The organism is Streptomyces sp. NPDC048506, from assembly GCF_040651315.1.
Taxonomy (GTDB): domain Bacteria; phylum Actinomycetota; class Actinomycetes; order Streptomycetales; family Streptomycetaceae; genus Streptomyces.
The window spans coordinates 113,691-229,033 of sequence record NZ_JBEZIX010000008.1 but is presented as its reverse complement, the minus strand read 5'-3'; the positions used below and the strand labels follow the sequence as shown (position 1 = coordinate 229,033).

The 115,343-nt window shown below is 71.4% G+C and carries 96 protein-coding genes and 4 pseudogenes (1 of these 100 only partly in view); 52 read left to right on the top strand and 48 right to left on the bottom strand.

From position 1 onward, the window contains the following. On the bottom strand, positions 1–832 hold the 5' portion of the coding sequence (locus AB0C96_RS09030; protein WP_362915201.1) for a hypothetical protein. The gene continues 209 nt to the left of window position 1, outside the view; the window shows 832 of its 1,041 coding nt (coding positions 1–832); the start codon lies at positions 830–832; the stop codon falls past the left edge of the window. 357 nt (positions 833–1,189) lie between these two features. Further along, on the bottom strand, positions 1,190–2,314 hold the full coding sequence (locus AB0C96_RS09025; RefSeq protein ID WP_362915199.1) for a homogentisate 1,2-dioxygenase: 1,125 nt from the start codon (positions 2,312–2,314) through the stop codon (positions 1,190–1,192). 14 nt (positions 2,315–2,328) lie between these two features. On the opposite strand from AB0C96_RS09025, the gene AB0C96_RS09020 reads away from it, so the two are divergent. Further along, a complete protein-coding gene (locus AB0C96_RS09020) occupies positions 2,329–3,135 on the top strand; it encodes a LysR family substrate-binding domain-containing protein (protein WP_362915197.1) in 807 nt (268 codons plus the stop codon). A gap of 806 nt (positions 3,136–3,941) precedes the next feature. Here AB0C96_RS09020 and AB0C96_RS09015 read toward each other — a convergent pair. From AB0C96_RS09015 to AB0C96_RS09005, 3 genes are all read right to left on the bottom strand, one after another. After that, positions 3,942–4,133, bottom strand: a complete 192-nt coding sequence (locus AB0C96_RS09015) for a hypothetical protein (RefSeq protein WP_362915195.1) — start codon at positions 4,131–4,133, stop codon at positions 3,942–3,944. Positions 4,134–4,913: 780 nt separating this feature from the next. Then, entirely contained in the window at positions 4,914–5,981 is a 1,068-nt protein-coding gene (locus tag AB0C96_RS09010; RefSeq protein ID WP_362915193.1) for an alpha/beta hydrolase, read from the bottom strand. A gap of 483 nt (positions 5,982–6,464) precedes the next feature. Continuing rightward, positions 6,465–6,929: a cupin domain-containing protein gene (locus AB0C96_RS09005; RefSeq protein ID WP_362915191.1), complete on the bottom strand. Its 465-nt coding sequence runs from the start codon at positions 6,927–6,929 to the stop codon at positions 6,465–6,467. A gap of 850 nt (positions 6,930–7,779) precedes the next feature. On the opposite strand from AB0C96_RS09005, the gene AB0C96_RS09000 reads away from it, so the two are divergent. The 4 genes from AB0C96_RS09000 to AB0C96_RS08985 all read left to right on the top strand — a co-directional run bounded on the left by AB0C96_RS09000 (position 7,780) and on the right by AB0C96_RS08985 (position 12,099). Then, positions 7,780–7,911 (top strand): hypothetical protein, encoded by a 132-nt coding sequence (locus AB0C96_RS09000; protein ID WP_362915189.1) that lies wholly within the window; start codon positions 7,780–7,782, stop codon positions 7,909–7,911. A gap of 117 nt (positions 7,912–8,028) precedes the next feature. Next, the gene (locus AB0C96_RS08995) at positions 8,029–9,663 is read left to right on the top strand and encodes an ABC-F family ATP-binding cassette domain-containing protein (protein ID WP_362915187.1); all 1,635 of its coding nucleotides are present in this window, start codon (positions 8,029–8,031) and stop codon (positions 9,661–9,663) included. 79 nt (positions 9,664–9,742) lie between these two features. Further along, a complete protein-coding gene (locus tag AB0C96_RS08990; protein ID WP_362915185.1) occupies positions 9,743–11,410 on the top strand; it encodes an ABC-F family ATP-binding cassette domain-containing protein in 1,668 nt (555 codons plus the stop codon). Positions 11,411–11,538: 128 nt separating this feature from the next. Further along, the gene (locus AB0C96_RS08985; RefSeq protein ID WP_362915183.1) at positions 11,539–12,099 is read left to right on the top strand and encodes a CGNR zinc finger domain-containing protein; all 561 of its coding nucleotides are present in this window, start codon (positions 11,539–11,541) and stop codon (positions 12,097–12,099) included. Here AB0C96_RS08985 and AB0C96_RS08980 read toward each other — a convergent pair. Next, positions 12,044–12,535 (bottom strand): hypothetical protein, encoded by a 492-nt coding sequence (locus tag AB0C96_RS08980; RefSeq protein ID WP_362915181.1) that lies wholly within the window; start codon positions 12,533–12,535, stop codon positions 12,044–12,046. The genes AB0C96_RS08985 and AB0C96_RS08980 overlap by 56 nt on opposite strands. A gap of 80 nt (positions 12,536–12,615) precedes the next feature. Beyond that, positions 12,616–12,726 (bottom strand): annotated as a pseudogene (locus tag AB0C96_RS08975) (zinc-binding dehydrogenase); the annotation flags it as partial. 55 nt (positions 12,727–12,781) lie between these two features. Between AB0C96_RS08975 and AB0C96_RS08970 the strand changes: the two are divergent. Further along, positions 12,782–12,991 carry a hypothetical protein gene (locus AB0C96_RS08970; protein WP_362915179.1) on the top strand — a complete coding sequence of 70 codons (210 nt, stop codon included), beginning with the start codon at positions 12,782–12,784 and terminating at the stop codon, positions 12,989–12,991. Continuing rightward, complete coding sequence (locus AB0C96_RS08965) at positions 12,988–13,224, top strand: hypothetical protein (RefSeq protein ID WP_362915177.1); 237 nt, start codon at positions 12,988–12,990, stop codon at positions 13,222–13,224. The genes AB0C96_RS08970 and AB0C96_RS08965 overlap by 4 nt, the downstream gene beginning before the upstream one ends. Positions 13,225–13,641: 417 nt before the next feature. Here AB0C96_RS08965 and ftsH read toward each other — a convergent pair whose 3' ends face one another. Continuing rightward, complete coding sequence (gene ftsH, locus AB0C96_RS08960; protein ID WP_362915175.1) at positions 13,642–15,588, bottom strand: ATP-dependent zinc metalloprotease FtsH; 1,947 nt, start codon at positions 15,586–15,588, stop codon at positions 13,642–13,644. A 188-nt stretch (positions 15,589–15,776) separates the two neighbouring features. On the opposite strand from ftsH, the gene AB0C96_RS08955 reads away from it, so the two are divergent. Together AB0C96_RS08955 and AB0C96_RS08950 are read left to right on the top strand one after the other, a co-directional pair. Continuing rightward, complete coding sequence (locus AB0C96_RS08955; protein WP_362915174.1) at positions 15,777–16,127, top strand: CBS domain-containing protein; 351 nt, start codon at positions 15,777–15,779, stop codon at positions 16,125–16,127. A 346-nt stretch (positions 16,128–16,473) separates the two neighbouring features. Next, complete coding sequence (locus tag AB0C96_RS08950) at positions 16,474–16,893, top strand: CBS domain-containing protein (protein WP_362915172.1); 420 nt, start codon at positions 16,474–16,476, stop codon at positions 16,891–16,893. 15 nt (positions 16,894–16,908) lie between these two features. On the opposite strand, the gene AB0C96_RS08945 is transcribed toward AB0C96_RS08950, so the two are convergent. The 3 genes from AB0C96_RS08945 to AB0C96_RS08935 all read right to left on the bottom strand — a co-directional run bounded on the left by AB0C96_RS08945 (position 16,909) and on the right by AB0C96_RS08935 (position 19,677). Next, positions 16,909–18,399: an ArsR family transcriptional regulator gene (locus AB0C96_RS08945; RefSeq protein ID WP_362915170.1), complete on the bottom strand. Its 1,491-nt coding sequence runs from the start codon at positions 18,397–18,399 to the stop codon at positions 16,909–16,911. A 191-nt stretch (positions 18,400–18,590) separates the two neighbouring features. Continuing rightward, positions 18,591–18,929, bottom strand: coding sequence for an STAS/SEC14 domain-containing protein (locus AB0C96_RS08940; protein ID WP_362915219.1), 339 nt, complete (start codon positions 18,927–18,929; stop codon positions 18,591–18,593). A 289-nt stretch (positions 18,930–19,218) separates the two neighbouring features. Then, a complete protein-coding gene (locus AB0C96_RS08935) occupies positions 19,219–19,677 on the bottom strand; it encodes a universal stress protein (RefSeq protein WP_362915168.1) in 459 nt (152 codons plus the stop codon). A gap of 388 nt (positions 19,678–20,065) precedes the next feature. Between AB0C96_RS08935 and AB0C96_RS08930 the strand changes: the two are divergent. Beyond that, positions 20,066–20,251: pseudogene (locus tag AB0C96_RS08930) on the top strand (DUF1918 domain-containing protein); the annotation flags it as partial. Between the two features lie 701 nt (positions 20,252–20,952). Here the strand turns inward: AB0C96_RS08930 and AB0C96_RS08925 are convergent. Continuing rightward, the gene (locus AB0C96_RS08925; protein WP_362915166.1) at positions 20,953–21,690 is read right to left on the bottom strand and encodes a universal stress protein; all 738 of its coding nucleotides are present in this window, start codon (positions 21,688–21,690) and stop codon (positions 20,953–20,955) included. Between the two features lie 815 nt (positions 21,691–22,505). Between AB0C96_RS08925 and AB0C96_RS08920 the strand changes: the two genes are divergently transcribed. Genes AB0C96_RS08920 through AB0C96_RS08910 form a run of 3 tightly spaced genes read left to right on the top strand, consistent with a single transcriptional unit; the run spans position 22,506 to position 23,825 of the window. Then, on the top strand, positions 22,506–23,051 hold the full coding sequence (locus tag AB0C96_RS08920) for a hypothetical protein (RefSeq protein ID WP_362915164.1): 546 nt from the start codon (positions 22,506–22,508) through the stop codon (positions 23,049–23,051). Then, on the top strand, positions 22,942–23,571 hold the full coding sequence (locus AB0C96_RS08915; RefSeq protein ID WP_362915162.1) for a 2-oxo acid dehydrogenase subunit E2: 630 nt from the start codon (positions 22,942–22,944) through the stop codon (positions 23,569–23,571). The genes AB0C96_RS08920 and AB0C96_RS08915 overlap by 110 nt, the downstream gene beginning before the upstream one ends. Further along, positions 23,568–23,825 carry an acyl carrier protein gene (locus AB0C96_RS08910; protein WP_362915160.1) on the top strand — a complete coding sequence of 86 codons (258 nt, stop codon included), beginning with the start codon at positions 23,568–23,570 and terminating at the stop codon, positions 23,823–23,825. Before AB0C96_RS08915 ends, AB0C96_RS08910 begins: the two co-directional genes overlap by 4 nt. 48 nt (positions 23,826–23,873) lie before the next feature. On the opposite strand, the gene AB0C96_RS08905 is transcribed toward AB0C96_RS08910, so the two are convergent. Both AB0C96_RS08905 and AB0C96_RS08900 read right to left on the bottom strand, forming a co-directional pair. Further along, complete coding sequence (locus AB0C96_RS08905; protein WP_362915158.1) at positions 23,874–24,752, bottom strand: universal stress protein; 879 nt, start codon at positions 24,750–24,752, stop codon at positions 23,874–23,876. Further along, the gene (locus AB0C96_RS08900) at positions 24,688–25,416 is read right to left on the bottom strand and encodes a CBS domain-containing protein (RefSeq protein ID WP_362915157.1); all 729 of its coding nucleotides are present in this window, start codon (positions 25,414–25,416) and stop codon (positions 24,688–24,690) included. The genes AB0C96_RS08905 and AB0C96_RS08900 overlap by 65 nt, the downstream gene beginning before the upstream one ends. 908 nt (positions 25,417–26,324) lie before the next feature. Between AB0C96_RS08900 and AB0C96_RS08895 the strand changes: the two genes are divergently transcribed. From AB0C96_RS08895 to AB0C96_RS08880, 4 genes are all read left to right on the top strand, one after another. Further along, a complete protein-coding gene (locus tag AB0C96_RS08895) occupies positions 26,325–26,618 on the top strand; it encodes a DUF1876 domain-containing protein (RefSeq protein WP_362915155.1) in 294 nt (97 codons plus the stop codon). Between the two features lie 241 nt (positions 26,619–26,859). After that, positions 26,860–27,672: a universal stress protein gene (locus AB0C96_RS08890; RefSeq protein WP_362915153.1), complete on the top strand. Its 813-nt coding sequence runs from the start codon at positions 26,860–26,862 to the stop codon at positions 27,670–27,672. 29 nt (positions 27,673–27,701) lie between these two features. Then, the gene (locus AB0C96_RS08885; RefSeq protein ID WP_362915221.1) at positions 27,702–27,872 is read left to right on the top strand and encodes a hypothetical protein; all 171 of its coding nucleotides are present in this window, start codon (positions 27,702–27,704) and stop codon (positions 27,870–27,872) included. Between the two features lie 107 nt (positions 27,873–27,979). Next, positions 27,980–28,303, top strand: a complete 324-nt coding sequence (locus tag AB0C96_RS08880; protein WP_362915217.1) for an IS3 family transposase — start codon at positions 27,980–27,982, stop codon at positions 28,301–28,303. Between the two features lie 277 nt (positions 28,304–28,580). On the opposite strand, the pseudogene AB0C96_RS08875 reads toward AB0C96_RS08880, so the two are convergent. The 3 genes and pseudogenes from AB0C96_RS08875 to AB0C96_RS08865 all read right to left on the bottom strand — a co-directional run. Beyond that, positions 28,581–28,742, bottom strand: a pseudogene (locus AB0C96_RS08875) (NADP-dependent oxidoreductase); the annotation flags it as partial. Positions 28,743–28,794: 52 nt separating this feature from the next. Continuing rightward, positions 28,795–29,943 carry an NAD(P)/FAD-dependent oxidoreductase gene (locus AB0C96_RS08870; RefSeq protein WP_362915151.1) on the bottom strand — a complete coding sequence of 383 codons (1,149 nt, stop codon included), beginning with the start codon at positions 29,941–29,943 and terminating at the stop codon, positions 28,795–28,797. 97 nt (positions 29,944–30,040) lie between these two features. Next, a complete protein-coding gene (locus AB0C96_RS08865; protein WP_362915149.1) occupies positions 30,041–30,934 on the bottom strand; it encodes an NADP-dependent oxidoreductase in 894 nt (297 codons plus the stop codon). Positions 30,935–31,005: 71 nt separating this feature from the next. Here AB0C96_RS08865 and AB0C96_RS08860 point away from each other — a divergent pair, with 71 nt between their 5' ends. Then, positions 31,006–31,587 carry a helix-turn-helix domain-containing protein gene (locus AB0C96_RS08860; protein WP_362915147.1) on the top strand — a complete coding sequence of 194 codons (582 nt, stop codon included), beginning with the start codon at positions 31,006–31,008 and terminating at the stop codon, positions 31,585–31,587. 52 nt (positions 31,588–31,639) lie between these two features. Next, positions 31,640–31,840: a hypothetical protein gene (locus AB0C96_RS08855; protein WP_362915145.1), complete on the top strand. Its 201-nt coding sequence runs from the start codon at positions 31,640–31,642 to the stop codon at positions 31,838–31,840. A gap of 9 nt (positions 31,841–31,849) precedes the next feature. Here AB0C96_RS08855 and AB0C96_RS08850 read toward each other — a convergent pair. Next, a pseudogene (locus tag AB0C96_RS08850) lies at positions 31,850–32,020 on the bottom strand (IS5/IS1182 family transposase); the annotation flags it as partial. 948 nt (positions 32,021–32,968) lie between these two features. On the opposite strand from AB0C96_RS08850, the gene AB0C96_RS08845 reads away from it, so the two are divergent. After that, the gene (locus AB0C96_RS08845; protein ID WP_362915143.1) at positions 32,969–34,273 is read left to right on the top strand and encodes a protein kinase; all 1,305 of its coding nucleotides are present in this window, start codon (positions 32,969–32,971) and stop codon (positions 34,271–34,273) included. Between the two features lie 447 nt (positions 34,274–34,720). On the opposite strand, the gene AB0C96_RS08840 is transcribed toward AB0C96_RS08845, so the two are convergent. Beyond that, on the bottom strand, positions 34,721–35,569 hold the full coding sequence (locus AB0C96_RS08840) for a LysR family transcriptional regulator (protein WP_362915141.1): 849 nt from the start codon (positions 35,567–35,569) through the stop codon (positions 34,721–34,723). A 104-nt stretch (positions 35,570–35,673) separates the two neighbouring features. On the opposite strand from AB0C96_RS08840, the gene AB0C96_RS08835 reads away from it, so the two are divergent. Next, complete coding sequence (locus AB0C96_RS08835; protein WP_362915139.1) at positions 35,674–36,399, top strand: SDR family oxidoreductase; 726 nt, start codon at positions 35,674–35,676, stop codon at positions 36,397–36,399. Between the two features lie 157 nt (positions 36,400–36,556). On the opposite strand, the gene AB0C96_RS08830 is transcribed toward AB0C96_RS08835, so the two are convergent. Continuing rightward, the gene (locus AB0C96_RS08830) at positions 36,557–37,282 is read right to left on the bottom strand and encodes a dienelactone hydrolase family protein (RefSeq protein WP_362915138.1); all 726 of its coding nucleotides are present in this window, start codon (positions 37,280–37,282) and stop codon (positions 36,557–36,559) included. Between the two features lie 536 nt (positions 37,283–37,818). Between AB0C96_RS08830 and AB0C96_RS08825 the strand changes: the two genes are divergently transcribed. After that, on the top strand, positions 37,819–38,343 hold the full coding sequence (locus AB0C96_RS08825; protein ID WP_362915136.1) for a CGNR zinc finger domain-containing protein: 525 nt from the start codon (positions 37,819–37,821) through the stop codon (positions 38,341–38,343). Here AB0C96_RS08825 and AB0C96_RS08820 read toward each other — a convergent pair. Both AB0C96_RS08820 and AB0C96_RS08815 read right to left on the bottom strand, forming a co-directional pair. Next, entirely contained in the window at positions 38,340–39,272 is a 933-nt protein-coding gene (locus tag AB0C96_RS08820) for an AEC family transporter (RefSeq protein ID WP_362915134.1), read from the bottom strand. The two genes, AB0C96_RS08825 and AB0C96_RS08820, sit on opposite strands and share 4 nt — an antisense overlap. Next, positions 39,269–39,445, bottom strand: coding sequence for a hypothetical protein (locus tag AB0C96_RS08815; RefSeq protein WP_362915132.1), 177 nt, complete (start codon positions 39,443–39,445; stop codon positions 39,269–39,271). Before AB0C96_RS08815 ends, AB0C96_RS08820 begins: the two co-directional genes overlap by 4 nt. 663 nt (positions 39,446–40,108) lie before the next feature. Between AB0C96_RS08815 and AB0C96_RS08810 the strand changes: the two genes are divergently transcribed. Then, positions 40,109–41,257, top strand: coding sequence for a serine hydrolase domain-containing protein (locus AB0C96_RS08810; RefSeq protein WP_362915215.1), 1,149 nt, complete (start codon positions 40,109–40,111; stop codon positions 41,255–41,257). A gap of 225 nt (positions 41,258–41,482) precedes the next feature. Here the strand turns inward: AB0C96_RS08810 and AB0C96_RS08805 are convergent, their stop codons facing one another. Then, positions 41,483–42,172, bottom strand: a complete 690-nt coding sequence (locus AB0C96_RS08805) for an SDR family oxidoreductase (RefSeq protein WP_362915130.1) — start codon at positions 42,170–42,172, stop codon at positions 41,483–41,485. Beyond that, positions 42,169–43,065 (bottom strand): NAD(P)H-binding protein, encoded by an 897-nt coding sequence (locus tag AB0C96_RS08800; RefSeq protein ID WP_362915128.1) that lies wholly within the window; start codon positions 43,063–43,065, stop codon positions 42,169–42,171. Before AB0C96_RS08800 ends, AB0C96_RS08805 begins: the two co-directional genes overlap by 4 nt. A gap of 67 nt (positions 43,066–43,132) precedes the next feature. Here AB0C96_RS08800 and AB0C96_RS08795 point away from each other — a divergent pair, with 67 nt between their 5' ends. After that, entirely contained in the window at positions 43,133–43,942 is an 810-nt protein-coding gene (locus AB0C96_RS08795; RefSeq protein WP_362915126.1) for a LysR substrate-binding domain-containing protein, read from the top strand. 78 nt (positions 43,943–44,020) lie between these two features. On the opposite strand, the gene AB0C96_RS08790 is transcribed toward AB0C96_RS08795, so the two are convergent. Next, complete coding sequence (locus AB0C96_RS08790; RefSeq protein ID WP_362915124.1) at positions 44,021–45,595, bottom strand: alpha/beta hydrolase; 1,575 nt, start codon at positions 45,593–45,595, stop codon at positions 44,021–44,023. 209 nt (positions 45,596–45,804) lie between these two features. Here AB0C96_RS08790 and AB0C96_RS08785 point away from each other — a divergent pair, with 209 nt between their 5' ends. Next, a complete protein-coding gene (locus AB0C96_RS08785; protein WP_362915122.1) occupies positions 45,805–46,443 on the top strand; it encodes a TetR/AcrR family transcriptional regulator in 639 nt (212 codons plus the stop codon). 72 nt (positions 46,444–46,515) lie between these two features. On the opposite strand, the gene AB0C96_RS08780 is transcribed toward AB0C96_RS08785, so the two are convergent. The 3 genes from AB0C96_RS08780 to AB0C96_RS08770 form a co-directional block, all read right to left on the bottom strand. Beyond that, positions 46,516–48,120 carry a CocE/NonD family hydrolase gene (locus tag AB0C96_RS08780; RefSeq protein WP_362915120.1) on the bottom strand — a complete coding sequence of 535 codons (1,605 nt, stop codon included), beginning with the start codon at positions 48,118–48,120 and terminating at the stop codon, positions 46,516–46,518. A gap of 262 nt (positions 48,121–48,382) precedes the next feature. Beyond that, positions 48,383–49,468: a hypothetical protein gene (locus AB0C96_RS08775; RefSeq protein ID WP_362915118.1), complete on the bottom strand. Its 1,086-nt coding sequence runs from the start codon at positions 49,466–49,468 to the stop codon at positions 48,383–48,385. Between the two features lie 186 nt (positions 49,469–49,654). Next, complete coding sequence (locus AB0C96_RS08770; RefSeq protein WP_362915116.1) at positions 49,655–52,681, bottom strand: hypothetical protein; 3,027 nt, start codon at positions 52,679–52,681, stop codon at positions 49,655–49,657. Positions 52,682–52,915: 234 nt separating this feature from the next. Here AB0C96_RS08770 and AB0C96_RS08765 point away from each other — a divergent pair, with 234 nt between their 5' ends. Next, on the top strand, positions 52,916–53,677 hold the full coding sequence (locus AB0C96_RS08765; protein WP_362915114.1) for a GNAT family N-acetyltransferase: 762 nt from the start codon (positions 52,916–52,918) through the stop codon (positions 53,675–53,677). 5 nt (positions 53,678–53,682) lie between these two features. Here the strand turns inward: AB0C96_RS08765 and AB0C96_RS08760 are convergent, their stop codons facing one another. Then, positions 53,683–54,585, bottom strand: a complete 903-nt coding sequence (locus tag AB0C96_RS08760) for an SDR family oxidoreductase (protein WP_362915112.1) — start codon at positions 54,583–54,585, stop codon at positions 53,683–53,685. A gap of 244 nt (positions 54,586–54,829) precedes the next feature. On the opposite strand from AB0C96_RS08760, the gene AB0C96_RS08755 reads away from it, so the two are divergent. The 3 genes from AB0C96_RS08755 (at position 54,830) to grpE (ending at position 58,081) form a co-directional block, all read left to right on the top strand. Beyond that, positions 54,830–55,111 carry a hypothetical protein gene (locus tag AB0C96_RS08755; RefSeq protein WP_362915110.1) on the top strand — a complete coding sequence of 94 codons (282 nt, stop codon included), beginning with the start codon at positions 54,830–54,832 and terminating at the stop codon, positions 55,109–55,111. Between the two features lie 451 nt (positions 55,112–55,562). Further along, positions 55,563–57,461, top strand: coding sequence for a molecular chaperone DnaK (gene dnaK, locus AB0C96_RS08750; protein ID WP_362915108.1), 1,899 nt, complete (start codon positions 55,563–55,565; stop codon positions 57,459–57,461). Next, a complete protein-coding gene (grpE, locus tag AB0C96_RS08745) occupies positions 57,458–58,081 on the top strand; it encodes a nucleotide exchange factor GrpE (protein WP_362915106.1) in 624 nt (207 codons plus the stop codon). The genes dnaK and grpE overlap by 4 nt, the downstream gene beginning before the upstream one ends. Before the next feature lie 19 nt (positions 58,082–58,100). On the opposite strand, the gene AB0C96_RS08740 is transcribed toward grpE, so the two are convergent. The 6 genes from AB0C96_RS08740 to AB0C96_RS08715 form a co-directional block, all read right to left on the bottom strand. Beyond that, positions 58,101–60,284 (bottom strand): protein kinase, encoded by a 2,184-nt coding sequence (locus tag AB0C96_RS08740; RefSeq protein WP_362915104.1) that lies wholly within the window; start codon positions 60,282–60,284, stop codon positions 58,101–58,103. Between the two features lie 124 nt (positions 60,285–60,408). Continuing rightward, a complete protein-coding gene (locus AB0C96_RS08735; protein WP_362915102.1) occupies positions 60,409–62,250 on the bottom strand; it encodes an alkaline phosphatase family protein in 1,842 nt (613 codons plus the stop codon). 164 nt (positions 62,251–62,414) lie between these two features. Beyond that, positions 62,415–63,680, bottom strand: coding sequence for an iron uptake transporter deferrochelatase/peroxidase subunit (gene efeB / locus AB0C96_RS08730; RefSeq protein ID WP_362915213.1), 1,266 nt, complete (start codon positions 63,678–63,680; stop codon positions 62,415–62,417). Between the two features lie 14 nt (positions 63,681–63,694). Further along, positions 63,695–64,909 carry an EfeM/EfeO family lipoprotein gene (locus AB0C96_RS08725; protein WP_362915101.1) on the bottom strand — a complete coding sequence of 405 codons (1,215 nt, stop codon included), beginning with the start codon at positions 64,907–64,909 and terminating at the stop codon, positions 63,695–63,697. A gap of 181 nt (positions 64,910–65,090) precedes the next feature. Further along, positions 65,091–67,031, bottom strand: a complete 1,941-nt coding sequence (locus AB0C96_RS08720; protein WP_362915099.1) for a sulfatase — start codon at positions 67,029–67,031, stop codon at positions 65,091–65,093. Positions 67,032–67,259: 228 nt separating this feature from the next. Next, positions 67,260–67,553, bottom strand: a complete 294-nt coding sequence (locus AB0C96_RS08715) for an SHOCT domain-containing protein (protein WP_362915097.1) — start codon at positions 67,551–67,553, stop codon at positions 67,260–67,262. Positions 67,554–67,849: 296 nt separating this feature from the next. Here AB0C96_RS08715 and AB0C96_RS08710 point away from each other — a divergent pair, with 296 nt between their 5' ends. From AB0C96_RS08710 to AB0C96_RS08695, 4 genes are all read left to right on the top strand, one after another. After that, positions 67,850–68,308: a (2Fe-2S)-binding protein gene (locus AB0C96_RS08710; RefSeq protein WP_362915211.1), complete on the top strand. Its 459-nt coding sequence runs from the start codon at positions 67,850–67,852 to the stop codon at positions 68,306–68,308. Positions 68,309–68,331: 23 nt separating this feature from the next. After that, the gene (locus tag AB0C96_RS08705) at positions 68,332–69,327 is read left to right on the top strand and encodes a xanthine dehydrogenase family protein subunit M (protein WP_362915095.1); all 996 of its coding nucleotides are present in this window, start codon (positions 68,332–68,334) and stop codon (positions 69,325–69,327) included. Continuing rightward, on the top strand, positions 69,324–71,564 hold the full coding sequence (locus tag AB0C96_RS08700; protein ID WP_362915093.1) for a xanthine dehydrogenase family protein molybdopterin-binding subunit: 2,241 nt from the start codon (positions 69,324–69,326) through the stop codon (positions 71,562–71,564). Before AB0C96_RS08705 ends, AB0C96_RS08700 begins: the two co-directional genes overlap by 4 nt. Positions 71,565–71,788: 224 nt before the next feature. Then, entirely contained in the window at positions 71,789–72,853 is a 1,065-nt protein-coding gene (locus AB0C96_RS08695) for a S1 family peptidase (RefSeq protein ID WP_362915091.1), read from the top strand. Between the two features lie 10 nt (positions 72,854–72,863). On the opposite strand, the gene AB0C96_RS08690 is transcribed toward AB0C96_RS08695, so the two are convergent. After that, positions 72,864–73,382 carry a histidine phosphatase family protein gene (locus AB0C96_RS08690; protein ID WP_362915089.1) on the bottom strand — a complete coding sequence of 173 codons (519 nt, stop codon included), beginning with the start codon at positions 73,380–73,382 and terminating at the stop codon, positions 72,864–72,866. A 230-nt stretch (positions 73,383–73,612) separates the two neighbouring features. On the opposite strand from AB0C96_RS08690, the gene AB0C96_RS08685 reads away from it, so the two are divergent. Further along, positions 73,613–75,259, top strand: a complete 1,647-nt coding sequence (locus tag AB0C96_RS08685) for an APC family permease (RefSeq protein WP_362915087.1) — start codon at positions 73,613–73,615, stop codon at positions 75,257–75,259. Between the two features lie 23 nt (positions 75,260–75,282). Here the strand turns inward: AB0C96_RS08685 and AB0C96_RS08680 are convergent, their stop codons facing one another. Then, on the bottom strand, positions 75,283–75,489 hold the full coding sequence (locus tag AB0C96_RS08680; protein ID WP_362915085.1) for a hypothetical protein: 207 nt from the start codon (positions 75,487–75,489) through the stop codon (positions 75,283–75,285). A 119-nt stretch (positions 75,490–75,608) separates the two neighbouring features. Further along, a complete protein-coding gene (locus tag AB0C96_RS08675) occupies positions 75,609–76,475 on the bottom strand; it encodes a glutathione S-transferase C-terminal domain-containing protein (protein WP_362915083.1) in 867 nt (288 codons plus the stop codon). A 482-nt stretch (positions 76,476–76,957) separates the two neighbouring features. Between AB0C96_RS08675 and AB0C96_RS08670 the strand changes: the two genes are divergently transcribed. The 5 genes from AB0C96_RS08670 to AB0C96_RS08650 all read left to right on the top strand — a co-directional run bounded on the left by AB0C96_RS08670 (position 76,958) and on the right by AB0C96_RS08650 (position 81,090). Further along, the gene (locus AB0C96_RS08670; protein ID WP_362915082.1) at positions 76,958–77,416 is read left to right on the top strand and encodes an Rrf2 family transcriptional regulator; all 459 of its coding nucleotides are present in this window, start codon (positions 76,958–76,960) and stop codon (positions 77,414–77,416) included. 154 nt (positions 77,417–77,570) lie between these two features. After that, entirely contained in the window at positions 77,571–78,845 is a 1,275-nt protein-coding gene (locus AB0C96_RS08665; RefSeq protein ID WP_362915080.1) for an acyl-CoA dehydrogenase, read from the top strand. A gap of 118 nt (positions 78,846–78,963) precedes the next feature. Beyond that, the gene (locus AB0C96_RS08660; protein WP_362915078.1) at positions 78,964–79,587 is read left to right on the top strand and encodes a TetR/AcrR family transcriptional regulator; all 624 of its coding nucleotides are present in this window, start codon (positions 78,964–78,966) and stop codon (positions 79,585–79,587) included. Between the two features lie 66 nt (positions 79,588–79,653). Beyond that, entirely contained in the window at positions 79,654–80,874 is a 1,221-nt protein-coding gene (locus AB0C96_RS08655; protein WP_362915076.1) for a cytochrome P450, read from the top strand. A 6-nt stretch (positions 80,875–80,880) separates the two neighbouring features. Further along, the gene (locus AB0C96_RS08650; protein WP_362915074.1) at positions 80,881–81,090 is read left to right on the top strand and encodes a ferredoxin; all 210 of its coding nucleotides are present in this window, start codon (positions 80,881–80,883) and stop codon (positions 81,088–81,090) included. Positions 81,091–81,135: 45 nt separating this feature from the next. Here the strand turns inward: AB0C96_RS08650 and AB0C96_RS08645 are convergent, their stop codons facing one another. After that, positions 81,136–82,245, bottom strand: a complete 1,110-nt coding sequence (locus tag AB0C96_RS08645; protein WP_362915073.1) for a CapA family protein — start codon at positions 82,243–82,245, stop codon at positions 81,136–81,138. Beyond that, positions 82,235–83,692: a short-chain fatty acyl-CoA regulator family protein gene (locus tag AB0C96_RS08640; RefSeq protein WP_362915071.1), complete on the bottom strand. Its 1,458-nt coding sequence runs from the start codon at positions 83,690–83,692 to the stop codon at positions 82,235–82,237. The genes AB0C96_RS08645 and AB0C96_RS08640 overlap by 11 nt, the downstream gene beginning before the upstream one ends. Before the next feature lie 399 nt (positions 83,693–84,091). Between AB0C96_RS08640 and aceA the strand changes: the two genes are divergently transcribed. Both aceA and AB0C96_RS08630 read left to right on the top strand, forming a co-directional pair. Further along, positions 84,092–85,375, top strand: a complete 1,284-nt coding sequence (gene aceA / locus AB0C96_RS08635) for an isocitrate lyase (protein ID WP_362915069.1) — start codon at positions 84,092–84,094, stop codon at positions 85,373–85,375. A 340-nt stretch (positions 85,376–85,715) separates the two neighbouring features. Beyond that, positions 85,716–87,380, top strand: coding sequence for a BBE domain-containing protein (locus tag AB0C96_RS08630; RefSeq protein WP_362915067.1), 1,665 nt, complete (start codon positions 85,716–85,718; stop codon positions 87,378–87,380). A gap of 91 nt (positions 87,381–87,471) precedes the next feature. Here the strand turns inward: AB0C96_RS08630 and AB0C96_RS08625 are convergent, their stop codons facing one another. Further along, a complete protein-coding gene (locus AB0C96_RS08625) occupies positions 87,472–89,448 on the bottom strand; it encodes an amino acid transporter (RefSeq protein WP_362915066.1) in 1,977 nt (658 codons plus the stop codon). 256 nt (positions 89,449–89,704) lie between these two features. Between AB0C96_RS08625 and AB0C96_RS08620 the strand changes: the two genes are divergently transcribed. Continuing rightward, entirely contained in the window at positions 89,705–91,918 is a 2,214-nt protein-coding gene (locus AB0C96_RS08620) for a SpoIIE family protein phosphatase (RefSeq protein ID WP_362915064.1), read from the top strand. Between the two features lie 94 nt (positions 91,919–92,012). Here the strand turns inward: AB0C96_RS08620 and AB0C96_RS08615 are convergent, their stop codons facing one another. After that, positions 92,013–92,873, bottom strand: a complete 861-nt coding sequence (locus tag AB0C96_RS08615; protein ID WP_362915063.1) for a hypothetical protein — start codon at positions 92,871–92,873, stop codon at positions 92,013–92,015. 181 nt (positions 92,874–93,054) lie between these two features. Beyond that, positions 93,055–93,672: a hypothetical protein gene (locus AB0C96_RS08610; RefSeq protein WP_362915061.1), complete on the bottom strand. Its 618-nt coding sequence runs from the start codon at positions 93,670–93,672 to the stop codon at positions 93,055–93,057. A gap of 279 nt (positions 93,673–93,951) precedes the next feature. Here AB0C96_RS08610 and AB0C96_RS08605 point away from each other — a divergent pair, with 279 nt between their 5' ends. Continuing rightward, complete coding sequence (locus AB0C96_RS08605) at positions 93,952–95,226, top strand: VWA domain-containing protein (RefSeq protein WP_362915059.1); 1,275 nt, start codon at positions 93,952–93,954, stop codon at positions 95,224–95,226. Beyond that, positions 95,226–96,059, top strand: coding sequence for a hypothetical protein (locus AB0C96_RS08600; protein WP_362915057.1), 834 nt, complete (start codon positions 95,226–95,228; stop codon positions 96,057–96,059). The genes AB0C96_RS08605 and AB0C96_RS08600 overlap by 1 nt, the downstream gene beginning before the upstream one ends. 177 nt (positions 96,060–96,236) lie before the next feature. On the opposite strand, the gene AB0C96_RS08595 is transcribed toward AB0C96_RS08600, so the two are convergent. The 4 genes from AB0C96_RS08595 to AB0C96_RS08580 form a co-directional block, all read right to left on the bottom strand. Then, positions 96,237–97,604, bottom strand: a complete 1,368-nt coding sequence (locus AB0C96_RS08595; protein ID WP_362915055.1) for a DUF5685 family protein — start codon at positions 97,602–97,604, stop codon at positions 96,237–96,239. Between the two features lie 142 nt (positions 97,605–97,746). Then, complete coding sequence (locus AB0C96_RS08590; protein ID WP_362915053.1) at positions 97,747–99,027, bottom strand: PP2C family protein-serine/threonine phosphatase; 1,281 nt, start codon at positions 99,025–99,027, stop codon at positions 97,747–97,749. A gap of 111 nt (positions 99,028–99,138) precedes the next feature. Then, positions 99,139–99,972, bottom strand: a complete 834-nt coding sequence (locus AB0C96_RS08585) for an undecaprenyl-diphosphate phosphatase (RefSeq protein WP_362915051.1) — start codon at positions 99,970–99,972, stop codon at positions 99,139–99,141. A gap of 245 nt (positions 99,973–100,217) precedes the next feature. Further along, positions 100,218–101,348 (bottom strand): bile acid:sodium symporter, encoded by a 1,131-nt coding sequence (locus AB0C96_RS08580; protein ID WP_362915049.1) that lies wholly within the window; start codon positions 101,346–101,348, stop codon positions 100,218–100,220. A 365-nt stretch (positions 101,349–101,713) separates the two neighbouring features. Here AB0C96_RS08580 and AB0C96_RS08575 point away from each other — a divergent pair, with 365 nt between their 5' ends. Both AB0C96_RS08575 and AB0C96_RS08570 read left to right on the top strand, forming a co-directional pair. Beyond that, positions 101,714–103,345, top strand: coding sequence for a helix-turn-helix domain-containing protein (locus AB0C96_RS08575; RefSeq protein ID WP_362915047.1), 1,632 nt, complete (start codon positions 101,714–101,716; stop codon positions 103,343–103,345). 109 nt (positions 103,346–103,454) lie between these two features. Next, a complete protein-coding gene (locus AB0C96_RS08570) occupies positions 103,455–105,929 on the top strand; it encodes a SpoIIE family protein phosphatase (RefSeq protein WP_362915045.1) in 2,475 nt (824 codons plus the stop codon). Here the strand turns inward: AB0C96_RS08570 and AB0C96_RS08565 are convergent. Continuing rightward, positions 105,907–107,370, bottom strand: a complete 1,464-nt coding sequence (locus AB0C96_RS08565; protein WP_362915043.1) for an NAD-binding protein — start codon at positions 107,368–107,370, stop codon at positions 105,907–105,909. The two genes, AB0C96_RS08570 and AB0C96_RS08565, sit on opposite strands and share 23 nt — an antisense overlap. 519 nt (positions 107,371–107,889) lie before the next feature. Here AB0C96_RS08565 and AB0C96_RS08560 point away from each other — a divergent pair. The 6 genes from AB0C96_RS08560 (at position 107,890) to AB0C96_RS08535 (ending at position 115,337) form a co-directional block, all read left to right on the top strand. Then, positions 107,890–109,359 (top strand): amino acid permease, encoded by a 1,470-nt coding sequence (locus AB0C96_RS08560; RefSeq protein ID WP_362915041.1) that lies wholly within the window; start codon positions 107,890–107,892, stop codon positions 109,357–109,359. A gap of 107 nt (positions 109,360–109,466) precedes the next feature. Then, complete coding sequence (locus tag AB0C96_RS08555; protein ID WP_362915039.1) at positions 109,467–110,417, top strand: hypothetical protein; 951 nt, start codon at positions 109,467–109,469, stop codon at positions 110,415–110,417. Between the two features lie 222 nt (positions 110,418–110,639). Continuing rightward, entirely contained in the window at positions 110,640–111,077 is a 438-nt protein-coding gene (locus AB0C96_RS08550) for a hypothetical protein (protein ID WP_362915037.1), read from the top strand. Positions 111,078–111,198: 121 nt separating this feature from the next. Then, on the top strand, positions 111,199–111,486 hold the full coding sequence (locus tag AB0C96_RS08545; RefSeq protein WP_362915035.1) for a hypothetical protein: 288 nt from the start codon (positions 111,199–111,201) through the stop codon (positions 111,484–111,486). Between the two features lie 121 nt (positions 111,487–111,607). Further along, positions 111,608–112,684: a zinc-binding alcohol dehydrogenase family protein gene (locus AB0C96_RS08540; protein ID WP_362915033.1), complete on the top strand. Its 1,077-nt coding sequence runs from the start codon at positions 111,608–111,610 to the stop codon at positions 112,682–112,684. Positions 112,685–112,820: 136 nt separating this feature from the next. Further along, entirely contained in the window at positions 112,821–115,337 is a 2,517-nt protein-coding gene (locus tag AB0C96_RS08535; RefSeq protein WP_362915031.1) for a SpoIIE family protein phosphatase, read from the top strand. Positions 115,338–115,343: the final 6 nt, after the last annotated feature.

The window sequence follows — 115,343 nt, the reverse complement described above, 5'->3', positions numbered from 1 at the left end:
GGAAGGTGCCCAGCGCCTCGTCGACTGCCCGCAAGTTGAGCATGATCGTGAAGAGCGCGGCACCGAGAATCCCGAGCCGTGCGACCATGGCGACCTCGTCGTCCTTCGACCAGATCAGAAACGAGACCAGGGCGACCAGGAAAGCCACATAGACCGGCAGGATCTGCTTGCCGAAGCTCGTGATGTCCTCTCGGGTGAGCTGGAACTCGATCACCAGCTGGGAGTAGCGGCTGCTGCTTCCTTGCTTGAGCCGGGGATCACCGAAGTTCGTCCTGTAGAGCGCGTCCACGACACCGATCCGGAATTTCGTGATCTTGAAGTCGTCTGGATGGATCCTTGGGTTGTACGTGGAGTTCTTCACATCCGCCCGGTAGACGAACCGCGACTCGTCCAGCTCGTTTTCCTCGACCCGGATCTGGACGATCTGTTTGTCGAACGGGAAGTCCGTCAGGTCGAAGTTCTGCCGGAAGGTCCCGGACACTTTGACCTGTGTCCAGTACTCGTTGTCGACCTTCTCGCTGGAAGGCTCGGTCAGCATCGTCCTCGTCGCGTTGGTGAACTCGAGACGCTGGACAGCAGCCAGATCCTTGCGTGGGCATACGCTCCACAGCCACAGGTCCGCGTTCACGGTGCGCCTGACCGGATCCACCCCGTAGAGGTCGGTGACGTAAGCCCCGACTCTGCAACTGGGCACGGCCGCAGCGGCGGGCGTGGCGATGATCAGCGTGCTCAGCACCGCAGCGGCGGCTGCGAGCAGGGCGCCCGCTCCCGACCGGAGCCCGGCCGGGAAGCCACGTCGGCCGTCCGCTGGCCCGCCATACGAACGGGGCATACCCGCGAGCCTCCAAGAACACCAGCGGGAGCAGCAGGAACTGCCCGAGGGGAGCGTTTCCACGCGGGACCATAACCCGGCGGCCGAGGCACGATCGCAATCACAGCGGCCCACCCCCGCAGACCGGCTCAGGATGCACCCGTTCGGCCCATGCCCAGGGCCGCGGCGCGACGCGGCTGCCGACCACGCAGGGCCAGCGACTGCAGGCAGCTGAGGAGCCGGGTGTGTGTAGGAGGCGGCTCGCAGGGAACCGGAGACGGCCATGACACGGCTCATGACGGATGGTGCTCCAGAACTCGGTGGTGCCCGCATCCCCTGCCGGGCGGAAAGGGGATGCGGGCGGGGAGCCGGCCGGGGTCAGCCGCGGTAGCTCTCGTGGCGGGCGAAGTCGGGTATCTCGACGGCTTCGAAGGCTTCGGTGCAGCGCAGGGGTTGGACGGTGTCGACGTTCCACACGTAGAACGGCAGCCGGGTGCGCGGGTTGGTGTGGCGGACCTGGTCGGGTCCGTGGTTCATACCGGCCGGTGTGACGCTCGCCAGCCCCGCCGGCGGACCGGCCTGGCCGTCGTCACCGGTGCCGAGGAAGACGAACAGCTCGTCGTAGTCGACGTTGCGATGGGCCGGCTGCGCCTTGTCCGCGTCGTCCGCGGTCTGGGTGGGCCGGGGGGCCATGGTGACGAACCAGTTCTGCCCGGCCTGGAAGGTGGCGTGTGCCACCGGCGGCATTTCGAGGCGTTCGCAGGTGAGCGGGCGGATGTCCGCCAGGCGCAGCCGGAAGGGGGCCAGGGTACCGGTCCAGCCTTCCACGTCGGCGGGGTCGAAGGCGTAGAAGATCGACGACAGTTCGCCCGCGCGCTTGACGAGCACCTCCCACTCGCCGGCCGGGTTCTGCGCGGACGGGACGGTGATGTCGGTGTCGAGCCTGGGGACGTCGAGGACGCCGCGGTCGAAGGGCAGGAAGTGCCCCAGCAGCCCCCGCTCGGGGAGCGTGATCGGCTCCCGCGTCTCCACCACGTAGGTGACGTGCTGCTCGGCGCCGGGGTCGGGGACGATCCGGTAGTTGGTGCCCTTGGGGATCACCAGGTACTCCAGCGGCCCGTACGCGAGAGCGCCGTAGTCGGTGAGGAGGGCTCCGCTGCCCGACTGGACCATCAACAGGGTGTCGCCGTCGGTGTTGCGGAAGTAGTACGGCATCGGTGCTTTCCGCTTCGACACCGAGACCGTGATGTCCTCGTTGAACATCAGCGGCGTCGGCAAGGCGCGCTCGTCGTGCTCATCGGCGGCGGGAACGTCGGTGAGCCGGATGCCCCGTGGTCGGATCGGACCCTCCACCCGCAGCCAGTCCGTGGTCGGGTGGGCGTGGTAGAGCTGAGAGACATCACCCTCGAACCCCTGACGGCCGTGGTGCTCCTCGAAGGTGCCCTCCGGCACCCGGGCATGGGCCTGACGGGAGATCCGGCCCTGAACGTGCCTCGCGAACATACAGCGACTTCTCCATGGGCGACCGCCGCCACGTCGCCCTCACCCCCGCCGGCGAGACCTTCGCCGAACGCGGTCGACGCCTCCTCGTCGACGCCGAGCGCCTGGTCGACGAGATCACCCACACGTGCACACCCCTGCGCATCGACGTCGTCGCCGAGGGCCTGCCCTCCACGCTCCTGGTCCATCACCTGCGCACCCAGGCCCCCGACCTGCCGTTCGAGGTGCTCCAGAGCCACGGCATGGCCGCAGCACTGCCCCGCCTCCTCACCGGCGAACTCGACCTCGCCTTCGGCCGCCCCTTCGGCTTCGGCCGCCCCCTTGGAGCCGCCCTCGCCACCATGCCCGTGGGCCTGGACCCCATCGGCGTCATCATCCCCACCGACCACCCCCTCGCCGACCGGGACGAGGTCCCCCTCGCCGCCCTCGCCGATCACCCGCTCCTGATCCACTCAGCGGACGAGTCCGCCGAGTGGCACGACTGGGTCGACCAGGCCGTCGCCGCCTTCGGCCTGAAGGTGGCGACACGCGTACGCGGGCACGGCCGCACCTCCGCTCTGGCCGCCGTCCAATCCCTCCGCCACCCGGCCTTCGGCCTCACCTCCTCGCACCTCCCCGACGGCCTCACCGCCCGGCCCCTGCGCGACCCCGTCCCGCTCTACCCATGGCACGCCGTCTGGAAGACCACCACCGCGCACCCCGCCATCAACCGAGCCCTGGAACTCATCCACACCTACGCCCGGACCCACCACTGGCACCGCCCCCCGAGCACCAACTGGTGGCTCCCCAAGCCCGATTGCGACACGCTGCGGGCCACGAACTGATCGACACCCGTCCGTCTGACCACGCATACTCCCCCGCCGTCGGCCAACTGGTCACGACCCCAGAGCTCCATGGCCGGATACCCCAGCCGTCCAGCAGCTGCGCACCAACGTGGCCACAAGCAGAGAGCGCCGCGGGGGCGCCGCAGTCATACTGGCCTCGCCAACTGGTCACAGGAACCAGGGACCTGCTCACCGACCCGGATCCGGCAATCCGAGCCTGTGCCGCCCTCGCTCCGCTGCCGGCCAACGACCCGCACCCGACCGCCGCCCTGCTGGAGGACCCGCACACCGACGAACTGTTGGGCGACGAGCAGCTCACGACGTACAACACCAACTCCTCGCAGCCATCGCTGCCAAGGACAACTGCTGGGCCACTGAGTCCTGTCGGTCGGCCGGCCGCCTGACAGTCCGGCCGTCCCACGCCCGGAGCCGAGGCGGCGCTGTCATTTCTCATCGACATTCCAGAGCCGGTTGACCACCAACTGCCTCCGGAAACCGTCTATGAACGCTGTTCCTGGAAATCAACGAAGCCAGGCTCACCGACGTCGACGAGCAGCGCGGCTTGGCGCAGGAGCCTCCCGGCCAGGCCAGGGACGATCTGGAGCCAGGGGTGGCGGTGCGTGACCTTCTCGCGCCAGGATTCGTGTGTGAACGGTACGCAGCTAGCGATGGAACGACTGGCAAGCTGGCCCGATCTTCACCGCACAGCACCCGCCTGCGGCGCCGGGCCGGCTCTGCGGACGGCCGCCCGGCCGTGCAGTCTGTGACCCTCCGTGCCCACGCACAAGGACGCGGCCGTGCGGGATCTACAGCCCCAGGTCGAGAGCCAGACACGAGTAGTACCTCCATGAGCCCTCGGGGCTGTACGAGTTGCCGCCACCGCCCTGCTCGGCCTCGACCTCTTCGGTCATGTCCTCGAAGCGGATGCGGTCGGGAAGCTTGCCGTAGCGCGCGTGCCGCGCCGCCTCGGCGGCATCGCCGATGAGTCCCCTGTTCATGACCGATCTCCGCTTCGTCGATCGTGGATGGTGTCCCCCTTGAGGGTGGGACGACCATCAGTGTGCCGTTCCAGGCATCACCTGTCAAGGTGGTGACGCTCTCGGAACTGAGATAATCCAGTCGGCGATTGCCTCATCGCGCTGACTTCGTGGATCGCGTCGACAAACGCCCCCGGCTGCTCCTGAGGGAGGCCGTGACCGGCACCCGGGGCAACGTGATGCGCCCAGGGGCCCGAGAAGTCAGCGGCGTACCCGCCTCCGCCGGTCGGCGGAATGACGCCGTCGATTTGCCCGTCCAGAGTGACCGCAGGAACAAGTAACCGCAGGAACAGTCATGTTCGGCTGGCCCAGCAACCGCCGCTCCAGTTCGACATAGCGGCGGTCACCGGGGGGCGGCGCAGGGCGTCCATGGACGCGGCCAAGTCGGCGCCGAGCGCCGCCTGTTGTCCGGACCGGAAGGTGTCCTCGCGCAGGAAACGGGTCCGCCCATGGCCGCGCAGGTAGGGGATGTATCAGCGGTACCCGCGCCGGGCGAGCACCGGCGCGACTTCGGCGTAGGAGCCGACGGGACTGAAGGGCCAACCGTGCAGGAGGATCACCGGGTCGCCGTGCGCAGGGCCGACGTCGTGACAGGCGATGTCCAGTACGTCGGCACACACTCGGTACGCCGGCCCCAGGTCGCACACGGCTCTCCCGGCCGGGGTCCGGTCCGCTGCCGCACCCCGGGGCCGGCCGCGCCCTCGCCCACCCGACCTTCCGTGGGCGGTGCCGCGCCCGGGCTCAGAGATGGTCGGCGTCGACAACCGCCTGGGCGAATACAGTTGGCGCTTCCTGCGGAAGGTTGTGCCCGATGTCCGCGACGGTGCGGTGTTCGTAGGGCCCGACGAAGTGACGGCGGTAGGTCGAGCCGTCGCCGGGTGGGGTGAAGGGGTCCAGGGCCGCGTCAATGGTGACGGTCGGCACATGGATGGAGGGCTGGGCGGCGAGCAGCTTCTCGTGGAGGTCGTAGCGGGGCTCGCCCTCAATGAGGCCGATGCGCCAGCGGTAGTTGTAGAGGACGACGGCGGCATAGTCCGGATTGCGAAAGGCCTGGGCGGTGCGCTCGAAGGTGGCGTCGTCAAAGTTCCAGTTGGGGGAGACGAGGGTCCACACGTAGCGGCAGAGCGCGATGCGCTCTTTCTCGTCCTCCATGGCCTTCTTGCCGCGCTCGGTGGCGAAGTACCACTGGTACCACCAATTGTGCTCCACGGCCGCGGCGGCGGGCTCCAGTTGCGCCTTGCGATCGGTGATGAGGTAACCACTGGTGGAGACGAGGGCCTTGACACGTTCGGGCCACAGGGCGGCGATGATGTCGGCGGTGCGCGAGCCCCAGTCGAAGCCGGCAAGAACAGCCTTGTGGATCTCGAGCGCGTCCATCAGGGCGATGATGTCGAGGGCGATGGCCGACTGTTCGGCGGTACGGGGGGTGCGGCTGGACAGGAAGTGGGTGCCGCCGTGCCCGCGCAGGTAGGGAATGATGACGCGGTAACCCAAGCCGGCGAGGAGTGGGGCGACGTCGACGAAGCTGTGGATGTCATAGGGCCAACCGTGCAGACACAGGACGACTGGTCCGTGCGCCGGCCCGGCCTCGGCGTAACTGACGTTGAGGACGCCCGCCTTGACGTGCTTCAGCCGGGGGAATTCGGTGTGGGCGCCAGGAGTGATGACGGGCACGGCCGGAGCGGGGCCACCGCTCAGCCGGGGCGAGGCGGCCGCGGCTGACGCCTGGGCCTGCCGACCGGAAAGCGAGACGGCTGCCGCTCCGATGCCCGCACCCACGGCCTTGCCAAAGGTACGTCTGTTGAACATCACAAACCCTCCGTCATACATGTCCGGCGAAACGACCTGGCCCGGAAAGCCAATCGGCCGCGTTTGCGGGAGGCGGGCCCAGCGGCGTTGAGGCACCGACCTTGACACATGCACCATCACCCGTCAAACAGGTGACGCACAATCTCGCCGGCGGCCTGACTGACCCTCAATGGTCGAACTCGGCGCGGCGTCCGAGTCCCGCGGGGGTAAGTCATTCGACTGAGGTTTCTCACGTCGGCACGGTCGCCCTCAGCTACCCCTGGGCATCGAGAGGCGACATGGCCGCGCTCTTCGAACTACCGATACCGCCACTGGCGCAATGGCTCGACCGTGTCTACGAGTTGGTTCCCGCCGGTCATGAGCTCTCCAAGGTCGACTGGAGCGCCACCACCACGGAAACTCCTCGGCGACCCGAAGGGCGAATCCGGCTGATCGCACCGGCGGCCGGGCGCACCCTGCTCACAGGATGCGCCCGGTCGGGCTCTAGTAGGTGGTCACGAGGGGCTGCGTCTCGTCGACGACGTATGTGGAGAGCATCATCGTCGTCACCGTGCCGACGTTGCGGGCGTTGTGGATGACGCCGTCCGGGATGAAGAACGGGTCTCCCGTGGACAGTCGGAGCGGCGGGCCGTCGTCGAATTCCATCAGGACATCACCACGGATGATGTAGCCGACCTCGATGCCGGGATGGCTGTGCCGCCCCGACTCCTTGTGCCGTGGAATCCGCACGAGTGTCTGTACGGCTTCCCACCCCTCGGCGGGCGACGGGTGCTCCTGAAGGAGGGTGCGCGTGACACCCCCGGTCGGATCGGGATCCCCGGTGAGGCAGGAGGACGGATGCCGGATGGGCTCCGCGGCCGCGGCGGTGGCCGGCAGAGCGGCCGAGCTCAGCGCGCCGGCCGCGGCGGCGCCACTTGTACGGAGGAGAAATCGTCGGTCGATCATCATGTCTCTTACTCGTCGAAGGGAGAAGGACGGTCACAGTCGCGTAGCTGGAACCGGCGACCGTTCATGCCACCAGGCAGCGATGCGGCCGAAACACACAAGACTCGGGCATGCCAACACACGTGTGAACTCGCCGACTCCGGTGTCAGGCACTCCTGCCGCACAAGCGTCGAAGGAGTGCCAACGGTTCGTTCAGGCCGCCGGGGCGCGGGTCGCGGGTCGCCCCAGATCATGTGCACCACGGCAGCGTCTGCCGCCGTGACGGTCAGAAGTGTGCTCTTGAGCGTGATGACACGCATGCACGCCACACGAGCGAGACATCGTCACTGGTTAAGACAGTGACAGCACGAGGCGGATGATCTTCACGTGTCCGTCCGGGAACACGTCGCCGGTCACCACGGGAGGGCGCCGGGAGCATTCGCATGACGGCGCCACCGTTCGCGCCCGCCAGGAGCCGGGTCTGTGCCGGGAACCGTGTCCCGGCGTGCGCATGGACAACGTACGCCTCTCTTCCTGCCCGCGCGGCCCGCCACAGGGCCCGGAAACCGATGTCGGTCACTGCGACGGTCCTTGACGTGACGGCTGGGCAGCCAGTTGGTGATGCGAATGAAGGTTGCGGCGGATGGGCCGGAGTGCACGCACGACCGGATCGCACCTCACTCCGGTGGACCTCGGAGCCGTGTGCGTACGCGCGGAGCAGAACCACACGTGTGCAAGCTGAAGAGCGATCGCAGCTTGTAACCTATTTAACGGGTGACGATGCTGGCACGCGCATCTCCGAACTGTCAACAACCAGCAGGTGTGACATCAGAGGGCCGCTCATCGGTCGACACATATTGGCACCCGGGTACACATGAAGGCACCCGCCTCGGCGGGCCGGGCAGCTCTCAACACCTGCTACGGTGTGGGCGACTTGGACCGCTCGATCGAGGAGCAGCAGACGTGGTGGGTGAAGACGACATCTCCGGATGAGATCCGGATGTGACTGGCCGTCGGACGACGCTGCGAGAGCGTCGCTGCCGTGGCCGCTTCGTCGTACCCCTTTTTCCCACACTGCCAGGGCAGAGTTCTGTCTGCCCTCGATTCTCACGAGGTCATCCCCATGTCCGACGCCGCCGTCGTCTGCTCGAACCTCTTCTTCGCCTGGCCTGACGACACCCCGGTCTTCGACGACCTGTCCTTCGCCATGACCACCGGCCGTACCGGCCTGGTAGCCCCCAACGGCTCCGGCAAGAGCACTCTGCTCAAGCTGATCGCCGGTCAACTCACCGCTGTCTCTGGATCGTTGACGGTCGATGGCACGCTTGGCCACCTCCCGCAGAGCCTCCCCCTGACCGGCAACCTCACGGTCGCCGAGGTGCTCGGAATCGCCGCGGTGATCCACGCGCTCGACGCCGTCGAGTCAGGCGACGTGAGCGAGGAGCACTTCTCCACCATCGGCGACGACTGGGACATCGAGGAGCGCACCCGCGCCCAACTCGACCGCCTCGGACTGGCCGACCTGGCCCTGGACCGCGCCCTGAGTACGCTCAGCGGTGGCCAGATCGTCTCCCTGGGTCTCGCTGCCCAGTTGCTCAAGCGCCCCGACGTGCTGCTGCTCGACGAGCCGACCAACAACCTCGACCTGGAGGCCCGGCACAAGCTCTACGACGTGCTGTCGGACTTCAACGGCTGCCTGCTGCTGGTCAGTCACGACCGCGCGCTGCTCGACCGCATGGACCGCATCGCCGAACTCGGAAGCGGCGAACTGCGCTTGTACGGCGGCAACTTCACCGAGTACGAAGAGGCCGTGCGCGCCGAGAAGGAGGTCGCCGAGAAGAACGTCCGCAACGCCGAGCAGGAGCTCAAGCGCGAGAAGCGCGAGAAGCAACAAGCCCGTGAACGCGCCGAACGCCGCCAGAGCAACGCCGCCCGCAACCTTAAGAGTGCCGGTCTGCCCCGCATTTTCGCGGGCAACATGAAACGCGGCGCGCAGGAGTCCGCGGGCCGGGCCGGCCAGATGCACGCGGCCCGGGTCGGCGAGGCCAAGGCCCGGCTCGACGAGGCCGGGCGCGCGCTGCGCGAGGAACAGCGCATCACCCTCGAACTCCCCGGCACGCAGGTGCCTTCCGGGCGCAACCTCTTCCTCGGCGAGGGGATGCAGGTCCACCATGCCGGCCAGGCCGTGTTTGCCGACGGCGGCGTCGACCTGAGCATCCGCGGCCCCGAGCGCATCGCGCTGACCGGGCCCAACGGCACGGGCAAGACCACCCTGCTGCGTCTGGTCACCGGCGACCTCGCCCCGGGGAGCGGAGAGGTCAGGCGCGGCCACGGCCGGATCGCTCATCTCTCGCAGCGCCTCGACCTGTTGGACCTGGACCGCACCGTGGCGGAGAACTTCGCCGCGTTCGCACCCGAGCGGCCCGAGGCGGAGCGGATGAACCTGCTCGCCCGCTTCCTCTTCCGGGGCGCACGGGCGCACCTGCCCGTCGGGGTGCTCTCCGGCGGCGAGCGGCTGCGCGCCACCCTGGCGTGCGTGCTGTGCGCGGAACCGGCTCCCCACCTGCTCCTGCTCGACGAGCCGACCAACAACCTGGACCTGCTCAGCGCGGGCCAGTTGGAGAGCGCACTCAACTCCTACCAGGGCGCCTTCATCGTGATCAGCCATGACGAGCGGTTCCTCGCCGAGATCGGGGTGAACCGCTGGCTGCGGCTGGCCGACGGAGTGCTCAAGGAGACCGGGGCGCTCTCGGTGTGAGCCACCGACGTGTGAAGTGGCCCGCGCCGAGGCCGTGCGCCCGGCGGGCCGACCACCCGACCACGTTGGACGGATCTCCGTGCCCGTACCCGCTCTGCTCGCCCGTGACCTCGTCCGTGACCTCGATGGCCGACGTGTCCTCGACGGTGTCTCCCTGACCGCCTCCCCCGGCCACCGCATCGGTCTGATCGGGGAGAACGGCGTCGGCAAGTCCACCCTGTTGCGGGTGCTGGCCGGTGTGGACGAACCCGACGCCGGAAGCGTCTCCCGCCCAGGTGACCTCGGCTTTCTGCACCAGGAGATGCCCTTCGGCGCGGACTCGACCATCGCCTCGGTGCTGGACGAGGCGCTGCGCGAGGCCCGCACAGAGCTGGCGGAGCTCGAACGGCTCGGCGCAGAGCTGGCGCGGGTCCCCGAGGACTCGCCCGGTCACCGAGAGCTCCTGGGCCGCTACGGCAAGTGCCTTGAGCGGGCGCAGGAGCGCGAGTGCTGGGACGCCGACCGTCGCGCGGGGCTGGTCCTCGACGGCCTTGGCCTGGGCTCGCTCGGGCACGACCGTACGCTCGGCTCGCTCTCGGGCGGACAGCGCGGCCGGCTCGCCCTGGCCGCGCTGCTCGTCCGGCGGCCGTCGGCGCTGCTCCTCGACGAGCCGACCAATCACCTTGACGACGGCGCCGCCGCCTTCCTGGAAGAGCAGATCCGCGCTCTGCCCGGAACCGTGGTGGCCGCCAGCCACGACCGGGCGTTCCTCGACAGCGTCTGCACCGACCTGATCGACCTCGACCCGGCCGTGGACTGCCCGGTTCGATACGGAGGCAACTACAGCGCCTACGTGAGTAAGAAGCGCGCCGAGCGGGAGCGCTGGGAACGGCGATACGCGGAAGAGCAGGAGGAGTTGGAAGCACTGCGTCACACGGCGGGCGTGACCGCACATCTGGTCGCGCCGGACCGGGGGCGGCGCGACAACGAGAAGATGGGCTACGGCCACCGGGCGGGCAGGGTGCAGAACCAGATCTCCCGCCGGGTACGCAACGCCACCCGGCGGCTGGAGGAGCTGGAACGCGGCCAGCTCGCCGAGCCGCCGAGCCCGCTGCGGTTCGCGGCCGACGCGGTGGCCGCGAGGACGCAGGAAAGCCCGCAGCCACTCGTCTCGTTGCAGGACATACGTGTGCCAGGCAGACTCGTGCTGGATGTTCTGGAGGTGTCGGCAACCGAGCGGCTGCTGATCACAGGCGGCAACGGATCGGGCAAGTCGACGCTACTCGCCGTGCTTGCCGGACATGTCGCGGCCGAGGGTGTGATGCGCAGGCGGCGCCGTCTTACGGTGGGGCTACTCGCCCAGGACACCGCGTTCGACCGGCCCGACCGCACGGTCCGTGACACCTACGAGCTGTCGCTGGGCCCGGGCGTTTCCGAGAAGGTGCCGCTGAGTTCGCTCGGTCTGGTGCACGTGGGGGACCTGGACAAACCCGTCGGCCTGCTGTCCGTGGGACAGCGGCGGCGGCTCGCCCTGGCCCTTCTGGTGGCCCGTCCACCCCAGCTGCTGCTGCTCGACGAGCCCACCAACCACCTTTCGCCGCGCCTGTGCGACGAACTGGAGGAGGCCCTGGGAACCGGCCCGGGCGCGATCATCCTCGCAAGCCACGACCGCTGGCTGCGCCGACGGTGGCAGGGCCGCGAACTCCGGCTACAGCAAGAAGGTGAACGCGGACAGCGAGAGGACTCCGCAGCCCACGCCCGGCCCTGACCCGGGCGCGCAGGCCGGTGCCGTCCGGCCGCGCATCGGTCTTTCACATCACCGCGCCGTCCGTGCGATACCGCTCGGACCGGTGACGATTCTTGCACTCCGCGACAGTCACCTGCCAGGATCGTGATGTGAATCTCGACCATGTTTTCGTATGCGGACATCCGGCCCTTGACTTCGCGGCCACGCTCCGTGCACGGCGCTCGACCCGGTTCGAGATGTTGGTGACACCGGAGCGGCTGAATGCCTGGTACCTGGAGTCCGGACTCGTGGACACGATCACGCCCGCCGACGAGGAGGACGTCCGGCAGGCGACAGTCCTCCGCGAGGCTGTCTACCGGCTCATCACCAACCGCCGCCTCGGTGAGGAGTTCGACCGCGAGGCACTCGCCGTGCTCAACGGCGCCGCGCGCGAGACTCCCGTGACGCCGCAGCTCTCCTTGACCGGCCGGCACAATGAGGCAACCCCTGGACGGGCCCTGGCGACCGTCGCCCGGCAGGCCGTCGAATTGCTCAGCGGCCCGGATGTCCCGTTGCTGAAGGAATGCGGTAATCCTGAGTGCACACGGGTCTACATCGACCGTTCCCGCGGCATGCGAAGACAGTGGTGCGGAATGGAGTCCTGCGGCAACAAGATCAAGGCCGCGGCCTACCGCGCACGGCAAAGGACCGCGCCCTCCATGGCCGTATAGCCCGGTCCTCCTGGCCGTCCGAGCGCGGGCAGACACCAGATCGCGTCGGAACTGGAGGGGAACCGCAGGCGTCAGGAGGAGCTGGCGGGTAGGTGGAGCCGCCCGTGGTCATGAGGATCAGCACGCCGCCCTGGATGCCGGCCAGCAGGGCCGCCGCCTCTTGATCGGCGTCCAGTCCGGGGGCGACCTCGCCGCTGCCCTGCATGTGGGCGATCCCCGCGGCGAGTTGCTGCTGCCACCGGCCGAGCAGTTCGCCGGCCACGGTCCGGGTGGCGTCGGTGGTCCCGCCCAGCTGGGCGAGGGCTGCATGGAGCGTTGCTGTGCGGGCCATGACGTCCTCAAGGCGCACCGCGAACACGCCCTGTTCGCGGATCTGGTCGGCAGCACCCTCGATGATGCGCTGCCTGGTCGCGGCGCCCTTGCGGGTCAACGGCATGGATCCTCCCGGTGCGAGCTGTTGTGTTCCATTCAAGTGGGTCGGGCACGGCACCTGGGACCGCATCGAGTGACGGACGGTCAGGGCAGGAGCAGCAGTTTGCCGGTGGTGTGACGCGACTCCAGGTCCGCGTGGGCGCGTGCCGCGTCCGCGAGCGGGTAGCGGCCGGTGACCCGCGGGACGAGCCGCCCGGCTTCGTCGTCGTGGCTCATTCCCCTGAGCGCACTGGCGGCTGTGGTCGGCGCGATGTGGCCGAGTGCCGCCCGGCGCATGGGGATGGCGCTGCCGTTGCTGGCCCTGGTGACGCTGGCGAGCGTGCCCCTGGCCACGGGGGCCGGGGAGTGGCTGGAGAAGCACGTCGACGGCAACGCCCTGGTACGCAGGCACACCGAACTCGGCGATGGGCTGCTCCCCTGGGCTGCGGGCCTGTTCGTGCTGGCGACGGTGATCTGGTGAACGAACCGCAGGCCGGCCGCGGCGGAGGTCACCCTCGGGGAACGGCCCGGTCCGCCCCCTCCCGGTCCGCACTGGTCGTCCGCATCGTGGCAGCGGTGCCGGCCGTCGGCGAGGCCGCGGGTGCCGTAGTGGACGTCTACCGGATCGGCGACTCCGGGGCGAAGGCCGCCTGGCATGACGGCTTCTCCAAGACCGCCACGGGCGACAGGGGCGACAGGGGCGACAACGACTGACAATTGGCTCAGTCGCCGGAGCGGACGCGCAGGCGTCGGAAGTCATACAGCCACGCCCTACTGCGATCCGATGCGAAGTCGGAGACTGGCTCGTCGCCGGACAGGCTCGCCGATCAGCACAGCCCCTTGGCGATCTGCGACGGGAAGCCGACAGCGCGCTACCTCACCGTCACATGGGGCAGAAGACCACCCGCTGCCACCAGTAGTCGCCGGGTCATTCGTGGCCGATACCCGGCACACGCACCCCACCACCCGTACGCGTTCGGTGCGACGCCACGCCAAGGTTGGCCAGTCGCACGAGCTCTCGCGCCATTCGGATTACCGCGGGGCCAGCGGGTGCGAGTCACCGCCGTCGAACTCGAATCCAGAACCAGGTGCCCCTCACCACCTGCGCCCTCCTCAATGAGCCGTGCGCTGTCAGAACGGCGTCTTGTTGTTGCCCGCCGTGGCGGCATGGCCATCAGCGGTTCGCCCGTGCTCCCGCAGTACGTCCAGTACGACAGCACCGGCGACGGTTTCGTGGGTGATGAGCCGCTCCGCGAGGGCGTCCAGTGCCGTGCGGTGTTCGCGCAGCAGAGCCACGGCGCGCTTCTCGGCCTGCCGGACCAGGCGGGTGGTTTCCTCGTCAACGATGCGCTGGGTCTGCTCGGAGTACGGCCGCTGCAGGGCTGATTCGGGAGACTCTCCGCCGAGGCGCTGAAGGCCGCCCGAGGCATAGCCGACCGGGCCGAGGGCGGGGGACAGACCGAAATCGCGGACCATACGGCCGGCGATCTGTGTGGCACCTGCCAGGTCGTCGGCAGCGCCGGTCGAGCCCTCGCCGAAGGAGACAAGTTCGGCGGCCCGGCCGCCGAGCCGGACGGTCAGCAGATCGTTCAGATAGCTCTCACTGTAGAGGTGACGTTCGGCTTCGGGGAGCTGCTCGGTGGCACCGAGGGCGGGTCCGGAAGGCAGGATGGTCACCTTGGCGACCGGGTCGGCGTGCTCGCACAGGGCCGCGACGAGGGCGTGGCCCGACTCGTGAACGGCGACCGCCTGGCGCTCCTCGGGGAGCAGAGCGTTGGAGGTTTCCCGCCGACCGAGCAGCACCCGGTCGCGGGCGGTGTCCAGGTCCTGGGCGGAGATGACGGCGCCGCCCGCGCGGACCGCGTTGATGGCTGCCTCGTTGACGAGGTTCGCGAGGTCGGCTCCGGAGAAGCCCGGCGTGGCTCGCGCCACGACGTTCCAGTCGACGTCGGGTGCGAGTGTCTTGCCATGGGCGTGCACGGTCAGGATCGCCGCCCGCTCAGCCTGATTGGGCAGCGGGACGGTCACATGCCGGTCGAAGCGGCCGGGCCGCAGCAGCGCCGGGTCGAGCGCCTCCGGCCGGTTGGTCGCGGCGAGCACCACGATGCCGCTGCCCTGGTCGAAGCCGTCCATCTCGGCCAGAAGCTGGTTGAGGGTCTGCTCGCGCTCATCGTTGCCGCCCAGACGCACCCCGCCGCGACGGCTGCCGACGGCATCGATCTCGTCGATGAAGATGATCGAGGGGGCACGTTTGCGTGCGTCGGCGAAGAGGTCGCGTACCCGGGATGCGCCAACCCCGACGAACATCTCCACGAACGCCGATCCGGTCACCGACAGGAAGGGGACCTCGGCCTCGCCCGCGACGGCGCGTGCGAGCAGCGTTTTGCCTGTGCCCGGTGGTCCGACCATGAGCACTCCCCGTGGCCCTTTGGCTCCGGCCACCGCGTACCGCTCCGGGTGGCGCAGGAAGTCGACGACCTCGCTGATCTCCTGCTTGACGCCCTCGTACCCGGCGACGTCGGCGAAGCGGGTGGTCGGACGCTCGGCCTCGATGATCTTGGCCCGGGACCGTCCGATGCCGCTCAGTCCTCCGGACAGCGTGCGTGCCGCCTGCCGCCCGGTCCACAGGAACAGCGCACCGAGGAGCACCAGCGGCAGGATGAATGCCAGCAGCGTCCCCAGCCAGCTACCACCGCTGGAGGAGGCGGAGATGTCCACCTTCTCGGACCGCAACTGTTGCTCAAGGCTACTGTTGTCCAGCGCGGTGGGGATGTGGGTGGTGAATTTCCGCCCATCCTTGAGGGTTCCTTCAACAGCTCCCTTGTCGTTGATGTCGACCGTCTTGACCTGTCCCGTGTTCACCTTGCCGAGGAAGTGGCTGTACGAAAGCGAGGTTGCCGGCGAGGACTGGGAGCGCATCAGGAGGACGAGAAACATGATCATCAGGGCGATGGGCAGCAGCCAAGGCCGCCAGGTGGGGGTCGGTGGCGAGGCTGGCGCCTTGGGCGGTTCTCGCGACGGCCCCGACTTGGCTGACCGTGTCGGATGCCGCCCTGGCAGGCGGATTGCTGTGATCACTGATGGCTCCCTCGACGCAGGTCATCCTTCGACGAGGCTGTTTCCGCGATGCGAACGCTGCGGACCGCGGTTGTCGTCTCCCTTGCACGGTCAACGCTATGCCCGTGCCCTGCTGCACGAAATGCCACAGCACGGGCCCCGACACCGCTCACGTCGTCACCGTGGCCAGATGCCCGACAGCCCGGCGCATGGCCGATGCTCGCGTCGGGGCTCTGCCCGTGGTCGAGGACGATCACGTGGCGGGTGTGATCACCGACCGGGATCTTGTCGTACGGGCCATGGCCTGCGGCCTGTCGCCACGGGTGCGGGTCGAGGCGATGATGTCGACCGACCCGGTCACTGTGGAGGCGGACACCCCGGTCCAGGCCGCAATGCACGCCATGCACACGATCCGAGCCCGCCACCTGCCGGTGGTGGACCACGGACAGCTGGTCGGGATGGTCTCCTTCGACGACCTGTTCTGTTTCATCACGGGGCAGTTGGGTGAGCTGGCAGCCGTGGTCGATGCCACCCGCAAGGTGTCCGGCCCGTTCCATTGACGGCAGCATCGGACGGCCGAGTGGTAGTGGTGGTCTCAGTCCGAGCGGGCAACACAGCAAGGAGCTTCCGGCCATCGGCCACCGGAGCGTGCCGCACACCGCCGACCTTTGCAGCGAGGCGTGGGCGGACTCCTGTGAGAGTGCCGCCCGGCATCCCGACCTCACTGAGTCTCGCAGCCGTGAACGGCCAGCCCGCTTCGCGGCTCCCTGACAAAATCTGGACCATTCGACCCATTTCGCAGTCAGTCCGCACGCCAGAGACTGATCTCAGGCCCCACGGGGCGGCGGACGACGGGCACCCGGCGTGCTCGCCCCCATCCCACACGCACTTGAGGGAGTCACCGCAATGACCACCGCACGCGACATCATGCACAGTGGCGCCATCTGTGTTCAGGAGAGCGAAACCCTTGTGGACGCCGCACGCCGGATGCGCGACCTCGATGTGGGCGCACTGCCCATCTGCGGCCCCGACGACCGCCTCCACGGGATGATCACCGACCGCGACATCGTTCTGAAATGCCTCGCCAAGGGCAAAGACCCGCAAACCATGACCGCCGGCGAACTCGCCCAGGGCAAGCCCGTCACCATCACCGCCGACGCCGGAGCGGAACAGGTCCTGAACGCCATGGAGGAACACCGGATCCGGCGCCTGCCGGTCATCGACGACCACCGGCTGGTGGGCATGATCAGCGAAGCCGACCTTGCCCGGCACCTCCCGGAAGAGAAGGTGGGTCACTTCGTCGAATCCGTCTGTGCGACCGCTTGACCGCCTGACGGTTGGTCACTCGCCGTGGTAGAGCCTGTCGACGTCGACCAGAAGCACTTCACCCCTGGCTTCCGCCGCCCGCAGTTCCGGGCCGAACCCGATTCCGCTGTAGCACGCCGGCGTGACCCGGTCGATGTCCTCGCCGGAAGTGCGGAGGACGGACAGAGCCTGGCGCAGCCGTTCCAGGTGATGGATGTCCATCATCTCGTTCCAGCAGGTGAGACCGACCGAGAGCAGGGCTCCGGGCCAGCCTTCGACGTTCCCTCGTACCGCCACGTCGACATCGAGGCGCGTGTGCTCCACACGGCCGGAGACAGTGCCGCGCACGGCCGTTTCGGGGGTCCCTTTGAAGGTGTCCGGGCCCGCGTATGCGGTGGCCCAGTCCCGGCAGACCTGGGCGAAGCGCGGCGCGGCAACGGCCGAGTCGAACGTGGTGCGGGCGCGTTGCCACACGTCGGCGGCGCCCTCCTGCTCGATCGCGGCGCGATGGGGCCAGGCGACGGCATGCTCGAAGGCCAATAGCGGCTCGGCGATCCGATAACGCGTCATTGAGGGCCGGAATGCGTCGGGCTCTGCGTTCAACAGGCCTCGGTTCTGTAGCACGGCCACGACGTGAGACACGTCGGTCAGCTGGGCTCCGATGCGTTCGGCGATCTCACCAGGTGTGGAGCAGCCGGCCGCGATCGCGACCAGCGTGGAGTGGGACAGCGCCCGGTCCGCGTGATTCGCCTCCTCCTCCAGCAGATTGCGCGCCTCCCAGAACAGGGGGACACGGGGGTTGAGAACAGTTCTGCACACCCATGCGTCGAAGTCATGCGGGTCGGTAGGGGCATCGTCACACACAAGGTCACCTCGATAGGCGGGGGTACCGCCCACGACGGAATGCACCTGCACGGCAAGCCGCGGGGATCGGATGCCCCAGAATCGCGCCGCCTCGCGGAAGTCGAAGGGCTGCACCAGGAGTTCCAGCGCGGCGAGCCGGTGTAGGGATGACGGGCCGGAGAAGAGCCTGCGCATGAGGGAGGGCGTCCCGCCGCTGAGGATGAGACGGGCCCGGTTGTTCCGACGCACCTGGTGCAGACGACGGTAAGCACCATGAATGACGGACGGTAGCGCCGGGCTCGGGCCCACAAGGTCAGGGAAGTTGTCGATGACCACGGGGACCGGGCGCTGGTCACCCAGCGCCAGCAGCGCGTTCACGGCGTCCTCCCAGCGCTGCCAGCTCGGTGGATGCGTCGCCCGGGTGTGCGCCCCGAAACGCTCTGCAAGGCGGTACAGAGTCTCAGCCTCTGCTGCTGCATGGCCGTCGAAATAGAAGCCGTCGGCGGCCTTGGCAACGGCTTCCAGCAGCATGGTCTTGCCCTGCCGACGCTGTCCCGAGACCAGGCCGAGCGTGGCCCCAGGACTCGGATCGCACACGAAGCCCACCAGAGCGGCCCACTCGGCCTCCCGATTGAACACCCGATCAGGCTTTGTCAGGCGGGCAGCGGCATCCGATGGCGACATGGACTGCTCCCCTCGTTCGGCGACGGACGGCGTCGTGATACGTCCAGTGCATCTCTGACGCCCCGACCATGCCCTGCCGGCTGGTCCGTCCGGGGTACCCGAGGGGTTGCCGGCACGGCCGCCGGGGCGGGCCGGGGCGGGCCGGGGCGGGCCGGGCAATAGACCCCGACCTGAATCGGGTCATACCGCCGCTACGGAGAGCGCATGGGATCAGTCACGACTGCGGTAACCATTGCGGTCGGGACGGCGTTGCGGCCAGCGTGGCCAGCAGCATGCGGGTCGCGTCCCACCAGTGAGGACAGACGCACACGATCTGCCTTCACAGTCCTGGGCGCGCAAGGGCTGTTCGATCTCGACCACGAGATCCCGATCTTGAAGTCCTCCCATCCGGCCCCCGGGGTGAACGACCGAAACTCCGGGCCGAACTCGTACAGGAGACGGATACGGCGACCTTCGCTGCGCGCACCATTGACGAGCGGCTCGATCACCGTCTCGTAGTCGTTCCTCGATACGGTTCCGACCGCCTTCACCGCATCGACTCCGGCAGGCACATCCTTGAGCCTCTCACGACAATGAGCTGCCGCCCCTCCAGCCCTCCGCCTGAACACCCGCCTCCACCGAGCCGTCGCAACCCAATCGGTCCATAGGAGCAGCACGAGAAGATGCCGTGCGCATCACCTACCGCGAGGATGCCAAGTACGCACAACCATCTCCGGTGCGTTCCCCCCACCTCCTCGCACCCCGAGCCGGGGGCGGGGAGGCGGGGGATGCCGGCGCGTCCCGCCGACCGCCACCCGGACACCCACCAGCCGCCGGTTCTCACTCGTCGTGGCCCCGTACGACGACAACCGGACAGGGCGCGTGCTGGGTGCAGTGCTGGCTGACCGATCCCAGGAGCGCTCCGCCGAAACCACCATGTCCGCGGTTGCCGACAACCAGCAGGGAGGCGTCCTGGGCCGCATCCAGCAGCACAGCGGCGGCCGTCCCGTACGCCACTGTGGCCTTGACCCGCGAAACGTCGCCCGTCTTCACGACCTCTCTGATGGCATCGTCGAGTGCCTGGCCCGCCCACACCTTCATGTCCCCTGCCAGGGACTGCGGTGCGTCGAGCCAGCCGATCGAGCCGTAGAGCGGCGGATACTCCCACGCGATCACCGCGTTGACGGTGCAATCGGTCAGCTCCGCCTGACGCACCGCCCAGCGCAACGCCTCTTTCGACGACTCCGATCCATCGACCCCGACGACGATGCGGCCGCCTTCCTTCGGCTGGCTGCTCATGGCTACCTCCGCGATGCGAGATCCGGCCGGCGCTCCCGGGGCCCTGCGCACACTCGCGCTCTCCCATCAGCCTCCGCCGCGTCGAGCCACCACGCACGGGGACAGCACAATGGCGAGGAGGACTGCCCACTTCTCGCGGGCCCTGATTGCGTGGTGCGCGGTTTCGCTCCGTTGCTCCGCGTCCTCTTGTCCTCCTCGTCACCTTCAGTGAAGTCCCGATGCCCGCGATGGAGTAGAACCGGTCGGGTCGTGCCGATGGGCCGACCGGCCCTGCTTTCGTTCGAGGACCATCCGGCCCCTCCCCCGGGCGCTTCGCCCCATACGCGCTCGCCGCTTCTCCGTGGCACGGTCGGAACGTGGCACTGGCGCGCGCAGAGGAGTGAGGACCGTGAAGGCACACGTCGGCGACCAGCTCGTGGTCGAGAGTCCGACCACGGGTGCCATGCGGCGGGACGGAGAGATCATCGGGCTGCACCATGAGGACGGCACTCCGCCCTACGACGTTCGCTGGTCGGACACCAACCGTGTGTCGGTCGTCTTTCCCGGCCCCGACGCGCACATCCGGCATCTTGAGCACCCTCGGGAACAGTGCGGCTGAGTTCGGCGATCCGATCGGGGTCGATGTGCAACCGCCTCATGTGCCGCCGGATCCACCCCGGCCTTGGAGGCTGCGACCAGCAGGGCCCCTCAGGAGCCGCGCGATGCTGCGCAGAAAGGCGCTGAGCAGCAACTGGCGTACCCCGGCGGGATCCTGGACATCTCCGACAGGGGCGTGACCCACCCCCGAGACACGGTGTGTCCTGCCCCGGCCCAGACCCGCGTGACGGTCATCTCCGCCTGGGTGAGGGTGCCGGTCTTGTCCGTGCTGGAATTCGCCTTCACGGATGCCGAGGCGCACCACACGACGGTGCGCGCCATGCGGGCATGGGAGCCCCCTGCGATCATGGAATTCGTGCCCACCACCCCCAGCAGCTCACCGTACGAGGCGGAGCCGGCGGCCGGCGAGGAGGAGAAGCTGGCCGACAGCCTGGCACCCTGGCGGGCGAAGTTTCCCGGTGTCACCGTTGTCGCACACGTGCAGCGCGGAAGAGTCGCACCGGTGCTGCTGAGGGCCTGCTCTCGCAGGCGAGTCTGCTGGTCGTCGGGCGTCGTATGCACACGACGCCGATACTTCTCGGCCCCGTCGTGTTCGCCGCTCTGCACCATTCCTTCTGCCCTGTGGCGGTCGTGCCGCGCCGCTGAGTTTCATCGCGGCACAGCGGCCGGAGACGCGCGTCAGGAAGTGGGAACGGTGAAGAGCGGGCACTGTGCGTGGTGCAGCACCCCCTGGCTCACCGACCCGAGGAGCATGCCGGCGAATCCACCCAGCCCCCGGGTCCCGGTCACCAGCGCGAGCGCGTGCCGTGACTCCCGGACCAGGATTTCCACCGGGTGACCGGCTATCACCTCATGGTGCAGATCGACGTCCGGATGGCTCTCTTTCCGTCCCGCGACCGCTTCGTACAGCGCCTCCCGGCACTCACCGAGTGCCGCCTCCTCGTCAAGCGCGCCGAGCAGCGGCCGTTGCCACACGGCCACCGCGCGCAGCCGGGCACGGCGCAGCGCCGCCTCCTCGAACGCGAAGTCCACCGCGGCCTGCGAGGCCGGGCTGCCGTCGACACCGACGACGAGAAATGGGTCTGCTTCGAGAGCATGCTCCCATTCCCGTACGACCACCACGGGACACCTGGCGTGAGCCGTCACCGGAAGCGCGACGGCAGTGGAGGTGAAGAGCTCCTGCCTGGTCGTGAGATAGCGGGTCCCGAGCACGATCATCGCCGCTTCCGCACCCTGCTCGCGCAGGACCCAGGAGGGCTCTCCCTCGGCCAACAGGCCGCTTACCGACAGGTCGGGGTGGCGTGCCTCGGCGAAGGTAACGGCCTCGGCAAGCACGCTCTCGGCCGTCTTGTGCATCGTGCTGCGCCACTCCTGCCAGGACGGCAGATGTCCTGGGGCGCCGGTCGGTGTGGGCATGCCCTGTGCGTGCACCACCACGAGCGGCGAGCGTCGGCGATCCGCCTCGTCCGCGGCCCCAGGCCAGCGGTACTCGGTCCTGAGCGTGGGATTCGATGCCGACGACGATGGAGCCTCTGGGAGGTGTCGTCATGTGCGCTACCGCAGCCTTCCCGGCATTGCCGCGAAGGCTCGCCGGACCACCGGCGTCCGGCAAGTCGATCGCATGCGCCGCTCATTGCTTCGGCGTTGGGTCGAACAGCGCTTCAACCTCGGCCGCTCTCCCTATGGCAGCAGCCTACCCGAGGGCGACATATACCGCTTTCCATGGAAACTGGAAACAAGGCCAGCACACAGGGAGGAGTGCTCATGGCCGGTCTCCGTGATCTCCTGTTGCGCTTCCGTCCCGTCAGCACACCTGGACCGGCGGCCACCGGCGTACCTGCCGACCGCACCGCGGAGTTGGCGGCAGAGCCGACCCCCACCCTCGCCCTGCTGGATCCGGCCGCCGAACAAGCGGGAGAGGTACGTGATGCGGCGCAGCACGAGGCCGAGCGAATCCGAAGAGGCGCCACACAACAAGCGGAACAGCTCCTGGCCATGGCAGCCGACCGCTGTGACCGCGTACGAGCGCAGGCCGCCGCTCACCGACGCGAGGTTGGCCAACGCGAAGCGGAGGCGATCCGTGCCGCCGGCCAACGCGCGGCAACCGCGCTGAGGCTTCGGGCCGAGTCACGCATACCCGTTGTGGCGGACCAGGTGACGGCGAAGGTGCGTCGTCAGCTGGGGCTCCCCGTGCAACCCCGCTCTCCCGACGGCACGGAGGGGGGAGGCTGATGAGCGCAGCATGGGTAGCGGGGGTGACCAGGGCCCGGGGCATGCTGGTCCGGCGTCCGGGCATCCCCGGCGCCCGGCGCATCGCGGCCGCCCGGACGCTGGACGAGGCACTGCGTGATCTGACGACCACCCCGTACTGCCGGCACCTGGCATCGGGGGCCTCTCTTCCTACGGCGCAGCGATCGGTCACAGCGGCGTTGCTCTGGCATTTGCGCGTGCTCGCGGGCTGGCTCCCGCAACGTGGTGTGGAGTGTCTTCGGCTGCTGGCATCCGGCTTCGAGATCGCCAACATCGACACGCATTTCCGCCGACTGTCCAGGGGTGGTGAGGCGCCGCCGCCCTACGCGATGGGAGCGCTGGCCACCGTTTGGGGCAGGCTCGCCCGCTCATCGGAGCCGGAGGCCCTGCGAGCCGCGCTCGCCGCTTCCCCATGGCGTGATCCCGGCGGTACCGCAGCCGCGATGGCCGTCACCCTGCGGCTCACCGCCGCTGCCCGCATCGCCGCGCGGGGTACCACCCGCGGTGCGCTGGTCGGCGGGCCGTGAACGGCTGCTACCTGCGGCCTTGCTGCTGAAGGCGGCTGCCCTCGCCGCTCGGGAAGTTCCCGAACTCAACGGCTACTGGACCGAGGACCATTTCACGCCCGGCGACGGCGTGCACCTCGGAGTTGCCGTGTCGCTGCGCGGTGGCGGACTCGTCGCACCCGCGTTGCGCGATGCCGACAGCCTCGGCCTCGGCGAGCTGATGGCCACGTTGAAAGATCTGGTCGGCCGGGCCCGTGGCGGCAGGCTGCGAGGCGCTGAAGTCTCCACGGCGACCCTCACCGTCACCAGCCTCGGCGACCAAGGTGTGGAGACCGTGTTCGGAGTCGTCCACCCGCCCCAGGTGGCGCTCGTGGGCTTCGGTCGCGTCGTCGAACGGCCGTGTGCCGTGGGCGGAATGATCGGCGTGCGCCCCCAGGTCACCGCAACCCTGTCCGCTGACCACCGGGCGACCGACGGCGTCACCGGCGCCCGCTGTCTGACAGCCGTCGACCGCCTCCTACAGCATCCGGAGATGCTATGACTCGCGACGAAGCACTGAGTGCGGTGCGGGAGGCCCTCATGGAGGTCGTCCCGGAAGCCGACTTCAGCACGCTGCGGCCCGACCGTACGTTCAGGGACGCTCTCGAAATGGACTCACTGGACTTTCTGAGCCTCATCGAGCTCCTCAGCGGGAGCACCGGTGTCCGCATCGACGACGAGGACACTCCGCGCCTGACCACGCTGGACGGCTGTACCCGATTCCTGCTCGAACGCACCCAGGGCGCGCCTCTATGAATCTGGGCGCGCCGCCTTTGATGTCACATACCCGAAGCCTGCCATCGCTCAGTCCGATGCGGCCTCGCGCGGGACGACCACGAGGGGTCCGGGTGCCATGTGAGAGAGGTTGCGGCTGGTCGAACCGAGTACCATGCCGCGGAATCCGCCCACCCCGCGGGAGCCCACGACGAGGCAACGCGCTTCCGCGGCGGCCTCGGCCAGCTTGACCGCCGGGTTTCCGACCATCACCTCTTTTCTCACCACTACCTGCGGGAACTTCTCCCGCCAACCGGCGAGTGCCTCGGAGATGTCGATGGCGGACTCCTCCAGAGCCTCGGGCCAGTCGCCAAGGCGTGGGCGCCGCACCTGCACCGCCAGCAGGTCCGCGTCCCAGGCGGCCGCCTCCTCGAAGGCGAACGACACCGCAGGCGCCGAGGCCGCGGAACCGTCCACCCCCACCATGACCGGCCCGCACGGGTCGTACCCGATCGTCGACTCCAGTACGAGCGCAACGGGGCACGGAGGGTGCCCGACGAGCGCCGGCCCGACCCCGCCGAAGGTGAAGGCCTCGCCCGGCCCGGGCACCAGACGACCACCGACGACCAGCAGGGAAGCCTCCTCGGCCGCCTCGCGCAGAACGGACGCCGGGCGCCCGTCCAGCAGTCGCATGGTGATCTGGAGTCCGGGTATCCGCTCCACCGCCGCATCTCTGAGGTCGTCCAGCAGCGACTGCCCAGTGGCACGGAAATGGGATGCCCAGACCTGGTCCGGCAGGTCGTGCCGGTCTTTGGGGGCTGCTCCGGCGGGCCACTCCTGAGCATGGACCAGGCACAGCGGCCGACCCCGCCGGGCCGCGGCATCCGCCGCCCAGTCCACAGCTCTACGGGCCGTCGCCGAGCGGGAAACTCCCGCTACCACCGGTTTGCGCACGTCGTCGCTGCTCATACTCCTTCTCCTTCCGAGGCAGGCACTGGGCGCGCCGGACCGGCTCCACTGTCTTCTCCCGCTGCGAGGCGGTGTCGTCCAGTGCGTAGGTCAGCCGGTCGACCACCTCGACCACACCGTCGACGCTTTCGCACAGCCGCACGGCAATGGGGACAAGGCTTTTGCGGTCCAAGGTGCCGCTGAGCGTCACCGTGCCGTCGGATACCTCGACCGTAATGGCGGACGGCGCCGCTCCCAGCGTGTGCGGGAGCACGTCCTCCAGGATCTCTTCCTGGATCGCCCGGTCGCGCCGCAAGAAGAGCTGCACGAGGTCACGGCGGCTGATCACACCGATGAGACGGCCCGAGTCGTCGACCACGGGCAGCCGTTTGACCTTCTTCTCTTCCATCATCCTGGCCGCCCGCACCACGCTCCACTCGGGGCGCGCCACCACAGCGGGGCTGGTCATCATCACTTCGGCGGTACTCGGTCCGAGCTTGTCGGTGTGCCTGCGCAGCAGATCGGCTTCGGAGACGACGCCCACCGGCCGCTCGTCCTCGTCGATGACCGGCACGGCAGTGATGCCGTACTCCTCCAGCAGGTGCGCAATCTCCCTGAACGGGGTGCCCGGCTGAACGACGACGACGTTGGGTGTCATCAGATCGGCAACGCTGCGGTGTCTCATCTCGGGCCTGTCCCTCCGCGATGCGTCCGGTCCGGACTCCGGGGCTCCCCAGGCCGGAACCCTGCGCTTACGAGCCTGCCTCGTGGCGATGTTCCCAGGTAGGGCCGGGTGGCACCTCACCGGGCCTGGTGGGCCCCGAGCACCCTCAGGTGCGAGCGACGGTCAGATCGAGGAAGTGCACGGAGCACGAAACACACGGATCGTGATGGGGATCACCCGTTGGCTCAGGGTGGTCAGCGCACCGTCCGTGGGCTGGGAGCCGGTGCCGCGACGTTCTTGCACCGCGCGGTACAGGTCCCGCTCGATCGCGGCCTGGTTCTGTCGGCGCGGTCGACGGTGATCTGCACACGGGCGTCGGCCGCCTGCCGGCCATCGATGGCCCGTTCGCGGACCAGGTCACACGGCGCGGACCCGATGCGCGTCGCACTCGTACGCCGTCCGTCGCGCCCTGCCCGTGCTCCCAGATGCCATAGGTAGGGATCGAACAGCCAGGACCAGCCGCGCAGTTCGCCCTCGGCGAGGATCTCGACGATCGTCGCACCGCGTCAGGGGCGTACCCCGAGGTAGGCGTACGACGGCACCGGCGGGGCCCCTGAGTGACGGCCGGCGCCCCGTCGGCGCCCCGTCGGCTCCGCGGTCGGCGGTCGGCGGTCGGGCCGTCGGGCCGTCGTGGCACGCTCGATCGGCTGCCCGGACGGTTGCTGGTCCACGCCGTCGAACTCGCCGACGCCAGCCCGGGCACCGGGGGGCCGGTCGGGTCCACACCAAGGAAGTTCAGCCCCTCCCCGCCGGTGGCGGAGTCGTCCCACAGTGGAGGCACCGTGTCCCTCGACAGCCCGCTACAGGCCGCGGCACAGCCGCTCCACACCGACGTTCGCGTCCACGTGCACCGACGCAGGAGGCAGGTCATGACCAGGACCGGAGAGTGGACAGTCCGTCTCCACCTCTTCGAAGAAGACCGAACGACCAAGGCACGCATGGTGGTCGACACCGGCACCACATCGCTCACCGGGCATGGCAGGGCCCGGTGCCAACCGGAGGACGTGGACGTCCCCGAGATCGGCGACGAACTGGCGGCCAGCCGGGCGATGAGCGATCTTGCGGCCCAGTTGATGAAGACCGCCTACGACGGCTTGGAGGGAGTACGGGCCTCGTCACGCGGAATCGGGAGCCGGAAGCAGCCGACCGGTCAAGCCGGCTGAGGACGCATGGCGGCCCGGCTGAGCGACTGATCCGGGCCGCCCGTACCTCCAGCGTGCAATTGCCTTACCGCAGCGGGCAGGGGCAGTCCGGCCCCACCCCCAGGCGGTCGGCCAGACCCGTGGCACACCACTCTGTTGGACCGGACGGCCCGCAGAGGGACCCTGCGGCCCTTCCCCGGAACCCCCTTCTCCGACAAGCGTGTGAAGCGAACGAAGCTCTCGGCCTGACTGGAGATACGCCATGACGCATCCCGTCACTGTCGGTGTGGACGGATCAGCTGCGGGCCTCGCCGCCGCGGATTGGGGCGCCCGGGAGGCGCAGCTCAGAGGCGTGCCCCTACGGCTCGTCCATGCATGGGAGTGGCAGCCCTTTGCGCATGCACCGCCCATGGGGCCGGAGGCCGCTCGGCGCTGGTCCGAGGGGGTTCCTCATGAGGTCACCGCCCAGCTGCACCGCCACTACCCGGATCTCGACATCACGGCAGACCTACTGACCGGGCCGCCACCGGAAATGCTGTGTGCAGCAGCCGCAGAAGCCGCGTTGCTGGTGATGGGCACCGCCGGTGTCGGCAGGCTCGCCGGATTCCTGCTCGGTTCCGTTGCCATGGCCACGGTGGCACGCACCGAGCGACCCGTCGTGCTGGTCCGCGCCCCGGGGGCAGATGAGGACAAGGCCGTCGGGCGAGGGCCGACGGCCACGTCCCCACGACCGGTGGTCCTCGGGCTGGACCTCGTCCGCCCCTGTGAAGAAGTGATCCGTTTCTCGTTCGACGCCGCAGCATTGCGAGCTGCTCCCCTGCTGGTGCTACACGGCTGGAACCCTCCCGGGTACTACGGCGCGTACGGCGCCGGCGCGAACGTCAACTGGGCAGCCGGTTTTGAGGCCGCGCAGACGGAATCCCTGCGCAGAACGCTCCGGCCGTGGCGCGAGAGGTTCCCGACGGTGGACGTGATCGAGCAGGCCGTCGTCGGACAGCCCGCCAGCCATCTGCGGCCAAGGAGCTGGTGCGCATCACCCCGGCGTCGTTCCAACAGCTACGGGACCGTCTGCTGACGCCGACTGACCTAGCACCACCGGGACCTGTGCGACACCGAGTTCACCATCGAACGCGGAAAGATGCCGGCGAGCGCGACGGCCTGACCAGCAGCGAACGCGAGGAACTGGCCACGCTACGGCGGGAGAACCGCCGGCTGCGGGAGGACGTGGAAGTCCTCAAGCGGGCCACGGCTTTCTTCGCGAAGGAGACCCGGTGACGGTGCACCCGTTCATCGAGGCGGGAGAAACGGGGCGGCCACAGCGTCAAACGCGCATGTGAACTGCTGAAGACTCCCGAGCCGCCTTCTACGCCCGACGCGCCGGCATACCCGGCCCCCGGGCGGTCCGCGACGCGGAGCTGACCGAGCAGATCACCGCCGTCCACGAGCAGTCCCGCGGCACCTACGGGGCCCCGCGCATCCACGCCGTCCTCCAACGCGAGGGCACTACCTGCGGCCGCAGACGCATCGCCAAGCTGATGCGGGTCGCCGGGCTCACCGGCCTGCACCGCCGACGACAACATCGCACAACCACCCCTTGGCTCCCGACGCAATTCCCGCCACCTTACGGTCCGTTCAGCCATCGGTTAGGGGCGGAGGACTCCGGGAACCCAAGAACCCACAGCCACAGCAACACACCACCGAAGTGACCGTCGACCTCTTCACGGAGCGCGGCTTCGATCACGTCACCATCCCCGAGGTCGCCACAGCCGCCCGCAACGAACTCGAGAAACGACCCGCCCTCGCACACGGGCATGACATAGCGAGCCACAGCGGCCTCCATCAGCAGTTTCTCAGGACCCACTGGCCCTTGGGGGCTGTTGCGGCGCACTTGGTCTGCCGGAACCGGGATCGTTGCCTTGATCCAGCCAGAAGTGCTGTCGCCTGATCACCGAGAACGGTCCGGTCGGCGGACCACCACCTGACGATGTCCCGCAGCATCCCTGAGCGCAGGTACCAGTCAACGGGGGTGACGCCGGTGGCACGCACCGCGATGCGGACCTGACCGGGCCCGGCGTGCGGCTCTTCGACCTCCTCCATGCAGAGGACTTCGGAACCGCCGTAGCGGTGGTATTGCATAGCAAACACGGACAACCTCCGTACGCGTAGTAAGTCGTTCAGCAAGAGAGCTTGCAATCGCTCACGTTTGAGGCACTGTCAGATTCCCGCGGTTCTCGTGTTCTCGGTCGGTGAAGAAATCGATCACGTCCTGGGGCGTGGGGTTGTGGGCGACTTCGGCGGCGGCCGCGGCGCTGCGGGGGAACAGCGCTTGTTCGTATGAGGTGAGGGCGGACTCGATGTCGTCGGGGTGTGCGGCGAGGGCCTTTCCGAGTTCGGCACCGTCCTGCATGGCCAGGTTGGCGCCTTCGCCGTTGGGGGTTGACAGGTGGGCGGCGTCGCCGAGCAGGGTCACTCCCGGCACCCGGTCCCAGCGGTGCCCGACCGGCAGGGCGTGGAGGGGGCGCAGGACCGGCGCGGTCTGGCCGGCGGTGATCAGGGCGGTGAGTTCTGGTGCCCAGCCGTCGTACTCCTCCGCGATCCGCTCGGCGGCTGCGGCGGCATCGGTGAAATCGATGGTGGCGAACCAGTCCTGCGGCTTGGCCAGTGTGATGTGGGTGCGGAGGACCCCGCTCTTCTCCCGGTGAGCCACGAGCCACTTCCCGTGCCCGTCCGGGTCGAGCGCGACGAGTGTCCCGCCGCCGACCGCTGTCACGGCGGCCGGGTGCCGGGTGTCGGCGTCGTGCAGGTAGGTCTCGACGAAGGACCGGCCGACGTATTCGGGTGTGGCGTCGGAGAGCAGCGGTCGGACTCGTGACCATGCGCCGTCCGCGCCGACCAGCAGGTTCGTGACGACGGCGGCGCCGCCTGCGAAGGTCACCTCGTGGCGGCCCTCGGTGAGGGCGCGGACGCCAGTGGCCTTGCGGCCCCATCGGACGGTGCCGTCGGGGAGTGCGTCCAGCAGGATCTGTCGCAGCTCGCCGCGCTGCACCTCGGGGCTTTGGCCCGTGCCGTCGTCGGCCTTGTCGAACAGGACGGTTCCGTTGCGGTCCAGGAGCCGTATCGCTTGGTGGCCCTCCAGGACGAGGCCGCGGAACTCGTCCATCAGTCCGGCTGCCTTGAGGGCGAGTTGGCCGTTGTGGTCGTGGATGTCGAGCATCCCGCCCTGCGAACGCGCCGTCGGGGAGGACTCCGCCTCGTAGACCGTGACCGGGATGCCGTGGAGGTGCAGCACGCGGGCCAGGACGAGGCCGCCGAGTCCGGCGCCGATGATCGTGACAGGAGTGTGCATGGGGCTCCTTGCGTGTCGCACACCCGCCGGGTGGGCCCCGGCAGGATCGCTGGAAGGAAGGCAGCTCGCCGGGCCGTGAGACCGGGCAGGGAACGGCTCAGATGACGATGACCCGGCGCCCGCGCGTGTGACCGGCCCGGCTGTCGATGTGTGCCGCCGGGGCCTCGGCGAGCGGGTACGACTTCTCGACCGGGATGTGGAGCTTTCCCCGCGTGATGAGGCGGACGGCCTCGGCGAGCGCTTCCGGAACGTTCCCGGTCACGCCGGAGTACCGGGCACCGAGCTCCGGCGCACCCAGGTCGGCGATGGAGACCACCCTCCGCGGATCCCCGGTCAGCTCGACGAGCTCGCGGATCACGCCCGACCCGGCCAGATCGAGCGCCGCGTCAACCTGTCCGAGCCGCCGCACCCGCTCGACCCAGCCCTCGCCGTACGTCGTGGCGAGGGCGCCCAGGCTCCGCAGATACTCCTGATTCGCGGCTCCGGCCGTGCCGATCGCCGTGATGCCCCGCTCGCGGCAGATCTGGAGGACCGCCGATCCGACTCCCCCGGACGCGCCGCTGACCAGCAGCGTCTGCCCGGACCGCACACCGGCCTGACCGATGATGCGCAGCGCGGTCTCCACGACGGAGGGGTACCCGGCCGCCTCTTCGAAGGTCAGGCCCCCGGGCATACGGGCCCAGGCCGCGAGGACGGCGAACTCGGCATACGTGCTCGAGCCCCGCCCGAACACGCGGTCACCGACCTCGACCCCTTCGACGTGCTCGCCGACCTGGTCCACCACCCCGGCGGCGTCCTGCCCGACTCCGGCAGGCAACTCGACCGGGTGGACCTTCTGGAACTGGCCTTCACGGATCCGCCAGTCGACCGGGTTCACGCCCGCCGCCCGCACGGCGACGCGTATCCGGCCGGGGCCCGCATGGGGCTCCTCGGCGTCTTCGAGGTGGAGAACGTCGGGACCGCCGAACTCGGCGAAGCTCACTCTCTTCATGCGGCCGACCGTAACACTAACGGTTATTGTTTAGGAACTGCTATTCCTTTGGATTTGGTAGTGTCATCGACATGACCGTGCCGACGACCGGACGCCGCGAACGCAAGAAGGCCGCGACCCGCCAGAAGATCGCCGACACCGCCCTGCGGCTCTTCCTGGAGCGCGGGTACGAAGCGGTGGGCATCCGTGACGTGGCCGCCGAGGCCGACGTGGCCGTCACCACGCTCTTCTCCCACTTCGCCTCGAAAGAGGCCCTGGTGTTCGAGCAGGACGAGAACTTCGAGCAGCGCCTCACGCAGGCGGTCACCGGCCGGGGGCCGCACGAGCCACTCATCCCCGCGCTGCGCCGCGAGATCCAGGCCATGGTCCGGCACTGCACGGGGGACGGCGCCGCCCCGATCTACCGCATGATCGACGCGTCACGTGCCCTGCGCGAGTACGAGGAGTCGATGCGGCTGCGCCACGCGGAGTCGCTGGCCACGGCCCTCGTCGCCGATCCCGACCTGTCACAGAGCGAAACGGCCTGCCGGACGATCGCGAGGTTTGTGATCGACGCCTTTGCGCTGGCCCGCGAGGCGGCCGACCCGGAGGCCGCGCTGGACGAGATCTTTCAGATGATCGACGCGGCCTGGGAGGCTGCTGGCGAGCAGTGAATCCAGAGCCGGACGGGGCCCCAGCACGAACTCTGGTTCCGCCGACGCCCTCGTGCACCGGGGCTGGCTCGACATCGGCACGGCCGGCCGGCTGACCCTCACGGAACAGGGCCGCGAGGGCCTGGCGACGGCGAAGGAACACATGGACCGGGTGCGCGCGGAGCTCCTCGGCGACATCACGGCGGAGGAGTACGCGACTGCGGTCTCCGTGCTCCAGCGCGTCACCGACAACCTCGCCCAGGGCCTGTCGTGAAGGTGCTGGTCACAGCCATTCGTTGCTGGTCGCGACCAGCACGGTCGCCTCGTGGCGAACGGCAAGCCTGTCGTATCTCGTTGCCACCGCGCGGTGGTGGTTGAGTCGATTGATCCCGCATTCGACCGCGTGACGTTCGCGGTGGTCGGTCTTGTCGAACTTCGGCGGCCGACCGCCGCGGAGCCAAGCTTCTGCCGGTTGCGAATCCGGTCCGCGGGGACCGGGATCGCGTCCGAGCCCGTGATCGGCCGGCTCACTGAAGATTCCACCGGGCGGCTCCTTCCGGAGATCCCCGTTACCTTCTTCGTGGCCCCGCAACGGGGCTCCCGGCCTCCGATCCCAGCATGACGTAGATCCCCAGTCGACCATGATCGAAAAGGTGGAGTCACCGGGCTTCGGAGGCATTGGCAGACCGCTGATAGGGGCATGACCGCCGAACCCGTCCCGGGTGAGGCAGGCTCTTCGTAACGTGGATGCCGGCACGCTGATGCCACACAGGCCCTTGTCGCGGAACGGTTCGCACCAGACCGCCGCGCACCGGCAGCCTCCGTGATTGAGCAGGCCACACACGAGTTCCCCAACTTCGACGACACCATCATGGAGCTCTGTCGCTGAACCCGATCGCGCGAGACACGAACCACGTCAGTGGGGACGGGACACCACAGAACGTCCATAGCTGCCAGGCCATGTTTCCGTGTGCGAGCGTGCGCGTACTCCGAACCAGGTACCGCGAAACCACGTTCTCCGACGCGGGAAACAAGCAGCTCGACGAGAAACCCACCTGGCACCAACTGCCGACCGCCCAGAGCGGGCAGGCCACCCCCCTGGTCGACGGAGGAGCGCTTCAGCTACGGCGGCCATGCCCCGCCATCGAACGGCTCGCCGCCGCAATCAGCACGGCGAAGAAGCTCGCCCCTCTCCCACCCGCCGTGGTCCACCGGTCATCACGAGCCCGCACCCGGCCGAATGCCTGCTCTGCCGTCGGATCCTGACGGACCGTTTCCAGTCGCCGACGCCATGCCCAGTACGCTTGTCCCGCTGCGGCACCCCCACCACCACGCGCGCCCGACACGGTGACGTACGGCCTGCGGCGGTTGAGTCGTCTCACAACATGAGGATGAAACGCAGATGCTGCTAGCTGGCCGCTACCGGCTGCACGCCCCGATCGGACGGGGTGCGATGGGGGAAGTCTGGCGGGCATTCGACGAGATGCTCGGCAGACCAGTGGCCGTGAAACTCCTGCTCACCCACGAGTCCGATCTCACCGCCGCCTCCCGTTTCCGCCTGGAGGCACAGACCGCCGGCCAGCTCAACCACCCTTATGTGGTCGGTGTTCTCGACTTCGGAGACCACGAAGGCCGCCCCTACCTCGTGATGGAGCTGGTCGAGGGCGACAGCCTCGCCCGTCGCCTCGACTCCACCGGCCCACTCGCCGCCGAACGCGTCGCCCGCATCGTCGCCCAGGCCGCGGCCGGACTCGCAGCAGCCCACCACCAGGGCATCGTGCACCGGGACATCAAGCCCGGCAACCTCCTCCTGGACCCCGACGACACCCTCAAAATCGGCGACTTCGGTATCGCGCGCTTCCTCGACGACCCCGCCACCGCGCTCACCGTCGCCGGACAGATCGTCGGCACCAGCCTCTATCTCGCACCTGAGCGCGCCCTGGGCCGGCCCGCCAGCCCGGCCTCCGACGTGTACTCCCTCGGCTGCGTCCTGTACCAACTACTCGTCGGAGACCCGCCCTTCCAGGCCGACACTGCCCTCGCGATCCTCCACCAGCACCTGGAAGCCGCCCCCGTACCGCCCCGGCAGCTCGGCGCCCAGATGCCGCCCGCCTTCGAGAACTACCTGCTCAGCCTTCTCGCCAAGCAACCCGAGGACCGACCCACCGCACAGCAGGCCGCCAACTGGTTCGCCTCGGACGCATGGCTGGGGAACCCCGAGCCCCTGCCCGCCGCCGCACCGTCACCCCAGCGGCAGTCAGTGCCTCCGGGCCAGCCAGCACCACCTCGACCGCTCGGTCAGGACCGCGCTCCCGCAGCCGGTCCAAGCCCCGCGACCACGTACATGCTGCCGAGCGCCACCGGACGTACCGACCGCGCCCGGCACCGTCCCGCCGTTCGCGAGCTCCTGTCAGCACGGCCGAAGGTGCTGGGAATCGTCGCCGGAGCGACGGCCTTCCTGGCCGCCATGCTCATCGGCATGGTCTGGTTCGCCCCCGACCGCAGCTCAGCGGAGACCCCACGAACGGACCCGCCACCCACGATGCGTCCCGCTCCCACAACGCCGTCAGCCCCGGAGCCCAGTACGGCCCGAACAACGACCCGTGGAGTCGACGACGGCTACTCCGACGCGGAGGACAAGCCCCAGAGGGAAGAGCGGACGAAGAGGGAGGAAGAGAGGAGAAAGGGGGGAAAGGGTTACAAATGAGAGCAAACGTAGGAAGGTCACGACGAGGACTGACCTGGGCTCCATGAGTCAGCCCCTGGCCGGAGGCCACCGGCGAGCCAACAGCGCCGCATGGAGGCCGATGATCTCGACGGAATCGATCCCACTTGTAGTCAAGTGATTCCGGATACGAGGCACAGCAAACCTGCGCACACCGGGAGAGGCGTCGACATCGCGTTCCTCTCCTTCGGCCGACAGAGCAATGCGGCCCAGTTCAGCAGCGGTGGAGCGGATGGACACCTTCTCCACTGGAGCAGCCCGCGAGCTTCTGCGCACTGCTCGTGGACTTCGTGAACCACATCCCGAAGCCGGCACCCCCGTGCGAGGAGCCACCGGGCCGCAACAACCTCGTAGAAGCCGGAGGCACGTGCGTTCTGCGCGCGTGGTGCAGCCCTGCCGAGGAGAGCTGAGTGATCGCTTCAGGTGCTTTCAAAGACGTGTCGCGGCCTGGACGAGGCCGGCGACGGCTCGGGACCGACTGTGGGGCGGCCATGCGATCAGGGTCGTCACCGTCGGTGCGTCAAGCACCGGCACGGCGGCGAGGTCGTCGCGCAGTTGGGCTCGGCACGACTCCGGCGCGATCCAGCAAGCGCGGCCGAGCGCGGTCAGCTGGAGCAGCTGCGCGTGGTCCCGAACCTGCGGACCGGGGCCGTCCGGGTACGTGCCGTCTCGGCCGGGCCAGCGCGGCATCGGCAGGCCGGGCAGCTCGGTGACATCGGTCAGCCGCACGTGGGTCCGGGCGGTGAGGGGATGCCCGGCCGGCAGGATCACGACCTGTCCCTCCGTGCGGAGTTCTTCGGTGTCGAACCCGACTGTTGAGTCGAACGGCCGGTGCAGCAGGGCCACGTCGGCCCGGCCGTCGCGCAGCAGTCGTTCCTGCTCGGCGGGGCCGCACAGGAGCAGGTCGACGGTGACCGCATCGGGTTCGGCTGCGTAGGCGTCGAGCAGTTTCGCCAGCAGTTCGCTGGACGCGCCGGCCTTCGTGGCGAGGACCACGCCGGCGTGGCCGGCCGCGGCGAGGGCGGCGCGACGGGTGCGACGCTCGGCGGCCTCGACCGCGTCCAGCGCCGCTCGGGCCTCCCGCAGGAGCACCGACCCGGCCTCCGTCAGGGTGACCGTGCGGCTGGTGCGTTCCAGCAGCGCCGCCCCGAGACGTCGTTCGAGTTGGTGGATCGCCCGCGACAGCGGGGGCTGCGCGATCCCGAGCCGCTGCGCGGCCCTCCCGAAGTGCAGCTCCTCGGCGACGGCGACGAAGTACCTCAACTCCCGTGTCTCCACGCTGTCATGGTACCGACCCCCACCAGTATCGATACCCACGCGGTATCGCTGCCCACCCAATCGGTGTTGGCCGGCTCCCGCTGCTCCCGGACAGGATTGGCCGCATGAGTGAACAGACGATCGCGCTGGTGACCGGCGCGAACAAGGGAATCGGGTATGAGATCGCGGCCGGTCTGGGCGCCCTCGGTTGGAAGGTTGGTGTCGGCGCCCGGGACGAGGAGCGTCGCGAGGGCGCCGTGGCGAAGCTGCGGGCGGCTGGCGTCGACGCGTTCGGCGTACCGCTCGACGTGACCGACGACGCGAGCGTGACCGCAGCCGCCGGGCTGATCGAGGACCGCGCCGGACGCCTCGACGTGCTCGTCAACAACGCCGGGATAACCGGCGGCGCGCCACAGATGCCCACCACCGTCGACGTCGCGACGGTGCGAGCGGCCGTGGAGACCAACGTGCTCGGCGTCATCCGCGTCACCAACGCGATGCTGCCCTTGCTACGCCGCTCGGCGTCGCCGCGGATCGTGAACATGTCCAGCAGTGTCGGCTCCCTCACCCGGCAGACCACTCCCGGCGCCGAAACAGGCCCGATCGCCGTCGCCTACGCGCCGTCGAAGACCTTCCTCAACGCCGTCACCGTCCAGTACGCCAAGGAGCTGCGCGACACGAACATCCTGATCAACGCCGCCTGCCCCGGCTTCTGCGCAACCGACCTCAACGGCTTTCGCGGCGTGCGCACCCCGGAGCAGGGCGCGGCGATCGCGATCCGGCTCGCGACCCTGCCCGATGACGGCTCCACCGGCGGCTTCTTCGACGACGCGGGGGAAGTGCCCTGGTGACCCGAATGCCGGTGAACGGCATTGACGCACCATCGACCACAGGGGCCCATACGTATCTTCTTGACCGGCGCGTCCGGCCGGATCGGCTCCGCCGTCGTCCCCGAGCTGGACGAGGCCGACGACGGCAGGCAGGAGTGAGCGTCAGGAGCCCACCAGATCACTCCGTTACCGGCAGGCACTCGGCGAGCAGGTCGACGATGTCGCACCAGGCCCGCTGTGCGTGCAGCGGGTGGTAGCCGACGCCGGGGCGCACGGTGTGGTCGACCGTTGGGTGGTGGAAGGCGTGCAGGGCTCCGCCGTAGACCACGAGGCGCCAGTCGACGCCCGCGGCCTGCATCTCGGCGGTGAACGCCTCCCGTTGCGCGGGCGCCATGATCAGGTCTTCCGACCCGACCCCGGCCCATACCGGGCAGCGGATATGCGCCGCCTCGCCCGGTCGGCCCGTGATCAGCCCGTTGACTGTCGCGATCGCGCGCAGGTCGACGCCGTCGCGCCCGAGTTCCAGCGCGATGGCGCCCCCGGTGCCGTAGCCGACGGCGGCGATCCGGTCGGGGTCGGTCCGCGGTTCGCCACGCAACACGTCGAGCGCCGCGTGGCCGATGCCCCGCATCCGGTCGGGGTCGGCGAGCAGCGGCATGCAACGGGCCAGCATCTCCTCGGGGTCGCCCAAATAGCGCCCGCCGTGGAGGTCGAAGGCCAGCGCCACGTATCCCAGCTCGGCCAGGGCATCGGCCCGGCGGCGCTCGACGTCGCTGAGCCCCGTCCCCTCGGGCCCGATCAGGACTGCGGGCCGGCGGTCGGCACCGGCGGGGAGCGCGAGGTGTCCGATCATCGTCAAGCCGTCGGCCTGGTATTCGACCGTACGCGTTGTGAACGTCGTCATGAGACTGGACTGTAGTTGCCGTCGAGCCCGGCCGGACCGGTGTTCACTGCTGGCAGACGGTGGCCTGTCCCGCACCGCTCACCGAGCCGGCGGCCAACCCGGCTCGTGCCGCCGTCACTTCCGTGACTTCCGTGCGACCCACAAGACGACCCCTTGCACATGTCATGTCGTGCACCTCTGTTCTGGCCGCCAGTCCCCGGAACAGAAGAGACCCGACTCCGTCACTCCCATTACGCGACTGCGTTGCGCGCCATACCCCCGTCCGTGCATCCAGGCGGCGCGGCGGGACGCAGGTGGATCCGTGTGACCCGCTACGAGGGGCTCACCGAACGACCGTCGCCACGAAGGGACATGCGTACCGACCGACATCGACTTCCCTTCGTTGCGCGAGCCAGACCGTTGCGCGAGCCAGGCCAGACCGCGGCCGTCTTCGACCGGGCCGCTCGACTTGGTCCCCAGCGTTCACGGCGTGGTACACGGTGCTCCCGACGCAGCCGGACCATCGCCCCGGGTCCGACATGTGTTGCAATGGTTGAGTGAAGTTTGAGCATGACAACATGGTCGGGGTCCGTCTGGCCGTTTCGCTGGTGAATCTCGAGTCGAGTGGTTCCTGGGGGGCCGAGGCGCTGGAGCGGGCACTGCGGGAGCATGCGATCCGGCGTTCGCGTGTCACTGGCTCGGCCGGTGAGGAGATCAGGGCGTGGTCGCGGCGTTTGAGGCCCGTTTTCGAGGCTGCCTCGCAGGGCGAACGGTGCGAGATGATCAACGCTCTGCTCGCGGAGGGCGCTGGCAGCGTGTACCTGACCACGCATGACGACTTGCGGCCGCATCTGCACTTCGCACCGGACGGCCAGGACGTCCGAAGCCGTGTGAAAGCCGTGACCGCAGGAGCTCTGGCCATCTTCACCATGGAGGCCGAGGGGGAACGGCTGGGCGTCTGCGCTCTGGACTCCTGCCGGACCGCCTTCGTCGACACCAGCCGCAACGGTCGCCGCGCCTACTGCTGCGCGCGCTGCGCCAACACCGATGCGGTCCGCCGCCACCGCATGAAGCGACGCTAGGTTGCAGGCGCTGTGTGCCAGACCAGTGCCAGGACGAGCGGGACGGCGGCGATGCCCAGAAGTGTCTGCGTCGCGGTGATCCCGGCCATCAGCGGTGCGTCGCCGCCGAGTTGCCTCGCCATGATGTACGAGGACGATGCCGTGGGCAGAGCCTGGAAGAGCACGGCGATGATCAGCGCCTGGGAGTCCAGGCCGACCGTCCGAGCCGCCAGGAAGGTCGCGGCGGGCATGAGAGCGAACTTGACGGATGACGACGTGAGGATCGGCGCCGTCCACGACCGTGCCGCACCGAACCGCAGCGCGGCGCCGATGCACAGCAGCCCCAGCGGCATCGAGGCGGCTCCGAGTGCCCGGAGCGCCGGCTCGATGCCCGGCGGCAGGCGCAGATCGAGTGCCTGGAGGAGGATGCCTGCTGCGCAGGCGAGGATGAGCGGGTTGGTCACCAGCTGTTTGACGATGCCCGTAAGGCGCAGGCGTGCGCTCCCGAACCGCGCGAAGACCAGCACGCACAGGACATTGACCGTGGGTACGATCGCCGCGTTGCAGACCGCGGCGGTGGCGACGCCCTGGGTGCCGTACAGGCCTGCGGCGATGGTCACGCCGATGTAGTTGTTGAACCTGACGCTGCCCTGGAACACCGAGGTGAAGCCGTCGTGCTTCAGGCGCATCATGGGCCTGAAGGCGATGACCAGCACGGCGACTGCCACCGTGGACGCGATCAGAGTGCCTGCCAGGGCCCGTACCGGCAGTTTGTCGGTGTCGGCCGTCGCCAGGCCGTGCAGGAACAGGGCCGGCAGCAGCACGTGATAGCCGAGGCGCTCGGCTTCGGACCAGAAGCCCTCGGCCGTGATCACCGATCGCCTGAGCGCGTGACCCAGCGCGATCATCAGGATGACCGGGATCAGCGCCTCGACGGTCAGTGCGATCACGTCGGGATCCCGTCCAGCGTGGCGACAGCGGCGATCTGGCTGACGGTCGCCGTCTGCGTGCAGTTCTGCGTCTGTACGGCGGTGATGCGACGGCCTTCCGCGCGGTACTCGACCGCGCGGTGGGCCCTCTCCAGGACGGGTGAACTGGAAGGTGCCACCGGGCCGCCAGTCACCGGTCATCCCTGCCCAAGGCGAACGGAACATCCGTAGAACCGCTGGCCGTTCCGTCTCGCTGGTGGGGGTGGGAAGAGCCGGTGCCCTGGGCACTGGGTGTCGAAGAGTGCATGCCGACAGGCTGCGGTAACACCGCCAGGCATGACAACCATTACAGGGTTTCCGTGAGAGGACCCAGCAGGACGGGCCCCCAAAGCAGCCGTGAGCCAGATCACGGTTGAGGTTGACCTTGGGGCGGGGTGGAAGCTCGTCGCAGCGGCGCGACGCATCCGGACATGACAGATTTGAAGGAGCAGAACACCATGCCCAACATCCTTTCCGACCAGGACAAGAGCACCCTTCGGACCGCCGCGTACGGTGCCCTGTCGCTGATGGCCGCCGCCACCGACTCGCCCCGCAAGGCCGCCACGAGTGCCTCGATCGCCCTGACGTCGGCGACCGGTCTGGTCGGGCACGTGCTCGCCGCGAAGGCCAAGGACATCGAACTGAAGGCCAGGACCGTCGCCGAACTCGCCGACCGGGTACTGCCGGCCCTGACCGCAGCCATGAAGCTGCTCGGCAAGCAAGCTCCGGCAGAAGCCGACAACTTCCGCAGCACCATCCTCCTCGCCGTCGAAGCCGCCCAGGTCCACCCGGACAAGCCCAGCACCACCACGGCCGAGATGGCCCGAAAGATCACTGCCGCCCTCGACGCCGCTGCCGGGCAGGATCGCCCGGAGCTGCAAAAAGCGATCGAGGAGATCGTCGATTCCGGTTTCGTCGGGGTGTCGCTGCGCGTGCACGATGAGCGGGGCGAGTGGGTCGGCAGCGCCGGGGCGGCCGAGCTGGGCGGGGCCGCGAAGCCGCCGACGAACGGGCATGTCCGGATCGGCAGCAACACCAAGACCTTCACCGCGACCCTGGTGCTGCAACTGGTGGCCGAAGGAAAGATCGGACTGGACATCCCGGCGGCGGACTATCTTCCCGAGTTCGGGCTGGACGAGCGGATCACGGTGCGGATGCTGTTGCAGCACACCAGCGGGGTGTTCAACTTCAGCGGCGAGGTCTACGACGACGGGACGGTCGCGCTGGGGATCCCCATCCCCTACAGCACCACGGGTCAGGAGTGGGTGGACAACCGGTTCAAGTCCTACCAGCCCGAGGAGCTGGTACGGCTGGCGCTGTCCAAGCCGGCACGGTTCGAGCCGGGGACGGACTGGAGCTACTCCAACACCAACTACGTGCTGGCCAGGCTGCTGATCGAGAAGGTCACCGGCCGCTCGTGCGCCGAAGTGACCCAGGAGCGGATCCTGGGGCCGCTCGGCCTGTCGGGCACCGTGGTGCCGGACACCTCACCGGAGATCCCCGAACCGCACGCCCACGCCTACTACCGGTACGAGGACGCCGGCCGGCAGAAGACGGTCGACGTCACCCGCCACAACCCCTCCTGGATCTCCGCCGGCGGTGACATGATCTCCACCACCCAGGACCTCCACACGTTCATCTCCGCGCTGGTGGGCGGCGAGCTCCTGCCGGCCAAGCTGCTGGCCGAGATGTGCACGCCGCATCCCAAGAGCGGCTTCGGCCTGGGCTTGCGCGTGCAGGACGCGGGCCCCGACGGCGGCACCGTCCTCTTCCACAACGGCGCCTCCGTGGGCCACGCGGCGCTGATGTACAGCACGCCCGACGGCAGCAAGACCCTGACCGCCGCACTGAACTGCGTGGACGACGCCGATCTGTCCATAGGCGAGGCGTTCCAGAAGGCGATGCAGAGGCTCGTCAACGAGGTGTTCTGCGACGGGCAGGCCGATCCGGCCCAGCCGACGGACTGAACGCCCGGGGACCCGTTCGCCTTGAGGGTCGACCCCTTCCGATCGTGCATCGGGTAGAACGCGAACCGGGCCACGCCGAGCTCAACGAGCTCGGCGTGGCCGGTCCACACGCTCGGTTGTGGTTCGCGTAGTGGCCGACCGCGAGCACAAGGCAGGCTGAGCAGAAGAAGAACGGAGCACCGGGCTGTGGTCGTCTCCTGGCTGGGGATGTCACTCCGACGAGTGCTACCAGGGCACCGGCCGATCCTGGTAGTTGAGGAATTTCAGGCCCGGTTCACCGCCGTGGCGGTCGATCGTGTCCACCACGCCCGGGACGGACTGGTCGATGGTCAGAGGTGCGTCCGGTCCGCCGAGTTCGGTGCGGACATGGCCAGGACAGATGAGCAGCAGAGTGTGCCTGGCGTCGGCGTAGCGGGCGGCGTAGCTGCGCATCAGCTGGTTCAGGGCGGACTTGCCGGCGCGGTAGACGTCGTGACCGCCGTGGGTGTTCAGGCTGAGGCTGCCTTGGCGCGAGGACATGACGCCGATGGTCCCGGTCGGCGCGACCAGCGAGCGGAAGGATTCGACCACGCGCATCGGGCTGAGCGCATTGGTGACCATGACCTCGACGAACATCTCCGTCGGGACCTCGCCGACGGGAATGTCGCCCCGCGTGATGGCGGCGTTGACGAACAGCAGGTCCAGGGTGCGCTCCGCCAGGCGTTCGCGTAGCGCGGCGATCTCCTCCGGCTCCGTCATGTCCAGCGACTCGACGGTGACGCGACCATCCGATGCCTCGGCCAGGTCGTGCAGGCCGGTGCGCCGATCGCCCCGGACCGTCCCGATGACGTCCCAACCCCGCTGCACGTACTCGGTGGCCAGGCCGAGCCCGAGGGTCCGGGACGCCCCGACGATGAGCGCGGTCCCGGCGCTCATGCCCGGACCGCCGGCTTGAGGACCTGCTCACACCACTCGCGGAAGGTCGTCGGGCTCGCGGTCTGCGGGGTGCGCCGCACCCCGTCGTCGAGGCCCTCGTCCTTGGCCCGCATCATGTCGAGGTAGCCCTGCACGAGCGCGTCCCCGGTGCCGTGTCCGGCGAGTGAGGTGCCGAATGCGTCGAGCGTCTGCCGCTCGTAGCGGATCGGGCGGCCGAGCACCTCGGACATGATGCGCGCCAGGTCGTTCGGCGAAAGGTCCTCGGGGCCCAGTACCGGGACCTCGCCCGTCCCCGTCCACGAGCGGTCGAGCAGGAGGTCGGCGGCGGCCGCGGCGATGTCCCGGGTGGCGGCCGTCGGTGCCTTGCGGTCAGCGGTGACGGTACCGGTGAACACGCCGTCGTCGCGGATCGAGGCGACCTGCCACAGCAGGTTGTCGATGAAGGTCGGGTTGGCGAGCGCCCGGTAGGCCACGCCCGTACTCGCGATGAGGTCGTCCATGGCCAGCGACGCCGTCACGTGCCCGGCGCGGCCGGCGACGGGGGTGCCCCGGCCGAGCGCCGAGACACCGACGACGTGTCCGACTCCGTGGGTCGTGAACGCCTTCGCGGCAGCGCGGGTGAACCCGGAGTACGTGGCGTCCAGGCTCTGCGCCTGTGGGTTCGGCGGGACCAGCCAGAAGACGGCGTCCGCACCGGCGAAGGCCCGGTCGACGACCTCGGCGTCGCCGTGCGAGCCGGTGACGACGTCGACGCGGGCGCGGACCACGTCGGGAAGTTTCCCGGGGTCGCGCACGATGACGCGCAGCTCCTCGCCGCGCGTGCGGGTCTCGCCGAGGAGGATCTCCAGGAGCCGGCCGCCGATCTGGCCGGTGGGAGCGGTAATGACGATCATGCGTCAAGTCTTGGGGCGGCCATCCGTGGCGTCCAATACCCTTCCCGACAATTGATACCTTCAGGGCATGGATCTCGATCTGCGCAAGCTCCGCTACTTCGCCACGGTGGCCGAGCACCGGCACTTCGGCCGGGCGGCGGAGCAGCTCTACATCACCCAGCCGGTTCTCAGTCGTCAGATCAGGTCTTTCGAGCGGGAGTTGGGGTGCGCACTGCTCGTGCGGACCACCCGCAGCGTGGAGCTGACCGCCGCCGGGACTCAGCTCTACGAGGAGGCGCAGCTGATCCTCCCGTCGGTCACCGCGGCGGTGCGGCGCGTGCACGACGTCGATCAGGGCGCCCAACGGCTCGTGGTCGCCTTCTCCCCCGGGCTCCATGTGTCGGATGCGATCCGGGCGTTCGCGTCGCGCCACCCGGACGTCGAGACCGACGTCGTCCCGGCACGCTGGTGGGAGCAGGACCGGCCGCTCCGGGACGGCCGTGCCCAAGTCGGTTACCTGCGGCGGCCATTCGACGATTCGGGCTTGCGCACCATTGCCATCGGCCACGAGCCCAGGGTCGCCTGCATGCCCGTGGCGCACCCACTGGCGGGCCGTCAGGAACTCACCACCGCAGACCTCGACGGCGAGCGGATGCTCGACATACCAAAGCGGCGGACAGCGTCGCTTGAAGAGAAGTTCGAGCTCATCGCCTCCGGGCACGGCATCGCGCTCATCCCGTTGAGCGTCGCGCGGTCCTACTCCCGCCCCGACCTCACCCACCTCCCCGTCACAGATGCCCCAGGGATGGAGACTTGCCTGGCGGTCGCAGCGGACCGGCGCGAGAAGCTGCTGGGCGACTTCCTGGAGATCGCCACCGCGACACTGCGGCACACCTGAGCCGCGATGCCCGATGCGGCGCCAAGGGATGCCCGATGGGTCACGGACCGCCCGGCCCGTGACCCATCAGGACCGTGCCTAATGCAGGCGGGCCGCTGTGCTGCTCGGTACCGGGAGCGGGACTGCGGCGCAGGTGGTGTCGGTGGCCGGGACCGCTCCGTGCAGGAGGTAGCCCTCGACCAGGTCGTCGACGCAGGCGTTGTGGCTTTGGAACTGCCCGTGGTCGCCGCCGCCGAGGACCGTCACCAGGCGCGAGCCGGGCAGGGCCCAGTGGTCGCGCAGTGCCCCCTCGTAGTACGTGGCGGGGTCGTGAACCGAGTTCAGCATGAGCACGGGGGGCAGGCCCCGTCCGGTGACCTGGATGTGTGGCGCGCGGGAGTGCGGCCAGGCGGCGCAGACCGAGGCGAAGGCCAACGAACGGGCGCCCACCAGCGGGTACTTGCGCGTGGCGCGGTCGCTCTGCGCGATCCAGTAATCGGCGCTGCGGTTCCAGGGAGTGTCGTTGCAGACGACGGAGAGGAAGTCCGCGACGAAGTCGGCGTCCATGGGATGTGCCATCGCCGCGGCGAGGGCCTTCTGGGCGGCGGGCGGTGCGGTATCGGGGTGTTCCAGGACCGTCAGGGCCGAGGCGAGCTTCTCGAAGCCCGGGTCGGCCTGGTAGATCGCGTTGCTGGTGGCGACGTCCAGTTGGTCGGGGGTGATGGTCGTCCCGTCGAGGACCAGTGGGTGCTCGTGCAGTCCGCGGCGCAGGCGTTCGAAGGATGCCTTGGCCTCCGCGCGAGTGCGACCCTGGTGGTAGACGTTGTCGTTCTTCGCCAGCCAGGGGAGGAAGTCCTGTTCGAACCGGCGCTGGAAGCTCATCGGCTGGACTTCCATGAACGACTGCCAGGAGCCGGTGTAGTCGATGTTGCTGTCGAGGACCATGCGCTGCACGCGGTGGGGGAACTCGGTCGCGTAGTAGGCACCGAGGAGGGTGGCGTAGGACGGACCGTAGTAGGAGATCTTGTCGACCCCGAGGAGGGATCGGTAGAGGTCCATGTCGTGCACGGCCTGGTCGGTGGTGATGAACGGCAGCAGGCCGCCGGAGTGGCGTTCGCAGTCGCGGACGAAGGCGCGTGCCCGGGCGAAGGTCTGCCGGATCGCGTCGGTGGACCGGACGCGTTTGTCGCCGGAGAAGTAGGCGTCAACCGTCGGCTGGTCGGCACAGGTCACCTTGGTGCTGCTGCCGACACCACGCTGGTCGAAGCCGACGATGTCGTAAGCGGCGGCGAGCTTGGGTGCGTAGGCCGCCAGTCCTGCGGGCCGCTTGAGGCCCGAGGCTCCGGGGCCGCCGGCGGCCATCATCAACACGCCGCGCCGTCCGGCCGGATCGGTTGCCCGGTGTCGGGAGACCGCCACGGTGAGGCTGGGCCCCTGTTCCGGGTGGTGCCAGTCCCGTGGGACGGACATGGCCGCGCACTCCAGCGCACCAGAGGCACAGGGCTGCCAGTCGAGCTTCTGGTTCAGGTATCGGGTCGGCGTGCGCACGGCGCCCGACGGGGAGGCGTCGGCAGCCGTGGCGCTGTTCGTCCCGGCGAGCGGCAGGGCTGCTGCTGCGAGCAGCGTGGACGCGGCAACAGCCGCCCAGCGCACGGATTTCCTGGGTATGGGCACGGTTTCCCCTCTGAGGAGTGTCGGTCCCTTCGATACTCGGCGGCCCGAACCTGGTGATCAATGAAGCCACTTTCCGGATCAGGGGTGGTGCTGGTGCCACCCCTGACCCCGCGCCTGCCCCGGCTCCTGCCCCCGCCCCGCCCGTTGAGGGCGGCGGGCGACAATGTCGTAGTGCACTGCAAAACGGGAGTGCGATTAGACTTCGCGCCATGAGTGAAGGGCTGCGGGAGCGCAAGAAGCGGCAGACGCGGCAGCGTATCTCCGAGACGGCCCTCGCCCTGTTCGTGGCGCGGGGCTTCGACAACGTCACCATCGCCGAGGTCGCCGCGGCGGCGGACGTCTCGGTCAACACGCTGTACAACTACTACGAGGCCAAGGAAGACCTCGTGCTGCCGCCGGACGAGGCGTCCCCGCAGCGGCTGGCCGACATCGTGCGCGCCCGCCGGCCCGGAGAGTCCGCGGCGGGGGCCGTGCTCGCCCGGCTCCGGGACGAACTGCGGCGCCGCGACCGCGCGGTGGGCCTGACCGCGGGCTTCGGCCCGGTGTTCGAGATGATGCGGGCCGCCCCGACGCTCACCGCCCGCCTGGAGCACCTCGGCCGGCAGATGACCGAGGCGCTCACCGCGGTCCTGGTCGAGGAGACCGGGGCCCGGCCCGACGACCAGACGCCGCGCGTGGTGGCCAGCCAGATCGGCTGGTTCCACTCGCTGGTCTACAGCGAGATCGGCCGGCGCATCGTGGCGGGCGAGAAGCCCGCCACGATCGCCACGGCCCTGCTGGAGCTCCTCGACCTCGTCGAGGAGATGCTGGGCGGACCTGCGCTCGCCTACGCCACGCGCGAGGACTGAACGACCCGGCACGTCCGCCCCCGGCATGTGCGGGGGCGGATGTGCCGTCGTGGTGTCAGCGCGGCGGCAATCTCAGCGCAGTGGCAGCGTCAGCTCGGACGGGTCGGTCGCGGTGGAGCCGAACGACACGGTGCTCCCCCGCGGCGTACGGCCCCCGTACAGCGGGTCCTTGGTGTCCACGACCAGCGCCAGCCGGTGCCCGGCGGGCAGGTCGTAGGCGGTGGTGAAGAGGGATACGTCGAGGGGGAAGGCACGCCCCGGCCGCTGGCCGGACCAGCTCTGCGGGGCGTGCGAGATCAGCTTCCCCACGCCCAGCGCGTTCACGTCGTAGAGATAGGCGAACGCGGTGCCCTGCGCCGCGGAGGCGGTGACCGTCGTGTGCAACCGCGCGGCACCACGGATGTGCTGCACCGCCGCACCGGGGTCCGACTGCCACACGGCAGCGGAGCGACGGGGCAGCAGCGGGACCACGACGGTCGGCGGCAGGGCGGCGACCTGGTCGAGCAGCCCGGACAGTACGGCCACCCCGCCGTCGGCCCCCGAATCCGTGCCACCGGCGACCTGCTTCCGCCAGCCGGTCCCGGCCGTTCCGCCCAGCGCTCCGGTGCCCAGGAGGTTCGGGGCGCCCAGACGCAGGTGTGCGGTCCGCGAGCTGACGGCCCGCCAGTCCGGATAGCTCTCCTGCGTACCGCTCGGCCGGACGTCCAGTTGCACGGGCCGGTCGGCAGCGGCACGGCCGCCGGTGCCCTTGAGGTGCCGGTCGAGCCAACGGTGCGCGCTCGCCCAGGTGGCGTTGTCCAGCCCCAGCATTCCCGTCAGCTCCTGGGTCGCGTGGTCCCCGGGGCGCAGTTCGAGCCGCTTGGGCACGGTGAGCCGCTGGTAGAAGTCGGTCATCTGGCTGGGGTTGAAGACGCTGTCGCCCCAGGCGTTGGCCAGGAAGACGGCGGTGCCGTGGGCGTTGATGCGGTCCACGTACGTGGCCGGGGACCGGGTGCGGGCCCATGCCACGACCTTCGGGAGGTCGCGGTCGGCGTAGAGGTCCGCCAGCATCCGCGCGAACTCCGGGCTCCGGCGGCCGGTGGGCGTCTGGATGGCGGCGAGCAGCGCGGCGGCCTGGAGGTGCCGGGTCCGGCCGCTGTAGAGCGAGTCGGCCAGGTCGCCCCAGCCGCTCAACGAGGCCACCGCCTTGATCCGCGGGTCGAAGGCGGCACCCAGCAGGGTGAGGCCGCCGCCCAGCGAGAGCCCCAGCATGCCGATGTGCCGGCGGTCGGCCGGCGTGTGGGCGAGCGCCCAGTCGATCACCGCGGACAGATCGGCCACGTCCTTGGGCCCCGCCACGTCGACCTCCCCACCGGAGCGCCAGAAGCCGCGCACGGTGTAGGTGACGGCGACATAGCCCTCGGCGGCCAGTTGCCTGCCCTGGGCGACGTACTCCAGGTCGTTCTGGCCCCAGCTGGCCGGCTGCACGACCAGCGGGTGGCGGCCCGCGCGGTCGGCGCCGGGGGTGCCGGGAGCCGGGGTGAACACGTTCGCCTTGAGGACGATGCCGTCCTTCATGGGGATGTCGACCATACGGAACGAGGGCGCGGTGTGTGCGGCGGCGGTGGTCGCGGAGCGGGCCGGCGGGGCCGCGGACGCGGGTTGCGTGGCGAGCCCACCGCTGAGCGCAAGTGCCATCACCAGCACGGCAGTTGTCGTCCTGCGCCGGCCGTGCTGCCTGCCGGGAAAACGGCGGGGTCGCGCCATCGTTGCTCCATCGGGATCTGACCGCGGTGCCACAGCGGCACTCGTCTCGTGCGGTGGTTGGGAGCGTACGGGCGCGCCATCGGCCCGGGTGAGATCATGATCAGCCAAAAATTACCCGCGGGTAACGCCGTGTCGGCCACGGCCGCCCGGCCCGTCCTCGGAGGCAGGTTTCGGTGTCCGGACCGTCGGCGGGCTACCCGAGGGGGCGGCGGTCGACCGGAGTGAGCGGGGCGCGGGTGGCCACCTCCGTACGGCGCGCGCCGGACCACGGGGCCGGCACCGCCTCGATGGCGCGCGCCAGTTGGTGGGCGAGCGGCTCGTAGTTGACCCGCCAGCCGCGGAAGTGCGGCCACGCCTCCTCCGGTGTGCGTTCCATCGGATAGCCCTGGGCCGTCATGCGGTCCACGCCCCGCAGAAAGTCCTGGTAGTCCAGCCGCAGCACATCGTCCGGGTGGGGGTCGCGGTCGTAGGGGATGGACTCGATGTCGGCGATCTCGCGCAGGCACATGAAGCCCGCCCGCAGCGCCATCCGCGCCTGGGCCTGCGACTGCGAGGGGTTGAAGGCCAGTTGCAGGGCCGCGGCGTCCATCACGGACAGCAGGGCGATCAGCCAGTTGCGGTGCGCCTTCGGGGAGCGGAAGTGGACCAGGATCGGGTAGGTGGTGTGGCTCTCGCTCACCCCGGCACTCCACCGCTCCCACGTGCGGAAGAGCTCGGTGAGTTGGTCCAGCAGTCCCACCTGCGCGTAGCGGGCGAGGATCTCCGGCCCCCACGCCGGGCTCCCCGCCCGGGCCTGCAACAGGGTGACCTCGGTCTCCCTGCGCTGATAGGCGCCGTAGAGCGCGGGCAGATAGCCCACCTGGAGGCCGATCACGATCGGGCCGGTGACGGCGGCACAGAAGTCGATGGCGTTCAGCGTCACGCGGTTGCCGCTGGCGAAGCCGAGCGTGAAGAGCGAGGAGCCCGACTCGGTCAACGCCTCCCGGGCGCCGAGGTCGCTCACCGCGGCCTCCAGCAGCGCGTAGCCCACCATGAACGACACCAGCCAGCAGAGCAGGGTGACGACGATGGCCAGCGGCGCCATGGGAGCGAGCACCCGGTCCTTGGCCTCCGCGCTCGGCAACCGGTCGGCCACCAGGCAAAACGGCCGGAGCACCAGACGCTGGACGAAGCGACTGAAGCCGGAACGCGTCGGACGCGGAATCACCAGCGAGTGCAGCACCGAGGAGAACATGCCGAGCACGATGACGGCACCGGCGACACCCCACACCACCCGCACCGCGACCCACTCCTTCTCGCACCCCGTCGCCTCGACGGAGGAAGCGTACGCGGCGCCGTCCCCGCGACGCCGCCGACCCGGCGCGTGGTCGGCCGGCCGGCTCCCCCAGGGACGGCCGGGTCGCCTACGGTTCGGCGGAACCGGCCGCCCACGCCTCGGGGCGCGGATGGCCGGTTCCGCCGCCGGTCACCACGGGCTCTGGTCGAACCCGGTGAGCGCCCGCCACAGCGCGCGGAACGCCACGCCCGGGCGGTCGTTGAAGTCACCGCTGAGCGGGATCAGCTCCAACAGGTCGAGTGCGGCGGAGAAGTGTCCGCACTCGGCGGCACGCCAGATCAACAGCTCGGTGGGGTGCCGTCGTTGGGCGTGCGGTGTGCGCTGTATCTCGTCATGCGCGGCCCTCAACTCCGCGATGTCCTGGTCGGTCGGGGTACGGGGCCGGATCGGCGCGGTACCGGCGGTGGCGGCCTGCCGGGCCCGTTCGAGCAGCTCGTCGTCGACGGCCCAGTTGTGCCCTCCCCACCCCTCCACCAAGTCCGGGCGCCCGGCCTCGGCGAGCGCGATCAGCACCTCGTAGGGGACCTCCCAGCCGGGCAACTGCTGGCAGGCGTGGGCGAGGTCGATCCGGCCACTGCGGATCAGATGGACCAGCCACTCCGGCTCCGAGGTGTAGCCGTCCGGCGGATGCGTCGCGCGGTCCGCCAGGACGGCGCGGGCCAGGTCCTCGCGTCCGCACTCCACCATCGAGTGCAGCACCGCCAGGTGGTCCTCCCACGGATTGGGGTCGATGGTGATGGCCGCGCGGGCGCGCCGGAACCAGTCCTCGGCGCGCCCGGGGTCGCCCAGTGCCTGGCAGGCGGCGGCGAACGACGCGGCGGTGTCGGCATCGACCTCCGTGCCGGCGTCCCCGTCGAGGACGGACTCGGCCCGGCTGAACGCGCCGTGTGCCGGTTCCCTCCGCCCCGCGCGGGCGAGCAGCACGGCGACGTCCGCGGCCGCGGCGGCATGGGCCATCTCCTCGGGGATGTCGTCGACCAACGCCAGGGCGGCCTCCGGCTCGCCGTGCCGGGCGCGCAGCCGGGCGGCGGCCCGCAGGTGCGCGCCGATGTGGTAGCCCCAGCTGAGGACGTCGAGGTGGGCGGTGCTGTGGCGGGCCACCTCGTACAGCGCGTCCACGCCCGCGGTGTTCGGCGGCGGCCACGGTGCGGGCTCGTCGCAGTGCGCCAACTCCTCCAGGTCCTCGCGGTACTCGCGGAGCAGCGCGGCGTCCTCGGAGTCGGGGAGGTCGGCGGCGGTGCGGGCGTCGGGCAGCACCCGCAGCGCGCCCCACCGCACCGGCCAGGCGTACCGGCCCCCCACCGCCCAGGCCAGTGCGGAGTCCAGCGCCTGCGCGCGGTCGGCCGGGGCGATGACCACGTCGGGCTGAAGTGTCATCGCCCAGGTCCGGTCGTCGAGGGCGAAGACCTGCCGCTCGAACTCGTACAGGACGTCGCCCTCCAGGGGGCGGGACCCCTCGGGGACGCGCAGGAAGCCGAAGTCGCCGAGGACCTCACCGGTCTCGGCGCGCACGAACCGTACGCGGGTCTCGGCGACCAGCACCAGCGTGTCGTCGGCGCCCCAGTGCACCGCACGGGCGCCCTCCGCGGGCATGCTGCGCAGGCGCCGGGCGCGGGCGGGACGCGTCAGGGACCAGACCTCGACGGTGTCCTCGTAGGTCAGGCAGGCGGCGCGGTCACCTCCGGGCGCCCAGGCCCAGGCGTTGCGGTCGCCCTCCCACCGCTCGTCGTCCGCCCACTCCGGGTGCGGAATGGCGACGCTGCCGACGTGGTCGTCCTCGTCGAAGATGTGCACCGCGGGTGCGGCGGTGTCCGATCCGGGGGTCAGCACGGCCAGCCGGTTGGTGGCGCCCCCGGGGGCCCAGCGCAGCGAGCAAGGCCGGCCGAGGACGAAGGGGCCGCAGCGGATCCGCCCGTCATCCGCATTGCGGAAGAACAGCCCTCGGGTGGTGACGACGGCGACGAGGCGGCCGTCCGGGCTGGGCAGGGCGAGCTTGGCGGGGGCGTACCAGAGCACGGCGCGGGTCGAGGCGTCCACGCCCAGGGCGTTGGCGCCGAACAGGCGGGTGCCGTCGCGCGACCAGACCGGCCGTTCGATCCACTGTCCGACGCGGAAGTCGTCGTGGTCGTCCGCCGGTTCGGCCTCGTCGAAGCCCCGCCGTACGGCGTCGGGCAGGCGCCGCGCCATGAGGTACGGATGGTCGGTGTCGACGTGGTTGGGCAGCCAGGACAACGCGCCGCGGTCCAACGGGACGAGGCAGCCCTGTAGTCCGCCGTCGCCGTTCGTGCCGCAGTGGTGGTAGACGCTGCGTCCGTCGGGGGAGAGCGCGAACGCGGACGGGCGGGAGTTGCCGTCCGTCACATCGGCCGTGGCGATCGGGTCCGGGGTGTCGTCGGCGGGGTTCCACACCCCCACCCGGTTGGTGCCGTAGGCCATGGCCAGGCGGGTGGAGTCGGCGGACCATTGGATGGTGCCCGCGTAGTCGGGCCATCCGATGCCGCCCTCGATGCCGGGCACGGTGTTGACGCACCGTCCGGTGGCCACCTCCCAGATCTGTAGGACGCCGCCCTCGTCGTAGTCGTCGCCGACCCAGCTGCCGGTGGCGAGGTAGCGGCCGTCGGGGCTCAGGGCGTGCCCCACGATCTCCACGTCGTGGCCGTACGGGTGCAGCAGCCGCGGCTCGACCGCCTCGCGCAGCCGGCGGGTGGCCAGCCGGTGGGCGTCCGTCACCCCCGCGCTGTCCTCCAGTGCGGTCAGACGGGCGCGCAACGGCGGCAGATCGCGATCCGGGGTGAAGGCCGACCAGTCGGCGCCGTCCAGGAGGGCGCACAGCGCCTGGGAGTCGGCCGTGGCGGCGAGGGCGTCCGGTGACAGGAACGGCCGCGGGTCCGTCCCGGCGGTGGCGGTGACGCCCTTGTTCTCCTCGCGTTCCAGCATGCCCAGCAGTGCGTCTTCGTCGAGGTCCGGCGTGCGGAGCATGGCGTCCGTGCGGGGCAGGGGGCCGCGCTCTCCATGGGCGAGGAAGATTAAGTCCGTCTGCTCGGTCACCGCGTCCGCCACCCGGGCGCCGAGCGCCTCCAGCCGGCGTATCGCCTCGTCCTTCCCGACGGAGGAGAAGGCTCCGTACAGCGCAACAGTGCGCCCCTTGAGTTCCATGGCAACGGGACCCTACTAGGCGCCACTGACACCGCCCGACCGCCCTGCCTCCCGGAGTTCATCGCGGATTTGCCCCGGCCCGGGGGCGGTGTGCCACAGTGAACCGTCCGGGCGGCCGGGCGCGCCGAGTGCGCCGTCGCCGCCGGGCTCCCCTGCTCCACAGACGGACGGTTCCGGCCGCGCAGCCTGCGTGCCCGGGGCGTCCCCCTCCCCTCCGTCCTTGTGCAGAGAGCGATGCAGGCAACGACCCTCGTACCCCGGACCGCCGACCTCTTCGACCAGGGCCTGGAGCGGCAGGCAGGCTCCGCCCTGCTGCGCTTCGGTGCCGCGCGGCACCGCCCGACCGGCCGGATCAGTTGGTCCGGCGACGGCGCCGCCGCCTGGCTCGACGAAGCCCGTGGGCATGTGTGGAGCGTCGGCTCACCCACGGCCGCCGCGGGCCTCGTCCTGCGCGCCGCACACCAACTCCCGGACATCGTGCGGGAGTTCACGGCACCCCGGGGCACCGATGCACTGGTCGGGCGCCATCTGGCCGTGACGGACGTGGTCGAGTGGGTCTTCCGCTGGACGTTGGAGGAACCGCCCGTGCACCCGGCGGAGGAGCGCGTGGTGGAGCTCGACGGGGCCGACCATGAGGAGCTGCTGGCCTTCCTCACCCGGCACAGCCCGGCCCACTCGACCGGCCCCGGGTCCGCCGACGTCGGCCTCTGGGCCGGCATCCGCGGCGCGGACGGTCCGCTGGTGGCCTGTGGAGCCCTGAGCAGCCTGCGGGACAGCGGCGCTCCCCTGATGGCGTCCGTCGCCACGGACGCCGACCGGCGCGGCCAGGGGCTCGGCGCGGCGCTGACCTCATGGCTGACCCGGCACGCGGTCCGCCGCCACGGGTTCTGCACCCTGTGGCAGCTCGCCGACAACTCCCCCGCCGAACGGCTCTACACCCGCCTCGGATACCGCAACGAGGACCCGTGCGTGGCCGCCCGCATCGCCACGCCGTGACCTGCTCAGGCGCCCTTCCGTCGGCGAGCGGCTGACCTGGCCGCGTCGTCGGCGCGGCCGCCCGCGCCGATCAGGCCGGGCGCCGCGAGGTCGCCGCGGCTCTCCAGGACCGGCATGGCGGTACGGAAGAGGCGGGTGGCCAGCCCCGGCAGCCCGGCCCGTACGACCTGGGCGGCGCGCACCCACGGCTGGCCGTAGAGGATCGTCGCCCGCCGTTCCACCCCGCGGACCAGGCGGTCGGCGACGGGCTGCGGCGGATAGACCTTCCCCATGGGCCAGGGCAGGTGCGCACGGAGTTCCCGCAGTACGGGCGCGTGGATCATGTCGGTGTCGGCCCAGCTGAGATAGGCGATCCCGACGTCGACTCCGCGCGGGGAGACCTCGGCGCGGACCGCGTGGGCGAACGCCTCGGCCCCGGCCTTGGAGGCGCAGTACGCCGACATCATGGGAACCGGTGTCAGCGCCGCCAGCGAGGCGATCTGGAGGTAGTAGCCGCGGGTGGCGAGGAGGCCGGGGAGGAAGGCGCGGACGGTCTGCGCGCTGCCGACGAGGTTGACGTCGACGACCCGGCGCCAGACGTCCGGATCGGACTGTAGGAAGGGGCTGCCGGCGACCACGCCGGCGTTGGCGACCAGCACCGAGGGCGGCCCCAGGCGGCGCTGCACGTCGTCGGCGCACTCGGCCAGGGCGTCCCGGTCCGTGACGTCGACCGACCAGCCGTACGCGCGCCCCGGGTACGACCGCGCGAGCCGCTCCAGCGCGGCCGCTTCCAATCCGACCAGCGCCACCGTCGCCCCGCGTCGCACCAGGGCGCGTGCCAGACACGCCCCCAGGCCCCGGGCCGCGCCCGTCACCACCGCGACCCGCCCCGAGAGCGGCTGCCGTGCGCCGGTGCGTCTGCCGGTCATGTCCCACTCCGCGAGCTGCCCGGGGGCCGAGGCCACTGGTCGTCCACGGTAGTGCCGCCGTTCCGGGGGCGCCCGCCGGGCATCTGACACCGCCCCAGAGGGCTGCTGCCATTCGTGGCACCTCCCCGGTCCCCGGCCGCAAGTTCACCCTGCCGGCTCGTGCGGGCGCGCGCTCGGCGCGGGGGCGACATATCTCTGGAGACGAGGGCAGCACCGGCTGTCCCGGCATGAAGAAGGAGATCTGATGCGAAATCGCTTGATGCAGCGCGCCGCACTGGGTGCGGCGGCGACTCTGCTGGCCGGTGGCGCCGTCATGGCGGGATCCGGGACCGCGTCCGCAGCTCCCGTGGATGACCGGGGGTCGGCTGCGGCATCGGTGTCCATCGCCTATGGCGGCTTCGACAGCCACGGCCGCGGGCACCACGGCAACAAGGGCCGGCACTGCAGCTGCGGCTTCAGCAAGCACGGACACCACAAGAAATTCCACGGCCTCGGCATCCTGAAGCTGCTGCACTGGATTCTCTGACGAGGCCCCCGCGAGCCGCCTCGGCGGTGAGGTGAGCGCATCTCCGGAGCTCACCTCACCCCCGGGGCCTCGGCTTCCCCACATACCGGGAGCGGATGCCCGGAACACTGCCTGACGACTGGCGGAGCGCCCCTCCGGCCGGTCGTCAGGCCGTTTGCCGCCGGCCCGCGCGAGGGGAGGCCCGGCGTTCCGCTCCGTTCGGCCGATCCCCGGAGCGGCCCCGGCATGGGAATATTCGCCGCGAATGGGTACATCTTGACAGGCGTCCGGGCGCGATCTATGCAGTTGATGTAGCGGGCTCGGTCTCCGATATCAGCAGGTGGGAGTGGTTGCGCGGGGAGGCCGGAGGAGCCGCGGGGCGCCCGGCCGACGGCGTGGTCGCACCACCGCCTCTCCACCACCCCCGGCGTGGGCCCGCTCACCGAGCGGGCCGCAAGACGAGGAGAAGACCATGGCACGAGCAGTCGGCATCGACCTCGGGACGACGAATTCGGTGGTCAGCGTGCTGGAGGGCGGTGAGCCCACGGTCATCGCCAATGCCGAGGGTGCCCGGACCACCCCCTCGGTGGTCGGCTTCGCCAAGGGCGGCGAGGTGCTGGTCGGCGAGATCGCGAAACGGCAGGCCGTGACGAACGTCGAACGCACCGTGCGCTCGGTCAAACGCCACATGGGGGACCCGGAGTGGCGCTTCCCGGAGAGCGGTGACATCGACGGCAAGCGGTACACCGCGCAGGAGATCTCGGCGCGTGTGCTGCAAAAGCTCAAGCGGGACGCCGAGGAGTACCTGGGCGAGGACGTGACGGATGCCGTGGTCACCGTTCCGGCGTACTTCAACGACGCACAGCGCACCGCGACCAAGGAGGCCGGTGAGATCGCGGGGCTGACGGTCCTGCGGATCGTCAACGAGCCGACCGCCGCAGCGCTGGCGTACGGCCTCGACAAGGAGAACGACCAGACGATCCTGGTCTTCGACCTCGGTGGCGGCACCTTCGACGTCTCGCTGCTGGAGATCGGCGAGGGTGTCGTCGAGGTGAAGGCCACCAACGGCGACACCCACCTCGGTGGTGACGACTGGGACCAGCGGATCGTCGATCACCTGGCCAAGCAGTTCAAGAACGGGTACGGGATCGATCTGTCACAGGACAAGATGGCCACCCAGCGGCTGCGCGAGGCCGCCGAGAAGGCGAAGATCGAGCTCTCCGCCGCCAGCGAGACGACCATCAACCTCCCGTACCTCAGCGCGTCCCCCGAGGGGCCGCTGCACCTGGAGGAGAAGCTCACCCGGTCCCAGTTCGAGCAGATGACCGCCGACCTCCTGGAGCGGTGCAAGACGCCCTTCCACAACGCGGTCGAGGACGCGAGGATCAAGGTCGCCGACATCAACCACGTGATCCTGGTCGGCGGGTCGACCCGGATGCCGGCGGTGACCCAACTGGTCAAGGAGCTGACCGGGAAGGACCCGCACAAGGGCGTCAACCCGGACGAGGTCGTCGCCATCGGCGCCACCCTTCAGGCCGGTGTCCTCAAGGGCGAGGTCAAGGACGTCCTCCTGCTGGACGTCACCCCGCTGTCCCTCGGCATCGAGACCAAGGGCGGCATCATGACCAAGCTCATCGAGCGGAACACCACGATCCCGACCAAGCGCTCGGAGATCTTCACCACCGCCGAGGACAACCAGCCGTCCGTGCAGATCCAGGTCTTCCAAGGCGAGCGCGAGATCGCGGCGTACAACAAGAAGCTCGGCATGTTCCAGCTGACCGGTCTGCCGCCGGCCCCGCGCGGTGTCCCACAGATCGAGGTCTCCTTCGACATCGACGCCAACGGCATCATGCACGTGACCGCGAAGGACCTGGGCACCGGCAAGGAGCAGAAGATGACCGTCACCGGCGGCTCCTCGCTCCCCAAGGACGACATCGACCAGATGGTCCGCGACGCCGAGCGGCACGCCGAGGAGGACCGTCGCCGGCGGGAGGCCGCGGAGACGCGCAACCAGGGCGAGCAGCTCGTCTACCAGACCGAGAAGTTCCTCAAGGACAACGAGGACAAGGTCCCCGCCGAGGTGAGGACCGAGGTCGAGACCGCCGTCGGCGAGCTCAAGGAGAAGCTCAAGGGCGGGTCCGCCGACGGCGACAACACCGCCGAGATCCGCACCGCCAGCGAGCGGCTCGCGGCGGTCTCCCAGAAGCTGGGCCAGGCCATGTACGCCGACGCACAGGCCGCGCAGGCCGCCGCGGGTGGCGCCGAGGGCACTGCCGCCGGCGGGCAGCAGGCCAAGGCCGAGGGCGCCGAGGACGACGTGGTGGACGCCGAGATCGTCGACGACGACAAGCAGGAAGGGAGCGGACGATGAACCGCCCGACCGATGTCGGCGGCCTGCCCCGCCCTCCGCTGGCGCTCGTCGGGCACCGGCCGGAGGACCGCCCCGGGCCGCGCCGCCCGCGCGACGCCACTCCCGAGGAGACGTCGCCACCGCCGTCGGCGACGCCGTCCCGCTCGGAGCCGGCCGCCGGTGCCGTGCCGCCGGGGTCCGACGAGACGCGGCTCGCGGCCGAACTGCGGGAGCGCACGGCCGACCTGCAACGGCTGAAGGCCGAGTTCGACAACTACCGCAGGCGGATCCACCGCGACCGGTTGGCGGTCGGCCAGATCGCCGTGGTCAATGTGCTGGAGCGGCTGCTGCCGGTGCTCGACGCGGTCGCCGAGGCCGCCGCGCAGGGCGAGGTGACCGGTGGGTTCCGGCGCGTCACCCGGATCCTCGAAGCGGAGTTGACGTCGCTGGGCCTGGAGTCCGTCGGCGCGGAGGGCGAGCTCTTCGACCCGACCGTCCACGAGGCGATGACCTACACCCCGGTGGACCGGGCCGGGCACGCCACCTGTACCACCGTCCTCCGCCAGGGCTACCGGGTGGGAGACCGGCTGCTGCGGCCGGCCCAGGTGGCCGTCACGGGCGAACCGCCGGCGGCGCGCTGACCGACGGCGCACGGCGGCGTCAGGCGACCTTGGCGCAGATCATGGTGCCGCCGTCGTAGACGTTCCACGAGTAGCGGTAGCGGCCGGCCTCGGCCGGGCAGGCGTTCGTCCCGGACGAGGCCGACATGACCGCCGTGACCTGCATGATGTAGTTGAAGCCGCGCGGCACCTTGGTCGCGTTGCAACTCCACATGGTGAGCAGGTTGGCGCTGCCGGGCTGGCTGCCCGAGGCCTTCGCCAGGAAGCACTGGCCGGTGCGGAACTGCCGCTCCACGCACAGTGTCGTGGACGAGGAGTCGTCGGCGGTGTGCCGCCAGCTGCCGCGGCCCCGGCCGATCGAGCAGACCGCCGGTCCGTCCCTCGCCGTCAGCACCCGCAGGTAGGCGTTGACCGCTCCGCAGCCGACCTCCTCCGGTGCCGCGCGGCTCCAGTCCCCGTAGCCGTTCTGGTACGCGTCGAGGCAGTCGCCGGCCCGTACGGACGCGAAGGCCTGGTCGGTCGCGCTGCGGGTGGGGGACGCGGAGGGCGTGGGCGAGGTATCGCTGCCGCCGCCGGTGGACGAGCCGGACGCGCCTGACGAGCCACCGCCCGACGAACTCCCGTACGTGTCGGTGCTCGGACCGCTCCCGCCGCTCGTGGACGATCCGCCCGTGGCCGAGCCGCCCGTCGTCAGGGTGCCGAGTCCGCCGGTCGAGTAGGCGCTGCTCGGCGACGGGCCGCTCGACGGGCCGCCGGACGAGCCGGAGGTGCTGTCGCTGTTCCACGGATGCCAGAAGAAGAGCGCCACCACGGCGGCCAGCACCGCCCACCCGAGGCAACCGCCGTCCCCGGAACTCTTCTTCGGGCTGGTGACCGCCTTCTTCGGGGCCGGCGCCACCCTCTTCGGGGCCGGCGGCGTCTTCTTCGGTCCCTGCGGCGTCTTCTTCGGAGCCTGCGCCGCCTGCTTCGGGCCCTGCACTGCCTTCTTCGGAGCCTGCGGCACCTGCTTCCGGGCCTGCGCGGCGCGGCCCTGCGCGCCTTTGCGTGGCCCGGCCTGCGCGGCGCGCTGCTGCCGATCCCGCTCCTCGCCCGCCTTCCGCACCCGCTCCGCACGGGCCTTCCACTCCCGCGCCTCGCGCGCCTGCCGCTCCCGTTCCCGGGGTTCGCGGCGCTCGCGCTCCTGACGCTCCCAGCGCTGCTTGTTCGCCTCCAGGACGTTCGTCGCCCGCGCCCAGGTGTAGACGCGGGTCGGCTTCGGCGGCGGCACCGGCTGCGTCACTCCGTCGATCGGCGGCGCCGGTGCACTGTCGCCCTCGCGCAGCGCCCGTCCGTGCGCCGCGTACTCCTCGATCAGCCGGGTCCAGCGTGCCGGCAGCCGCTGTGCGTCGCGCCGGAACGTCGGTGGACCGTCGAGCTCCTGCCGGCAGCGCAGCAACAACGCGGAAGGTCCCGGTCGTTCGGACGGATCGACGGCCAGGCACGGGCGGATCAGCGGAGCCAGGTCCTCCGGGAGCCCCGCCAGGTCGAGTTCCCCGCGCTGTACGAGCGCCAGCAGCCGGATGGTGTCCTCGGTGTCGGGGTAGGGCGGGCGGCCGACGGCGAGGTGGAAGAGGGTGGCGCCCAGCGCGTACACGTCGGACGCCGGGGTGGACGGCTCGGCGCGCGCCTGCTCCGGCGAGGTGAAGGCGATGGTTCCCAGCGTCAGCGACGTACGGGTGAGGTCGTTGGCGTGCGAGATGCCGAAGTCGATGAGGCGCGGCCCGGACAGCGGCAGCAGGATGTTCTGGGGTTTGACGTCCCGGTGGACGATTTTCTCGTCGTGCAGCGCCATCAGCGCCTGCGCGCTGCCGGCTGCGATCCAGTACACCGCCGGTCCGGGCAGCCGGCCCGCCCGGCGCACCAGCTCCGACAGAGCCGGCGCCGGTATGTACTCGATGGCCATCCAGGGCCGCTCGGCGTCCGGATCGGCGTCGCGCACCCGGGCGGTGTAGGCGCTGTCGATCCGCCGGGCCAGCTTCACCTCGCGGGCGAACCGCCGGCGGTCGGTGTCGCTGACGACGCCCTCGGCGAGCAGCGTCTTGACGGCGACGAGCGCATCGTCCGCCGCGGACCGTGCCAGGTAGATCCGCCCCATGCCACCGGAGCCGAGTCGACCCAGCAGCTGGTACGGACCCAGCCGCTGCGGATCGTCCCCGCCGAGCGGCCTGATTCCCCCTCCGGCCATCCCGTGCCACCCTCCCCCTGGTTCCCCGTGTCGTGACACAGGTCAAACAGTGCCACGACACGGGGAGTTGAGGAAGCTCCAGCAGGGCCCCGCGACCCGCCGGGGCTCGCGACCGGGCGGTCGCTCAGGCGGTGCCGCGCTCCGTGCGGCGGCGCCGTACGAGGACGGTGCCGGTGGCGCCGGCGGCCAGCACGGCGGCGCCGATGCCGATCGGGAGGACGGGGAGGCCGGAGGCGTCGGCGGTGGTGGCCGCGTTCTGCATCGCCGGGCCCGGGGTGATGGTCGTGGCGATCGGGTCGACGTGCCGGATCGGGCCGACCGACTTGACCGAACCGTCCGCGTTGAGCAGGACCTGCTTCAGGTGGGGGTGCCGGAAGTCGAACATGCCGTTGAGCGAACCGGCCCGGGCGTCGAAGGAGGCGTCCCCGATCCGGCCGGTGTGCCAGTTGTCCTCGACGAACTTGATGATCGAGGTCTGCTCGGTCCGCGTGTGGTCGATCGTGTTGACCTTGCTGTACGGGGAGATCACCAGCAGCGGCTGCCGGGTGCCGGGGCCGCAGCGGTCCGCGTAGCCACCGGCGGGCGCGGGGCCGGCCTGGCAGGCCGGGCTGTCGGTGGGCTTGCCGTCGGAGCCGGTGGCGCTGTCCTTGGAGCCGTTGCGCGGCTTGGCGAAGGCGTGGTCGTACCAGCCGTCGGAGTCGTCGTACGCCACGACGACCGCGGTGTCCTTCCACTGGGGCGACTGCTGGATGTGGTTGATCTGGTCGACGAGGAAGTGCTGTTCGTCGAGCGGGTCGGAGTAGGCGGCGTGCCCGTCCTGGTACTCGGGGGCCTTCAGGAAGCTGACGGCCGGCAGCTTGCCCGCCTTGAGGGCGGCGTCGAAGTCGGTCAGGTCGTAGTTGTGGTTGGCCGATCCGGCGTGACCGATCTCGTCGACGCTCTTCGGCGGCAAGTGGTGCGGGTTGGCCGTCGACTTGTAGTACGCGAACGGCGAGTGGTGCGGGCTGTAGTCGACGACCGCCGCTCCCCCGACGTTGGTGTGGGTGGTCCCGCCGCACTTGGCGTAGTGGCCCGACTGGCCGTCCCACGGGGTGCTGGGACGGAACCCGCCCTGGAACCAACCCCAGCTCACATGGCGCGAGTTGAGGACGTCACCGATGTTGCGGCCCTGCATCGCGGCGAGCGCGTTCTTGCTGGTGTGGTCCTTGTCGGAGCAGTCGTCGTACGCCGGGTCCGGGTCGTTGACGACCGTGCCGACGCCCTTCGCGTCCGGTGACTGCACGGCGTGCGGGTCGGGCGTGGCGGTCTGCCGGGGGTTCTCGGTGCCGGAGGCCGGGTCCACGGAGATCACGCCGTGGGTCTGTCCGGAGACCAGGTTGAGCGCCCCCGGGGTGGACGGGCCGTAGACCGAGCTGAAGGAGCGGTCGTTGAGGGCGTAGTGCTGGGCGTAGTTCCACAGTCCGGTGACGGTGTTGCCGTCGTAGTAGTCCATCACCAGTCCGGGCTCGCCGAAGAGGCCGCCGGAGCACTTGCCGGAGTCGGTGTTCTCGACGAACCGGTCGGCCTTGCCGCCGTTGTAGGCGTACTGCTCGGCCGCGTAGTCGTGGTTCTGGTCGCAGGTCATGGCCTGCTGCGGGGTGAGCCGCTTGGGTGCGTACTGGTTGGGGTTGTGCTTGAGCAGCCCGGCGGTGCGCAGGTTGTCGATGTCCCGGGGCGTGCGCGGGGAGGGGGTGAACCTGGTGCCGTCGGTGTTGGCGGCCTTCGGGTACGTCGCGAAGTAGTGGTCGAACGAGACGTTCTCGTCGAAGAGGACGACCAGGTGCTTGACGGGCGTGGCGGTGTGGGAGGCGTCGGGGTGCGGCCCGGCGGCCCGGGCCGGCGCCGCCCCGGCCAGGGCGGCGAGGGCCGCAGCACTCGTGAGCGCGCCCAGGCTGCGTATTGCTGCTCGTCTTCCCCTACTGGCCATGATGGTTCACCCTCCGAACAGGGACGTGGTGGTGCTGTACGGGCGGGATGTTCGACCGGGCGTACGGCGGTCCGGCAGAGCCATGATGACGCCGGAGTGAACACTGGGTCAGGTAAGCACGGTCAAACCTTGACCAGGTATTGACCCTTGGCGACGGGCCGTGGTCACGGGGCGAGCAGGGACCGGCCGTACCAGTCGGACGCGGTGCGGACGCCCGGCAGCGCGAAGAAGTAGCCTCCGCCGAAGGGCTTGATGTAGTCCGTCAGCGGCTCGCCGGCCAGCCGTCGCTGGACGGTCTCGAACTGACGGGCCGGATCCTGCTGATAGCAGCAGAACAGCAGGCCCATGTCGAGGTTGCCGTTGCGGTCCAGCCCCTTGTCGTAGCTGTAGCCGCGGCGCAGGATCCGCTGGTCGGCGGTGGCCGCGGTCCGGGGGTTGGCCAACCGGATGTGGCTGTCCAGCGGGATCACGTCGCCCTTGGGGTCGCCGGGGTAGTGGGGCGTGTCGTGTTCGGCGTCGCCGTCGAGGGGCGCCCCGCTCTCCCGGGCGCGGCCGAACATCCGCTCCTGTTCGGTCAGTGACACCCGGTCCCAGAACTCGACCAGCATGCGGATCAGCCGCACCACCTGGTAGCTGCCGCCGACCGCCCAGTCCGGCTCGCCGGTGCCGCGTCCGACCCACACCAGCCGGTCCATCTCCCGGGCGCTGCGGGCATCCGGGTTGGCCGTGCCGTCCTTGAACCCCATGAGGTTGCGGGGCGTGCCGGACGGGCGGGGCGGACTGGTGAAGCCGTCCAGCCGCCAGCGGACCTGCATCCCGCCCCGGGTGTGCCGGGCGATGTCCCGCAGGGCGTGCAGCACGGTGTCGGTGTCGTCGGCGCACAGCTGGAGGCTCAGGTCGCCGTGGCACCAGTCGGCCTGGAGGTCGTCGTCGGGGAAGGTGGGCATGGTGGTCAGGCGGCGCGGCGCCCGGGCGTGCAGTCCGAACCGGTCGTCGTCGAAGAGCGCCGCGCCGACCCCGACGGTGACCGAGAGCGCGCCGGTGGGCAGCCGCGGCCCGAGGATGCCGGAGTCGGTGGGCGGGCCGGTGATGCCGAGGGGCGCCGGCGTGCCACCGGCGGTCAGGAACCGTGCCCGCGCGGTGAGGGCACGCAGCAGATCGGCGAGCTCCCGGCGGTCCTCGGCGGTGATGTCGAACGCGGTGAACGCGGTGACCCGGCGGGGCGCGGTGAGCACCCCCGCCTGGTGCGGGCCGTGGAACACGGCCGGTTGCGGTGCCGCCGGGGACAGACCGGGGCCCGGCGTCGGGACCGTCACCCCGGCCTGCTGCGCACCGTGGGCCGCCGGAGCGCCGCCGGCCGCCAGCCCCGCCCCGGCGAGTGCCGCACCGCGCAGGAAACCCCGCCGGCCGACCCCGTCCGCACCGCCCACACCACTCACCCCGCTCACGCCGTCCTCCGTGCCTCGCACAGCGTCGCCACCGGAGCCAGCCGTTCCACCAGGTCTCCGATCAACGCGTCGATCCGCTCCCGCCGGGTACGGTCCAGTTGGCCCAGCGGGGTCCATCGCCCGTCCCGGTGGAAGCCGTCGAGCAGGTGCTGCGCCCGGCTCAACTCGCCTGCCAGCCGGGGTAGATGGGGGTAGCGGGTGGCCAACAGGGGGCGCAGCCGAGCGAGTACCGCCGCGGTGCCGTCGAGGTTGGCGCGGGCGGTGGCGAGGTTGCTGCCGCTGCCGTAGTCGGTCCGCCCGGTGAGCTCGAACTGGAGGGTGTTCTCCAGGATCTCGTGTGCCCGCAGGCCGAGGTCCGCCGGCTCCATCCGCGCCTGTGCCCAGTCGTCCCGCAGCTTCCGTACGTCCGCGGCCAGCGTGGTGGCCGGGGCGCGCAGGGTGTCGGCGGACTGCCCGTGCCACAGCCCGTACTCGACGCGGTGGAAACCGCCGAACGCCGGGTCCCGCTCGCCGCCGGGCAGGCCGGCGGCGGTGCCGTTGATCCTCCGGTCCGCGTCGCCGAAGGTCCCGTACGCCGCGCCCAGCCGTTCGTACGCCAGGTGCGCGGACAGCCAGGCCTCCCGGGCACCGGCCAGGTCCCCGCGAGCCACGGCGTCCCGCAGCCGGCCGGTGCGTCCGACGAGGTCGGCCAGCCCGTGGGCCACCCACTTCTGGTAGTCGAGCGCCGGCGGAATCAGGTCGTGCTCGGTGATCGGGGCCGCGGCCGGTCCCCCGCGACCGCCGCCGCCTATCCGGACCGTGGGCCCGGCGACCGCGTCGGCATCGTCCGGCAGACACCGGAACGCATACCGTCCCCGACCCAGCCGGACCCGCAGTTGGCGCGTCGTCCCGGGGCCGATCCCCTCCACCTCGCCGTACACGGCGCCGCTGGACGGCGAGGTGAGGTACACCTCGGCCGCGGTGTCGGACGTGTTGTGCAGATCGAAGACCTGCGTGCCGGGGTGCGGGTGCCGCCAGCCCCGGCCGCAGCCGCTCGGCGACACCTCGACGGCGGTGTGCGGCAGCCCGTCGGCGGTGGCCGGCCCGCCCCGCGCGGCGCCGCCCGCCCCGCCGGTGAGCACCGAAGCGGCCAGCAGACCGCCGGCGAGGAGTGCGCAGCCGGTGCCCCATACGCGGGGCGACCGTGGCTTCCCGAGGCCGGATCGCGGCACTCCGGGCCTCCCGAGGGGTCGTTCGGCGCGCGATCGGTGGGCGTCGCGCGGTACAGGGTGCGAGCCGGCGTCCGGGCGGGCGGGGCGCTTGCGCACCGGACGGCGACGGTGTCCATGCTAGGCAGCACGCGGCGCCCGAACGCCCTTTCCCCCAAAGAGACGCCGAGAGTTCCCCGCCGGTTCACCGGGCGGCCGCCTGGCGACCGGAGCCGGGGTGCGGGCCGTAGGCGGTCAGGAAGCGGTCGCGGAAGGTGTCCATCCGCCAGACCGGCGCGGTGCGGCCGGGGTTGAGGCCGTCCCGCCAGCCCCAGCCGGAGATCCGGTCCAGTACGGCCGGGTCGTGGGCCACGAGGGTGACCGGTACGTCCCGGCCGGCGGTGTCGCCGGTGACGGCCCGGGCGGGCTGGTGGTCGCCGAGGAAGACCAGCACGGTGTTCTTCTTGCCGTACTTCGTCACATAGGAGACGAGGCTGCGCAGTGAGTACTGAATGGCACGCCCGTACTCGGTGCGCACCTGGGCGAGGTCCTGCCACACCTCTTTGGGGTCCTTACCGGCCTTCTTGACGGCGTGGTATACCGATCCGTCGCCGACCTCGTCCCAACCGAGCATCCTGGGCAGCGGGGCCCAGGGGTTGTGGCTGGACGTCAGGATGATCTCCGACATCAGCGGCTTGGTGCCCGGCCGGCCGTGCTGGAGGCGTTCGAAGGCCGCCAGGCTGTACTGGTCGGGCATGGTGGACCAGCTGAACTGGGGCCCCCGGTAGCCGAGGGTCCGGGAGTCGTAGACGTGGTCGAGACCGTAGAACCGCGCCTCCGGCCAGGAGCGGGTGACGCCCGGCATGATGCCGACGGTCCGCCAGGCCCCGGTGCGCCGGAAGGCGCCGGTCAGGCTCAGCCGGTCGCTGGAGGTGACGGTGCGGTAGCGCTGCTGGTTCTTGATCCACAGGCCGGACATCAGGGTGGAGTGCGCCAGCCAGCTGCCGCCGCCCGACGTCGGGGAGGTGAGCCAGGCGCTCCGGGACGCGAACCCGGCCTTGCGCAGCCGGCGGGTGCCGTCCGCGAGGACCGCGTCGACCTGGGGTGCGATCCTCGGGTCCTGGATCGCGCTGCGCCCGTAGCTCTCGATGAAGGTGAAGATGACGTCCTTGCCGCGCAGGCCGGTCAGCAGCTGATCGGGCGGGGTGCTGCGGGCGGCGTCGCCGGCGGCCTCCTTGGCGAACTCCCGCTCGTCCTTCAGGCCCTCGCCCACCTGGTGCACCCGGTCGTCGATGCGTTCCGCGGTGCTCCGGGAGGAGACCGGGACGCCGGCGAGCTGCACGCCGAGCGCCGCGCAGACCGTCCAGACGGTGCCCAGGACCAGGGTGGTGCGGGTCGCCGCGGCGCCGTGCCGGGAGATGAGGCGGCCGAGCCGGACGACGGCCAGCGTCATGAACAGCAGCACGGCGAGGACCAGCAGCGCGACGCCGAGCACGGCGGCGAGGGCGCCCGCTCCGCCGACCGCGTCCGCGAGGAAGGACTCGGCGTCGTCGAACAGGACCCAGTCCAGTACCGGGTCGAAGGGCCGGTCCAGGACCGCGTAGAAGCCCATGTCGAGGAGGTTGAGGACGGTCAGCAGGCCGAGGCCGGCGCCCGCGAGCACCGCCGCCGACCGTCGCGCCCTGGGCGGCAGGAGGAGCAGCAGGGCGACGCCGGCGATCCCTTCCACCGGGATGCGCAGGAACGCGCCGGGGGTGAGGCGGGAGAGCTCGTTCGGCAACAGGAGGGCGCCGAGGACGAGGGCGGCGGCGAGGGCGGTGATGAGCACCGCAAGGGTCCGGGCCGGGCGCGGGTGCCGCTCGCGCCAACCGCCGTCCACGGAGCCGGCCTCCGCCACGGGCCCGGACTCGGTCGCTGGGCCGGCCTCCGTGGCGGAGCCGGCCTCCGTCGCTGAGCCGGCCTCCGTCGCTGAGCCGGCCTCCGTCATGGCGCCGGTGCCGTCCGGCGTCTCGTCCGGGCGGTCTGCCGGAGCGCGTCCCGGAGGGTCGTCCGACGCGCGCCCCGGTGGGACGCCCGGCGCGGGGTCCTCCTCCGTGGTCGCCCGGTCCGTGTGCGGTTGTTGGGATGAGCGCGTGGCGTGCGGCACCCGAAGGTCCTTCCGTGCGAAGCCCGGTGGTGACACGACGGGGCCAGGCCGGGGAGGCAGGGGCCCGCCGCCATGCGGTACGGGCCGCCGTGGGGTTCCGTTCAATCTCCGGGACGGTTGTGGCGCATGAGTCGCCGGTGGGGCCGCCGCCCAGTGCCGTGCGGCTCCCGGTCCTCTCCTCCGGAGGAGAGGACCGAAGGAGGGGACCGGAGGATGCCCGGCCCGGGGTCAGGTCTCCGTCGGCCCGCCCGTCGAGGCGCGGAGGGTGGCCAGGCGCCGTCGGTACTCCTCGTCCTCGATCTCGCCCCGGGCGTAGCGCTCGGCGAGGATCTGCTCGGCGGTGGGCGCCGCGGGCCCGCGACCACCGGGCCAGCCGGTGCGCTCGCCGCCGGACGGCGCCGAACGGGCGAAGGCGCGGAAGAGCACGACGCCTGCGGTGATGACCAGCGCCCAGAACAAGACCGCGCCGACCGACATCGCAAACCAGGCCCACCCGCCTGCACCGTGGTCGTACCAGAACATCGCGCTTCACTTCCCAGCTCAGACAGGGTGCGGATGCCGAACTCGCGAGTGATCTCCCTTCAATTCTTACTCCGCCGTCGCGGTGGTGGCGAGCGTCGGGGGACGCGGCGGACCGACGGCGGCCCACCGGGGCGCACCCTCGTGCCGCCCTCGCCGGTGGCGGGCACCGGTCGCGGCCACTGTACGGATGAAACAGGATGAATTACCCGGCCAGAGGAGGTCCGTCCGTGTCCGCTCCGCACACCCCGTCCCGGGCGCCCGCAGCCGCCGTGCTGCCCGAACGCGGCCCCGACCCGGTGAAGATCACCCTGTCCGTCAACGGGGACGAGCACGCGTTCGAGGCCGAACCGCGGGTCAGCCTGCTGGACGCACTGCGGGAACGTCTGGACATGACGGGCGCGAAGAAGGGCTGCGACCAGGGCACCTGTGGCGCCTGCACGGTGTGGGTGGACGGCCGCCGGGTGCTGGCCTGCCTCACCCTGGCGATCGCCTGCGAGGGGCACGAGGTGACCACCATCGAAGGGCTCGCCGAGGGCGACGAGCTGCACGCCATGCAGAGCGCCTTCATCGATCAGGACGCCTTCCAGTGCGGATTCTGCACCCCCGGCCAGATCATGTCCGCGGTGGCGCTGCTCGCCGAGGGACACGCCTCCGACGACGCCGAGATCCGCGAGTGGATGAGCGGCAACATCTGCCGCTGCGCCGCCTACCCCCACATCCGGGCCGCCATCCGCACGGTGCGCGACCGGACCTGAGACCAGACCGAAGGAGCCCTGCTGTGCGGCCCATCAGTTACTCGCGCGCCGGCGCCGTCGCCGACGCGGTTGCCGCGGTGGCCGCGGACCCCACCAGCGACTTCCTCGCCGGGGGCACCACCGAGGTCGACCTGCTGCGGCAGAACGTGCTGCTGCCGCGCCGGCTTGTGGACATCAACGACCTGCCCCTGGCCCAGATCGAGGACCGGCCGGACGGCGGCCTGTACATCGGTGCCCTGGCGCGGATGAGCGACGTGGCCGCGGCCCCCGCCGTGCGGGAGCGGTACCCGATGATCGCGCAGGCGCTGGTGCTCGGCGCCTCCGCGCAGCTGCGCCACATGGCCAGCATGGGGGGCAACATGATGCAGCGGGTGCGCTGCGGCTACTTCCGCGACGCGACCTCCCCGTGCAACAAGCGGGAGCCGGGCGCCGGATGCAGTGCCCTCGACGGCTTCAACCGCGGCCATGCGGTCCTCGGCGTCAGCGACCACTGCATCGCCACCCACCCGTCGGACGTCGCGGTCCCGCTGATGGCCCTGGACGCCCGGGTCCACACCGAGGGGCCCCGCGGCCGACGGGTCTACCCGATCGACGAGTTCTTCCTGCTGCCGGGGACCACCCCGCACCTGGAACACCCGTTGGAGCACGGCGAGTTGGTGGTCGGTATCGAGGTTCCGGGCCTGCCCGCGGCCCGTACGTCCCGGTACCTCAAGGTCCGCGACCGGGAGTCGTACGAGTTCGCGCTGGCCTCCGTCGCCGGCGCGCTGACCCTGCGGGACGGCGTCATCGACGAGGTGCGGCTGGCGCTGGGCGGGGTGGCCACCAAGCCCTGGCGCGCCCACCGTGCGGAGGGCGTGCTGCGCGGGGCGCCCGCCGACGCCGAGACCTTTCGGCGGGCCGCCCGTGAGGAGCTCGCAGCCGCCCGCGCCACACCGCTCAACGCGTTCAAGGTCGAGCTGGCCCAGCGGAGCCTGGTCCGCGTCCTTGCGACGCTCACCGGCACGGAGGGTCCGTCATGACGACAGCCCCCGCGATCGGACGGCCCGTCGACCGCGTCGACGGCCGCCACAAGGTCACCGGCGGAGCGCAGTACTCCGCGGACCTGCTCCTCGCCACCATGACCTACGCGGTGCTGGTCGGCGCGCGCGTGCCGAGCGGCCGGGTCACCGGCATCGACACCACCGAGGCGCTGCAAGCCGACGGGGTGCTCACCGTCCTCACCCACGAGAACCTGCCCAAGGCCGCCGGACAGCCCCCGCTGATCCCCTCCCTCGCCGGTATGCCCGCTCCGGGGCAGACCTTCTTCCCGCTCCAGGACGAGGTCGTGCACTACACGGGGCAGCCGGTCGCCGTCGTGGTCGCGGACACCCTGGAGCGCGCCCAGCACGCGGCCGCGCTGATCCGCGTCTCGTACCAGGAGACGCCCTCGGTCACCACACTCGACCAGGGGCGGGACCTGGCGTACGAGCCCGAGGCGATCTTCGCGGGCTTCGTCCCCGGCCGGAGCACGCGCGGGGACGTCGAGGCGGGGCTGGCGCAGGCCGACGTCCGCCTCGACGCCACGTACACCTTCGCCGCGAACAACCACAACCCGATCGAGCCCTCGGCCACCACCGCCGCCTGGGACGGTGACCAGCTCACCCTCTACGACGGCACCCAGGGCGTGGCGGCCACCCAGCTCACCGTCGCGGCGCTGCTCGGCCTGACGCCGTCGAAGGTGCGCGTCATCTCGCACTACGTCGGCGGCAGCTTCGGCTGCAAGGCCATGATCTGGGCGCACCCGGCCCTGGCCGCACTCGCCGCCCGCCAGGTCCAACGCCCCGTCAAGCTCAGCCTCACCCGAGAGCAGATGTTCACCTCGGTCGGCCACCGGGAGGAGCAGGAGCAGCACATCACGCTGGGTGCCGACAAGGAGGGCCGCCTCACCGCGCTGCGGCACCACAAGCTCTCGCCCACCTCGCACTTCGACGACTGGGCCGAGCCCTCCCTCGGCGTCGCCTCCCGGATGTACGCCTGCCCGAACTACGAGGGCGTCTACCGGCTGTTCCGTGCCAACACCATGACGCCCACCTTCATGCGGGCCCCCGGTGAGGCCTCCGGCATGTTCGCGCTGGAGAGCAGCATGGACGACCTCGCCCACGAGCTGGGCATCGATCCGCTCGAACTGCGGCTGCGCAACGCCACCGACACCGACCCCACCACCGGCCACCCCTGGTCCAGCAGCGGACTCGGGGAGTGCCTCCAGCGCGGCGCGGCACGCTTCGGCTGGCACCGGCGCGCCCCCGAGCCGCGGTCCCACCGCGACGGCAACTGGCTGATCGGCTACGGCATGGCCACCGCCGGCTACCCGGTCTACGGCCCCAACAACCCGCAGCGCGCCCGGGCCCGGCTCTACTCCGACGGCACCGCCGTGGTGCAGGCCGCGACCCCCGACTTCGGCACCGGCGTCGCCACCGTGATGACGCAGGTGGCCGCCGACGCCCTCGGTCTCCCCGTCGAACGTTGCCGCTTCGAGGGCGGTGACACCATGCTGCCCACCATCGCCGCGGCGGTCGGCTCCTCGGGGGCGGGAATGATCAGCGCGGCCGTCCACACCGCGGCCACCAACCTGCGCCGGCAGTTGGTGGCACAGGCCGTCGCGGACGCCCAGTCGCCGCTGTACGGCGCCGATCCCGACGCCGTGACCGTCCGGGACGGCCGGATGATGCTGCGCGACGCCCCCGACACCGGGGAGAGCTACGGCGATCTGCTGCACCGGAACCTCCTCCCCGACGTCGAGGCGGCCGGCGCCTGGTCCCCGTCACCCGAGAGCCACAACTACGGGATGATGACGTTCGGCGCCCAGTTCGCCGAGGTGGCGGTCGACCCGCACCTCGGCGTGGCCCGGGTCCGCCGGATGGTCGGCGCCTTCGCCCCCGGCCGGGTCCTCAACCCCAAGACGGCACGCAGTCAGCTGATCGGCGGCATGCTCTGGGGGCTGGGCCAGGCCCTGCTGGAGGCCAACTACATGGATCCGCGCCGGGGCCGCTGGGTCGCCTCCAGCCTGGGCGACTACCTCGTTCCGGTGAATGCCGACGCGCCGGAGGTGGATGTCGAACTCGTCGAGGTGGCCGACGAGATCGTCAATCCGCTCGGGGTGAAGGGCGTCGGCGAGGTCGGCCAGGTCGGCGCCGCCGCAGCCATCGCCAACGCCGTCCACCACGCCACCGGGCGCCGCATCCGCAAACTGCCCATCACCATCGAGGACCTGCTCTGATCCGACGACCTGCCGCCGGTCGGCGCACGGCCGGCCGGTGACGCCCCCTCACACCACCGGCCGTACAGGTGAATCCGGCGGAGCTGTGACCGGTCGGGTGTGGCACCCGGCGAGGACAGGAAAGAACTAGAGAAGCGCGAAAACGAGGGAAACGCCCCACCGTCCTCCGGGGCCGGACCTCCACCACCGGCCCATCCCCCACCAGAGGTCTTGAGTTGAAGCACATGAGCGCATGCACGCCTCGCACCCTCATCACCGGTGCCGGTGCGGTGGCCCTGATCACCGTCGCACTGACCCTGCCGAGCGCCGATGCCGCCACCGGCCCGGCCCCCGACCCACCGTCGGCGACCACCGCCGCACAGCGCGCCAAGGAGATCAGCTCCAGTCTCGGCGACGAGGGAGCGGGCTCCTACTACGACGCCGAGAACCACATGCTCATCGTGAACGTGACCAGCGAGTCCGCCGCCGAGAAGGTCCGTGCGGCGGGCGCCCAGGCGAAGATCGTCAAGTACTCGCTCACCTCGCTGGACGCGGCCCGGGCCACCCTCAAGGAGCAGGCGGCGATCCCCGGGACGACCTGGGCGATGGATCCCCGGATCAACAAGGTGGTGATCGTCGCCGACCCCACGGTCCAGGGCAAGAACCTGGACCAGCTCAGGAAGGTCGCCACATCGCTCGGCGACCGGGCCACCCTCACCCACGCGACGACGGAACTCCGTCCGCTGATCGCCGGTGGCGACGCCATCTGGGGCGGTACGGCGCGCTGCTCGCTGGGCTTCAACGTCATCAAGGGCGGGCAGCCGTACTTCCTGACGGCCGGGCACTGCGGCAAGGCGGTGCAGAACTGGTCCGGGAACCAGGGCGGCACCGACGTCGCCGTGACGGACGGCGCCACCTTCCCCGGTGACGACTTCTCACTGGTGAAGTACACCGCGGCCGATGTGGTGCACCCCAGCGCGGTGGATCTCTACGGCAGCGCGCAACCCATCACCAAGGCCGCCGAACCGATCGTGGGCCAGAAGGTGCGGCGCAGCGGCAGCACCACCCACGTCCACAACGGCGAGGTCATCGCACTGGACGTGACCGCCAACTACCAACAGGGCCCGGTCGACGGTCTGATCCAGACCAGTATCTGCGCCGAGCCCGGCGACAGCGGCGGCCCGCTCTTCGACGGCGGCACCGCGCTCGGCCTGACCTCGGGCGGCCGCGGCAACTGCACCCTGGGAGGCGAGACCTTCTACCAGACGGTGCGCGAGGCCCTGGAGAAGTCCGGATCCCAACTGGGCTGAGCGCGAAGTCTCACTCTCGTCCGCGGGCCACCGCCAGGTCGGTGAGCAGGGCGCGTCCCGCGGCGACCGCCGGCCAGGTGTCCTGCTGGGCCAGGACGGCGATCGCGCAGGTCGGGAACTTCTCCCGGGTGCGTTCGAGGGCGTCGCTCAGCGCCTCCTGGGCGAGCAGCAGAACCAGGTCCTGGACCGCGGGGTTGTGGCCGACCAGCAGCAGTGTGCCCACATCGGGCGGGGTTTCGCGTACGACGGCGAGCAGGTCGGCCGGGTCCGCGCCGTAGAGGCGGGGTTCATGGCGGACGGTGGGTCGGTCCGGGAGTTGCTCGGCGGCGAGCTCCCAGGTCTGCCGGGCGCGTTCGGCGGTCGAGCAGACGACCAGGTCCGGGATGCAGTCGGCGGCCCGCAGCCAGCGTCCGGCGGCCGGCGCGTCGCGCAGTCCGCGCTCGGCGAGCGGTCGGTCGTGGTCCGCCACGTCCGGCGGCCAGGCGGACTTCGCATGCCTCAGGACGACCAGTCGGCGCAGTGCTTCCACGAGGGCCTCCCTCCATCGTCACCCAGCGGGGATCTCACTCCCCCAGCTTCACACCCAGGGGCGGGCGCACGCACCCACCGCGCCGGGCCGGGCGTCGGTGGGGGAAGTCGTGGTGCGGGTCCGGCGCGGCGCGGCTGCCACCTGTACGCCTTTCCTAAAGTGGGGCAAACCCGCCGTAACCGCTTATGCGCCCGCGGCTCATCGCTCATCCGCATCAGATCGAGGGCACCATGGAGATGCACACCGGAGCCGCCCCGGCCGCACCCAGGAATCCGGGCCTCAAGCGCGACATCGGACTGATCGGCCTGATCTGGGCGTCGGAGGGCTCCATCATCGGGTCCGGCTGGCTGTTCGGGGCGTTGTACGCCGCGCAGGCGGCCGGCACGGCGGCCCTCGTCTCCTGGGCGATCGGCGCCGTCGCCATCATCATCCTGGCCTTCGTCCACGCCGAGCTGGGCGCCATGTACCCGGTCGCGGGCGGCACCGCGCGCTTCCCGCACTACGCGTTCGGCAGCGCCGCCGGTGCGTCCTTCGGCTGGTTCTCCTGGCTACAGGCGGTGACCGTGGCGCCGATCGAGGTCATGGCGTCGCTGAACTACCTCAGCGTGCACGCGCCCTGGGTGCAGTCCGGCGAGAACCAGCTGACCGCCGCCGGGTACGGCCTGGCCGTCGCCTTCATGGCGTTCTTCGTCGTCGTCAACTTCTTCGGCATCAAGTGGCTCGCGCACACCAACAGCGCGGCGACGTGGTGGAAGGTGTTCGTCCCCGTCCTCACCATCATCGTGCTCGCCGCGACCGCCTTCCACGGCGACAACTTCGGCTACCAGGGCTTCTCCCCGTTCGGCGCACAGGGTGTGCTCTCCGCGATCAGCACCAGCGGCATCATCTTCGCCCTGCTGGGTTTCGAGCAGGCCGACCAACTGGCGGGCGAGAGCCGCAACCCGGCACGGGACATCCCCCGCGCGGTGATCGGCTCGATCTTCATCGGCGCCCTGATCTACGTGGCACTACAGGTGGTCTTCATCGGCGCCCTGCCGCACAGCGCCTTCATCCACGGCTGGGCCAACCTGTCGTTCGCCGGCAAGGCGGGACCGTTCGCCGGCCTGGCCACCGCCGTCGGGCTCGGCTGGCTGGCCACGCTGCTGTACGTCGACGCGGTGGTCTCGCCGTCCGGCACCGGCCTGATCTACGTGACGGCGACCTCCCGGGTCTCCTACGGCCTGTCGCGCAACGGCTACGTACCGGCGATCTTCGAGCGCACCACCAAGCGCGGTGTGCCGTGGTTCGGCATGCTCTTCGCGTTCGTCGTCGGATTGATCGTCTTCCTGCCGTTCCCGACCTGGCAGAAGCTGGTGGGGTTCGTCACGTCGGCGAGCGTGCTGATGTACGCGGGCGGCCCGCTCGCCTTCGGCTGCCTGCGCAAACAGGATCCGCACCGACCGCGGCCGTACCGCCTGCCCGGCGGGACGTTCTGGTCGCCGGTGGCGTTCATCGTGTCGAACCTGATCATCTACTGGGCCGGCTGGGACACCCTGTGGCGGCTCGGCGTGGCGATCGTGCTCGGCTATCTGCTGCTGGGCGGCTCGGCGCTGCTCAAGCTCAACCCGAAAGCGCCGCACGCGGACTGGAAGTCCGCGCAGTGGCTGCCGGTGTACCTGCTGGGGCTGGGCGTGATCTCCTGGCAGGGCGGTTTCTGTAGCACCGGGCCGGCGTCCAAGGCGTCCTGCGGGGCGACGGACGCGCTTCCGCTGTGGTGGGACATGGTGATCATCGCCGTGTTCAGCCTGGCGATCTACTACTGGGCGCAGTGGGTCCGGCTGCCGGACGGGGCAACCCAGGAGTACATCGGCTCGGTCGAGGTGGTGCCGGGGCACTGACGGGGGGACGACCTCCCGGCCGCTCAGGTGGAGAGCCGTTGCGGCGCTGCCGCGCGCGTCCGTGCGGCAGCGCGTACCGCGGGTTCCGGATCCGGTCCGATCTCCTGGTCCAGCGCCGTCACCGCGCTCTGGAGCACCTCGGGCCCGACCACGTCGACGAGCAACAGGCCCAGCGCGTACGACTTCTGAGTAACCGTCATTTCACCGGCCGCCAGCGCCTCGACGGCCACCCCGAGGTCCTGCTGTTCCTGCTCGGGCAGGTTCTGTAGCAGCGCCGGGCAGAAGGCCGGCAGGGCATGGACGGCGGACGGCGCCGGCCGGTCGGCGTCCGGCAGCGGGCTCCGGCGGATCAGGGCCGGCGCGTGCTCCGCGTGCCGGTGCGGGCGGCCGTCCAGTCCACGATCTGCACCGCCGCCCCGGCGGCCTCCCGCCCCTGGCAGCGCGCATGGTGCCGGCGCGCGATGCCGTCCAGGTCGAGGTGGTCACCGAAGGCGGGCAGGGCCGCCAGTCGGCGCGCATACGCCCACACCCGCCGGTGTTCGGCGATGCGGTGCACCGCTGCCGCGTCCAGGTGCCAGCGGTGCACCGTGTCGAGCTGTACCAGGGTCACCCACAACTGGACGTCGGCGGCGGTGAGTTCATCGCCGAAGAGGTGGTCGCGGCCGGTCAGCCGCCGCTCCAGCGAGCCCAGCGCGCCGAGCAGGGTGCCCAGCGCGGCCTCGTGGGCCGAGCCGTCGATACCGAGCCGGCCGGCGCACTGCGCGGCCTCGTTGATGTCCTGCTCGCAGAGCTGCCCGAGCGCCTCGATGTCCTCCGCCGCCCGCGGTGGGTGGAGCACGGGGCCGTTCACACCGAACCGTTCGGCCAGGTCCCGCAGGATGTCGGAGGGGTGGGCGCTGACGATCCGGCCCGTCCAGCCGTCGCTGAGCACCGGCGCCGCGGCCGGCCCGGGGTGCTGGTGCGAGCTGGCCTCGTACAACGGTCGCAGTACCGCGTAGCCGCCTCCGGGACCGTCGGGGACGGCGGGCAGCAGGGTGACCGGGAGGATGTCACCGAGGTCCAGCAGGCTGTGGGTGACGGCGATCCGCAGACAGTCCGGACAGGACAGCGAGAGGTGCAGGCGATAGCGGTGCGGCACGGCGTAGTGGCCACTGCGCGCGTCGCAGCCGATCCTGCCCCGCAGGGACGGAAGGGTGGTCTGTGACGTGGCGGACATGCGACTCCCTGGGTTCCGGGGCCGGCTCATGGCCGCCCTCGCAGGTACGGGGGCGGATGGACCGGCGAATGTGCGGGCAGACGTGCGGGAAATGGCAAGCAGGGGACGGCGTCGGCCCGGGCCCGGGGTGGAGGGGACGCGACGGGGAGACGACGCGGTACGGGAACGCGGTGCGACGGAGGGCGCTACCGCCTCAGCGAAGGGGACTTGCCGCGCTGCACACACGCAGGAGGTCGATGTGCCGGCGCGAGGTGAGCGGGGGGAGCGGCGGCACCGCGCACACCGCGCGGTTGGCGGCCGATCCTGCACGCCCCATGTTTTCCCACCCGTCCGCTAGGGTTCCCGCGTCGAGTGTCGAGCCGCCGTCGAGCCGCGTCAAGGGGGGGGTGCGAGGGGGCGGTTCGCGCCCCCACGGGCGAGGAGCGGACGGCGGGCGGGGCCCGCGGACGCAGGCCGGCCCGCTCCTGCGGAATAATGCCGCCATGCGGATTTCGGCCAGAGCGGACTATGCGGTGCGTGCCGCGCTGCAACTCGCCGGCGTCCGGGACGCGGGCCCGCTCAAGGCGGAGGCGATCGCCGAAGCCCAGGACATTCCGCACAAGTTCCTCGAAGGCATCCTGAACGATATGCGCCGGGGCGGACTGGTCCTCAGCCAGCGCGGCGGCAACGGCGGCTACCGGCTGGCCAAGCCCCCGGAGGCGATCAGCATCGCGGACGTCATCCGCGTCGTGGACGGGCCACTGGTGTCGGTACGCGGCGTGCGCCCACCGGAGTTGTCGTACACCGGACCCGCCGAGTCGCTGCTGCCCCTGTGGGTGGCGCTGCGGGCCAATGTCCGCCAGATCCTCGACGGCGTGTCACTGGCCGACGTCGCCTCGGCCGAGCTGCCCGCCCGGGTGTCCGCGCTGGCCGAGGACCCGGCCTCCTGGACGAACCCGTAGCGAACGACCCTGAGCGGGTGTCCGAATCACAAGACCTGGCTGTCCACTCCTTGAACACCTCTTGCTGTCAACGGATTCCGGACGCATTCTTTCCCTACTAATCCAGTGGGAAAACTAGGGAAACTGGATCCGAGAGGGGACGGTGTCCGGCGCCATGCCGAAGACTTCCGCAGTGCGCCCCACCACCGATCCGACCAACTCCCCCTCGGGGGACGGCATATGGCCGCGCATCACCCGTGAGGTCGCGGACGACCTCGCGGTCGACGCGATCACCCGCGACCGGGCGGGCAAACCTCCGCACGACGAACTCTGCCGGCTGCGCGAGGCCGGGCTGCCGGCCCTGTTGCTGCCGCCGGCCCCGCCGCGGCGGGGCGCCGACTGGCGGACCGCCTGTGCGGTCATCCGGGAGATCTCGGCGGCCGACGGCTCCATCGGCGAACTGCTCGGCCGCCACTACGTCCTGTCGTGGAGCGCCCGGCTCTTCGGCACCCCCGAGATGGCCGACGTGCTCGAACTCCAGGCGGCCGAGGAGCAGTGGCTCTGGGGCGGGAGCACCGACGTTCCGGGGACCGAGCCGGAGACCGGGAGCGGCCCCGAGCTCACCCTCACCCCGACACCCGACGGGTACGCCCTGAACGGGCACCGGAGCTTCGCCGCGGGCGTCACCGTCGCCGACCGGCTGGTGCTCGGCGCGGTGTGCACCGGCACCGGCGAGTCCCTGATCGTCCTCGTGGACCCGGCCCACCCCGGCGTCACGGCCGTCCCGGCGCACGACCGCCTCGGCCAACGGCTCACCGGAGCCGGCACCCTCGGTTTCGAGGGCGTCCCGGTGCGCCCCGGCCAGGTGCTCGGTGCCGTCCCGCACGATGAGCACGACGTCTCCCCGTTCGCCACGCTCGCACCGCTGGCGCTCCGGCTCGCACTCGTCCACGTCGGCCTGGGGATCGCCGAAGGAGCGCTGGCCGAGGCCCGGGACGTCGGCCGCACCGCGCCGCGCTCCTGGCTGCCGACGGAGGGCACGGAGGGCGGCGGGTACGCGGGGCAGCCCGGCGGCGATCCGTACCTCCTGCTCGCCTACGGGGAACTGGTGGCCGCCGCGCACACGGCGGCGGCGGTCGTCGAACCGGCGACGGAGGCACTGGCCAGGGGGCTGCTGAGGGGGCGGGCGCTCGACGTCGAGGAGCGCGCCGACATCGCCGTCCTGGTCGCCGCGGCGGAGGCCGTCACGAGCAGGTCCGCCCTGCACATCACCACCCGCATCCTGGAACTGACCGAGGGCACCGACTCCCCCGCCGGTGGTCCCGGCTTCGACAGGTTCTGGCGCAATGCCCGCGTCCTGACGGCGCAGTGCTCGCCCACCCACCGGCTCCGGGACATCGGCGACCACTATCTGAACGGGACGCATCCTCCGTTGACGCTGCACATCTGACGCGCCCCGCGCCCCGCCGACGGGTCTCCCGCGCCGCGCCCGCGCGCCCGTCGGCGCCGCGCCGGCCGGCCCCGCGTCCCGGGCTGCGGCGCCCCTGCGCGGCCCGCAGGATGGCGGTATGGACCGGGGTGGACACGGCGGTGACGGCGGCGGGCTGCACAAGGTGCCGTTGAGCAATCCCGAGCGCCGGCGCGAGGTGTTCGACGTCGTACTGGGACTGCTGGCCGAGGTCGGGTACGAGCGGTTCACCATGGACCTGGTCGCGCAGCGCGCCAGGGCGAGCAAGGCGACCCTGTACCAGCGGTGGCCGTCGAAGGCGGAGCTGGTGGTGGCCGCGCTACAGGAGCACCAGCCGGTGGTCACCGGCCCGGACACCGGTTCGCTGGTCGGCGATCTGCGTCAGGTGCTGCTGTCGTGGCTGGCGGGCTGGGACGCGCGGGACCGGGGGCTGATGCTGGCGCTGCTGGAGGGCAGCCGGCGCGACGAGGAGCTCGCCCGGCTGCGCAGGGATCGGCTCGGCAGCCCGATCCGACGGGCGGCGGAGGCGGCTCTGGCCAGGGCCCGCCGGCGCGGGGAGATCGCGCCGCGGATCGATGAGGAGCTGGCGCTGGAGCTGCCGTTCGCGCTGCTGTTGATGCATGTGCTGGTGCTGGACGAGGAGCCGAGCCGTGCCCTGGTCGACCGGATCGTGGACGGGCTGCTGACGCCCCTGCTGAGCACATCAGGAGAGAGGCCCGAATAGTACAGTTTCGTACTACTCTGGGAGCAGGGGTTGCGATTCTCGCCGCAGGTTGGAGGGAGCGTTCCCATGTGCGCCACCCAGCTCGCCCCGGCACCGCTGCCGACGCGCCGCGACTGCCCGTTCGATCCGCCGGAGGCGTACCGGCGGCTGCGGGAACGGGATCCGGTCAGCCGGCTGGCCTTCCCGGACGGCAAGACCGGCTGGCTGCTCACCCGCCATCAGGACGTCCGCGCGCTGCTCGCGGACGACCGGTTCAGCGCGGACCGTGCCCGGGCCTCGCTGCCCGTGCGGAGCGTCGCGATCCGCCCCGTGGAGGCCGAAGAGCGCGCCGGCGTGCTCCTCACCATGGACCCTCCGGAGCACACCCGTTACCGGCGGATCCTCACCCGCTACTTCACCGTGCGGCGCATGCGGGCGCTGGCCCCGAGGATCGAGCAGATCGTCACCGGCCACCTGGACGCGATGGCACGCAACGGCCCTCCGGTGGACCTCGTCCCCGCCTTCGCCCTGCCGGTCCCGTCACTCGTGATCTGCGAACTGCTCGGCGTCCCGTACGCGGACCGGACCACGTTCCAGCGCTGGACCTCGACGCTGCTCGGACTGCACACGACCGAGGCCGAGGCGCTCGCGGCCCGCGTCGCACTGCGCACCTATGTGCACGACCTCGTCGTCGACAAACGCACCCACCCCGATGACGCCCTGCTCAGCCACCTGATCGCCAGGGGGAACGAAGCCCCCGAGGACGCGATGGACGACGACGAACTGGCGGGGATCGGGCGTCTGCTGCTGGTCGCCGGGCACGAGACCACCGCGAACATGCTGGCGCTCGGCACCTACACCCTGCTGACGCACCCCGAGCAGCTCGACGCCCTGCGCGCCCACCCCGAGGGCGTCCAACACGCCGTCGAGGAGCTGCTGCGCTACCTCACCATCGTGCAGTTCGGCACCGTCCGGGTCGCGAAGCAGGACGTCGAGATCGCCGGGCGGCGGATCCGCGCGGGCGAGACCGTGGTCGCCTCGCTGGCCGCCGCCAACCGGGACGCCGAGCAGTTCGACCGGCCCGACGCCCTCGACCTGGCCCGCGAACCCTCGCAGCACGTGGCGTTCGGGCACGGCGTCCACCAGTGCCTGGGCCAGCAGCTGGCGCGGGTGGAGATGGAGATCGCCATCCCCGCACTCCTCCGCCGCTTCCCGGCGCTGCGGCTGGCCGTCCCGGCGGACCGCGTCCCGCTCCGCGACGACATGGTGATCTACGGCGTGCACGCCCTTCCACTGACCTGGGGGTGAGCCACCGTGCGCATCCACATCGACCACTCCCGCTGCCGCGGGGCCGGACAGTGCGCGCTCAGCGCTCCGGGGATCTTCGACCAGTCGGAGGAGGACGGCACGGTCGTGGTCCTGAACGACGAGCCGCCGCCCGAGCTGCACGGCGCGGCCCGCCGCGCCGCGGCCCTGTGCCCGAATGCGGTCATCCGGATCGTGGAGGACGACGCACCGCACTGAGCCGTGCCGAGCGCGCGCCGCTCCCGCCGATGCCGCCGCCCCGCCTCAGCAGGGCCACAGCGTGAAGCCGCCCTCCTGGTCGGCGGCGATGCCCGGGCGGAAGCCGACGCCGATCCGCTCCAGGAGCCGCTGCACCCAGCGGAGGTCCTCGTCCGAGGGGCGCTCCAGCCGCATCCGCCGGGCCTGTAGGGGGGTGATCCGCAGGTCGTGCAGCCGGCCGGTGTCCGGCTCCACCGAGACGAGGAAGAGCAGCCGCAGGTCGTCCCGGTACTCCTCGTAGCCGGTGATGCCCTCGTAGTCGTCGATGAAGTCGCCGCAGCCGTGGACGAGGAGCTTGCCCTGGTAGACCTCCAGGGCGCGCGGGTGGTGGGCGGAGTGCCCGTGGACGATGTCCACGTCGCCGTCGAGGAGTGCGTGCGCGAAGTCCAGCTCGGCGCGGGAGGCGCCGTAGCCCCAGTTGGGGCCCCAGTGGATCGAGGCCACCGCGAGGTCTCCCGGGCGCTTGGCCCGCCGTACGCGGTCGGCGAGCTCGGCCGCCGCGGCCCGGGTCGGCCCGTCCACGAAGGCGACCCCGCTGCGGTCCTCGGCCGCCGCCCAGGAGTGCGGAATCCCGCTGGACGGCATCCCGCACGCGAACACCAACACCCGCCCCCCGTCGAACGGCACGACGGCCGGGCACCCCGCGGCCTCGGCGTCCCGGCCGGCCCCTGCCGTGCGCAGCCCGGCGCCCGCCAACGCGTCGAGCGTCTCGGCCAGTCCGCTGCGGTCGAAGTCCAGGACGTGGTTGTTGGCCAGTACGCAGACGTCGGGGCGGGCGGCGGTCAGGCACGGGAGGTTCGCCGGGTTCATCCGGTAGTGGACGGCCTTGCCGGGGGCGAAGGCGCCACTGCGGGTGACGCTGGTCTCCAGATTGATCACCCGGGCGGCGGGGGCGACCCGGTCGAGCACCCCCAGCGCCGCTCCCCACGGCCAGGCGAAGTCGACCGGACGGGGAACGGGGCCGTTGACCACCTCCGCGAGGTCGACGTAGACGCGGGCGTCGCGGACGTACCCCTCGCGCAGCTCGGGGTCGCCCGGGTGCGGAAGGATCTGGTCGACACCGCGGCCGAGCATGACGTCACCGCAGAGGAACACGGTGATCGGGTCACCGCCCATTCCTCCAGGCTAGGTCGGGATTTGGGGAGGAGCCCGGTCGGGGTTCCGGTACGCGGACGGGGTACGGCACGAAGGTGCTGCTGTGCTCGTCCACGGCGAGCGGGCGGCCCAGCGGCGGTACCGCGCGCTGGGGGCAGTCCAGGCGTTCGCAGATGCGGCAGCCCATGCCGATGGGTGTGGCGGCCGAGGCGTTGTCGAGGTCGAGGCCGTCGGAGTAGACGAGTCGGGAGGCGTGCCGGGTCTCGCAGCCGAGGCCGATGGCGAAGCTCTTGCCCGGTTCGCCCCAGCCGCCGCGGTGCCGGGTGACGGTGCGGGCGGTCCACAAGTAGCGCTGCCCGTCCGGCATCGCGGCGATCTGGACCTGGATGCGGCCGGGCGCGGCGAACGCCTCGTAGACGTTCCACAGCGGGCAGGTGCCGCCCGCCCGGGAGAAGTGGAAGCCGGTCGCGGACTGCCGTTTTGACATGTTGCCGGCGCGGTCGACCCGGACGAAGGAGAACGGCACTCCGCGCAGACGGGGGCGCTGGAGGGTGCTCAGGCGGTGGCAGACCGTCTCGTAGCCGAGGCCGAAGCGGTCGGTGAGGCGCTCCAGGTCGTAGCGCATCTCCTCGGCCGCGGCGTGGAAGGCGCGGTAGGGGAGGATCAGCGCGGCGGCGGTGTAGTTGGCGATGCCGATCCGGGCGAGCAACCAGGTGGTGGAGCCCTCCTCGTAGTCCTCGGAGGCGAGCGCGGAGAGCGCGTCCGCGAACTCCAGCAGGGCCAGCTGGGTGGCCATGCGGAAGGCCTGCTGGCCCGGTCGCAGGCGGTGGGAGAGGTGCAGCACCCGGGCGGTCGGGTCGTAGTGGTGCAGACGGCGGCCGGAGTCGGCGGCCAGGCGGACGCCGTGCTTCTCGGCGAGCCGGGTGGCGAGGGTGCGCAGCACCTCGCCGGGGCGGATGCCGAGGTCGTCGGCGAGCGTTTCGGCCGCGAGGTCCAGGTCGTGCAGGTAGTTCCGGCGCCGGTAGAAGAACTCCCGGATCTCCTCGTGCGGCGGGCGGGGCGCGGCCGCGTTGCCGTGGTCCCGGCCGTCCGTCGCCTCGGCCAGCCGCTCGGCGAGGGTCTGGTTGCGGCGGCCGAGGTCGAGCAGGACGCCGGCGACCGCCGGCAGCCGGGAGGCCAGTTCCGAGAGGTCGGCGGGCGACACCCGGGCGGCGGTGACCTCGTCCGCGAGCGCCTCGCGCAGGTCGGCCAGGAGCCGGCTGGTGTCGCGCTCCGAGAAGAAGCCCGGGTCGACGCCGAACGTCTCGGTGAGCCGCAGCAGCACCGGTACGGTCAGCGGCCGCGCGTCGTGTTCCATCTGGTTGAGGTAGCTGGGCGAGATCGCGAGCATGCGTGCCAGTGCGGCCTGGCTCAGCCCTCGTTCCTCGCGCAGCCGGCGCAGCCGCGTCCCTGCGTAGGTCTTGCCCACAACACCGTCCCTTCGTTCCGGCGGGAGCTTAGGCAGTACCGGGCACAGGCGGGTATGCACCTTCGCAAAGTTGGCAAGAAGGCATCGGAAGATGCGCGGAAGTTGGCAGACGTCCATGGTTGTTGGCACCCAGTGCCAATGTCAGAGTCGTGGTGCGGCCCGCCGGACCCCGGCGGCCGGAGCGGAAATCCGGGGCGGATACGCGCCCTGACGTCGTAGACCCTGGATTTCCGAGCCGGCCACCCGGGCGCATTGCTCACCTCTCCACACACCGGGAGGGGTTCGGCGGGCATCGCAACGGACGGTGCGGCACTCAGTGCCGTGCTTCGCACAGTTCGCAGGCGCACGGTCCGCGGGCACACGATCCACGGCGATTTCAGGCGACCCCGGGAGACGGTCATGGTTCAGGCAGCAACGACGACGGCCGAACAGCTGGCACGGCGGTGGGCAACGGACCCCCGCTGGGCCGGAGTCGAGCGGACGTACCGGGCCGAGGACGTGGTGCGGCTGTCCGGCAGCGTCCGCGAGGAGCACACGCTGGCCCGGCGCGGCGCCGAGCGGCTGTGGCGGCAGCTGCACGAGCAGGACTACATCCACGCGCTGGGCGCGCTCACCGGTGGGCAGGCGGTGCAGCAGGTGAAGGCCGGGCTCCAGGCCGTCTACCTCTCCGGCTGGCAGGTCGCCGCCGACGCCAACCAGGCCGGCCACACCTACCCCGATCAGAGTCTGTACCCCGCCAACTCCGTTCCCCAGGTGGTGCGCCGGATCAACAACGCGCTGCTGCGCGCCGACCAGATCGCCACCGCGGAAGACGCCGGCGACACCACGGACTGGCTCGTGCCGATCGTCGCCGACGCCGAGGCCGGCTTCGGCGGTCCGCTCAACGCCTTCGAACTGACCAAGGCGATGATCGCGGCCGGTGCGGCGGGCATCCACTACGAGGACCAGCTCGCCTCCGAGAAGAAATGCGGCCACCTCGGCGGCAAGGTCCTGGTGCCGACCGCGCAGCACGTGCGCACCCTCAACGCGGCCCGCCTCGCCGCCGACATCGCCGATGTGCCGACCGTCATCGTCGCCCGCACCGACGCCCTGGCGGCCAACCTGCTGACCAGCGACGTCGACGAGCGCGACGCCGAGTTCGTCACCGGCGAGCGCACCGCGGAGGGCTTCTACCACGTCCGCAACGGCATGGCGCCGGTCATCGCCCGAGGCCTGGCCTACGCCCCGTACGCGGATCTCCTGTGGGTCGAGACCGGCACCCCGGACCTGGCGCAGGCCCGCGAGTTCGCGGAGGCGATCCACGCCCGGTACCCGGACCAACTGCTGGCCTACAACTGCTCGCCGTCCTTCAACTGGAAGGCCGCACTCGACGACGACCAGATCGCCAAGTTCCAGCGGGAGCTGGGCGCGATGGGCTACCGCTTCCAGTTCATCACCCTGGCCGGATTCCACTCCCTCAACCACGGGATGTTCGACCTGGCCCGAGGCTATGCCGAGCACGGCATGACCGCGTATGTCGACCTCCAGGAACGGGAGTTCGCCGCCCAGCGCCACGGCTTCACCGCCGTCAGGCACCAGCGCGAGGTCGGCACCGGCTACTTCGACCAGGTCTCCACCGCACTCAATCCGGCCTCCTCGACCACCGCGCTCGCCGGATCCACCGAGGAGGAGCAGTTCCACTAGGAGCGGGTTCCGCGGGGAGCGATTCCACCAGGGGCGGTTCCCTCAGGCGCGGTTGCGCGCGGGAACGCCGTGGACGACCGGGACCGAGGGGCCCGGTGGGCCGCCGGGGCTGAGGGGCCACGGCTGCTGTGACAGGGGTGCGGGGCAGAGGACTGAGGCTGCCCCGCACCCCTGTTGCGCGCGGGCACGGTCGTCAACCCGGCACATTCGGAGGGACACGTTCCGGGCATTCCCAGCCCACGAGCGATCACGGATAGTAGTCATCGACTACAGAACGTTGTCGCGTGGTGCCGTCCGCGCCGCCGACGCGCCATCGCCACAGGGAGACCAGGGAGACCGCATGGCCGCCTACCCGACCAGGACCGGAACCGAATACGGTACGGAAGTGGGCCCAGGGGACGCCCGCTACCAGGCCCTCAGAAGGGGGTTCAACCAGCGCTTCATCGCCACACCTGACTACGTGTCAGTGGTGAGCCGCACCGACGAGGTGGTCGCGGCGCTCAACAAGTACCTGGCGGACCACCGTTGTGACGAGAGCCTCGATCGGCGCCTCACGGTCCGTTCGGGCGGCCACTGCTACGAGAACTTCGTCTGCAGCGACGACGTCGGCGTGATCCTCGACCTCGGCCAGATGGACCGGGCGTATCTGGACCAGGAGATGGGCGCCTACTGCGTCGAGGCCGGCGCGAACAACTGGCATGTCGCCACCCACCTCTACGCCCCGTTCGGCGTGGCCCTCCCCGGCGGATCGTGCTACTCGGTCGCCGCCGGAGGGCATGTCTCCGGCGGCGGGTACGGGCTGCTGTCCCGGCAGCACGGGCTGACGGTGGACTACCTCTACGCGGTCGAGGTGGTCGTCGTCCGCGACGGGCAGCACGCGGAGGTGGTGGTCGCCCGCCGCGACTCACCCGAGGAGGAGTTGCGGGACCTGTGGTGGGCGCACACCGGCGGGGGCGGCGGCAACTTCGGCGTGGTCACCCGCTACTGGTTCAAGGGCCTGCCCAAACCCCCGAGCGACGTCCTGCTGCACGCCATCGCCTGGCCGTGGGACGACCTCCGGGACGATCCGGAGGGCTTCAAGTCCCTGGTGCGCAACTACGGGCTGTTCTACGAGTACGAGAACACCCCTCGGCTCCCGGAGCCCCTGCGCGCCGACTACACCGACATGTTCACTCTGCTCAAGCTGACCCATCACAGCAACGGCAAGGTCGGTCTGATCACCCAGCTCGACGCCACCCGGCCGGACAGCGTCGCCCGGTTGAACGCCTTCCTGAACTGGATCACCCAGGACCTGGGCGTCGCCCCCACTCCGCTGGACCGCCGGATGGGCGAGCACGCACCGATGGGCGGACTGCACGTGCCCACCAGACTGCCCTGGCTCACGGCCACCCAGACGCTCAACGGCTCCGGCGACAACCAGTGCGGCAAGTACAAGTCGGCGTACATGACCCGTGGATTCACCGAAGCGCAGCTGGACGCCATCTTCGCGGCGCTGACGGACCCGGAGTACGAGAACCCGCAGGCGCTCCTCCAGGTCGACTCCTACGGCGGCGCGATGAACCTCCCCGAGAGCGCCGACACCGCCGTCTACCAGCGCAGCTCGGTACTGAAGTTGCAGTACCAGACGTACTGGAGCTGGAAGGTGGACTCCAACGACGACGGTGTCGCCGACTTCCACGACGCGGACGTCGACCCCTCGATCGCGGCACCGCATCTGCGCTGGATCCGCGAGTTCTATCGCGAGGTCTACAAGGACACCGGCGGCGTGCCGGTGCTGGCGCCGACCGATGACCCCGGCGACGGACAGCCGGTGCCGGTGACCGACGGCTGCTACATCAACTACCCCGACACCGACCTCGACGACCCCGACTGGAACACCTCCGGCCAGCCCTCGCACCGTCTCTACTACGGCGACAACTACCACCGTCTCCAGGAGGTGAAGGAGCGCTGGGACCCGCGCAACGTCTTCCGTCACGCCCAGTCCGTCCAGCCGTTCACCCACTGATCCACGGGCGCCGCGCCGGGTGTCCGGTCTGCGGGGGTGTCCGGTCGGCGGGGTGTCTGGTCGGTGGGGTGTCCGGTCTGCGGGGGCGCGGTCAGCCGACGTGCACCCGTGGGCGGCGGGAGCGGTCGGGTTCGGCCTCGCGGAGAACCTCACGAGTGACGGGGGCGACCTCGCCCTGGCCGAAGAGGAAGAAGCGCAGGAACTGCGCGAGGGGGTTGCCCTCGGTCCACTCGAAGTAGATGTGCGGCCGCTGCCCGGTGGTGTCACGGACGTGCAGCAGCAGCGCGGCCAGCGCATTGGAGACGGTGGAGCTCTCCAGGGCGAGCACCCGGTAACGGTTGTGCAGGACCTCGCCGCGGACGTGCAGTTCGCTCTCGAATTCCGAGGGGTCGCCGACGGTGACCTCGACGAAGACGAAGTCGTCCTCGGTCTTCAGGTCGTTGTCGGTGCAGATCTGGTGGAGTTTGTCGCGGTACTCGGCCAGGTCGCGCTGGTCGGGTTCGTTCGCGATGAAGCGGATCTTGCGGTGGGCGACGTCGCGGACGAACCGCTCCGCCATCGGGTCGAGGACGACGCTGGACACCCGGAGCTCAAAGGCGCGGGCGAGGCGGGAGAGGAAGGACACCAGGATGATCCCGGCGATGAAGCAGGCGCCGATCTTCACACCGTCCGGCCGCTCGATGACGTTCGCGACGGTCGTGTAGAGGAAGACCAGGGAGATGGCGGCGAAGCCGATGGTCCAGCCGCGCTGGCCGGCGCGGTGGGAGGCGATGGTCACGGCGATCGCGGCGGAGCTGATCAGCACCAGGACGCCGGTGGCGTAGGCGCCGCCCTGGGCGTCCACGTCGGCGTCGAAGATCCAGGTGACCAGGAACGCGACGAGGGTGAAGACCAGCACCATCGGGCGCACCGCCCTCGCCCAGTGCGGTGCCATGCCGTAGCGGGGCAGGTACTGCGGCATGAGGTTCAGCAGCCCGGCCATGGCCGAGGCGCCGGCGAACCACAGGATGGCGATGGTGGACAGGTCGTAGACGGTCCCGAAGGCGGAGCCCAGGTACTCGTGCGCCAGATACGCCAGCGCCCGCCCGTTCGCGGACCCGCCGGGCTTGAACGCGTCCTCGGGGATGAGGAGGGTGGTGATGAAGCTGGTGATGATGAGGAAGACGCTCATGATCACGGCGGCGGTGGTCAACAGCTTCCTCGCGCCCCTGATCCGCCCCACCGGGCGCTCCTCGGTGTCCCCCGCATCGCCCTCGATGTGCGGCATGACCGCCACGCCCGTCTCGAATCCGGACAGCCCCAGCGCCAGCTTCGGGAAGACCAGCAGGGCCACCCCGACCATCGCCAGGGCATCGCCGTGCTCCACGGTCAGCGCATGGGACCAGTCGGCGACGACATGGGGAGCGGCGAGCACATGCCACAGTCCGGCCACGACCACGACCACGTTCAGGGCCAGATAGAGGCCGACCAGGGCGACCGCCACGCCGATCGCCTCCAGGAACCCCTTGAGGAAGACCGCGCCCAGCAGCGCGACCAGGGTCAGCGTGATGGTCATCTGCTGGTCGTGCAGCACGCTGCTGACGTGCGGGTTCTCCACGAGGTGGGTGGCGGCGTCGGCGGCCGACAGGGTGATGGTGATCAGGAAGTCGGTGGCCGCGAAACCCAGCAGCGTCAGCACGAACAGCTTGCCCTTCCAGAAGGACAGCAGCCGCTCCAGCATCGCGATCGAACCCTGGCCGTGCGGGCTCTCCTTCGCCACCCGCCGGTAGACCGGGAGCGCGCCGGCGAGCGTCACGATGACCAGAACGATGGTGGCCACCGGCGACAACAGCCCGGCGGCCAGCGCCGCGATGCCCGGCTGATAGCCGAGGGTGGAGAAGTAGTCCACACCGGTCAGGCACATCACCCGCCACCAGCGCTGCCCCTCGTGCGCGCTCTGCGGACCGGCATGCGGACCGGGATGGCGCTTGGCCATGTCGGTCAGGCCCTCCAGCAGCCACGCCCGGAACCGATGCCGCGCCGTGGCCCCGGTGGGCGAGGGGGCAGGGGCAGGGGCAGAGGCGGCCATCGTGCGCTCCCGTCGTAACACTAGAGAATCCAGCCATCGACAGAATCCAGCCATCGACCCGACGGCCACGTCAGGGTACGGAACCCAGTCCCCGTGGCCGTGGCCATCGGCGGAATGCCGCGCTCGTGTCCCGGCAGGTGGGTGCAGTCGGCCGATCGGCCCCCGGGCCGCTCGCTGGCGTCCGCGGTGCGGTGTGTAGCAGAGTGAAGGGAGGACTCGACGGCGCGGCCGGCGCCCGCCAGAGAGGCGGCCTGTCATGTCCATATCGCCGGATCGCCTGGTATCCCCCACCGAGGACTCCAGGTCGGCACTTCCGCGGCACGAGGAGTACGAGGACCTGTTCGATCAGGCCCCGGTGATCTTCGCTGCGCTGAGCGGCCCACGGCACGTGCTGGAGGCGGCGAATCCGGCGTTCTTCGACGCCCTCGGCGGCGCGCGCGGGCGCACCGGCGCACCGATCGGCGAGCTGTTCCCGGAGCTGGGGCCGCAGGGTGTGCTGGACCGGCTGGACACCGTCTACCGCACCGGCACCCCGTACCGGAACCGCAGCGGGCGGCTGGTACTGGGCGCGCCGGGGGCGGAGCGGGAGGGGTACTTCGACTTCACCTACGAACCCCGGCGCGATGCGGACGGCCGGATCGACGGGGTGGTGGTCATCGCCGTGGAGACCACCCCCTACCACCACGCCCAGCTCCTGGCGGCCGAGCAACGTCTGCTGCTGGAGCAGATCGCCCGCGACGCCCCGCTCGACGAGATCCTGACCGGCATGGCCCGGGCGATCGAGGAGCTCTCCCCCGAGCTGATCGTCTCCGTGCTGCTCGCCGACCCCGACGGCCGGCACCTGCGGCACGGCACCGGCCCCAGCCTGCCCGACTTCTACAACGAGACCATCGACGGGATCGCCGTCGGTCCGGACGTGGGCTCCTGCGGCACCGCCGCCTATCTGCGCGCCCCCGTGATCGTCAGCGACATCGCCACCGACCCCCGCTGGGACGGCTTCCAGGACCTGGCCCGGCAGGCCGGCGTGGCCGCCTGCTGGTCCACCCCGATCCTGGACTCGGAGGGCAGGCTGCTGGGCACCTTCGCGATGTACCACCGCACGCCCAAGGCGCCCGAGGACAAGGACGTGGCGCTGAGCGCCGCGTTCGCCCGGGTCACCGCGCTGGCCATCGAACGCCACCGCGCCGTGGCGGCCGAGCACGCCGCGCAGGAGCGGGAGAAGGCCGCCCGGGAGGACCTGGCCTTCGTCCTGGACGCCAGCACCGCCATCACCCGCGAGCCGCACTACTTCGAGTGCCTCCAGTGCATGGCGCGGCTGACCGTGCCCACCCTGGCGCCGCTGTGCACCGTGCACGTCCTGGAGGACGGCCGTACCCGACGGATCGCCGTCGCCGCCGCCAGCGACGCCGCGGAGTCCCTCCTCGCCTCCCACGCCGTACGCGACGAGATCGACACCGCGGTCGCCCGCGTACTGGCCTGTGGCACCACCGAGACCGGCCGGCCCCGCCGCAGCGCCGAAACCGGCCCCGACCAGGCCCGCGACCACCCCGACGCCGCCGTCGGACGCCCCGCCGTCATCGACTACGCCTGCGTACCGCTGTCCACCCGCGGCCGCACCTTCGGCGTACTGACGCTCCTGGCCCCCGACCGGCCCCTCGACGGCCACGTCATCGCCCTCGCCGAAGAGCTGGCCCGCCGGGCCGCCTCCAGCGCCGACAACGCCCACCAGTTCACCGATCGCGTGCGGCTCTCCCGCGACCTCCAGGCCGGCCTGCTGCCGCCCGAACTCCCCTCGATCCCCGGCGCCGATCTGGCCGCGTCGTACCACCCGGCCGGTGAGGGGCTCGACGTGGGCGGCGACTTCTACGACGTCTTCCCACTGCCCGGCGACCGCTGGGGGCTGATGATCGGCGACGTCTGCGGGCGCGGCGCACCGGCCGCCACCACCACCGGTATGGTCCGCCACACCGCGCGGGCCGCTGCCCGGCTGCTCGACGACCCGGCGGCCGTGGTCGCCGCCATCAACGACGCGCTCACCGAGAGCACCACGGAGGACAACTTCGTCTCGCTCGTCTACGGCGAACTGCGGCGTACCGCCGCCCACCTCACCCTGGACCTGATGCGCGCCGGGCACGTCCCGCCGCTCGTGCGCCGCGCCGACGGCACGGTCGAGGAGCTCGCCGAGCCGGGGCTGCTCCTGGGCATCGGCCCTGACATCGAGGGCGCTCCCTGCCACATCGAACTCTCCCCGGGCGACAGTCTGGTGCTCGTCACCGACGGCATCACCGAAGCCCGCTCCCCCGACGGCGAACTCTTCGACGACCAGCGCCTGGTCGCCGCCCTCGCCGCCGTACCGACCGCCTCCCCCACGGCCAGGGCCCTGGTCCACTCCGTGACGGCCGCGGTCACCGCATTCGCCGGCGACTCCACGCCCGACGACCAGGCGGCGCTGGTCCTGACCGCCACCTGACACCAGGTGTGCCGTCTTCCCCGTCCCGCGTCTTCCGCCCCACGGGCCTGGTGTGCACGGGCCGCGGCCGGCTCCACCCGGGAGCGGTTCCGGCTCACCTCTGTTGGGTGCCCGGCATCAATTCGATGCGGATGCCGTCATCGTCCTGGATCACATAGGTAGTTCCGGTCCCGGGGTTCCAGCCGAGCGGCAGCAGGTAGTAGCTGCCGTTGCGGTCGATGAGCCGGCGGAGGCCGGTGTAGCGGTAGCGGAAGTGCACTTTGGCACCGAGGTCCGTCACCCTCAGCCCGGGCCCGGCCAGGCTGAGACGGTCGGCGCTCAGGACCACCACCGCGGTACGGCGGGTGAGGTGGTCACCGGCCTGCCGAGCCTCCTGCTCGCCGAGTTCGCTGGTGGCGAGGCTGAGCGACCACATCACCAGCAGACCGGCCGCGAAGACGGGCACGGCCTTGCCCCACAGGGTGGCCGGCGGGGCCGCACCCTCGCGGGCCCAGGGGGTCTGCCCGAGGAACACGCCGACCCCCAGCAGCAGGGGGGCGATCCATTGCTGAGGAGCGAGGTACGACCACAGGAGGAGGAGCACCAGGCCTGTTCCGACGACGTAGCGGTGCGCCCGGGCCACCGCGCGCAGCGGCCGCTCCACCGCGCGGGCGAGGCGTCCCCGGTCGGCGTCCTCGTCCGCGTCCTGCCTGCTCGCCAGGTGACGTGCGGCCAGAACGGCGAGCGTGCCGACGATCGCCACCGGGGCGCTCACCAAGTTCAGGCTCTGGAGGGCCACTTCGGCGAATCCGAAGCCCAGGCTGAAGGAGTCCAGGCGGAAGTAGTGGTAGTAGGCCGTCAGGTAGAGCGCGCCGAGGAAGTACATGAGGGCGACGAGGAAGGAGGCCTGGGTGACGACGATGCCGAGCAGACCGGCGGCCGTGCGCTCCCCCGCGACGGGCGATGTGCGCGGCACGCCCGGCGGGGACGGCGATCGCACGCCCGGCGGGGACGGCGATCGCACGCCCGGCGGGGACGGCGGCCGCACCCGCGGCGGCCGCGCCTGCCGTGCGGGAGGGGAGGAACGGCGGGTGGGACGCCGTCGGTCCGGTCCGTCGGTCACGGGCATCACCTGCTCCACTTCGCCGGGGCCCGGCTCACGATGCCGAAGGGGATATGCAGCTCTCGGTCGGCGAAGCGGACGGGTCGGTGTCGGACGAGGAAGAGGGCGGCGCGGAAGGCGAGGGCGCAGCGTCCCCGGGTGCCTCGGACGAGGCGGACGGTGAGGCGGTCGGGTCCGACGACGGTTCCGGGGAGGAGGACGGGGACTCGTCCACGGAGGAGCAGGGCGGGAGTTCCCCGCCTCCGTCCCCTCCGATGTCTCCGGCCCCTCCGACGTCGCCGCTGCCGCCGTCGCCCCCGCCACTCGGATCCACCCCGCCGCCGGCCGCCGGCGGGCGGTCGTTGTCCACGGGTGGCGGCGCGACCGGCGGCACCGGGTCACCGCCGTAGCCGGGCGCGCCGCCGGCCGCGCCGCCCGACTCCGCGCCGCCCGCCGCCATGTGGTCGCTCTGCCGGCCGATGCCGGACGAGGACTCCGCCGCATCGGGCGCGGCACTGTGGCCGGCCCCGACCGTGGGCCGGCCGTTCCCGAAGTGCCGGCCGGACGCTCCGGGCGCCTCCGACGCGCTGTGTGCGCACCCCGCTGCCGCGATCAGCGCCGCCACGACCGCGGCGGCACGGAGCGACTGACGCTGCCTCTTCCGATGTGCCATGGTGGTTCCCCCGTTGCGTTGCCGTCCCAAGGGCCCACGACCCCGGGTGAGTTGGCGCGCACTAGGAGCAACGCACGGCGTCCGGATTCGGTTCCACCCCGCCGGCCCCGTCGTCACCCCGCGCCGTCACCCCGTCCCTCTCGCGACGCCGTCCCGGCCGTTGCCGAGGAGGCCGCCGAGAACGTCGCCGAGGACGTCGCCGGGGCGTCGGACGACCGGTCCGGCCGACCGGGCACGAACCGTTTTGGCGCCGGCGGGATTTCTCCATACGATCCAGCGATGATCACAAGAAAACGGCTGGCGGCCGGGGTGTGCGGGGTGCTCGCCGCGCTGGCTGTCGCCCTTCTTCCCACGCCCGCCGGCGCCGACGAGCCGGATGCGAAACCCTCCCCCAAGGTCGAGTTGACGCTCGACGTCAGCGGCTCGATGCGGGCCCGCGACATCGACGGCCAGAGCCGGATGGCCGCCGCCAAGCAGGCGTTCAACGAGGTGCTGGACGCCGTGCCGCACGACGTCCAGCTCGGCATACGGACGCTCGGTGCCAACTACCGGGGCGAGGACCGGAAGGTGGGCTGCAAGGACACCCGCCAGCTCTACCCGGTCGGACCGCTGGACCGGACCGAGGCGAAGACCGCGGTGGCGACGCTGACGCCCACCGGCTGGACGCCCATCGGCCCCGCCCTGCTCGGAGCCGCCCAGGACCTCAAGGGCGGTGACGGAACCCGCCGGATCGTGTTGATCACGGACGGCGAGGACACCTGCGCCCCGCTCGACCCCTGCCAGGTGGCCCGGGACATCGCGGCCCAGGGCATCCACCTCACCGTCGACACCCTGGGGCTGCTGCCCGACGCCAAGACCCGTAAGCAGCTGAGCTGCATCGCGGAGGCCACCGGCGGGACGTACACCTCCGTGCAGCACACCAAGGAACTGCGCGACCGGGTGCACCAGTTGGTGGACCGGGCCGCCGATCCCGTCGTCACCCCGGTGCCCGCCAGGGGAACCCAGGCGTGCGCCGACGCCCCGAAGCTCAAGCCCGGCCTCTACAGCGACCGCGAGAAGTTCGCCGAGCACCGCTGGTACCGGGTGGACGTCCGGCCGGGGCAGGAGCTGCGCGCGTCGGTGAGCATCGCCGCCGACCGCGCCGTCAACAACGACTACGGGGTCCTGCTACAGGCCTCGACCGTGCACGGGCGGGAGATCGTCCGCGGCTCGGAGGCGGGCTACGGACGTACCGACGTGATCTCGTCCGGGCTGCGGTACCCCAAGGCGGAGACCGACGCCCCCGACGGCATGGACCAGGCACCGGCGGAGACGGTCTGCCTACAGGTCAGCAACTCCTTCTCGGCGCCCGCCTCGGTCAAGACCGACCCGGGCCTGCCGGTCGAGCTGGCCGTCGACCTCGTCGACGGTCCCCGCGACGCCTCGGACGCGGCCTCCTTCGGCCTCGGTCACGGCTGGTGGCTGCTGGTCTCGCTGGCCCTCGCGGGGCTGGTGGCCGGCCTGGTGTGGGGCTGGATCTCCCGTTGGCGCGTCACCGTCTGGAGGACCAACTGATGCGTACCGCACGCACATTGACCACCGTCGTGCTGGCCGCCGCCGGCCTGCTCGGTCCGGTGGGTCCCGCCCTGGCCGACAGCCCCGCACCGAGCCCGAGCGCGAGTGACGGCGACACTGCCGGGCCCACCGAGGCCGGCACCTCCTTCCGCACGGCGACCGCCGTCAAGCCGGACCAGCCCGCCACGGCCGACGCCTCCACCGGCGACTACCTCTACTGGGTGCTGCCGGTCGACGCCGGGCAGCGCGCCACGGTCAAGGCCAAGGTGACGCTCCCGCCGGCCGCCGGCCGGCACGGTGCGGCCACCTGGCGGCTCGACGTCTACGACGGGCTGCGCCGCCGGCAGGCGTGCACGTACGGCGCCCCGTCCAGGACCGCGGCGCAGGACGCCGGCTCGGTCGAGCTGTCCTGCACGCTGCGCACGGTCCGCGGTTGGGCGGAGCCGTGGTCGAACGACCCGCTGCCGGGCAGCTATTACGTGCGGCTGACGGTCGTCGATCTGCCGCAGGAGGACCTGGGGCAGCCGGTCCACGCCGAGGTCGTGGCGGGCACCGCCGACCAGGGCGGGGCCCATGCGGTCGACGGTGCGCTGGCTGCTCCCCTGGTGCCCGGCGCCGGGGCCGCCACGCCGCAGGAGGAGAGCAGCGGCAGCCCGTCGCCGCGGCCCGCGGCGGCCTCGGCCGAGCCGGACGGCGGTTGGTCGTCGGGCTGGTGGTCCGACCGCTGGATCTGGACCGCGGCGGGCGGTGCCCTGGCCGCGCTCGCGGGCATCGCCGGCTACCGGGTCACCCGTGGGTCCGGCCGTCCGTCACGGGTGCCACCGGGCGCCTGATTCCCGGGGGCGGTCACGGCAGCATCCGTGGCCGCCCCCCCATTTCGCCGGGCCCTGTTCATCGGCCGCCCCGTTCACCGGCCGTCCCGTTCGCCGACGGGACGGGGCACGGCTGGGGCACCCCCCTCGAACCGAGGAGCCGACGGTCACCGGCCGGCGGTCGCCGCAGCGGGCCGGTCAGCAGTCGCAGCAGCTGCAACACTCACAGCACTCGCAACAGCTGCAACCGTTACAGCAGTCGCCGCAGTCGCAGTCCTGGCAGCAGCCCTCACGCTTCTTGCGCGACCAGGGGCCCTCGTACTCCTCCGCACAGCACAGCTTGCAGGTGCAGCACAGGCCGATGGCGACCGCGCAGCCGGCGAAGAAGCCGCGGGGCTGCTTGGGCTGGTGCGGGAAGTGCGGGAGACCGCCGCCCCCACCACCGGGGCCGCCGCCGTAGCCGTCGCCGCCCCGTCCACCGGGCGGCACCGCGCCGCCGCCGTAGGGGTGCTGAGGTCCGTTCAGCTGCTGCTGGCCCTGGGCGTACGGACCGGCGGCCGCGGCCTGGCCGTACGGCGGCTGGCCGTGGCCTTGCTGGTACGGGTTCCCCTGCTGGTACGGATTGCCCTGCTGGTACGGGTTGCCGCCCTGGCCGTCGTACGGGCCCGCTGCCACCGGGCCCTGCGCGCCGTGTCCCAGATGGGCGCAGGCGGAGGTGCCGAAGGCCCGGTCCACCGAGCGGCGCAGCTCGTGCACCAGCAGCACGTGCACCAGGGAGGAGTCGGTGAACTCCACGTCGCGGAGCGCGAGTCGGATGCCGTGCAGCGCGTCGTCGCACAGCCGGCGGGCCTGCGTGGTGCTGGCGCCGGTGGCGGTGAGCGGGTTCCAGGCGCCCTCGGCGGCGTCCGCGGCGCGGTCCTCCACGGCGTCGAGCAGGTGGGCCAGCCGGCCGAAGAGCCGGCCTGCCTCGGCCAGCGGCTCGGCGTTGCCCGGGCGGCCCGCCAGCACCGCGGTGTGCGCGAAGGCGGCGGCGGTCGCGGTCTCGGTCGGTTCGGTGATGACGGTCAGGGGCGTGCCCGGACCGGCCAACTGCTCGATGCCCAGCTGACGGTCGACGGCGTCGACCAGGACCGCGGTGTCGAAGCCGAGGCTGGCGCCGGTGCGCGCCCCGGCGCGGTCCCACCCCGCGGCGACCTTGCGCGCCGCGGCGGCCACCGGCCGGCGGCGCAACAGGCCGTTCCGGTCGGCGACGTGGTCACGTATCTTCGCCGAGGCCAGCACGAGGGACACCGAGGCGGCGAGCCGCGCGCCCTCCCCCTTGGCCACCGAAGCGGTCCGCATGCCCCGGAGCGGGCAGGGGCCGGCGGTACGGCGGTGGTCCGCGACGTGCCCCGACTGGGCGTCCGTCAGTACGGAGATGATCAATCCGTCGTAGTTGGTGACGACCCGGGCGAACTGGCCGTGGTCGGCGCGCAGCGCGAGACAGAGGCCGCACAGATGGGCCATCCACTCGGCCTTGAGCCCTTGGGACAGGCGATGGGTACAAGGCCTGACGATTCCGAACATGTGAAACCCCCGTGAGACGTCGGAACGGCCGGCCCGGGCGAGATGGCCCGGCAGGCGCTGAAGATCGTACCGACTGTGGGCCTGACCTCGACACACGCCCCCGAGAGGGCTCGGGAGGTAGTGGCTGACGTACCGTCAGACGTCAAACGTGGTCGGTCTGCCCCGGCCCCGGGTGCCGGCGCATCCGTGCGGCGAGCACGGCCACGTCGTCCTCGGCGTGCATCCCGTCGAGGTGCAACAGCGCCTCGTCGAGCGCCTCCTCGACGCCGGCCCCGGCGGGCAGCCGCAGCCGGGCCAGCCGAGCCAGGGAGGCGTCGATGTCCTCACCGCGGCGCTCGACGAGCCCGTCGGTGAACATCAACAGGGTGTCGTCGGGCGTGAGGGTGCGGGTGACCATGTCGTAGCCGCCGATCCCGGTCCCCAGGGGCGGGCCGACGGGCACCCGCAGCAGGTCGGCGGTGCCGTCCGGGCCGAAGACCACCGGAGGGAGGTGGCCGGCGCTGGCGAACCCGGCGATGCCGCGGGCCGGATCGATCCGGGCCAGCAGACAGGTGGCCGGCCGGCGGGACTCGTCCTCGGCCACCGCGGTGTCCAGTTGGCGCAGCACGCGATGCGGCGGCAGGTCGGTCGAGGCGACATAGCGGAGGGTGGAGCGGTAGGCGTTCATGTCGACCGCGGCGTCGAGTCCGTGTCCCATGACGTCGCCCATGACGAGGAGGGTGCGCCCGTAGTGGAGCCGTACGGTTTCGAACCAGTCGCCGCCGACCAGGGCGCTGGTGCCGGACGGCAGGTAGCGGGTGGCGAGTTCCAGGTTGGGGTGCGGCCGGCCCGGTTCGGCGAGCAGCGCCCGTTGCAGGTCCATCGCGGTGCGCTGCACCGAGGCGTACCGGCGGGCGTGGGCGAGGTGGGCGGCGGCCAGCCGTGCCACGTGGTGGACCGTGGTGACCTCCTCGTCGGCGAAGCTGCCGCCCGCGCGGAGGGCGAGCAGCGCGCCGTAGCGGCGGCCGTGCGCGACCAGCGGCACCGAGAGGGCCTGGGCGGACATCCCGCCGGACAGGACCGCGCCGACGGCGATCGGGCGCCCCTCGGCCAGCGCCCGCAGCAAGGGCGGTCCGCCGTCGGGCGGCCCGGTCCCGTCGTCGGTGAAGCGCGCCTGAAGCACCTTCACCAGGCCCGCGGACGCCACCCGCCGCAGCGCCGGCCGGACCGGGTCCCGTGCCGCGGTGACGTCCTCGGACAGCAGGTCGACCGCGGCGGCGTCGCACAGGTGCCGACACAGGAACCGGGACAGCTCGGCGCAGGTCGTCTGCTCGTCCAGGGTGGTGCCGATCCGCTCGGCCGCTTCCTCCACCACCCGCAGACGGGCCAGTACGCGTGCGAGGTCGGCGTCCCGACCGGCGTCCGAGCCGTCCCGGTTCGACAAGGCCACCTCCAGGGCGCCGCGTTCCGCGTCGAGCGGATCCGCCGTCTCATTGCGCCCATACCACCGGCAGGGCCGCACTCCGGCGGCCCGGCACGGCGACCCCGGTGGTCGTCAGCTCAGTACGCCCATGCCCAGCAGGGTGAAGAGCAGCGCGCCGACGAGGATCCGGTAGAGCACGAAGGAGTTGAAGGAGTGCTTGGCCACGAACTTCAGCAGCCAGGCGATCGAGGCGTAGGCGACGACGAAGGAGACGACCGTGCCGACGGCGAGCGGGGCGATCGCGGCGCCACTGCCGATCGCGTCCTTCAGCTCGTAGATGCCCGCTCCGGTGAGGGCCGGGATGCCGAGGAAGAAGGAGAGGCGGGTGGCGGCGACCCGCTCCAGGTCGAGGATCAGGGCGGTGGACATGGTGGCGCCGGAGCGGGAGAAGCCGGGGAAGAGCAGGGCGAGGATCTGCGAGCAGCCGACCCACATGGCGTCCTTGAGCGAGGTGTCGTCCTCCCCGCGCTTGTGGCGGCCCATCTGGTCCGCCGCCCACATCACACCGCTGCCCACGATCAGCGAACCGGCGACCACCCACAGGGACGCGAGCGGCCCCTCGATCAACGGCTTGGCGGCCAGGCCGACGACGACGATCGGAATGGTGGCGTAGATCACCCACCAGGCGAACTTGTAGTCGTGGTGGTAGCGCTCCTCGCGGTTGCGCAGACCGCGGAACCACGCACCGACGATGCGCACGATGTCCTTGCCGAAGTAGACGAGCGCCGCGGCGATCGCGCCCACCTGGATGACGGCGGAGAACCCGACGACGGACGCGTCGTCGACGGGGATGCCCATGAGGCCCTCGGTGATCTTGAGGTGACCGGTGGAGGAGACCGGGAGGAATTCCGTCACCCCCTCGACGGCTCCGAGGACGACGGCTTGTCCGATGCTGATCGCGCTCATGGGATCCATTTCTGGCGACGGGTGGGCGGTGGGCGCAGGCACGCCTCGGCGCATCACGCGGTGAGGCGACTGCGACTGTACTGGGGGTTTGGGTGCTCGGACGACGCGAAGGCCGCGCAGCGCCCCCGGCGACGGCTCGGCGCGCGCACCGCCCGCCCGGACACCCACTGCGCTCCCACGGTCTACAACACTGTAGACGAACGAGGGGAGGAAGGGCTCCCCGGCCGCGGCTTCGACGCCCTGGGTCAGCTGCGCACTTCCCGACCGCACCGCGCGGCGCCGGCTCCCTCGCCGCCGCGGCGCCGCGGCGCGCGGGCGGCCAGTGCGCCGTCCGCGAGCCCGGCGAGCAGCTTCTGTAGCACGCTGTACGCCAGGATCGGCAGCAGGACGTGCGGGTGGTCGGCGAATCGGGTGCTGGCGAGCACCGCACTGGCGCTGCTGTTGTTCATCCCCGAGGTGAAGGTGAGCGCGACGGTGTCCGCGGGGGCGGCCCTCAGGGCGCGCGCCAGGCACCAGCCGAGTACGAAGGACGCCGCGCACATCGCGGCGGCCGCCAGCGCGGCCAGGGCGAGCAGTGCGGGCCGGGGGCGGGCGATCAGATCGGTGAAGGCACCGGAGGCGTTGAGGTAGGTCAGGACGAGGGCGGCCGCCACGGCGAGCAGCTTCAGCCAGGGCATGGCCCGGCCGACGAGGCGTTCGGGCAGTGCGCAGCGGAGGGCCAGCCCGGCGAGGCAGGGCGCCACCACCCCGACCGCGGCGACCGCTCCGCCCGCGGGGTGCGCCATCCGCGCGAGCGCCAGTGAGTAGCTGCCGCTGGTCACCGCGGCGGCGCCGGCCAGGGTGAGCGGGATGGTGAGCGGGCTGAGCAGGGTGGAGGCCATCACCAGCCCGACGACCAGGGTCTGGTTGCCGCCGGCTCGGCTGCCCCAGACGGTGGCCCCGCCGGCGACCGGCATCGCCGCGATCAGCGCGAGACCGGTGAGCATCCCGCTTCCGCCGTCGGCGTCCGGAAGGAGCACGAACGCCGCGGCCAGCAGGAGCAGGATCAGCAGCGGCAGGACGGTGTTGGCCGCGGTTCCGGCGATCAGCAGCCCGGGACGGCGCAGCAGCACCGTCAGGTCCCGGGCGCGCACCTGGAGCGCCGCGGTGAACAGCACATGGCCGAGCAGCAGCGCCTGGAGCGTCAGCCCGGTGGGATGCCCGGGCAGCGGCGGGGCGCCGAGGGACAGGCCGCGCGCCCACCTCCCGGCCTGCGGCAGCAGCGCCGCGGCGACGTAGGCGACCGGCATGGCCCAGGTCAGATGGCGCTGCGCGCGGGCCAGCAATCGAGGTCCCCGGCGCCGGCCGGATAAGGCCTGGCTGGCGGCGGTCCGCACCGGCTCGCCCCTCCTCATGGTGGTCCTCCGATCCCTCCGCGCGGACGCGGACGCCCCGACCACGGCGTGCGGTGCGGGTACGGCACGGAAACGACCGGCGGGTGACCGCGGCGGAACCAACCGTCTACATCACTGTAGACGAATCGTGACGGGTCGATCACCCCGGCGCCCCGGGACGGAGCTCACCGGGCGAACGGGCGCCGTCGCCCGGCGGATAGCATCGATACTGTGCGCATGGCTCATTCGCGCGGTTGCGGCTCGGCCTTTGACCGGTCGGCCGCTTGGCGTGACGTAACGGGAGTGCCTGAGAGATGGCTGGCAGCGGGATGAGCCCGGCCCACTCGGACCCGACAGAGGCCCCGATCATGGAACGAGCAGCCACGGCACCGCCGCCCCGCACCGGCATCAGCCTGCGTCAGCTGTTGATGTCGCTGGGCGAACCCCTGGTGGAACTCCAGGCCGCGCCCGCCGGACTGGACGTCGAGATCCGCAGCGTCGCCCTGCTGGACCCCGAGGATCCGCCGATCGCCCACCCCGGCGAGCTGATCCTCGCCATAGGCGCCCGCGGCCGTGCCGCCTTTCCGGCGCTCCGGGCCGGCGGCCGTGACGGGGCCGCCTGCGTCGCGGTGAAGCTGGACACCCCCGCGCAGGCCGAGGCGCTCAGCGAGACCGCCGCCGAGGCGGGCATCGCCCTGCTGTCGGTACGCAGCGAGGCGCGCTGGGAGCAGGTGGACGCGCTGGCCCGCGCGGCCCTGGAGAGCGCCCCGCCGGGGTTTCCGGGCGAAGACATCGAGGAGGGCGACCTGTTCTCGCTCGCCCAGACCACCGCCGTCCTGACCGGCGGCATCGTCAGCATCGAGGACACCACCAACCGCGTGCTGGCCTACTCCCGTTCCACGAACACCGACGAGGTCGACGATCTGCGCCGGCTGTCCATCCTCGGCTGGCAGGGCCCGGAGGCGTATCTGGCGCAGCTGCGCAAGTGGGGGGTGTTCCAGCGGCTGCGCGCCTCGGACGACGTGATCGACATCGAGAGCCACCCCGAGCTGGGCATCCGCCGCCGGCTGGCGGTGGCCATCCGGTCCGGCGAGCGGCAGTTGGGCACGATCTGGGTGCAGGAGGGGTCGACCCCGCTCACCGAGCACTCGGAGCAGGCCCTGCTGGGTGCGGCCCGGGTCGCCGCACTGCACCTGGTGCGCCGCCGCCGGGAGCTCTCGGCGGACCTGACGCTGACCCGCTCGCTCGCCGCCGGGCTGCTGGAGGGCAGCACCGGGCCCCAGCCGCTCGCGTCCCACCTGGGGCTGGACGCGACCCGGCCGGCCGCGGTCCTGGGCTTCTCGTTCGGCACGGCCGAGGCCACCCCGCCCGAGCTGGCCCGCACCGAGGTCAGCAACCTGGTCTCGGTGCACACCGCGGCACGGCACCGCAGCGCCCTGGTCACCCAGGTCGACACCCGGATCTACGTCCTGCTGCCGCAACTGCCGCGCAGCATCGACCTGGGCACCCTGCGCGGCTGGGGGCAGGAGATCACCGAGGCCGCACGCCGCCACCTGGGCCTGTCGCTGCGCGGCTCGGTGGGCTGCATCGTGCCGGGCCTCGGCGAGGTCCCCGAATCCCGCCGGGAGGCGGACCGGATCCTCGACGCCATGGTGAGCGTCGGCGTCACCACCACGGTCGCCGCGCTGCCCGACATCCAGGCCGAGGTGCTCGTCAGCGAGGTGCTGGCACTGCTCGCCGCGCACCCCGACATGCGGGACCCGCGGCTGACCGCACTGGTCGCCCATGACAGCCGCAACCAGGGGCAGTTGGCCGAGAGCATCCTCGCGTACCTGAACGCCTTCGGCGACGTCCGGGCCGCGGCGGCCGACCTCCATGTGCACCCCAACACGCTGCGCTACCGCGTCCGCCGGGCCGAGGAGTTGACCGGCCTCGACCTGAGCCGGCCGGACCAGCGGCTGCTGGCCATGCTCCAGCTGCGGCTGCCGTCCAAGACCTGAGGGACGACGGCTCGCAGACGCCACCGCCCCTGTCGTCGCCCCTCTGTCCTTAGTTCGGAATTCTCCTAAACTGGCCGATATGCCCTACTGAGCTGACGGGCTGGCGATCATGACGTCGGAGAATGCAGTGCCGGGCGGGTCCGGCCAAGCCTGTGACCTCGCCCATGCGGCCACGGCCGAACTGGACGCACGGGGGGTGATCGTCTCCTGGACGCGGGCGGCGGAGCGCCTGCTGGGCTACTCCGCCGAGGAGGTCCTGCACCGCCCCGCGACGCAGCTGCTGGCGATACCCGGCGACGAGGCACGGGCGGCGGCCGTCGCCCGCTGGTGCCGGGCCGGGGACGGCTGGGGCGGGTCGGTCGCGGCGCGCCACCGGGACGGCCGGGACGTGCAGCTGGCGGTTCAGGTCACACCGCTCCTCGACGGAGTCGGCGGCGAGCGGTGGTCCGTCCTCGCACTGGAGGAGTGGCGGCTGCCGGGCGGTGGGGTGAACCAGCTGATGCTGGAGCCGTTCCTGGCACAGGCACCGGTCGGCATGGCCGTACTGGACACCGATCTGCGCTACGTCTGGGTCAACGACGTACTGGAGCAGCTGATCCCCCTGGAGCGACGGCTCGGGAGGAAGGTGGCGGACGTCCTGCCGCGGCTGGAGGCCGAGGCATTCGAGGAGCGGATGCAGCGGGTCCTGGAGACCGGATCGCCGGTGATGGACTACGAGTTCCGGAGCCCCACCTACGCGGACCCCACCCAGGAGCGCGCCTATTCGGCCTCCTTCTTCGCCCTGACCGACCCGCAGGGCGCGTTCATCGGCGTCTGGTACATGGTCATCGACGTCACCGAACGCTGGCGGGCCCAGGAGCGGCTCGCCCTGCTCAACGACGCCAGCGCCCGGATCGGCAGCACACTGGACGTCACCCGCACCGCACAGGAGCTGGCCGATGTCGCGGTCCCGGCGCTCGCCGACTTCGTCGCGGTCGATCTGCTGGACTCGGTCCTCCGGGGCGAGGAGCCGGTCCCCGGCCCCGTCGACAGCACCCCCACGATGCGCCGTTGCGGGCAGCAGTTCGTCAACGAGGGCTGCCCGGAGGCCGGCCCGGCCGTCGGGGAGACCGTCCAGCGCTCGCCCGCCTCGCCGATCGCCCGCTGTCTGCTCACCGGCACGTCGCAGGTGGAGCCGGCCCTGGACCACGCCACCAGCGTCTGGATCACCGAGGATCCGGTACGGGCCGCGGTGATCCGCCGGTTCGGCTTCCGCTCGGCGATGGTGGCGCCGGTGCAGGCCCGGGGCGTCACGTTGGGCGCGGCGACCTTCTTCCGCACCCGCCGGCTCGGACCGCTCACCGCCGACGACGTGCGGCTGGCCGAGGAGCTGGTGGCCCGGGCCGCGGTGTGCGTCGACAACGCCCGCCGCTTCACCCGCGAGCGCGCCGCGGCCCGGGTGATGCAGCAGAACCTGCTGCCGCACGAGCTGTCCGGAGGCTCCGCGCTGGAGGTGGCCTCGTGGTACTTCCCGGCGGACGTCCCGAGCGGGGTGGGCGGCGACTGGTTCGATGTGATCCCGCTGTCCGGGGCCCGGGTCGCCCTGGTGGTCGGGGACGTGGTCGGACACGGCATCAACGCCGCCGCCACCATGGGCCGGCTGCGCACCGCGGTACGCACCCTGGCCAATCTGGACCTGCCACCCGACGAACTGCTGGCCCGCCTGGACGACCTGGTCATCGGGCTGGTGAAGACGCACGGGGCCGATACTGCGGCGGACGCCGGGAACGCCAGCGTGGCCGCCACGTTCATGGGGGCGACCTGTCTGTACGCCGTGTACGACCCGGTCAGCCGGCGGTGCAGCATGGCGCGGGCCGGCCACCTCCCACCGGCGATCGTGGGACCGGACGGCACGGTCGACCTGCCCGACCTGCCCGCCGGACCGCCGCTCGGGCTCGGGTCCCTGCCCTTCGAGGCCATCGAGCTGGAGCTGGCCGAAGGCAGCCTGATCGCGCTCTACACCAACGGGCTGGTCGAGACCTGCGACCGGGACATCGGCGTCGGGCTCAGCCGGCTGGGCAGCACCCTCGCGGTGTCCGGGCCGGAGCTGAAGGACATCGGCGGGAACGTGGTCAAGGAGCTGCTCACCGGCCCGCCGTCGGACGACGCCGCGCTGTTGCTCGCCCGCACCCGCGCCCTGGGCGCGCACCAGGTGGCCTCGTGGGACGTGTCCAGCGACCCGGCCGTGGTCGGCAGCGCCCGGGCGGCGGCCGGCCGGCAGCTGGCGGAGTGGGGCCTGGACGAGCTGCGGTTCACCACCGAGCTGATCGTCAGCGAACTGGTCACCAACGCCATCCGGCACGGCTCCGGGCCGATCACCCTCCGGCTGATCCGGCAGGACGCCCTGATCTGCGAGGTCTTCGACGGCGGCAGCACCGCGCCGCACCTGCGGCACGCCCGGACCACCGACGAGGGCGGACGCGGGCTGTTCATCGTCGCGCAGCTCACCCGGCGGTGGGGCACCCGCTACACCCCGACCGGCAAGGTCATCTGGACCGAGCTGGACGGTTCGATCGAGGGCGCTACCGCCGATCTGGTGCCGTGAGCGCGTCCCGGTGGCCGCAGTCGTCCCCCGCCGGGACCGGTCGGCCGACCAGACCGTGCCCGGGCAGGTCGACGTAGTCGCGGTCGGCGGCGGCCACCACCCGCCGCGGCACACCGTCCGCGCCCCGGGCGGTCAGCTGGGCGGCCACGTACGCGGCGCTGGTCCTGGTGATGTCACGGGTGAGGCCGAGGGGCAGCAGCGAGCGGGTCTCCGCGATCGCCTCGTCCTCACCGGCCCGCAGCACGACCCGGACGTCCGGGGCCACCCCGTGGGCGGCGACCGCGACGGCGACGTTGTCCAGCTCATGGGAGCCGACCGCGGCCAGCGCCCGCGCGCGCGGCAGGCCGAGCCGCGCCAGCACCGCCCGGTCCTCGCCGTGCGCCAGCACCACCGGGATGCCCATCGACCGCGCCAGACGGAGGTGCGGGGCGGACGGCTCCCGTTCCACCCCGACGACCGGCACGCCCAGCTCGCGCAGCGTCTGGCAGAGCCGCAGCCCCACCTGCCCCAGGCCGACCACGATCACATGGCCGGCGCGCGGCAGCACCCGCGGCCCCAGGACGCCGACCAGCCGCGGGCCTATCAGTCGGTCGACGATCCCCGCCGTCAGCAGCGCGGTGAAGCCCACGGTGACCAGCATCGCCACGCCGGACGCCACCTCGTAGCCGGGGTGTCCGGGGTGCGCCGCGGCCGGGCCGACCCCCGCGACCACCCGGGCGGCTTCCAGGAAGGCGGTGCCGGCCTGGGTGTGGAGGGCGCAGACCAGCCACAGCCAGTCCAGGGTGAGCACCGTCACGATGCCCAGCAGCCCGATCAGCAGCAGCCGGGCGTCCGTGTCGTGCGGCTGCAACTGGCCGCGCAGCCGTCCGAGCACCGCCCGCCGCCGGGTGGCCGCGCTCGCCCGCCAGGGCGTCTCCACCAGTCGCCCCGCCCGCCGGTGGACGGCCACCGCGCCGTGCGCGTCCGGCCGTACCGCCAGCGCGTCGGGGTCCACGCACAGGCCGGCCAGCGTCGGTGCCAGGAGGTCGGCGGGCGAGACCGTGACGCAGTGGCGCAGCAGCGACCCGAGCTGCTGGGCCACCGTGCGGTCGAAGACCGTGACCACGATCCGCACGGTGTCGCTCAGGTGCCGTACGGCGAGCGCATGGCGCAGGGCCGCGAGGTCGTCGCCCACCAGGACGGCGACGCCCGTCGGGCGGGTGGCGAGCGCGCGGCGCAGGTCCCGGTCGTCGGGTGCGGCGAGGTGGTCCACCGGGTGGCCGCTCTCCGCCAGGGAGGCACAGACCCGACGGGCCAGCGTCGTGCCGCCGATCACCAGGATCCGGCCGGGGCCGCCGTCCGGGCCGCCGCTGCGGGATCCGTCGTGGGTGGCCTCCCGCGATGCGCCCGGGGGCGCCGCCGGGGATGCACCGTACGGATCCACATCCCATTCATCCGGCATTCCGTCCCCCGTTCCGCTGCGCTCGTGCAGCACTGGTGGTGTGGGCCCGGTCGGGCCCAACTCACGCTAGGGCGCGGGCCGTCGGCGTCGGCTGTCCGTCCGGCCAAGGCTTCGCGGACGCCGTTGTCCGGCCGGACCAGCCGCGTGGCGCGGGGCGCGAGTCCGCTCGATACGGAATCCGCACTGTTCGACTCCACAACACTCGGGCCCGAATTTGTCGAGCCTCACAAATACGCCGCCGCGCATAGCCACATACGCTGACGCAAATCCATTCCGGACGTGATGCCGCTCACCTCTCACGAGGAGGACGGGCACACAGCGTGGCGGCGCCCTGGGCGCTCCCCCACCCGCGCGAGCATCCGAGGACCGGGGCCCTGTGCCGCCGCTTCGACATGCGTCAGGGCCACGATCGCCACCTGCCAGCACTCGGCCCTTTCGTGCGTCCGGAAAACGGAAAACCGAGGCGATCACAGCAGTCACCCCCGTGCATGACCCCTCCAACCCTCAACGGATGTCGAGATGACTACACCTCCCCCCAGCCACGTGGCCGCTCCGCCCGCTCCCCCTGGCAGCGGTGAGGCCCCGCGGCAATCGGGCCTGCAATCCGGCCTCAAGAACCGCCATCTGTCCATGATCGCCGTCGGCGGGGTCATCGGTGCCGGCCTGTTCGTCGGCTCCGCGTCCGGTATCGCCGCGGCCGGCCCCGGAATCCTGCTCTCGTACGCCCTGGTCGGCGCGCTGGTCGTGTTCGTGATGCGGATGCTCGGCGAGATGGCGGCGGCCAACCCGACCTCCGGCTCGTTCTCCGCCTACGCGGACCGGGCGCTCGGCCGCTGGGCCGGTTTCTCCATCGGGTGGCTGTACTGGTTCTTCTGGGTCGTGGTGCTCGCCGTGGAGGCGACCGCCGGCGCCGCGATCCTCACCAGCTGGGTCCCGGCCGTCCCGCAGTGGGCCTGGGCGCTGATCGTGATGATCGTCCTCACCGCCACCAACCTCGCCTCGGTCTCGTCGTTCGGTGAGTTCGAGTTCTGGTTCGCGGGCATCAAGGTCGTCGCCATCGCGGCGTTCATCGTCCTCGGCGGCCTGGCGATCTTCGGCGTGCTGCCCGGCACCGGCCACGCGGCAACCGGCTTCGGCAACCTCACCTCCCACGGCGGGTTCCTGCCGCACGGGCCCAGCGCGATCCTCACCGGCGTGCTGATGGTCGTCTTCTCCTTCATGGGCAGCGAGATCGTCACGCTCGCCGCCGGTGAGTCCGAGGACCCGGAGCGCGCGGTCACCAAGGCCACCAAGAGCGTCATCTGGCGGGTCGGCATCTTCTACCTCGGCTCGATCCTGGTGGTCGTCTCCCTGCTGCCGTGGAACGACCCCTCGATCGTCAAGAAGGGCTCCTACGTCGCGGCCCTGGACTCGATCGGCATCCCGCACGCCGGCCAGATCATGAACGTCATCGTGCTGACCGCCGTGCTGTCCTGCCTCAACTCCGGCCTGTACACCGCCTCCCGGATGGCCTTCTCCCTCGGCCAGCGCGGCGACGCGCCGAAGGCCTTCGCCCGGACGAACTCCCGGGGCGTCCCGCAGGCCGCGATCGTGGCCTCGGTCGTCTTCGGCTTCATCGCGGTCGGCTTCAACTACCTGTGGCCGGACACCGTCTTCCAGTTCCTGCTGAACTCCTCGGGTGCGGTCGCGCTCTTCGTGTGGCTGGTCATCTGCTTCTCGCAGCTGCGGATGCGCGGCATCATCCTCCGCGAGAACCCGGACAAGCTGGTCGTGCGGATGTGGCTCTTCCCGTACCTGACCTGGGCGACCATCGCGATGATCACCTTCGTCCTGGCCTATATGCTCACCGACGACAGCCCCGGCGGTGGCCGCATCCAGGTGCTGCTGTCCGTGCTCCTGGCCGTGATCGTCGTCGCGATCTCCCTGGTCCGCGACCGGATCGGCGGCAACCGCGCCGACACCGAGCGGACGACCGTAACGTCCGGCTGACGCCTGGCGCTGTCATGTACGGGCGGTGGTGTGCACGTCACACCACCGCCCGTCACTGAATTCCCCCCGTTCACCACCGTCCCGTCTCCGGAAGGCCGCCCGAGGACATGTCCGTCTTCAGACGCCGCAAAGGCACCCGTCCCCGGCTGGTCCCCGAGCTCGACGACCTCGCGCTGGGGCAGGTGCGGCGGCGCGTCGAGACGTGCTGGTCCCGTGGCTCCCTCGACACCGCCGTCATGGCCCTGATGGCGAACGTGATCGACGAGACCGGCGAGGACTGGGACCGCAAGGCGCACCGCCTCCGGGTGCTCGCCGGGTCCGCCGGGCGGGCGCTGCCCGGTATCTGGCGGCAGCACAGTCCGCAGAACCAGGGCGCACTGCTGCTCCATGCCTGGTCGGACCTGCTCCTGGCGCAGCAGCCGGGGACGGCCATCGATCTGGGCGTGACCCGCGAGACCTGTCGGCTGGCCGCCGAGCTGCTCCCCGCCGACCCGACGCCCTGGACCCTCCAGCTGGCCCTGCTGCGGCTGGAGCAGCGCCCCGCAAGCGAGTTGTCGCCGGTGTGGCGCGAGATCAAGGCCCGCGACCCGTGGAACCGGGAGGCCCATCTCCAGGCCCTGGGCTACCTCTCGCCCGACGAGTGCGGCTCCAGCGCCATGGTGCTGGACCTGGTCGACGGCGTCCGCTCCAGCATGCCGGCCGACGCCCCGGCCGCCGGCCTGGAGCTGACCGCACTGGTGCGGACCCACCAGCGGGCGCTGGCCCCCGGGGGTGTGACGGCCCTCGGCGCGGGGGAGATCTGGCGACGGCCGGACGCCACGAAGGCGCTCGACCAGGCGTCGCACTACTGGCAAGGACCGGGGTTCCTGCACCACGCGGCGGCGCTGGCCGATCTGAACCTGCTGGCCTATGCCTTGATCAAGTCCGCGCGGATCACGGAGGCCGGCCCCGTGCTGCGCGCCACCGGAGGCATCGCGGTGCCCTGGCCGTGGAACTCCGACGGCGACCCGCTGGAACAGTTCACCCACTATTACGAGCGCGCCACCGCGTCGAGCTGAAGCCGCGGGCGGCTTCCACACCGCCCCGCCCGTAGGCGGGTCCGGAGAGACCTCCCGAGCGACGCCCAGAAGGTCACTCGGAAAGTCACCCGACTGTCCGGTTTTGGGCATACGTACGCCTCATAGCCGGAACGGGTGGAATTGCGGTCCCTTTCTGGTGTCTCCGGAGTGCCCCGATGTGTTCCAGGGGATTTTTCCCTGGAAGAGCGTTGGGAGATCCGTATGCGCGACACCGTCAGCACCGGCCGCTCCGCGGCGACCGGCGGCCGGCGCGCGCTGCTTCTCCTGGCGCTGCTGGCCCTGCTGCACGCGGTGCTCAGCACCGACTCCTCCGACCTGCCGACCCCGGTCGCCGGCCGCTGCCTCGGCCACGCCGCCCCCGCCGTGTCCGGTCCGCCCGAGCGGCCCTGCACCTCCGCGGTACCGGTGCTGACGTCGTCCGAGGGCGGCGGCAGGCATCCGGGCAGCGGCGTCCGGCGCAGGTGCGAGGCCTCGGCCTGCCACCTGCGCCACCACGTGCCGACCGGGGCCGGTGGCAAGGCGGTCAGCGAGGCCGCCGCGGCGGAGGCCGTCGCCGCGCCGGGGCACTCCGCCGCCTGGACCGTCGTCCGGGCCGCCGCTGCCGCCTCGGCTCCCCTTGTGACCGTCCTGCGCTGCTGATCCGGCCCGGCCGCGCTCGCCCCCCACAACCCACCCCACCCCACAGCGGGGCCAGGGCCCCGGGGCGAGTGCGTCCTGCCGCGATCGGATCTCAAGACCCTTGCACCGCAGGAGATTTGGCATGCCCGTCGACATCTTCGCCGCGCTCGGCGCGCTCGTCCGCGCCGAGGCCTCGCGCACCACGCCCAAGCCCCGGACCCCGGCCACCGACCAGCCCGCCACCCAGGCCCCGAGCAGCCCGCAGCCCCCGCCGCCGCCCGTCGCGCCGGATCCCGCCGCCGGCACCGCGCCCGACCACCCCGCCCGCAGGCCGCGCCGCGCGGTGCTCCGGAAGCTGACCGCCCTCGTCGGGGCCGTCCGCAAGGGGCGCGGCAAAGCCGCCAACGACCGCAGGGCTCCGGGGTCCTGAGGACGGTCGGCACGGCGGGCGCGGCGCCCGGGCGGCCCGGTATGCGCCCGCCACGCGCTGCCGGGCCGCCCGGGCGACAGGCGCGGTTGTTCCACTCCCGGCCCGGCGCGATCCTGGACGCATGGCTGGTCACACGGCTGGGTCCGCAGCGCCCGCCGCCGGTCCGGACACGGTGGCCGGCTGGGCCGTCCGGCGGCCCGGGCCGGTCGCCTCCGGTCCGCTGGCGTCGGTCCGGCGCCCCACGCCCGTGCCGGGCCCCGGTGACCTGCTGCTGCGGGTGGAGGCCTGCGGGGTGTGCCGTACGGATCTGCATCTGGCCGAGGGGGACCTGGTCCCGCACCGGCCGTCGACCGTTCCCGGGCACGAGATCGTCGGCCGGGTGCTCGCCACCGGCGAGGCGGTCACCGGCTTCCAGGTCGGCGACCGGGCCGGCGGGGCCTGGCTGCGCAGCACCTGCGGCGACTGCCGGTACTGCCGGGCCGGCCGGGAGAACCTCTGCCCGACGTCCCGGTACACCGGCTGGGACGCCGACGGCGGCTTCGCCGAGGCCGCCCTCGTCCCCGCCGACTACGCCTATCCGCTCCCGGACGCCCAGGACGCCACCCAGCTGGCGCCGCTGCTGTGCGCCGGGATCATCGGCTACCGGGCGCTGCGGCGCAGTGCGCTGCCGCCGGGTGGCCGGCTCGGCATCTACGGGTTCGGCGCCTCGGCGCACCTTGCCGCACAGGTCGCACTCGCCGAAGGGGCCCGGGTGCACGTGCTGACCCGGTCGGCGCGGGCCCGCGAACTCGCCCTCGGCCTGGGCGCGTCCTCGGCCGGCGAGGCCTACGCACACCCGCCCGAGCCGTTGGACTCGGCGATCCTCTTCGCGCCGGTGGGCGATCTGGTGCCGGTGGCCCTGGAGGCGCTGGACCGGTCGGGCACCCTCGCCGTCGCCGGCATCCACCTCACCGACGTCCCCCCACTCAACTACCACAGGCACCTCTTCTACGAGCGGGACCTGCGCAGCGTCACCTCCAACACCCGGGCGGACGGTCGCGAGTTCCTGCGGACCGCGGCACGGATCGGCCTCCGCGTCACGGTCAGTCCGTACCCGCTCAACCGCGCCCCGGAGGCGCTCGCCGACCTGGCGGCCGACCGGGTCCACGGGGCCGCGGTGCTGATTCCCGGCTGGGGACCTCCCGATCACCCGCCGTGACACCGATGCGCCACTGCGCCGACTGGCTCCCGTCTCTTTGAATGTCGCACCATGGAGGGAGGGCGGTACATTACGACATGTCCGATGATGCGGAAGCGGGGTCGGCGCCCTGACCCCGAGGGCGGGTACGACGACCGTGGCTTACGACGACGGCTTCCCGCGGACGGAGGCGGTGCAGGCAGTGACCGCGCGGCTCCTTGGTTCTTCGGGGGCTGAGCTGACCGCCGTCTACGTACCGTCCGATACGGACGGCGAGCTCCAGCTGGCCGAAATGGTCGGCGGTTCCGGCATCCCCCACGAACTGCCGACCCGCTACCCGCTGTCCGGCGACTCCCCGGTCGCCGCGGCCTTCCTCACCGGACTCCCCCAGTGGCTGAGCCCGGCGGAGCTCGCCGAGCGCGGCGGTACCGCGCGCGGCGACAGCGCCGGCGCGGCGCCCGGCGAAGGGTCCGCCGCGGTACCGGCCACGGCCTCCCTGGCCGTGCTGCCGCTGGGCGGTGACGCGCACCGGCTGGGTTGCCTGGTCGTGCTGGACCGGACCGGTGCCGCGTTCGACGCCGACCGCCGCCACCTCCTGGAGCTGCACGCCGACCAGGTGGCCGCCGGCCTGGAGGCCGTCGCGGCACGGGTCAAGGCACACGCCGAACGGCAGTCGTTGCTGGGCCCGGGGCTGGACACGCTGCGCGGTGGCGCCTTCACGTTGCTGCTGGCCACCGGCCGGATGGAGGCGGACGCCCAGGTGCTGGCGCTGTTCGGCATCGCTCCGCAGGAGTTCGACCAGCGGGTGGAGACGCTGCTCGAGTGCACCGCGCCGGACGACATTCCCGCGCTGATGTCGATCGTGGAGCCGGGCGGGGTGCCGGTCACCGAGCAGCAGCTGTCGTTCCGCATCCGCCGGCCCAACGGCGAGCTGCGCTGGCTGAGTCTGCGCTGCCGGGTGCTGGCCGGCCCGGACGGTACGCCGGGGCGGATGCTGGGGGTGGTCGCCGACGCCTCGTACCTGCGCCCGAGCGCCGACGAGGTCTCCATCGTGCAGCGACTGTCCGCCGCGCTGGCCGGCGCCACGACCACCCGGGACGTCAGCCGGGCCGCGGTCGCCGCGCTGCGCGCGCCCCTGGACGCCAGCCGGGTGGCGGTGGCGGAGCTGGAGGCCGACCGGCTGGTGGTCACCGTCCTCGACCCGCCGCAGCCGGAGTCCTGGCCCGCGTCCTGGCAGGCCGAATGGCGCTCCGAATGGCCCGACACCTCGTGCCACACCCTGCCCACGCTGGAGGGGGTGCTACGGGGCGGCCACGTGGCCCTGTGGCCTCCGGGGGCGGAGCTGGAACCCGGGCTGGCCGGTGTCGGCCCGGGCGGGCTGGCGGTGCTGCCGCTGCCGGCCGACGGCCGGATCGTGGGGGTGTGCCTGGTCGGGTGGGACGCCGAGCACCGGTTCGGGCCGGAGGAGCGGTCGCTGCTGACCGCGACCGCGGGGCTGGTGGGGCAGGCCCTGGTGCGCGCCCACGCGCTGGACGCCGGGCACGAGCTCGCCACGATGCTGCAACGCAGTCTGCTGCCCCGCAAGCTGCCGGACCTGGCCGGCGGGGAGGCCGTGGTGCGCTATCTGCCGGCCACCGTGGGGCTTGAGGTGGGCGGCGACTGGTACGACGTCATCCCGCTCTCCGACGGGCACGTGGCGCTGGTCATCGGCGATGTGGAGGGCCACAGCGCCGCCGCCGCGACGATCATGGGCCAGATGCGCACGGCGATCCGCGCCTACGCCGTCGAGGGCCATCCGCCGGACGTGGTGGTCGCGCACGCCAACCGCCTGCTGCTCGGCATGGAGACCGACCTCTTCGCCACCTGCTGCTATGTGGACCTGGACATGGAGGAGGGCATCGCCTGGTTCGTGCGGGCCGGGCACCTGCCGCCTCTGCTGCGGCTCCCCGACGGCAGCACCGTGGAGGTCGCGGTCGAGGGCGGCCCGCCGCTGGGGGTGGCCGCGGAGGGCGAGTTCCCGCTGACCGAGGTCGGCCTGGCGCCCGGCACCGTCCTCGTCCTGCTCACCGACGGTCTCGCCGAATCGGCCAGCCTCGTCCTGGAGGACGGCATCCGCCGGGTGCGCGAGGTGCTGGCGGCGGCCGATCCGGCCGATGCCGGGCGGCTCGCCGACGATCTGCTCGGCAGCGCCAAGCGGCGGGACGACGACGTCGCGGTGCTGGTCCTGCGCTACGACGGGATGCGGGTGCGGCCGACCCGGGCCCGCTGGACGGTCTGGCGGCTCCCCGACGCCGTCATGCACGCCCGCCGCTTCACCTCGCGCACACTGCGCCAGTGGCAGATCACCCAGGAGATGGACGTGGCGCTACTGGTGGTGTCCGAGCTGGTCACCAACGCCATCGCGCATACGCAGGGCGAGGTGCAGCTGGATCTGACGCTGGCCGCGGGACGGCTGCGGGTCGCCGTGAACGACGGCTCGCCGCGGGCCCCGGTCAAGCCGGCGAGCGTGGACTGGGAGGCGACCGGCGGCCGGGGGCTGCTGCTGGTCGAGGCGATGTCGATGGCCTGGGGCTCGGTGCCGCTGAGCGGCGGCAAGCAGGTGTGGAGCGAGATCCGCCTCCAGCCGGACGAGCAGCGCGCTCAGGAGGCCACGGCCGAACCGCCCGGGGGTTGAGGAGGT

Coding starts and splice junctions, on each gene's coding strand:
- AB0C96_RS09025 (WP_362915199.1), bottom strand. CDS start 2,314: ATGTTCGCGAGGCACGTTCAGGGCCGGATCTCCCGTCAGGCCCATGCC.
- AB0C96_RS09020 (WP_362915197.1), top strand. CDS start 2,329: ATGGGCGACCGCCGCCACGTCGCCCTCACCCCCGCCGGCGAGACCTTC.
- AB0C96_RS09015 (WP_362915195.1), bottom strand. CDS start 4,133: ATGAACAGGGGACTCATCGGCGATGCCGCCGAGGCGGCGCGGCACGCG.
- AB0C96_RS09010 (WP_362915193.1), bottom strand. CDS start 5,981: ATGTTCAACAGACGTACCTTTGGCAAGGCCGTGGGTGCGGGCATCGGA.
- AB0C96_RS09005 (WP_362915191.1), bottom strand. CDS start 6,929: ATGATGATCGACCGACGATTTCTCCTCCGTACAAGTGGCGCCGCCGCG.
- AB0C96_RS09000 (WP_362915189.1), top strand. CDS start 7,780: ATGAAGGCACCCGCCTCGGCGGGCCGGGCAGCTCTCAACACCTGCTAC.
- AB0C96_RS08995 (WP_362915187.1), top strand. CDS start 8,029: ATGTCCGACGCCGCCGTCGTCTGCTCGAACCTCTTCTTCGCCTGGCCT.
- AB0C96_RS08980 (WP_362915181.1), bottom strand. CDS start 12,535: ATGCCGTTGACCCGCAAGGGCGCCGCGACCAGGCAGCGCATCATCGAG.
- AB0C96_RS08970 (WP_362915179.1), top strand. CDS start 12,782: ATGTGGCCGAGTGCCGCCCGGCGCATGGGGATGGCGCTGCCGTTGCTG.
- AB0C96_RS08955 (WP_362915174.1), top strand. CDS start 15,777: ATGGCCGATGCTCGCGTCGGGGCTCTGCCCGTGGTCGAGGACGATCAC.
- AB0C96_RS08950 (WP_362915172.1), top strand. CDS start 16,474: ATGACCACCGCACGCGACATCATGCACAGTGGCGCCATCTGTGTTCAG.
- AB0C96_RS08945 (WP_362915170.1), bottom strand. CDS start 18,399: ATGTCGCCATCGGATGCCGCTGCCCGCCTGACAAAGCCTGATCGGGTG.
- AB0C96_RS08935 (WP_362915168.1), bottom strand. CDS start 19,677: ATGAGCAGCCAGCCGAAGGAAGGCGGCCGCATCGTCGTCGGGGTCGAT.
- AB0C96_RS08925 (WP_362915166.1), bottom strand. CDS start 21,690: ATGCCCACACCGACCGGCGCCCCAGGACATCTGCCGTCCTGGCAGGAG.
- AB0C96_RS08920 (WP_362915164.1), top strand. CDS start 22,506: ATGAGCGCAGCATGGGTAGCGGGGGTGACCAGGGCCCGGGGCATGCTG.
- AB0C96_RS08910 (WP_362915160.1), top strand. CDS start 23,568: ATGACTCGCGACGAAGCACTGAGTGCGGTGCGGGAGGCCCTCATGGAG.
- AB0C96_RS08905 (WP_362915158.1), bottom strand. CDS start 24,752: ATGAGCAGCGACGACGTGCGCAAACCGGTGGTAGCGGGAGTTTCCCGC.
- AB0C96_RS08900 (WP_362915157.1), bottom strand. CDS start 25,416: ATGAGACACCGCAGCGTTGCCGATCTGATGACACCCAACGTCGTCGTC.
- AB0C96_RS08895 (WP_362915155.1), top strand. CDS start 26,325: ATGACCAGGACCGGAGAGTGGACAGTCCGTCTCCACCTCTTCGAAGAA.
- AB0C96_RS08890 (WP_362915153.1), top strand. CDS start 26,860: ATGACGCATCCCGTCACTGTCGGTGTGGACGGATCAGCTGCGGGCCTC.
- AB0C96_RS08870 (WP_362915151.1), bottom strand. CDS start 29,943: ATGCACACTCCTGTCACGATCATCGGCGCCGGACTCGGCGGCCTCGTC.
- AB0C96_RS08865 (WP_362915149.1), bottom strand. CDS start 30,934: ATGAAGAGAGTGAGCTTCGCCGAGTTCGGCGGTCCCGACGTTCTCCAC.
- AB0C96_RS08860 (WP_362915147.1), top strand. CDS start 31,006: ATGACCGTGCCGACGACCGGACGCCGCGAACGCAAGAAGGCCGCGACC.
- AB0C96_RS08845 (WP_362915143.1), top strand. CDS start 32,969: ATGCTGCTAGCTGGCCGCTACCGGCTGCACGCCCCGATCGGACGGGGT.
- AB0C96_RS08835 (WP_362915139.1), top strand. CDS start 35,674: ATGAGTGAACAGACGATCGCGCTGGTGACCGGCGCGAACAAGGGAATC.
- AB0C96_RS08830 (WP_362915138.1), bottom strand. CDS start 37,282: ATGACGACGTTCACAACGCGTACGGTCGAATACCAGGCCGACGGCTTG.
- AB0C96_RS08810 (WP_362915215.1), top strand. CDS start 40,109: ATGGCCCGAAAGATCACTGCCGCCCTCGACGCCGCTGCCGGGCAGGAT.
- AB0C96_RS08805 (WP_362915130.1), bottom strand. CDS start 42,172: ATGAGCGCCGGGACCGCGCTCATCGTCGGGGCGTCCCGGACCCTCGGG.
- AB0C96_RS08800 (WP_362915128.1), bottom strand. CDS start 43,065: ATGATCGTCATTACCGCTCCCACCGGCCAGATCGGCGGCCGGCTCCTG.
- AB0C96_RS08795 (WP_362915126.1), top strand. CDS start 43,133: ATGGATCTCGATCTGCGCAAGCTCCGCTACTTCGCCACGGTGGCCGAG.
- AB0C96_RS08785 (WP_362915122.1), top strand. CDS start 45,805: ATGAGTGAAGGGCTGCGGGAGCGCAAGAAGCGGCAGACGCGGCAGCGT.
- AB0C96_RS08780 (WP_362915120.1), bottom strand. CDS start 48,120: ATGGCACTTGCGCTCAGCGGTGGGCTCGCCACGCAACCCGCGTCCGCG.
- AB0C96_RS08770 (WP_362915116.1), bottom strand. CDS start 52,681: ATGGAACTCAAGGGGCGCACTGTTGCGCTGTACGGAGCCTTCTCCTCC.
- AB0C96_RS08765 (WP_362915114.1), top strand. CDS start 52,916: ATGCAGGCAACGACCCTCGTACCCCGGACCGCCGACCTCTTCGACCAG.
- AB0C96_RS08760 (WP_362915112.1), bottom strand. CDS start 54,585: ATGACCGGCAGACGCACCGGCGCACGGCAGCCGCTCTCGGGGCGGGTC.
- AB0C96_RS08755 (WP_362915110.1), top strand. CDS start 54,830: ATGCGAAATCGCTTGATGCAGCGCGCCGCACTGGGTGCGGCGGCGACT.
- dnaK (WP_362915108.1), top strand. CDS start 55,563: ATGGCACGAGCAGTCGGCATCGACCTCGGGACGACGAATTCGGTGGTC.
- grpE (WP_362915106.1), top strand. CDS start 57,458: ATGAACCGCCCGACCGATGTCGGCGGCCTGCCCCGCCCTCCGCTGGCG.
- AB0C96_RS08740 (WP_362915104.1), bottom strand. CDS start 60,284: ATGGCCGGAGGGGGAATCAGGCCGCTCGGCGGGGACGATCCGCAGCGG.
- AB0C96_RS08735 (WP_362915102.1), bottom strand. CDS start 62,250: ATGGCCAGTAGGGGAAGACGAGCAGCAATACGCAGCCTGGGCGCGCTC.
- AB0C96_RS08715 (WP_362915097.1), bottom strand. CDS start 67,553: ATGTTCTGGTACGACCACGGTGCAGGCGGGTGGGCCTGGTTTGCGATG.
- AB0C96_RS08700 (WP_362915093.1), top strand. CDS start 69,324: ATGACGACAGCCCCCGCGATCGGACGGCCCGTCGACCGCGTCGACGGC.
- AB0C96_RS08695 (WP_362915091.1), top strand. CDS start 71,789: ATGAGCGCATGCACGCCTCGCACCCTCATCACCGGTGCCGGTGCGGTG.
- AB0C96_RS08685 (WP_362915087.1), top strand. CDS start 73,613: ATGGAGATGCACACCGGAGCCGCCCCGGCCGCACCCAGGAATCCGGGC.
- AB0C96_RS08675 (WP_362915083.1), bottom strand. CDS start 76,475: ATGTCCGCCACGTCACAGACCACCCTTCCGTCCCTGCGGGGCAGGATC.
- AB0C96_RS08670 (WP_362915082.1), top strand. CDS start 76,958: ATGCGGATTTCGGCCAGAGCGGACTATGCGGTGCGTGCCGCGCTGCAA.
- AB0C96_RS08665 (WP_362915080.1), top strand. CDS start 77,571: ATGCCGAAGACTTCCGCAGTGCGCCCCACCACCGATCCGACCAACTCC.
- AB0C96_RS08660 (WP_362915078.1), top strand. CDS start 78,964: ATGGACCGGGGTGGACACGGCGGTGACGGCGGCGGGCTGCACAAGGTG.
- AB0C96_RS08655 (WP_362915076.1), top strand. CDS start 79,654: ATGTGCGCCACCCAGCTCGCCCCGGCACCGCTGCCGACGCGCCGCGAC.
- AB0C96_RS08645 (WP_362915073.1), bottom strand. CDS start 82,245: ATGGGCGGTGACCCGATCACCGTGTTCCTCTGCGGTGACGTCATGCTC.
- aceA (WP_362915069.1), top strand. CDS start 84,092: ATGGTTCAGGCAGCAACGACGACGGCCGAACAGCTGGCACGGCGGTGG.
- AB0C96_RS08630 (WP_362915067.1), top strand. CDS start 85,716: ATGGCCGCCTACCCGACCAGGACCGGAACCGAATACGGTACGGAAGTG.
- AB0C96_RS08625 (WP_362915066.1), bottom strand. CDS start 89,448: ATGGCCGCCTCTGCCCCTGCCCCTGCCCCCTCGCCCACCGGGGCCACG.
- AB0C96_RS08620 (WP_362915064.1), top strand. CDS start 89,705: ATGTCCATATCGCCGGATCGCCTGGTATCCCCCACCGAGGACTCCAGG.
- AB0C96_RS08610 (WP_362915061.1), bottom strand. CDS start 93,672: ATGGCACATCGGAAGAGGCAGCGTCAGTCGCTCCGTGCCGCCGCGGTC.
- AB0C96_RS08605 (WP_362915059.1), top strand. CDS start 93,952: ATGATCACAAGAAAACGGCTGGCGGCCGGGGTGTGCGGGGTGCTCGCC.
- AB0C96_RS08600 (WP_362915057.1), top strand. CDS start 95,226: ATGCGTACCGCACGCACATTGACCACCGTCGTGCTGGCCGCCGCCGGC.
- AB0C96_RS08595 (WP_362915055.1), bottom strand. CDS start 97,604: ATGTTCGGAATCGTCAGGCCTTGTACCCATCGCCTGTCCCAAGGGCTC.
- AB0C96_RS08585 (WP_362915051.1), bottom strand. CDS start 99,972: ATGAGCGCGATCAGCATCGGACAAGCCGTCGTCCTCGGAGCCGTCGAG.
- AB0C96_RS08575 (WP_362915047.1), top strand. CDS start 101,714: ATGGAACGAGCAGCCACGGCACCGCCGCCCCGCACCGGCATCAGCCTG.
- AB0C96_RS08570 (WP_362915045.1), top strand. CDS start 103,455: ATGACGTCGGAGAATGCAGTGCCGGGCGGGTCCGGCCAAGCCTGTGAC.
- AB0C96_RS08565 (WP_362915043.1), bottom strand. CDS start 107,370: ATGCCGGATGAATGGGATGTGGATCCGTACGGTGCATCCCCGGCGGCG.
- AB0C96_RS08560 (WP_362915041.1), top strand. CDS start 107,890: ATGACTACACCTCCCCCCAGCCACGTGGCCGCTCCGCCCGCTCCCCCT.
- AB0C96_RS08555 (WP_362915039.1), top strand. CDS start 109,467: ATGTCCGTCTTCAGACGCCGCAAAGGCACCCGTCCCCGGCTGGTCCCC.
- AB0C96_RS08550 (WP_362915037.1), top strand. CDS start 110,640: ATGCGCGACACCGTCAGCACCGGCCGCTCCGCGGCGACCGGCGGCCGG.
- AB0C96_RS08545 (WP_362915035.1), top strand. CDS start 111,199: ATGCCCGTCGACATCTTCGCCGCGCTCGGCGCGCTCGTCCGCGCCGAG.
- AB0C96_RS08540 (WP_362915033.1), top strand. CDS start 111,608: ATGGCTGGTCACACGGCTGGGTCCGCAGCGCCCGCCGCCGGTCCGGAC.